Origin of the sequence: Vibrio sp. L3-7 (assembly GCF_963898195.1) — a bacterium.
In the GTDB taxonomy this organism is placed as follows: Bacteria; Pseudomonadota; Gammaproteobacteria; order Enterobacterales; family Vibrionaceae; genus Vibrio; species Vibrio echinoideorum.
In genome coordinates this window covers 111,705-227,047 of record NZ_CAWQUW010000074.1, presented here as the reverse complement: position 1 = coordinate 227,047, position 115,343 = coordinate 111,705, and the positions used below count along the sequence as shown (strand labels likewise).

General features: G+C 44.7%; 98 protein-coding genes (2 of these 98 cut by a window edge). 44 read left to right on the top strand and 54 right to left on the bottom strand.

The genetic code is table 11. The annotated features are described in order from the left end of the window. The 7 genes from nusG to rpoC all read left to right on the top strand — a co-directional run. Positions 1–313: the 3' portion of a transcription termination/antitermination protein NusG gene (gene nusG / locus AACW75_RS26485; RefSeq protein WP_012605006.1), read on the top strand. The gene continues 236 nt to the left of window position 1, outside the view; 313 of the gene's 549 nt are visible here — the last part of the coding sequence; the start codon falls outside the window, past its left edge; it ends in the stop codon at positions 311–313. A 213-nt stretch (positions 314–526) separates the two neighbouring features. Further along, positions 527–955 carry a 50S ribosomal protein L11 gene (rplK, locus tag AACW75_RS26480; protein ID WP_010435555.1) on the top strand — a complete coding sequence of 143 codons (429 nt, stop codon included), beginning with the start codon at positions 527–529 and terminating at the stop codon, positions 953–955. A gap of 4 nt (positions 956–959) precedes the next feature. Next, a complete protein-coding gene (rplA, locus tag AACW75_RS26475) occupies positions 960–1,664 on the top strand; it encodes a 50S ribosomal protein L1 (protein ID WP_017073783.1) in 705 nt (234 codons plus the stop codon). 244 nt (positions 1,665–1,908) lie between these two features. Beyond that, on the top strand, positions 1,909–2,403 hold the full coding sequence (gene rplJ / locus AACW75_RS26470) for a 50S ribosomal protein L10 (protein WP_017073782.1): 495 nt from the start codon (positions 1,909–1,911) through the stop codon (positions 2,401–2,403). Between the two features lie 57 nt (positions 2,404–2,460). Next, positions 2,461–2,826 carry a 50S ribosomal protein L7/L12 gene (rplL, locus tag AACW75_RS26465; protein WP_004729770.1) on the top strand — a complete coding sequence of 122 codons (366 nt, stop codon included), beginning with the start codon at positions 2,461–2,463 and terminating at the stop codon, positions 2,824–2,826. A gap of 236 nt (positions 2,827–3,062) precedes the next feature. Then, on the top strand, positions 3,063–7,091 hold the full coding sequence (gene rpoB, locus AACW75_RS26460) for a DNA-directed RNA polymerase subunit beta (RefSeq protein ID WP_029224890.1): 4,029 nt from the start codon (positions 3,063–3,065) through the stop codon (positions 7,089–7,091). A 90-nt stretch (positions 7,092–7,181) separates the two neighbouring features. Continuing rightward, positions 7,182–11,384 carry a DNA-directed RNA polymerase subunit beta' gene (rpoC, locus tag AACW75_RS26455; protein ID WP_029224889.1) on the top strand — a complete coding sequence of 1,401 codons (4,203 nt, stop codon included), beginning with the start codon at positions 7,182–7,184 and terminating at the stop codon, positions 11,382–11,384. A gap of 331 nt (positions 11,385–11,715) precedes the next feature. Here rpoC and AACW75_RS26450 read toward each other — a convergent pair whose 3' ends face one another. Beyond that, entirely contained in the window at positions 11,716–12,213 is a 498-nt protein-coding gene (locus AACW75_RS26450; protein WP_017073780.1) for an Rsd/AlgQ family anti-sigma factor, read from the bottom strand. A 164-nt stretch (positions 12,214–12,377) separates the two neighbouring features. Between AACW75_RS26450 and nudC the strand changes: the two genes are divergently transcribed. Then, positions 12,378–13,187, top strand: a complete 810-nt coding sequence (gene nudC / locus AACW75_RS26445; RefSeq protein ID WP_145570047.1) for an NAD(+) diphosphatase — start codon at positions 12,378–12,380, stop codon at positions 13,185–13,187. Between the two features lie 311 nt (positions 13,188–13,498). Then, a complete protein-coding gene (gene hemE / locus AACW75_RS26440; RefSeq protein ID WP_145570046.1) occupies positions 13,499–14,566 on the top strand; it encodes a uroporphyrinogen decarboxylase in 1,068 nt (355 codons plus the stop codon). Between the two features lie 107 nt (positions 14,567–14,673). Here hemE and AACW75_RS26435 read toward each other — a convergent pair whose 3' ends face one another. Together AACW75_RS26435 and AACW75_RS26430 are read right to left on the bottom strand one after the other, a co-directional pair. Further along, positions 14,674–15,267 (bottom strand): uracil-DNA glycosylase family protein, encoded by a 594-nt coding sequence (locus AACW75_RS26435; protein WP_135457672.1) that lies wholly within the window; start codon positions 15,265–15,267, stop codon positions 14,674–14,676. Beyond that, positions 15,267–16,193, bottom strand: coding sequence for a D-2-hydroxyacid dehydrogenase (locus AACW75_RS26430; protein ID WP_135457673.1), 927 nt, complete (start codon positions 16,191–16,193; stop codon positions 15,267–15,269). The genes AACW75_RS26435 and AACW75_RS26430 overlap by 1 nt, the downstream gene beginning before the upstream one ends. Before the next feature lie 71 nt (positions 16,194–16,264). Here AACW75_RS26430 and AACW75_RS26425 point away from each other — a divergent pair, with 71 nt between their 5' ends. Next, positions 16,265–16,852, top strand: a complete 588-nt coding sequence (locus tag AACW75_RS26425; RefSeq protein ID WP_029224888.1) for a YjaG family protein — start codon at positions 16,265–16,267, stop codon at positions 16,850–16,852. 146 nt (positions 16,853–16,998) lie between these two features. Here the strand turns inward: AACW75_RS26425 and AACW75_RS26420 are convergent, their stop codons facing one another. Then, positions 16,999–18,147 carry a CNNM domain-containing protein gene (locus AACW75_RS26420; RefSeq protein WP_017073775.1) on the bottom strand — a complete coding sequence of 383 codons (1,149 nt, stop codon included), beginning with the start codon at positions 18,145–18,147 and terminating at the stop codon, positions 16,999–17,001. Between the two features lie 270 nt (positions 18,148–18,417). On the opposite strand from AACW75_RS26420, the gene hupA reads away from it, so the two are divergent. Both hupA and AACW75_RS26410 read left to right on the top strand, forming a co-directional pair. Beyond that, positions 18,418–18,690 carry a nucleoid-associated protein HU-alpha gene (hupA, locus tag AACW75_RS26415; RefSeq protein ID WP_004729753.1) on the top strand — a complete coding sequence of 91 codons (273 nt, stop codon included), beginning with the start codon at positions 18,418–18,420 and terminating at the stop codon, positions 18,688–18,690. Between the two features lie 46 nt (positions 18,691–18,736). Then, positions 18,737–19,435 (top strand): DUF1481 domain-containing protein, encoded by a 699-nt coding sequence (locus AACW75_RS26410; RefSeq protein ID WP_145570045.1) that lies wholly within the window; start codon positions 18,737–18,739, stop codon positions 19,433–19,435. 166 nt (positions 19,436–19,601) lie between these two features. Here AACW75_RS26410 and purD read toward each other — a convergent pair whose 3' ends face one another. Next, positions 19,602–20,891: a phosphoribosylamine--glycine ligase gene (gene purD, locus AACW75_RS26405; protein ID WP_145570044.1), complete on the bottom strand. Its 1,290-nt coding sequence runs from the start codon at positions 20,889–20,891 to the stop codon at positions 19,602–19,604. 85 nt (positions 20,892–20,976) lie between these two features. Further along, on the bottom strand, positions 20,977–22,569 hold the full coding sequence (gene purH / locus AACW75_RS26400) for a bifunctional phosphoribosylaminoimidazolecarboxamide formyltransferase/IMP cyclohydrolase (RefSeq protein WP_145570043.1): 1,593 nt from the start codon (positions 22,567–22,569) through the stop codon (positions 20,977–20,979). 325 nt (positions 22,570–22,894) lie between these two features. Here purH and zntR point away from each other — a divergent pair, with 325 nt between their 5' ends. Beyond that, complete coding sequence (zntR, locus tag AACW75_RS26395; RefSeq protein ID WP_029224887.1) at positions 22,895–23,335, top strand: Zn(2+)-responsive transcriptional regulator; 441 nt, start codon at positions 22,895–22,897, stop codon at positions 23,333–23,335. 90 nt (positions 23,336–23,425) lie between these two features. On the opposite strand, the gene fis is transcribed toward zntR, so the two are convergent. The 9 genes from fis to AACW75_RS26350 all read right to left on the bottom strand — a co-directional run bounded on the left by fis (position 23,426) and on the right by AACW75_RS26350 (position 33,233). Then, positions 23,426–23,722 carry a DNA-binding transcriptional regulator Fis gene (gene fis / locus AACW75_RS26390; protein WP_004729744.1) on the bottom strand — a complete coding sequence of 99 codons (297 nt, stop codon included), beginning with the start codon at positions 23,720–23,722 and terminating at the stop codon, positions 23,426–23,428. A gap of 23 nt (positions 23,723–23,745) precedes the next feature. Beyond that, positions 23,746–24,714: a tRNA dihydrouridine synthase DusB gene (dusB, locus tag AACW75_RS26385; protein ID WP_032497690.1), complete on the bottom strand. Its 969-nt coding sequence runs from the start codon at positions 24,712–24,714 to the stop codon at positions 23,746–23,748. A gap of 139 nt (positions 24,715–24,853) precedes the next feature. Continuing rightward, on the bottom strand, positions 24,854–25,741 hold the full coding sequence (prmA, locus tag AACW75_RS26380; RefSeq protein ID WP_017073769.1) for a 50S ribosomal protein L11 methyltransferase: 888 nt from the start codon (positions 25,739–25,741) through the stop codon (positions 24,854–24,856). 188 nt (positions 25,742–25,929) lie between these two features. Further along, the gene (accC, locus tag AACW75_RS26375) at positions 25,930–27,273 is read right to left on the bottom strand and encodes an acetyl-CoA carboxylase biotin carboxylase subunit (RefSeq protein WP_017073768.1); all 1,344 of its coding nucleotides are present in this window, start codon (positions 27,271–27,273) and stop codon (positions 25,930–25,932) included. Positions 27,274–27,288: 15 nt separating this feature from the next. Beyond that, positions 27,289–27,741 carry an acetyl-CoA carboxylase biotin carboxyl carrier protein gene (accB, locus tag AACW75_RS26370; RefSeq protein WP_017073767.1) on the bottom strand — a complete coding sequence of 151 codons (453 nt, stop codon included), beginning with the start codon at positions 27,739–27,741 and terminating at the stop codon, positions 27,289–27,291. A 74-nt stretch (positions 27,742–27,815) separates the two neighbouring features. Continuing rightward, the gene (aroQ, locus tag AACW75_RS26365; protein ID WP_145570042.1) at positions 27,816–28,265 is read right to left on the bottom strand and encodes a type II 3-dehydroquinate dehydratase; all 450 of its coding nucleotides are present in this window, start codon (positions 28,263–28,265) and stop codon (positions 27,816–27,818) included. A gap of 323 nt (positions 28,266–28,588) precedes the next feature. Continuing rightward, positions 28,589–30,538 (bottom strand): acetate--CoA ligase, encoded by a 1,950-nt coding sequence (gene acs / locus AACW75_RS26360; protein ID WP_102551337.1) that lies wholly within the window; start codon positions 30,536–30,538, stop codon positions 28,589–28,591. Positions 30,539–30,756: 218 nt separating this feature from the next. Then, on the bottom strand, positions 30,757–31,389 hold the full coding sequence (locus AACW75_RS26355) for a 3'-5' exonuclease (RefSeq protein ID WP_065682705.1): 633 nt from the start codon (positions 31,387–31,389) through the stop codon (positions 30,757–30,759). Positions 31,390–31,400: 11 nt separating this feature from the next. Next, positions 31,401–33,233 (bottom strand): DUF294 nucleotidyltransferase-like domain-containing protein, encoded by a 1,833-nt coding sequence (locus tag AACW75_RS26350; protein WP_145570041.1) that lies wholly within the window; start codon positions 33,231–33,233, stop codon positions 31,401–31,403. A gap of 230 nt (positions 33,234–33,463) precedes the next feature. Here AACW75_RS26350 and AACW75_RS26345 point away from each other — a divergent pair, with 230 nt between their 5' ends. Then, positions 33,464–34,654 (top strand): 3-phenylpropionate MFS transporter, encoded by a 1,191-nt coding sequence (locus AACW75_RS26345; RefSeq protein WP_102447473.1) that lies wholly within the window; start codon positions 33,464–33,466, stop codon positions 34,652–34,654. Between the two features lie 111 nt (positions 34,655–34,765). Further along, positions 34,766–38,197: a hybrid sensor histidine kinase/response regulator gene (locus AACW75_RS26340; RefSeq protein ID WP_102447479.1), complete on the top strand. Its 3,432-nt coding sequence runs from the start codon at positions 34,766–34,768 to the stop codon at positions 38,195–38,197. Between the two features lie 119 nt (positions 38,198–38,316). Here the strand turns inward: AACW75_RS26340 and AACW75_RS26335 are convergent, their stop codons facing one another. The 4 genes from AACW75_RS26335 to AACW75_RS26320 all read right to left on the bottom strand — a co-directional run bounded on the left by AACW75_RS26335 (position 38,317) and on the right by AACW75_RS26320 (position 42,302). Then, complete coding sequence (locus AACW75_RS26335) at positions 38,317–39,702, bottom strand: class II fumarate hydratase (protein WP_145570040.1); 1,386 nt, start codon at positions 39,700–39,702, stop codon at positions 38,317–38,319. Between the two features lie 12 nt (positions 39,703–39,714). Beyond that, positions 39,715–40,101 carry a hypothetical protein gene (locus AACW75_RS26330; protein ID WP_145570039.1) on the bottom strand — a complete coding sequence of 129 codons (387 nt, stop codon included), beginning with the start codon at positions 40,099–40,101 and terminating at the stop codon, positions 39,715–39,717. 220 nt (positions 40,102–40,321) lie between these two features. Next, positions 40,322–42,025 carry a sodium:solute symporter family protein gene (locus tag AACW75_RS26325; protein ID WP_017073758.1) on the bottom strand — a complete coding sequence of 568 codons (1,704 nt, stop codon included), beginning with the start codon at positions 42,023–42,025 and terminating at the stop codon, positions 40,322–40,324. A gap of 10 nt (positions 42,026–42,035) precedes the next feature. After that, positions 42,036–42,302, bottom strand: a complete 267-nt coding sequence (locus AACW75_RS26320; RefSeq protein WP_009844701.1) for a DUF4212 domain-containing protein — start codon at positions 42,300–42,302, stop codon at positions 42,036–42,038. 434 nt (positions 42,303–42,736) lie between these two features. Here AACW75_RS26320 and AACW75_RS26315 point away from each other — a divergent pair, with 434 nt between their 5' ends. Beyond that, entirely contained in the window at positions 42,737–44,488 is a 1,752-nt protein-coding gene (locus AACW75_RS26315; RefSeq protein WP_145570038.1) for a potassium/proton antiporter, read from the top strand. On the opposite strand, the gene AACW75_RS26310 is transcribed toward AACW75_RS26315, so the two are convergent. The 11 genes from AACW75_RS26310 to aspA form a co-directional block, all read right to left on the bottom strand. Continuing rightward, the gene (locus tag AACW75_RS26310) at positions 44,485–45,114 is read right to left on the bottom strand and encodes a response regulator transcription factor (protein WP_145570037.1); all 630 of its coding nucleotides are present in this window, start codon (positions 45,112–45,114) and stop codon (positions 44,485–44,487) included. The genes AACW75_RS26315 and AACW75_RS26310 overlap by 4 nt on opposite strands. A gap of 252 nt (positions 45,115–45,366) precedes the next feature. After that, positions 45,367–47,250 carry a protein-disulfide reductase DsbD gene (locus AACW75_RS26305; protein ID WP_145570036.1) on the bottom strand — a complete coding sequence of 628 codons (1,884 nt, stop codon included), beginning with the start codon at positions 47,248–47,250 and terminating at the stop codon, positions 45,367–45,369. A gap of 174 nt (positions 47,251–47,424) precedes the next feature. Then, positions 47,425–47,913, bottom strand: coding sequence for an arginine repressor (locus AACW75_RS26300; RefSeq protein WP_029224885.1), 489 nt, complete (start codon positions 47,911–47,913; stop codon positions 47,425–47,427). A 327-nt stretch (positions 47,914–48,240) separates the two neighbouring features. Then, on the bottom strand, positions 48,241–48,705 hold the full coding sequence (gene pyrI / locus AACW75_RS26295) for an aspartate carbamoyltransferase regulatory subunit (protein ID WP_017073752.1): 465 nt from the start codon (positions 48,703–48,705) through the stop codon (positions 48,241–48,243). Between the two features lie 15 nt (positions 48,706–48,720). Next, positions 48,721–49,650 (bottom strand): aspartate carbamoyltransferase, encoded by a 930-nt coding sequence (gene pyrB / locus AACW75_RS26290; RefSeq protein ID WP_017073751.1) that lies wholly within the window; start codon positions 49,648–49,650, stop codon positions 48,721–48,723. A gap of 480 nt (positions 49,651–50,130) precedes the next feature. Further along, positions 50,131–51,141 carry an ornithine carbamoyltransferase gene (locus AACW75_RS26285; protein WP_145570035.1) on the bottom strand — a complete coding sequence of 337 codons (1,011 nt, stop codon included), beginning with the start codon at positions 51,139–51,141 and terminating at the stop codon, positions 50,131–50,133. 211 nt (positions 51,142–51,352) lie between these two features. Beyond that, positions 51,353–52,264, bottom strand: coding sequence for a carbamate kinase (gene arcC / locus AACW75_RS26280; protein ID WP_145570034.1), 912 nt, complete (start codon positions 52,262–52,264; stop codon positions 51,353–51,355). A 73-nt stretch (positions 52,265–52,337) separates the two neighbouring features. Continuing rightward, positions 52,338–53,561, bottom strand: a complete 1,224-nt coding sequence (gene arcA, locus AACW75_RS26275) for an arginine deiminase (RefSeq protein ID WP_017073748.1) — start codon at positions 53,559–53,561, stop codon at positions 52,338–52,340. Between the two features lie 863 nt (positions 53,562–54,424). Further along, positions 54,425–55,873, bottom strand: coding sequence for a YfcC family protein (locus AACW75_RS26270; RefSeq protein ID WP_017073747.1), 1,449 nt, complete (start codon positions 55,871–55,873; stop codon positions 54,425–54,427). A 546-nt stretch (positions 55,874–56,419) separates the two neighbouring features. Beyond that, on the bottom strand, positions 56,420–57,727 hold the full coding sequence (locus AACW75_RS26265) for an anaerobic C4-dicarboxylate transporter (protein WP_004729714.1): 1,308 nt from the start codon (positions 57,725–57,727) through the stop codon (positions 56,420–56,422). 181 nt (positions 57,728–57,908) lie between these two features. Continuing rightward, the gene (gene aspA / locus AACW75_RS26260) at positions 57,909–59,360 is read right to left on the bottom strand and encodes an aspartate ammonia-lyase (RefSeq protein WP_017073746.1); all 1,452 of its coding nucleotides are present in this window, start codon (positions 59,358–59,360) and stop codon (positions 57,909–57,911) included. Between the two features lie 284 nt (positions 59,361–59,644). On the opposite strand from aspA, the gene AACW75_RS26255 reads away from it, so the two are divergent. Continuing rightward, complete coding sequence (locus AACW75_RS26255) at positions 59,645–60,184, top strand: FxsA family protein (RefSeq protein ID WP_135457692.1); 540 nt, start codon at positions 59,645–59,647, stop codon at positions 60,182–60,184. A gap of 173 nt (positions 60,185–60,357) precedes the next feature. Here AACW75_RS26255 and AACW75_RS26250 read toward each other — a convergent pair whose 3' ends face one another. From AACW75_RS26250 to AACW75_RS26235, 4 genes are all read right to left on the bottom strand, one after another. Further along, a complete protein-coding gene (locus AACW75_RS26250; protein ID WP_135457694.1) occupies positions 60,358–60,837 on the bottom strand; it encodes a tRNA (cytidine(34)-2'-O)-methyltransferase in 480 nt (159 codons plus the stop codon). Between the two features lie 113 nt (positions 60,838–60,950). Beyond that, on the bottom strand, positions 60,951–61,568 hold the full coding sequence (locus AACW75_RS26245; RefSeq protein WP_145570032.1) for a superoxide dismutase: 618 nt from the start codon (positions 61,566–61,568) through the stop codon (positions 60,951–60,953). Positions 61,569–61,644: 76 nt separating this feature from the next. Continuing rightward, complete coding sequence (cpxA, locus tag AACW75_RS26240; RefSeq protein WP_145565541.1) at positions 61,645–63,027, bottom strand: envelope stress sensor histidine kinase CpxA; 1,383 nt, start codon at positions 63,025–63,027, stop codon at positions 61,645–61,647. Then, on the bottom strand, positions 63,027–63,716 hold the full coding sequence (locus tag AACW75_RS26235) for a response regulator (RefSeq protein WP_017073742.1): 690 nt from the start codon (positions 63,714–63,716) through the stop codon (positions 63,027–63,029). The genes cpxA and AACW75_RS26235 overlap by 1 nt, the downstream gene beginning before the upstream one ends. 180 nt (positions 63,717–63,896) lie before the next feature. Between AACW75_RS26235 and AACW75_RS26230 the strand changes: the two genes are divergently transcribed. The 3 genes from AACW75_RS26230 (at position 63,897) to pfkA (ending at position 66,755) form a co-directional block, all read left to right on the top strand. Continuing rightward, on the top strand, positions 63,897–64,406 hold the full coding sequence (locus AACW75_RS26230; protein WP_017073741.1) for a CpxP family protein: 510 nt from the start codon (positions 63,897–63,899) through the stop codon (positions 64,404–64,406). Between the two features lie 163 nt (positions 64,407–64,569). Continuing rightward, a complete protein-coding gene (gene fieF, locus AACW75_RS26225) occupies positions 64,570–65,478 on the top strand; it encodes a CDF family cation-efflux transporter FieF (RefSeq protein ID WP_145570030.1) in 909 nt (302 codons plus the stop codon). A gap of 314 nt (positions 65,479–65,792) precedes the next feature. Then, the gene (gene pfkA, locus AACW75_RS26220; RefSeq protein ID WP_029224884.1) at positions 65,793–66,755 is read left to right on the top strand and encodes a 6-phosphofructokinase; all 963 of its coding nucleotides are present in this window, start codon (positions 65,793–65,795) and stop codon (positions 66,753–66,755) included. 170 nt (positions 66,756–66,925) lie between these two features. On the opposite strand, the gene tpiA is transcribed toward pfkA, so the two are convergent. After that, the gene (tpiA, locus tag AACW75_RS26215) at positions 66,926–67,696 is read right to left on the bottom strand and encodes a triose-phosphate isomerase (protein WP_004729704.1); all 771 of its coding nucleotides are present in this window, start codon (positions 67,694–67,696) and stop codon (positions 66,926–66,928) included. Between the two features lie 249 nt (positions 67,697–67,945). On the opposite strand from tpiA, the gene AACW75_RS26210 reads away from it, so the two are divergent. Both AACW75_RS26210 and AACW75_RS26205 read left to right on the top strand, forming a co-directional pair. Beyond that, complete coding sequence (locus AACW75_RS26210) at positions 67,946–68,293, top strand: 5-carboxymethyl-2-hydroxymuconate Delta-isomerase (RefSeq protein WP_004729703.1); 348 nt, start codon at positions 67,946–67,948, stop codon at positions 68,291–68,293. Positions 68,294–68,377: 84 nt separating this feature from the next. Continuing rightward, positions 68,378–68,800 carry a DUF805 domain-containing protein gene (locus tag AACW75_RS26205; RefSeq protein ID WP_017073738.1) on the top strand — a complete coding sequence of 141 codons (423 nt, stop codon included), beginning with the start codon at positions 68,378–68,380 and terminating at the stop codon, positions 68,798–68,800. 101 nt (positions 68,801–68,901) lie between these two features. On the opposite strand, the gene AACW75_RS26200 is transcribed toward AACW75_RS26205, so the two are convergent. The 3 genes from AACW75_RS26200 to glpX all read right to left on the bottom strand — a co-directional run bounded on the left by AACW75_RS26200 (position 68,902) and on the right by glpX (position 71,211). Further along, positions 68,902–69,249 carry a DUF3135 domain-containing protein gene (locus AACW75_RS26200; RefSeq protein WP_017073737.1) on the bottom strand — a complete coding sequence of 116 codons (348 nt, stop codon included), beginning with the start codon at positions 69,247–69,249 and terminating at the stop codon, positions 68,902–68,904. 166 nt (positions 69,250–69,415) lie between these two features. Then, positions 69,416–70,042, bottom strand: coding sequence for a helix-turn-helix transcriptional regulator (locus AACW75_RS26195; protein ID WP_135457702.1), 627 nt, complete (start codon positions 70,040–70,042; stop codon positions 69,416–69,418). A gap of 161 nt (positions 70,043–70,203) precedes the next feature. Next, entirely contained in the window at positions 70,204–71,211 is a 1,008-nt protein-coding gene (glpX, locus tag AACW75_RS26190; protein WP_145570028.1) for a class II fructose-bisphosphatase, read from the bottom strand. Between the two features lie 324 nt (positions 71,212–71,535). Here glpX and zapB point away from each other — a divergent pair, with 324 nt between their 5' ends. Then, a complete protein-coding gene (gene zapB, locus AACW75_RS26185) occupies positions 71,536–71,778 on the top strand; it encodes a cell division protein ZapB (RefSeq protein WP_017073734.1) in 243 nt (80 codons plus the stop codon). 109 nt (positions 71,779–71,887) lie between these two features. Here zapB and rraA read toward each other — a convergent pair whose 3' ends face one another. The 7 genes from rraA to priA form a co-directional block, all read right to left on the bottom strand. Beyond that, on the bottom strand, positions 71,888–72,406 hold the full coding sequence (gene rraA / locus AACW75_RS26180) for a ribonuclease E activity regulator RraA (RefSeq protein WP_017073733.1): 519 nt from the start codon (positions 72,404–72,406) through the stop codon (positions 71,888–71,890). Positions 72,407–72,479: 73 nt separating this feature from the next. After that, positions 72,480–73,397: a 1,4-dihydroxy-2-naphthoate polyprenyltransferase gene (locus tag AACW75_RS26175; protein ID WP_017073732.1), complete on the bottom strand. Its 918-nt coding sequence runs from the start codon at positions 73,395–73,397 to the stop codon at positions 72,480–72,482. Positions 73,398–73,552: 155 nt separating this feature from the next. Then, positions 73,553–74,893 carry an HslU--HslV peptidase ATPase subunit gene (gene hslU / locus AACW75_RS26170; protein ID WP_017073731.1) on the bottom strand — a complete coding sequence of 447 codons (1,341 nt, stop codon included), beginning with the start codon at positions 74,891–74,893 and terminating at the stop codon, positions 73,553–73,555. Positions 74,894–74,949: 56 nt separating this feature from the next. After that, complete coding sequence (gene hslV / locus AACW75_RS26165) at positions 74,950–75,498, bottom strand: ATP-dependent protease subunit HslV (RefSeq protein ID WP_017073730.1); 549 nt, start codon at positions 75,496–75,498, stop codon at positions 74,950–74,952. A 232-nt stretch (positions 75,499–75,730) separates the two neighbouring features. Then, positions 75,731–76,264: an SPOR domain-containing protein gene (locus AACW75_RS26160; protein ID WP_029224883.1), complete on the bottom strand. Its 534-nt coding sequence runs from the start codon at positions 76,262–76,264 to the stop codon at positions 75,731–75,733. Positions 76,265–76,386: 122 nt separating this feature from the next. Beyond that, entirely contained in the window at positions 76,387–77,391 is a 1,005-nt protein-coding gene (gene cytR, locus AACW75_RS26155) for a DNA-binding transcriptional regulator CytR (protein WP_017073728.1), read from the bottom strand. Between the two features lie 240 nt (positions 77,392–77,631). Continuing rightward, positions 77,632–79,833, bottom strand: coding sequence for a primosomal protein N' (priA, locus tag AACW75_RS26150; protein WP_145570026.1), 2,202 nt, complete (start codon positions 79,831–79,833; stop codon positions 77,632–77,634). A gap of 331 nt (positions 79,834–80,164) precedes the next feature. On the opposite strand from priA, the gene rpmE reads away from it, so the two are divergent. Further along, positions 80,165–80,383, top strand: a complete 219-nt coding sequence (rpmE, locus tag AACW75_RS26145; RefSeq protein ID WP_017073726.1) for a 50S ribosomal protein L31 — start codon at positions 80,165–80,167, stop codon at positions 80,381–80,383. 331 nt (positions 80,384–80,714) lie between these two features. Then, a complete protein-coding gene (locus tag AACW75_RS26140; protein WP_145565537.1) occupies positions 80,715–82,004 on the top strand; it encodes a malic enzyme-like NAD(P)-binding protein in 1,290 nt (429 codons plus the stop codon). 208 nt (positions 82,005–82,212) lie between these two features. Here the strand turns inward: AACW75_RS26140 and metJ are convergent, their stop codons facing one another. Continuing rightward, positions 82,213–82,533 (bottom strand): met regulon transcriptional regulator MetJ, encoded by a 321-nt coding sequence (gene metJ, locus AACW75_RS26135; protein WP_010435330.1) that lies wholly within the window; start codon positions 82,531–82,533, stop codon positions 82,213–82,215. Between the two features lie 208 nt (positions 82,534–82,741). Here metJ and AACW75_RS26130 point away from each other — a divergent pair, with 208 nt between their 5' ends. The 3 genes from AACW75_RS26130 to metF all read left to right on the top strand — a co-directional run bounded on the left by AACW75_RS26130 (position 82,742) and on the right by metF (position 87,535). Further along, positions 82,742–83,926 (top strand): O-succinylhomoserine (thiol)-lyase, encoded by a 1,185-nt coding sequence (locus AACW75_RS26130; RefSeq protein ID WP_145570024.1) that lies wholly within the window; start codon positions 82,742–82,744, stop codon positions 83,924–83,926. Beyond that, positions 83,926–86,337: a bifunctional aspartate kinase/homoserine dehydrogenase II gene (locus AACW75_RS26125; protein WP_145570022.1), complete on the top strand. Its 2,412-nt coding sequence runs from the start codon at positions 83,926–83,928 to the stop codon at positions 86,335–86,337. Before AACW75_RS26130 ends, AACW75_RS26125 begins: the two co-directional genes overlap by 1 nt. Positions 86,338–86,635: 298 nt before the next feature. Further along, the gene (metF, locus tag AACW75_RS26120) at positions 86,636–87,535 is read left to right on the top strand and encodes a methylenetetrahydrofolate reductase (protein WP_029224881.1); all 900 of its coding nucleotides are present in this window, start codon (positions 86,636–86,638) and stop codon (positions 87,533–87,535) included. A gap of 147 nt (positions 87,536–87,682) precedes the next feature. Here the strand turns inward: metF and AACW75_RS26115 are convergent, their stop codons facing one another. From AACW75_RS26115 to argE, 3 genes are all read right to left on the bottom strand, one after another. After that, on the bottom strand, positions 87,683–88,222 hold the full coding sequence (locus AACW75_RS26115; RefSeq protein WP_017073721.1) for a PadR family transcriptional regulator: 540 nt from the start codon (positions 88,220–88,222) through the stop codon (positions 87,683–87,685). A gap of 374 nt (positions 88,223–88,596) precedes the next feature. Next, positions 88,597–91,233, bottom strand: a complete 2,637-nt coding sequence (ppc, locus tag AACW75_RS26110; protein WP_017073720.1) for a phosphoenolpyruvate carboxylase — start codon at positions 91,231–91,233, stop codon at positions 88,597–88,599. A 252-nt stretch (positions 91,234–91,485) separates the two neighbouring features. Next, on the bottom strand, positions 91,486–92,622 hold the full coding sequence (argE, locus tag AACW75_RS26105; protein WP_102553497.1) for an acetylornithine deacetylase: 1,137 nt from the start codon (positions 92,620–92,622) through the stop codon (positions 91,486–91,488). A 153-nt stretch (positions 92,623–92,775) separates the two neighbouring features. Here argE and argC point away from each other — a divergent pair, with 153 nt between their 5' ends. The 4 genes from argC to argH all read left to right on the top strand — a co-directional run bounded on the left by argC (position 92,776) and on the right by argH (position 98,130). Then, positions 92,776–93,780 carry an N-acetyl-gamma-glutamyl-phosphate reductase gene (argC, locus tag AACW75_RS26100; RefSeq protein ID WP_145570020.1) on the top strand — a complete coding sequence of 335 codons (1,005 nt, stop codon included), beginning with the start codon at positions 92,776–92,778 and terminating at the stop codon, positions 93,778–93,780. 12 nt (positions 93,781–93,792) lie between these two features. Further along, positions 93,793–94,581 (top strand): acetylglutamate kinase, encoded by a 789-nt coding sequence (gene argB / locus AACW75_RS26095; protein WP_145570018.1) that lies wholly within the window; start codon positions 93,793–93,795, stop codon positions 94,579–94,581. A gap of 114 nt (positions 94,582–94,695) precedes the next feature. Continuing rightward, entirely contained in the window at positions 94,696–95,907 is a 1,212-nt protein-coding gene (locus AACW75_RS26090; protein ID WP_029224880.1) for an argininosuccinate synthase, read from the top strand. A gap of 348 nt (positions 95,908–96,255) precedes the next feature. Beyond that, positions 96,256–98,130 (top strand): argininosuccinate lyase, encoded by a 1,875-nt coding sequence (argH, locus tag AACW75_RS26085; RefSeq protein ID WP_017073715.1) that lies wholly within the window; start codon positions 96,256–96,258, stop codon positions 98,128–98,130. Between the two features lie 275 nt (positions 98,131–98,405). Here argH and AACW75_RS26080 read toward each other — a convergent pair whose 3' ends face one another. Then, positions 98,406–98,654 (bottom strand): DUF3624 domain-containing protein, encoded by a 249-nt coding sequence (locus AACW75_RS26080; RefSeq protein ID WP_145570016.1) that lies wholly within the window; start codon positions 98,652–98,654, stop codon positions 98,406–98,408. Between the two features lie 87 nt (positions 98,655–98,741). Between AACW75_RS26080 and AACW75_RS26075 the strand changes: the two genes are divergently transcribed. Then, positions 98,742–99,089, top strand: coding sequence for a RidA family protein (locus AACW75_RS26075; protein WP_145570014.1), 348 nt, complete (start codon positions 98,742–98,744; stop codon positions 99,087–99,089). A 231-nt stretch (positions 99,090–99,320) separates the two neighbouring features. Here the strand turns inward: AACW75_RS26075 and AACW75_RS26070 are convergent, their stop codons facing one another. The 3 genes from AACW75_RS26070 to AACW75_RS26060 all read right to left on the bottom strand — a co-directional run bounded on the left by AACW75_RS26070 (position 99,321) and on the right by AACW75_RS26060 (position 102,072). Next, positions 99,321–100,787: a dihydrolipoyl dehydrogenase gene (locus tag AACW75_RS26070; RefSeq protein WP_145570012.1), complete on the bottom strand. Its 1,467-nt coding sequence runs from the start codon at positions 100,785–100,787 to the stop codon at positions 99,321–99,323. 332 nt (positions 100,788–101,119) lie between these two features. After that, positions 101,120–101,848 (bottom strand): glutathione peroxidase, encoded by a 729-nt coding sequence (locus AACW75_RS26065; protein WP_145570010.1) that lies wholly within the window; start codon positions 101,846–101,848, stop codon positions 101,120–101,122. A 44-nt stretch (positions 101,849–101,892) separates the two neighbouring features. Beyond that, a complete protein-coding gene (locus AACW75_RS26060) occupies positions 101,893–102,072 on the bottom strand; it encodes a hypothetical protein (RefSeq protein ID WP_017073711.1) in 180 nt (59 codons plus the stop codon). Here AACW75_RS26060 and oxyR point away from each other — a divergent pair. Beyond that, positions 102,071–102,964: a DNA-binding transcriptional regulator OxyR gene (oxyR, locus tag AACW75_RS26055; RefSeq protein ID WP_145570009.1), complete on the top strand. Its 894-nt coding sequence runs from the start codon at positions 102,071–102,073 to the stop codon at positions 102,962–102,964. The two genes, AACW75_RS26060 and oxyR, sit on opposite strands and share 2 nt — an antisense overlap. Positions 102,965–103,083: 119 nt before the next feature. Here the strand turns inward: oxyR and AACW75_RS26050 are convergent, their stop codons facing one another. Next, positions 103,084–105,642: a PBP1A family penicillin-binding protein gene (locus AACW75_RS26050; protein ID WP_186437180.1), complete on the bottom strand. Its 2,559-nt coding sequence runs from the start codon at positions 105,640–105,642 to the stop codon at positions 103,084–103,086. A 151-nt stretch (positions 105,643–105,793) separates the two neighbouring features. Between AACW75_RS26050 and pilM the strand changes: the two genes are divergently transcribed. The 10 genes from pilM to rpe form a co-directional block, all read left to right on the top strand. After that, positions 105,794–106,819, top strand: a complete 1,026-nt coding sequence (gene pilM / locus AACW75_RS26045; protein ID WP_029224878.1) for a type IV pilus assembly protein PilM — start codon at positions 105,794–105,796, stop codon at positions 106,817–106,819. Then, positions 106,803–107,417, top strand: a complete 615-nt coding sequence (locus AACW75_RS26040) for a PilN domain-containing protein (protein ID WP_029224877.1) — start codon at positions 106,803–106,805, stop codon at positions 107,415–107,417. The genes pilM and AACW75_RS26040 overlap by 17 nt, the downstream gene beginning before the upstream one ends. Continuing rightward, a complete protein-coding gene (locus AACW75_RS26035) occupies positions 107,410–108,039 on the top strand; it encodes a type IV pilus inner membrane component PilO (protein ID WP_145570007.1) in 630 nt (209 codons plus the stop codon). Before AACW75_RS26040 ends, AACW75_RS26035 begins: the two co-directional genes overlap by 8 nt. Next, complete coding sequence (locus tag AACW75_RS26030) at positions 108,026–108,544, top strand: pilus assembly protein PilP (protein WP_029224876.1); 519 nt, start codon at positions 108,026–108,028, stop codon at positions 108,542–108,544. Before AACW75_RS26035 ends, AACW75_RS26030 begins: the two co-directional genes overlap by 14 nt. Before the next feature lie 35 nt (positions 108,545–108,579). Then, on the top strand, positions 108,580–110,295 hold the full coding sequence (locus tag AACW75_RS26025; protein WP_145570005.1) for a type IV pilus secretin PilQ: 1,716 nt from the start codon (positions 108,580–108,582) through the stop codon (positions 110,293–110,295). A gap of 176 nt (positions 110,296–110,471) precedes the next feature. Beyond that, a complete protein-coding gene (gene aroK / locus AACW75_RS26020; protein ID WP_017073703.1) occupies positions 110,472–110,990 on the top strand; it encodes a shikimate kinase AroK in 519 nt (172 codons plus the stop codon). A 24-nt stretch (positions 110,991–111,014) separates the two neighbouring features. Beyond that, positions 111,015–112,103 (top strand): 3-dehydroquinate synthase, encoded by a 1,089-nt coding sequence (gene aroB, locus AACW75_RS26015; RefSeq protein WP_145570003.1) that lies wholly within the window; start codon positions 111,015–111,017, stop codon positions 112,101–112,103. 79 nt (positions 112,104–112,182) lie between these two features. After that, positions 112,183–113,700 (top strand): SPOR domain-containing protein, encoded by a 1,518-nt coding sequence (locus AACW75_RS26010; RefSeq protein WP_237297586.1) that lies wholly within the window; start codon positions 112,183–112,185, stop codon positions 113,698–113,700. A 69-nt stretch (positions 113,701–113,769) separates the two neighbouring features. Further along, positions 113,770–114,618 carry a Dam family site-specific DNA-(adenine-N6)-methyltransferase gene (locus AACW75_RS26005; protein WP_017073700.1) on the top strand — a complete coding sequence of 283 codons (849 nt, stop codon included), beginning with the start codon at positions 113,770–113,772 and terminating at the stop codon, positions 114,616–114,618. 201 nt (positions 114,619–114,819) lie between these two features. After that, positions 114,820–115,343 carry the 5' portion of a ribulose-phosphate 3-epimerase gene (rpe, locus tag AACW75_RS26000; RefSeq protein WP_237297585.1) on the top strand. Its footprint extends 151 nt past the window's final position, so the window shows 524 of its 675 coding nt (coding positions 1–524); it begins with the start codon at positions 114,820–114,822; its stop codon lies off the right edge, out of view.

Genomic DNA, 115,343 nt, shown 5'->3' with positions numbered 1-115,343 from the left:
ATGGCACTTAGTACGCAGCATTCCTCGTGTTATGGGCTTCATTGGTGGTACCTCTGATCGTCCAGCACCAATCACTGATAAAGAAGCTGATGCTATCTTGAACCGTCTAGAGAAAGCGAGCGAGTCTCCACGTCCTAAGACAATGTTCGAAGCGGGTGAAGTGGTTCGTGTTAACGATGGTCCATTTGCTGACTTTAACGGTACTGTTGAAGAAGTGGATTACGAGAAGAGCCGTATTAAGGTATCTGTATCGATCTTTGGTCGTGCAACACCTGTTGAGCTTGAATTTGGTCAGGTTGAAAAACTGGACTAAGACTCGATTGATTTGAGTAAGCTGTTGATAACTATTTAACAAGCTGTTCAAAATAAAAGAGTATAAAAAATCACCTTTTTAGGGTTGTTAAAGGCGCGAATTATGATTATAATTTCGCGCCTTTTTACTTCCTATGAAGTGAAAAGAAATTAATGCAATTAAGGGGAGCTTGCCTCGTGGCTAGCGCATGTACCCAAATATTTAGGAAATATCATGGCTAAGAAAGTTGAAGCTTATATCAAACTGCAAGTTGCAGCTGGTATGGCAAACCCAAGTCCACCGGTTGGTCCTGCTCTAGGTCAACACGGCGTGAACATCATGGAATTCTGTAAAGCGTTCAACGCAAAAACAGAATCTGTTGAGAAAGGTCTACCTACTCCAGTTGTTATTACTGTATACAACGACCGTTCTTTCACGTTCGTAACTAAGACTCCACCTGCTGCTGTTCTTCTTAAGAAAGCTGCTGGCGTTAAGTCTGGTTCTGGTCGTCCAAACACTGAAAAAGTGGGCACAGTAACTGACGCTCAAGTACAGGAAATCGCAGAAACTAAAGCTGCTGATATGACTGGTGCTGACATCGAAGCAATGAAGCGTTCTATTGCTGGTACTGCTCGTTCAATGGGCCTAGTGGTAGAGGGATAAGATCATGGCAAAACTTACTAAGCGTATGCGCGTTATTCGCGACAAAGTTGAAGCAACTAAAGAATACGAAATCAACGAAGCTATTGCTCTTCTTAAAGAACTAGCAACTGCTAAATTCGTTGAGTCTGTTGATGTAGCTGTTAACCTAGGCATCGATGCTCGTAAATCTGACCAAAACGTACGTGGCGCAACTGTGCTACCTCACGGTACTGGCCGTGAAATCCGCGTTGCTGTGTTCACTCAAGGTGCAAACGCAGAAGCAGCTAAAGCAGCTGGCGCAGATATCGTTGGTATGGAAGATCTTGCTGAGCAAGTGAAAAAAGGCGTAATGGACTTTGACGTTGTTGTTGCTTCTCCAGATGCAATGCGCGTTGTTGGTCAACTAGGTACAATCCTAGGTCCACGCGGTCTAATGCCAAACCCTAAAGTTGGTACTGTAACTCCTAACGTTGCTGAAGCAGTTAAAAATGCTAAAGCTGGTCAGGTTCGTTACCGTAACGACAAGAACGGCATCATCCACACTACTATCGGTAAAGCATCTTTCGAAGCTAACCAGCTTCAAGAGAACCTAGAATCACTTCTAGTAGCTCTTAAGAAAGCTAAACCTTCTTCAGCGAAAGGTACTTTCCTGAAGAAAGTAAGCATCTCTACTACGATGGGTGCTGGTGTTGCTGTTGATCAAGCTAGTCTTGATACTCAAGCAAACTAATTTGCTTAGGCGCAGATTTAGTGTATACTTCTGCGCCTAATATTTGTGGTTGGGTGGTTTTTGAAGCAATTCATAATCGTCTATCCCAAGACCGTAGGCGCCGAACCTTTTTAAGGTAAAGCTTAATAAAACCTACGTAGGCGATGTTGTGGTTTGAAATGAATTTATTCATTTTTAAATAACGTCGTAAACGCTCAGTGTATTTTATATTGAGTGCTGTAATCACAACCAGAGGTTAATCCAAATGGCTTTAAATCTTCAAGACAAAAAAGCAATTGTTGCTGAAGTCAACGAAGCAGCCAGTGGTGCACTTTCTGCAGTTGTAGCTGACTCTCGTGGCGTTACTGTTGGCGCGATGACTTCTCTACGTAAACAAGCTCGCGAAGCGGGTGTTTACATGAGAGTTGTTCGTAACACACTAGCACGCCGTGCAGTAGAAGGTACTGAGTATGAGTGTCTACAAGACACATTTACTGGTCCTAGCCTACTTGCATTCTCTAATGAGCACCCTGGTGCTGCTGCGCGTCTTTTCAAAGACTTCGCTAAAGAGAACAAAACATTCGAGATCAAAGCTGCTGCATTTGAAGGCGTAGTTACTGATGCTGATGTACTAGCGACACTACCAACTTACGACGAAGCTATCGCACGCCTAATGATGTGCATGAAAGAAGCTTCTGCTGGCAAGCTGGTTCGTACTATCGCTGCTGTTCGCGACCAAAAAGAAGAAGCTGCGGCATAAGCCTTGCTTTTCACTGGTTGCTATTTAAACTTATTGTTGACTTAAAAGAGAATTGTTATGTCTATTACTAACGAGCAAATCCTAGACGCAGTTGCAGAAATGTCTGTAATGCAAGTTGTTGAGCTTATCGAAGCTATGGAAGAAAAATTCGGTGTTACTGCTGCTGCTGCAGTTGTAGCTGGTGGTGCTTCTGCTGAAGCTGCTGCTGAGCAAACTGAATTCGACGTTATCCTTACTGGCGCTGGCGCAAACAAAGTACAAGTTATCAAAGCTGTACGTGGCGCAACTGGCCTAGGTCTTAAAGAAGCTAAAGGTCTTGTAGACTCAGCTCCTGCAGCGCTTAAAGAAGGCGTTGACAAAGCTGAAGCTGAAGCTCTTAAAGCACAGCTAGAAGAAGTTGGCGCTTCTGTTGAAATCAAGTAATTATTACTTAATTTCCTAGCCGCAAGGCTAATGGCTGGTGGTTTATTAACCACCGGCCTTTTTGCGCTGTAGGGCTATGACGAATTTTCCCGCTGTTTAAATGTCATAGGCTGAGCAAAAAAAATAGTCATTTTTTCGAAATGATTGTTCACTACAGTAAACAGCTGTTTGTCACCGCCCCCTCTTAAGAGTGTTTTGGGTGGTTTGGGTCACTTATCAGCGAGCTGAGGAACCCCATGGTTTACTCTTATACCGAGAAAAAGCGCATCCGTAAGGATTTTGGTACTCGTCCACAAGTTTTGGACATTCCATACCTGTTATCGATCCAGCTAGATTCTTTCGATAAATTCATCGAACAGGATCCTGAAGGTCAATACGGTCTTGAAGCTGCTTTCCGTTCTGTATTTCCAATTCAGAGCTACAACGGCAATTCTGAGCTGCAATACGTTAGCTACCGTCTTGGTGAGCCAGTTTTTGACGTTAAAGAATGTCAAATCCGCGGTGTTACTTACTCAAAGCCACTACGCGTAAAACTACGTCTAGTTATCTTTGACCGAGATGCACCAGCAGGTACTGTAAAAGACATTAAAGAACAAGAAGTCTACATGGGCGAAATTCCGCTTATGACAGACAATGGTACTTTCGTAATTAATGGTACCGAGAGGGTTATCGTATCCCAGCTGCACCGAAGCCCAGGCGTGTTCTTCGACAGTGATAAGGGTAAGACTCACTCATCAGGTAAAGTTCTTTATAACGCACGTGTAATTCCTTACCGTGGCTCATGGTTAGACTTTGAGTTCGATCCTAAGGATAACTTATTCGTACGTATCGACCGTCGTCGTAAGCTACCAGCATCGATTATCCTTCGCGCACTTGGTAAATCGACAGAAGAGATCCTAGATCTGTTCTTCGACAAAGTGAACTTCGAAGTGAAAGACCAAACTCTACTTATGGAGTTGGTTCCTGATCGTCTACGTGGTGAAACTGCGTCATTCGACATCGAATCAAATGGTAAGACTTACGTTGAGACTGGTCGCCGTGTTACTGCTCGCCATATCCGTCAACTTGAAAAAGATGGCGTTGAGCTCATCGAAGTACCAGTAGAGTACATCGTTGAAAAGATTGCTGCGAAAGATTACATCAACGAAGCAACTGGCGAGATCATTGTTGGCGCAAACCAAGAGATCAGCCTAGAGGCACTTGCTAATTTATCTCAAGCAGGTCACAAGACTCTAGAAGTACTGTTCACGAATGACCTAGATCATGGTCCATTCATGTCAGACACTCTACGTGCAGATAGCACAGTAGATCGCATCTCTGCATTGGTAGAAATCTACCGTATGATGCGTCCTGGCGAGCCACCAACAAAAGAAGCTGCAGAATCATTGTTCGAAAGCCTATTCTTCTCTGAAGATCGTTACGACCTATCAACTGTAGGCCGTATGAAATTCAACAGCTCTATCGAGCGTGAAGAAGAAGAAGAGCGCGGTACTCTGGATGAATCAGACATCATTGAAGTGATGAAGAAACTGATTGGCATCCGTAACGGTAAAGGCGAAGTGGACGATATCGACCACCTTGGTAACCGTCGTATCCGTTCTGTAGGTGAAATGGCAGAAAACCAATTCCGTGTTGGTTTAGTTCGTGTAGAACGTGCCGTTAAAGAACGTCTAAGCCTTGGTGACCTTGATGCAATTATGCCTCAAGACCTAATCAACGCTAAGCCGATCTCTGCTGCAGTTAAAGAATTCTTTGGCTCTTCACAGCTTTCACAGTTTATGGACCAGAACAACCCATTGTCAGAAGTTACGCACAAGCGTCGTATTTCTGCTTTAGGTCCAGGCGGTCTAACTCGTGAACGCGCAGGCTTTGAAGTACGTGATGTTCACGTAACTCACTACGGTCGTCTATGTCCGATCGAAACGCCTGAAGGTCCAAACATCGGTCTGATTAACTCGCTATCTGCTTTTGCGCGTTGTAACGATTACGGTTTCCTAGAAACTCCGTACCGTCGCGTTGTAGATGGTGTAGTAACAGAAGAAGTTGATTACCTGTCTGCAATCCAGGAAGGTCAATTCGTTATCGCGCAGGCAAACACGGTTCTTACTGAAGAAGCGACGTTTGCTGATGAGCTAATCACTGCTCGTCAAAAAGGTGAATCTGGTCTTCACCCACGCGATCACGTTGACTACATGGACGTTGCGACAAACCAAGTAGTATCTATCGCTGCTTCGCTTATCCCGTTCCTAGAACACGATGATGCGAACCGTGCATTGATGGGTGCGAACATGCAACGTCAAGCGGTACCAACATTGAGAGCTGATAAGCCTCTAGTCGGTACTGGTATTGAACGTAACATCGCAGTTGACTCTGGTGTTACAGCGGTTGCTAAACGTGGTGGTCAAGTTCAGTCTGTTGACGCTTCTCGTATCGTAGTTAAGGTTAATGAAGATGAATTGGTACCTGGCGAAGCTGGTATCGATATCTACAACCTAACTAAGTACACGCGTTCGAACCAAAACACATGTATTAACCAACGTCCAACTGTACTTCCTGGTGAACCAGTTGCACGCGGCGATGTTCTTGCTGATGGTCCTTCAACTGACCTTGGTGAACTTGCTCTTGGCCAAAACATGCGTATCGCGTTCATGCCTTGGAATGGTTACAACTTCGAAGACTCGATCTTAGTATCTGAGCGCGTAGTTCAAGAAGACCGTTTCACGACAATCCACATCCAAGAACTGTCTTGTGTGGCTCGTGATACTAAGCTGGGCTCTGAAGAGATCACAGCTGATATTCCAAACGTAGGTGAGTCTGCTCTATCTAAACTAGATGAGTCAGGTATCGTTTACATTGGTGCTGAAGTTAAGGGTGGCGACATCCTAGTTGGTAAAGTAACCCCTAAAGGTGAAACTCAACTGACTCCTGAAGAAAAGCTACTACGTGCAATCTTCGGTGAAAAAGCATCTGATGTTAAAGATACGTCACTACGTGTACCAAACTCTGTTTCGGGTACTATCATCGATGTACAAGTCTTCACTCGCGATGGCGTAGAGAAAGACAAACGTGCACTTGAAATCGAACAGATGCAGCTTAAAGAAGCTAAGAAAGACCTAACTGAAGAGTTCCAAATTCTTGAGGGTGGCCTTCTTAACCGCGTTAGAGCTGTACTTCTGTCTGGTGGTTACTCTGAAGCTAAGCTTGATACTATCGGTCGTAAGCAATGGCTAGAGCAAGTTCTAGAAGACGATGCGCTACAAACACAGCTTGAGCAACTTGCTGAGCAGTGGGATGAGCTAAAAGCAGACTTCGATAAGAAGTTTGAAACTAAGCGTCGTAAAATCACTCAAGGTGATGATCTAGCGCCTGGCGTTCTTAAGATTGTTAAAGTTTACCTAGCGGTTAAACGTCGTATCCAGCCTGGTGATAAAATGGCCGGTCGTCATGGTAACAAAGGTGTAATCTCTAAGATTAACCCTGTTGAAGACATGCCATACGATGAGAAAGGTCAGCCTGTAGACATCGTACTTAACCCACTGGGTGTACCATCGCGTATGAACATTGGTCAGATCCTAGAAGTTCACCTAGGTTTGGCTGCGAAAGGTATCGGTGACAAGATCAACGAAATGCTTAAGGAACAACAAGAACTGCATAAGTTCCGTGAGTTCCTACAGAAAGTTTATGATCTTGGTGATACTCGTCAGAAAGTTGATATTGCTGAACTGTCTGATGATCAAGTTCGTACACTGATCAAGAACCTACGTGGCGGTCTACCGATTGCTACCCCTGTGTTCGACGGTGCTTCTGAGTCTTTAATCAAAGATCTATTAAAACTGGGTGATCTGCCAGAATCTGGTCAGCTTAAACTGTTTGATGGTCGTACTGGTGATTCGTTTGAGCGTCCTGTAACTGTTGGTTACATGTACATGCTGAAACTGAACCACTTGGTTGATGACAAGATGCATGCTCGTTCAACTGGTTCTTACAGCCTAGTAACTCAGCAACCACTTGGTGGTAAAGCTCAGTTCGGTGGTCAGCGTTTCGGTGAGATGGAAGTATGGGCACTAGAAGCATACGGTGCTGCATATACTCTACAAGAAATGCTAACAGTTAAGTCAGATGACGTTAACGGCCGTACTAAGATGTATAAGAACATCGTAGACGGTAACCATAGCATGGAACCTGGCATGCCAGAGTCGTTCAACGTACTGTTGAAAGAGATTCGCTCGCTAGGTATCAACATCGAGCTAGAAGACGAAGAGTAATCCTTCTTTTTTATAAAGAAGATTGGATTACTTGGTAAAGGGGGCTCACTTTAGTCGGTGAGCTCCTTTAACTCCTTACAGGAGCTGAATGTGAAAGACTTATTAAACTTTCTAAAAGCACAGCATAAGACCGAAGAATTTGATGCAATCAAAATCGGTCTCTCTTCACCAGACACGATCCGTTCGTGGTCTTTTGGTGAAGTTAAAAAGCCGGAAACAATTAACTATCGTACGTTCAAACCTGAACGTGATGGTCTGTTCTGTGCACGTATTTTTGGTCCAGTTAAAGACTACGAATGTCTTTGTGGCAAATACAAGCGCCTGAAGCACCGTGGTGTTATCTGTGAGAAGTGTGGCGTTGAAGTTACACAAACTAAAGTTCGTCGTGACCGTATGGGCCACATCGAGCTAGCTTCACCAGTTGCTCACATCTGGTTCCTTAAATCACTACCGTCTCGTATCGGTCTACTAATGGATATCCCTCTACGTGATATCGAACGTGTTCTTTACTTCGAAATGTACGTAGTAACTGAACCGGGTATGACTGATCTAGAAAAATCTCAGATGCTTACTGAAGAAGAGTATCTGGATCGCCTAGAAGAGTGGGGTGACGAATTCACTGCTAAGATGGGTGCTGAAGCGATCAAAGATCTGCTTTCAACAATGGACCTTCATCAAGAAGTGGAAGAAATGCGCGAAGAGTTGGAAACAACTAACTCTGAAACTAAGCGTAAGAAAGTTACTAAGCGTTTGAAGCTAGTTGAATCATTCATCTCATCAGGCAACAAGCCTGAATGGATGATCTTAACTGTACTTCCAGTGCTACCGCCAGATCTACGTCCTCTAGTACCTCTAGATGGCGGTCGTTTTGCGACTTCAGATCTGAACGACCTTTACCGTCGTGTGATTAACCGTAACAACCGTTTGAAGCGTCTTCTAGAGCTAGCGGCTCCAGACATCATCGTACGTAACGAAAAGCGTATGTTGCAAGAGTCTGTTGATGCCCTTCTAGATAACGGTCGTCGCGGTCGTGCAATCACGGGTTCTAACAAGCGTCCTCTGAAATCTCTTGCTGATATGATCAAGGGTAAACAAGGTCGTTTCCGTCAGAACCTTCTTGGTAAGCGTGTAGACTACTCTGGCCGTTCTGTAATCACAGTAGGTCCATACCTTCGTCTGCATCAGTGTGGTCTTCCTAAGAAGATGGCACTTGAGCTATTTAAACCATTCATCTACAGCAAGTTAGAGACTCGTGGCATGGCTACGACAATCAAAGCTGCTAAGAAAATGGTAGAGCGCGAAGAAGCGATCGTTTGGGATATCCTAGACGAAGTTATCCGCGAACACCCAGTACTGCTTAACCGTGCACCTACACTTCACCGTCTAGGTATCCAAGCGTTTGAACCAGTACTAATCGAAGGTAAAGCGATTCAGCTTCACCCATTAGTGTGTGCGGCATACAACGCCGATTTCGATGGTGACCAAATGGCTGTACACGTGCCTCTAACTTTAGAAGCACAGCTAGAAGCTCGTACCCTAATGATGTCGACGAATAACATTCTGTCGCCAGCATCAGGTGATCCGATCATCGTTCCTTCTCAGGATGTTGTATTGGGTCTTTACTACATGACACGTGACAAGATCAACGTGAAAGGTGAAGGTATGTACCTTGCTGGCCCTGAAGAGGCTGAAAAGGCATACCGTACTAAGACTGCTGAGCTACATGCTCGCGTTAAAGTACGTATCACTGAAACTGTAGTAGACGAAGACGGTAATAGCACAACGAATACTGGCTTAGTTGATACGACTGTTGGTCGTGCAATGCTATGGCAGATCGTTCCATCTGGCCTGCCGTACAGCATCGTTAACCAGAAGTTAGGTAAGAAGCAAATTTCTAACCTACTAAACGAGTGTTACCGTAAGCTTGGTCTTAAAGATACAGTAGTATTCGCTGACCAAATCATGTACGCAGGTTTTGCATACGCTGCACTTTCAGGTGTTTCTGTAGGTATCGACGATATGGTCGTACCTCAAGCGAAATACGATGAAATTGAATCTGCTGAAGAAGAAGTTCGTGAAATCCAAGAGCAATTCCAATCTGGTCTTGTTACTGCGGGTGAGCGTTACAACAAAGTTATCGATATCTGGGCATCTACGAATGACCGTGTTGCGAAAGCAATGATGGATAACCTATCTTCTGAAACAGTTATTAACCGTGACGGCGAAGAAGAACAGCAAGAATCGTTCAACAGCATCTACATGATGGCCGATTCAGGCGCACGTGGTTCTGCAGCTCAGATTCGTCAGCTAGCAGGTATGCGTGGTCTGATGGCGCGTCCAGATGGTTCTATCATCGAAACGCCGATCACAGCGAACTTTAAAGAAGGTCTAAACGTCCTTCAGTACTTTATCTCAACGCACGGTGCTCGTAAGGGTCTTGCGGATACAGCACTGAAAACAGCTAACTCGGGTTACCTAACTCGTCGTCTAGTAGACGTAGCACAAGACGTTGTAGTTCACGAACATGACTGTGGCACGCATGAAGGTATCGACATGATGCCTCATATCGAAGGTGGTGACGTTAAAGTTGCACTTTCTGAGCTTGCTCTTGGTCGTGTAGTTGCTGAAGATGTTCTTAAGCCTGGTACTGAAGATGTACTGATTCCACGTAATACTCTGATTGATGAGAAGTGGTGTCAAATCATGGAAGACAACTCTGTAGATAGCATGAAAGTGCGCTCAGTTGTTACCTGTGATGCAGACTTCGGTTGTTGTGCACAGTGTTACGGTCGTGACCTAGCACGTGGCCACCTGGTAAACCAAGGTGAAGCAGTTGGTGTTATCGCTGCACAATCTATCGGTGAACCTGGTACACAGCTAACGATGCGTACGTTCCACATCGGTGGTGCGGCATCTACTGCAGCAGCAGAGAACAGCATCCAAGCTAAGACAACTGGTACTGTGAAACTTCACAATGCTAAGTTCGTAATCAACAAAGACAAGAAACTGGTTATCACTTCTCGTGCATCTGAGATGACGATTATTGATGAATTCGGCCGTACTAAAGAGAAGCACAAACTTCCTTACGGTTCGATGCTAACCAAAGGCGACAACGCAGCAGTAACTGCTGGTGAAGTTGTAGCTAACTGGGAAGCGCATACCATGCCAATCATCACTGAAGTGGCAGGTCGTATCCAATTCGTAGATATGATCGATGGTATTACAGTTTCTCGTAACACTGACGATTTAACAGGTCTTTCTTCAAGTGAAGTAACAGACCCAGCAGCTCGCCCAGCAGCAGGTAAAGATATGCGTCCAGCTATCAAACTTGTTGATGAGCAAGGTAACGACGTAATGATCCCTGGTACTGATATGCCAGCTCACTACTTCCTACCTGGCAAAGCGATTGTAAACATCGAAGATGGCGCTGAAGTTGGCATTGGTGACACACTATCTCGTATCCCTCAAAAATCGAGCGGAAACAAAGATATCACCGGTGGTCTGCCTCGCGTAGCTGACCTATTCGAAGCTCGTAAGCCTAAAGAGCCTGCGATCCTTGCTGAGCACACAGGTACTGTGTCGTTTGGTAAAGAAACGAAAGGTAAGCGTCGTCTAGTAATCACTCGTGAAGGCGGTGACGCTTACGAAGAGATGATTCCTAAGCACCGTCAATTGAACGTGTTCGAAGGTGAGAAGATTGAACGTGGTGATGTAATCGCCGACGGTCCTGAAACTCCACACGATATCCTGCGTCTACGTGGTATCCACGCTGTGACTCAGTACATCGCGAACGAAGTTCAAGAAGTTTACCGCTTACAAGGCGTAAAGATTAACGATAAGCACATCGAGACTATCGTTCGTCAAATGCTACGTAAGTGTACAATCACTCATTCTGGTGACTCTCCGTTCCTACCTGGCGAACAAGTTGAGTACCACAATGTTAAGATTGCTAACCGTAAGCTAGAAGCTGAAGGTAAAGAACTAGTACGTTTCGAACGTGATCTACTAGGTATTACTAAAGCATCTCTTGCAACTGAGTCATTCATCTCAGCTGCATCGTTCCAAGAAACGACTCGCGTACTAACAGAAGCTGCGGTTTCTGGTAAGCGTGATGACCTTCGCGGTCTGAAAGAGAACGTAATTGTTGGTCGTCTGATCCCAGCTGGTACTGGTTTCGCATACCACCAAGAGCGCCAGAAGCAACGTGAAGAAGAGTTAGAAGGTCCTTCAGCTGAACAAGCTACTGACAATCTAGCAGCACTTCTAAATGCTGGCTTCTCTTCAGAAGAGTAAGCTCTACGAGTAGTCTCTAAGAGATAAGAAAAAAGGCACCTTCGGGTGCCTTTTTTGTTTCTGACGGATTAGTGCATTAGTGACGTATAGAGATGCAATTATTGCTTTTGGTCGGACTTGATCATGACGATCTTCTTGAGGATGATTTTATGGAGTCTTTGGGTCTTTAGAAGACTAGTTGGTAGAGTTTAAATTGACTTAGAAATGTCGGGTATTACCAAGCAATGAGTCGTAGTGGAGAGTTAATAGCCCATTACTGCAGTACAATTTAGGTAATCTATAGATAAAACAAAAAGCTTGCACAGAGGCAAGCTTAGAGATATTAAGCCAATTAAGCTCCTGGTGGAACTGCTAGGCTATCGGCAATTTGTTGTATCAGTTGATCTTCTACCTCAAACCTCGCCTCAATAATCTCACCAATCAGAGACAAATCACTATCAAAGCTTTCTAGTGCATCACTAGCTTCAATGGCGGCATACTTATCGGTAAAGTTGAGTAGTGGCTCAGTGGTGAGAACTATATGACCATAAGATTGGTTAATTTCGTCTGTTGCTTTGAAACCAGTAGAATGCCATTTGTCCATCACCATGTCATAGATTTTAAAATGACCTTCGGAGATATAGTCAACAAGATGTTGGCTGAATTTTTGGAGCGCTTCTGGAGAGGGAAGCTCAGTGATAGCGGGTGTTTTTGATGATGAAGGCTTTAGAGCGGCAAGCTTACAATACTCGACGATTAGAGACTGTCGAGTTTCTAGCCAATGATCGATGACCTCATTAGAGCCACCCCATTGTTCTTGTACTTGTTTGAATTTATTTAGCATGACCATGTCCTCATGATCTGATCACAACCTTGTGATCAAGTAATTGCCTAAGCAAGGTCCGTTTATTGGTATCTACTAAAAGTAATAGTTTGAATTATTCTCTGCTACAACTCTAGTATGAAATTAGATTGCCAGTAAAATGAACGAACTGCAAGCAATGAGGCATAGGGATGTTAAAAAAAAGTGATAACAAAATGACAGATCAAGCTTATTGGTGCGTTGTTTCAGGTAGTGATATTTGGGTGAATAATGATCAGATTCCTTATGGCTCTGCCGAGGAATTAGGTCTTAGTGTTGAACATGCGATCTGCATCGGTCAGCATCAAGGTCATACTGTGTATTGGCTCAACGACTGTGATGTTGAGAGTGAACTGACCATGGTAAATCTGAGAGAGTTACTTCATTGGCCTGAATCTGTTTTCCTTATTGCAAGCAAAGCAATCCAATATGGGCATATGACGCAAAGTATGCGGTTCTGTCCTCAATGTGGTGGGCGTAATCATCTTAATCACAATCAAGTTGCAATGCAGTGTGGAGACTGTCGAACTCTTCATTATCCTCGTATCTTCCCATGCATCATTGTCGCTGTACGAAACGACAACAAGATATTGTTAGCTCAGCACCCAAGACATAAAACAGGGATGTATACCGTGATAGCGGGCTTCTTAGAAGTCGGAGAAACCTTAGAGCAGTGTGTTGCTAGAGAAGTCAAAGAAGAAACGGGCGTTGATGTGGATAATATTCGTTACTTTGGCAGTCAGCCATGGGCTTTTCCATCCAGCATGATGATGGGTTTTCTCGCAGACTACGCTGGTGGTACGCTCAAACCGGATTACAGTGAACTGTCGGATGCTCAATGGTTTGATGTGACAAGGTTGCCTGATGTTGCCCCTGTGGGAACCATTGCGAGACAATTGATTGAACAAACAGTTAATGATGTGATGACGAAAGGTTTAGAGAATCAAGTTATTGAACATTAATCTGAGCATTAAATAGATCCCAATAGTATTTGGCCTATGGATGGTCAAAAGCTAAAAAAAACCCTCCACAAGTGGAGGGGGTAAGTAAGATGTCGTTATGAGATGCTGAGTAGTGACTACTCAGATGTTATAATTGTAATTTTCGCTAGCGAACAAATTTTTAACATGCTCCCGTAATTGGGTGCAAATTAAGCATTGATTTAAAAGTTAATAACTTGATCTAGGTTGCAAAGCACACAGCTTTTACCCCTAAATCAGTGTTAGAATACTCGCCATCAAAACTAGACAAGATTGAATTGGAATTTAACGGAATGACCGAATTAAAAAACGATCGCTATTTACGCGCACTTTTAAAACAGCCTGTTGATTACACACCGGTATGGATGATGCGCCAAGCTGGCCGATACCTTCCAGAGTACAAAGCAACGCGTGCAGAAGCAGGCGACTTCATGTCTTTGTGCAAAAACGCGGAGCTTGCATCTGAAGTAACACTTCAACCTTTGCGCCGTTTCCCGCTTGATGCGGCAATCTTGTTCTCTGACATCCTAACTATCCCTGATGCAATGGGCTTAGGCTTGTACTTTGAAACAGGTGAAGGTCCTAAGTTTGAACGTCCTATCACATGTAAAGCTGACGTAGAGAAGATTGGCCTACCTGATCCAGAAGGTGAGCTTCAATACGTAATGAATGCCGTTCGTCAGATCCGTAAAGACCTGAAAGGCGAAGTGCCATTGATTGGTTTCTCTGGTAGCCCTTGGACGCTGGCAACTTACATGGTTGAAGGCTGCAGTTCGAAGGCATTTACTAAGATCAAGAAGATGATGTATGCAGAGCCACAAACGCTGCACTTACTTCTAGATAAGCTTGCTGACACTGTTATTGAATACTTGAACGCGCAAATTAAAGCGGGTGCACAATCGGTAATGGTATTCGACACATGGGGTGGTGTACTTACTCCGCGTGACTACAACTTGTTCTCACTGCAGTACATGCACAAAATTGTAGATGGCCTAATCCGTGAAAACGAAGGTCGCCGTGTACCGGTTACTCTGTTCACTAAGAACGGTGGCATGTGGCTAGAATCTATCGCAGCAACTGGCTGTGATGCAGTTGGCCTAGACTGGACAATCAATATTGCTGATGCAAAAGCACGTATTGGCGATAAAGTGGCTCTACAGGGCAACATGGACCCATCAGTACTTTACGCACAGCCTGAGCGTATCCGTGAAGAAGTCGGTACTATCCTTGAAGGTTTTGGTGACGGCGGTACTGGCCACGTATTTAACCTTGGCCATGGTATTCACCTAGATGTGCCACCAGAGAATGCTGGTGTATTTGTGGACGCCGTTCACGACCTATCTAAGCCATATCATAAGTAATTAAGTATGTGTTTTTAGAAGAAGCGCTGTCGAGAAATCGGTAGCGCTTTTTTATTGCCTTCTGATCTGCATCTAAGATCTGCTTATTCTCGCTGGCGTGCAGCTAATTAGGTATTTGGATCATGGTAGGCCAAATGCTCAGAGATGTGTTTTCTGATATACGGAATGACATCATTCTCAAACCAAGGGTTCTTCTTAAGCCAGATGTTATTGCGTGGTGAAGGGTGGGGAAGTGGTAAAAATTCTGGAGCCCAAACCTGCCAGTTGCGTACTGTTTCAGTGAGCGTGCTGGTGGTTTTATTTGTTAGGTAATAGTTTTGTGCGTATTGGCCAATCAGTAGTGTCATTTGGATGTTGGGTAGCGATTGCAGCACTTTTTTATGCCAAAGCTCCGCACACTCTTTGCGTGGTGGGAGATCGCCACTCTTGCCCTTTCCTGGATAACAAAACCCCATAGGTACAATGGCAACCTTCTGTTCGTCATAAAAGGTATCTCTATCTATTCCCAACCAATCCCTTAATCGTTCACCACTGGCGTCGTTCCAAGGTATAGACGATTCATGAACCTTGATGCCCGGAGCTTGTCCTATGATCAATAAGCGGGCGTTTGAATGCGCTTGAATCACAGGATTAGCCCCATGTGAGAGGTGAGGCTCGCAGGCTCGGCATTGTCGTATTTCGGTGAGTAACGATGAGGACATCAGTAACCTTTGTCGAAGTCGATGGTGTGACTCAGTTTAAAGCCATCTCTCCACTGTTTGTAATTCTCAGCGAAGATCTCCACGACCTGTCTTGGCTCACTTAGAGCTGCAATGTGTGGGGTGATGGTTACTTGCGGTAACTTCCAAAACGGGTGTTCTTGCGTGAGGGGTTCGCATTCAAAGACATCCAAGAAAGCGTGTTCAACCCGTTTATTCTTAATCGCAAGCAATAACGCTTTATTGTCTACGCTTTCCCCGCGACCGACATTAAACAACAATACGTTAGAGCAGTAGCTTAAGGTGGTTTGATTCAGTAGTTGGTATGTCTCATCCGTTGATGGCAGTGTGTTCACCACAATATCCGCTTGTTTGAGGGCGGCTTCTAATTCATTAATGTGGAAAGTGTCTTTGAAGGTTTCTTGCTTTGATGGGATACCTGTCCGGTTGACCCCAATCGTATGGATACCAAACGCAGAAGCGGCTTTCGCCAAATGGCTGCCAATTGAACCTGTTCCCAAAATCACCATGGTTTTGTCGGTTAGGCTGGTATAAAGCTGTGGTTGCCAGTTTCGCTGTTGTTGTTGCTGGTGGTAATGAGTGAAATGTCTAAAGTGGCTGATTGTGTAACCCAATACGTATTCGGCAATGGCAGGGCCGAAGATGCCTTTGACGTTAGTCAACGTGTAGTCCTGACGTAAATTCGGTTGGGTTAATTTGTTGATCCCTGCATAGGTACTTTGCACCCAATCCAGATGCTTAAACTCATCAAGACGCTCTGCGATCAGCGGAGGAGAGGCCAAGACGATCTCCGCTAACTCGGGGTTTGAGGTGATTTCTAGGTCAGGTAAATCTCGGTTTACAATCAGTTGCGTGTAAGTATCGTCATGCTCGGTAAGAATATAGAGCTTATTCGTAAAATTGTTCATCGGCCTACCTTTTCCATCCTAGGTTTATCAAGTACACTTTCGCTGTCTTTTTCTGCAATTATTGAGTGACTATGCTTCAGAATCCACTGCAGGTTCGTCTAGAAAAGTTAGAACCTTGGCAACAAATTACCTTTATGGCGTGTCTATGTGAGCGTATGTACCCTAACTATGCCATGTTTTGTGAGAATACAGAATTTGCGGAAGCTCGAATCTATCGTGATGTGTTGGATAGCATTTGGGAAATCCTAACCGTTAAAACGGCAAAGGTGAATTTTGAGCGTCAACTTGAGAAAGTTGAAGAGCTATTCCCTAGTGGTGATGATTTTGATTTTTATGGTGTTTACCCAGCAATGGATGCATGCCAAGGTTTAGCTACACTTATTCATGGATTACTTGATCGTGAGCATATGCTTGAAGCTGTGATTAAAGTGAGTCAACAATCTGTGAAGACGGTTGCTGAGCTTGAGTTTGCTCAAGGCGCTGAAGAAGTAACGAACGAAAACCAGAAAGAAAACGAAGCCGTGTGTGAAGAGTGGGACGTTCAATGGGCGATCTTCCGACCACTACGTGAAACGGATGAGCGTGACCTAGAGCTGATCAAAGACCTACGTCACGAATTGCGTGAAGACCCAGTAAGTAACATTGGTGTCGCTTTATAATTGGTTTCTGTGCCATCGCTACATGCATCTACATAAAGTGATAGCATTATGCGTAGTCGCTACGCTCACGCTGTAGTGAACCAGTATTAAGAAAAACAAAGGCTCCCTAGGGAGCCTTTGTTTTATCTGGTGGTGTGAAGCCTGGATTAAGAATCTTTTTTCTCTTCTTTCAGTGTTTTGTCATCATTCTCTGATTTTGAGTCTGAAGCATCGTTGTCTGTTAGAGCTTCTTTTGGCTTGTCTTCTTCATCGCGGTTCTCGATAACGCCGTGTGTCTCTTTCCATGTTTCCCAGCGTTGGAATGCAAGTTCTTGCATGTCTGTGGTTTTGTCCGCTTCGTCGACAATCTCTTCACCAACCAAATGTTCGAAGATATCTTCTAGGGTAATGATGCCCTGAATCGTACCGTATTCATCAACTACCAAAGAGAGTTGAAGGCGATTTGCCATCATTTGATCAAATGCTTTTGCTAAGCCCATGTTGTTCAGTAATACGTGGATAGGGCGCATTACTTCACCCAGAGCTTTCTCGCCACAACCCGCTTGTTGTAATCTAAACAGCTCCAGACGGTGTACAAAACCAATGATGTTGTCAGTTTGCTCGCTGTAGACCAATGGACGAGAGAACGGTGTATCTTTGTGTTGTTCAAGGAACACATTGATGCTCATTTCTGCATCGACACGGAACACAACCGGACGCGGTGTCATGATTTGAGTCACTGGCACATCTTGAATGCCTAATAGGTTGCTCAAGATCTTTGATTCGCCTTCTGCGAACTCACCGCTTTCTTTTGCCAAGATAGCCATCGCCGATAGTTCATCACGCATTTTTGGTGCTTGGTGACCACGAGCAAGGCGCTTTGTGATCTGCTCTGAGAACCATACGAATGGTGTTAGGAAGAACACCATCCAGCGAAGCACTGTTGATGATGCTGGAGCAAGTTGACGCCAGTAGGTCGCTCCAATCGTTTTTGGAACAATTTCAGACAGAACCAAAATACCCAAAGTTAGTACGGCAGAGAATACACCTAACCATTGGCTACCAAAAACCACAGCCGCTTGTGCACCTGCTGTCGCCGCACCAATAGTATGTGCGATGGTGTTGAGCGTTAAAATTGACGCGAGCGGGCGGTCAATATCTGTTTTCAGTTTGTCTAAAGACGCGGCTGCAGGGTGCCCATTTTGTTTTAGTTGAGCAATGTAACTTGGACTGATACTCAAGAGTACAGCTTCCAAAACAGAACAAATGAAAGAAACTCCAATAGCAATGGAGACGTAAATAGTTAGCAGCAGCATGTTTGCCCTTAAATTAAATTGTACGCTTTGTCAGCGATTCAGCGTGGATTATAGAGAATAAGTAGTGGTTAGGTCATCATTAATTTCACACTCAACCCCTTTTAAACAAGGGCTTGCCATAGAAAATCAGTAACAAATTGTGAGTTGTTACTCATATTATGGCTAAAACTACGGCATTAGAGCTAAAGATCGACGACAAACCTTTGCCAGATGGGGCATTTATGTTTTAGAGTGAATTGAATTCAAAAATACAAAGAAGGGAAACCTAAAATGAACAAGACTCAATTAATCGACTTTATTGCTGAAAAAGCGGACCTTTCGAAAGCACAAGCTAAAGCGGCTCTAGAAGCAACTCTTGGCGGCGTGACTGATGCTCTTAAAGATGGCGATCAAGTTCAGCTAATTGGTTTTGGTACTTTTAAAGTAAACCACCGTGCAGCTCGCACTGGTCGTAACCCAAAAACTGGTGATGAGATCCAAATCGCTGCTGCAAATGTTCCAGCATTTGTTGCAGGTAAAGCGCTGAAAGATTCAGTGAAATAATCTAAACTGTACCGAGGTAGTCGTATTCCACCTCGGTACAGGTTTTATGAAAAAAACATTTCTTCTCGTTTCACTCTTATCTACATTTATTATTGGCTGTTCTTCAACAAGCCCTCGTACTAACCTAGAGCAATTTGAAACCTACACCGGCGGCCAAGTCATGGGCGACGCGACAAGTTTCTACTGGGTCACCAACAAGCTAACACAACCTCATACTTCTGCTGACTATGTCACCATGGGCGATTACGGCTGGTACAAAACTGACTATGTTTGGTCGGAAGATGTGCTTCGTGAATTTGTGCGTGAAGGTGAGTTACGCGATGATTCACTTGCGTTGGTTCCATATCGTGTACATGTGCGCTTTAATCAGTCTGGTGAGGCTGTGTATCAACAGTATCGTATTGGTAAAAAAGTATTACCGTTACAGTCGGTTCAGCTCGACAGATATAAACAGGAAGCGACATCCGTTCTCGATGTTACCGAGAAGCAAAATGATGAAGGGTTAGAGCTTTTGCAGGGCTATTGGAATGGCAAAACGTTTCAGACTTGTTCTGGTAAGCAGTTTGATGACTTTGAGTTCAACCAAACATTGCCTAATTTTGTGATTAACCGTTTATCGTCTGTAGAGAGCTATGGTGCTTTTGTCGGTAAAGCGTCTTTGAGAAAATTGTCGGTTGCTGAGTTTTTGATATTGGCAGATGAAAATCATGAGTGTGTATCAAGGCCCTCATTGTTGAAAGAATAGAGACCGCTTAAATAGTATCAGAGCATTTGGCCTACTGTAGGCTAAGTGCTTATTTGTCTGTACAGGTACGAATAAGCAATAAAAAGGCGCCTATCGAGGCGCCTTTTCTTTTTATTCAGTTGCGGTCATTCAGTTACTGCCATTCGAATTTAGCGAATGATACTGATTACTGCTCTTGCTCGCGCGCAATCGCACGGTAACCAATGTCATTGCGGTGGAACATACCGTTCCAGCTAACTTGCTTAGTTAGCGCGTAAGCGCGCTCCTGAGCTTCAGAAACCGTGTTACCAAGTGCTGTTGCACAAAGTACTCGGCCGCCATTAGTCACAACATCGCCAGCTTCGTTATTTGTAGTGCCTGCGTGGAAAACTTTTTGGCCTTCAACTTCGCTTGTTGGTAATGAAATTACATCACCTTTTGCGTAGTCAGCAGGGTAGCCGCCGGCTGCAAGAACAACACCGATAGAAGCTCGTGGATCCCACTTCGATTCCGCTTCGTCTAGTTTCTCGTCGATAGCCATTAGGCAAAGCTCAACAAGATCCGATTCCATACGCATCATAATAGGTTGCGTTTCTGGGTCGCCAAAGCGGCAGTTGTATTCGATAACCTTAGGCGTACCGTCTGCATCGATCATTAGGCCAGCATAAAGGAAACCTGTGTAAGGAGCGCCTTCCGCGTCCATGCCACGTACCGTTGGGTAGATAACTTCTTCAAGGATACGGTTATGGATTTCTGGAGTCACAACCGGCGCAGGAGAGTAAGCTCCCATGCCGCCCGTGTTAGGGCCTGTATCTTTGTCGCCAACACGTTTGTGATCTTGGCTGGTGGCCATAGGAAGTACGCTAGAACCATCAACCATCACGATGAAGCTTGCTTCTTCGCCTTCAAGGAATTCTTCGATAACCACTCGGCTGCCCGCTTCGCCGAATGCGTTGCCTGCTAGCATATCTTTGATTGCGTCTTCAGCTTCTTCAAGGGTCATCGCAACGATAACACCTTTACCAGCGGCAAGGCCGTCAGCTTTCACTACAATTGGAGCGCCTTGCTCACGAACGTAAGCGATAGCGGGTTCAATCTCAGTGAAGTTTGAGTAGTAACCTGTCGGGATATCATGACGAGCTAGGAAGTCTTTTGTGAATGCTTTAGAACCTTCAAGCTGTGCTGCGGCTTGAGTAGGACCAAAGATTGGCAAACCTACTTCGCAGAATGCATCAACCACACCAATAACTAACGGAGCTTCAGGGCCCACGATAGTCAGTTCAATTTTCTTCTCTTGAGCAAACGCGACTAAACCAGCGATGTCTTCAACGCCAATCTTTACGTTCTCAAGTTTAGGCTCTAGCGCAGTACCTGCGTTGCCTGGAGCAATGAATACTGTTTCAACATTTGGGTTTTGTGCTGCTTTCCAACCCAAAGCATGTTCTCTACCGCCAGCACCGATGATTAATACGTTCATGTTTCAATCCTTAAGTCTTTAATTCTTAAAAGCCCCTCAAAATTGAGAGGCTCGATAGCTACTAATTGTTTAGGTGAACTAAATATTAGTGGCGGAAGTGACGCATGCCCGTAAAGATCATCGCCATGCCGTGTTCGTCTGCTGCTGCGATAACTTCGTCATCACGCATAGAGCCACCCGGTTGGATAACGCACTTGATACCCGCTTCAGCTGCCGCGTCGATACCGTCACGGAATGGGAAGAATGCATCTGATGCCATTGCACATCCTTCAACAACCAAACCTTCGTCAGCAGCTTTGATGCCTGCGATTTTCGCAGAGTAAACGCGGCTCATTTGGCCAGCGCCGACACCAATCGTCATGTCGCCTTTCGAGTAAACGATAGCGTTAGATTTAACGTACTTCGCTACTTTCCAGCAGAATAACGCATCTTTCAGCTCTTCAGCGGTTGGTTGACGCTTAGAAACTACTTTCAGGTCGTCTTCTGACACCATGCCTTGGTCGCGATCTTGAACTAATAGGCCGCCGTTAACGCGTTTCACGTCAAAGCCAGTTGTCTTCGTTGTCCACTCGCCACACTCAAGTAGGCGAAGGTTTTTCTTAGTCGCTACGATTGCTACTGCTTCAGCAGAAACAGAAGGTGCAATGATAACTTCAACGAATTGACGCTCAGTGATAGCCGTTGCTGTTGCTGCGTCTAGTTCACGGTTGAATGCGATGATGCCGCCAAATGCAGACGTTGGGTCTGTTTTGAATGCGCGGTCGTAAGCTTCGAGGATGTCTTCACCTAGTGCAACACCACATGGGTTAGCGTGCTTAACAATTACACATGCTGGCTGATCGAACTCTTTCACACATTCAAGTGCTGCGTCAGTGTCAGCGATGTTGTTGTAAGAAAGGGCTTTGCCTTGAATTTGGCGAGCAGTAGAAACAGATGCTTCTTCAGGGTTCGCTTCAACGTAGAATGCCGCTGCTTGGTGGCTGTTCTCACCGTAGCGCATGTCTTGTTTCTTCTCGAACTGTTGGTTGAACGTGCGAGGGAATTTAGACTCTTCGTCACCTTCTTTGTTCTCGCCGTAGCTAGGAACCATAGTGCCGAAGTAGTTAGCGATCATGCCGTCGTAAGAAGCGGTGTGCTCGAATGCTGCGATAGCGAGGTCGAAGCGAGTCTCTAGAGTCAGAGATTTCTCGTTAGCGTCCATTTCAGTCACAACGCGCTCGTAGTCGTGTGCGTTTACAACGATCGCTACGTCTTTGTGGTTTTTCGCTGCAGAGCGAACCATTGTTGGACCGCCGATGTCGATGTTCTCAACGGCGTCAGCAAGGGTACAACCTTCTTTAGCAACGGTTTCTGCGAATGGGTATAGGTTTACAACAACCATATCGATAGGGTTGATACCGTGAGTTTTCATCACGTCATCATCTTGGCCACGACGGCCTAGAACACCACCATGAACTTTTGGGTGCAGAGTCTTAACACGGCCATCCATCATTTCTGGGAAACCAGTGTAATCAGATACTTCTGTAACAGAGATGCCTTTTTCAGCAAGCAGGCGAGCAGTGCCACCGGTAGATAAGATATCTACACCACGGTTAGCAAGAGCTTGTGCAAATTCAACGATACCAGTTTTGTCTGATACGCTGATTAGAGCGCGGCGAATTGGACGAGCGTTATTCATGCTTCCATCTTCCTCAAATTCATGGGGTTAAAATAAAGATATTTGCCAAAAAAGAACTTGTTTCTATCTTCTTAGCGTGGATTATCTAAGATACCAGTAAGAGATAAAATATTGGCCAGTTTTGGTAAAGACCTTTTGGGTCAGTCTTATGATTAAGCTATAAGATAACCAACTCCAAATTTGATGGCGCAGATTCTAACTAATTTATTACAAAAAAGCTCGCGCAATCGTTTGGCATCTCAAAATTAATTATGAAAAGTGCCATTTCAGCCTAAAAAGTAACGATAAGGTTAATTGTGGAATGGACGAAACAGTAGGAAAAAACATGTTTCAGATCGGTGAATTAGCGAAACGATGCGGTGTGACAGCCGATACCTTACGATTTTATGAGAAAAATAACCTGATCGCGCCAGCCAGTCGCAGTGAGTCGGGTTATCGCCTATATGATGAAAATAACCAGAAACAGGTGACGTTTATTCTCAAATCTAAAGAGTTAGGGCTGAGTTTGGATGAAATCAAAGAATTGCTCGAGATTCGCTTGGAAGCGACGCAACACAGTTGTGCGGAAGTGAAGTCGATTACGTCAGCAAAGTTAGAGATGATTGATGAGAAAATGTCTGAGTTAACCAAGATTCGCACGGCGCTTAAAAAGATTAATGATGCGTGCTGTGGTCACATAGACGACGATGCTAGCCATTGTTCGATTTTGGCGGCCTTAGACTCAGCAAATGTTGATAAAGGGCGCTGTGGCCGTACTGGAGAGTAATTAGCCACCTATCAAGAGCCTGCTGGTAAAAAAAAAGCCAAACTCAATAAATGAGCTTGGCTTTCAATTCAATAAATTACGAAAGAACGATTAGTTCATGCCGTATTTTTTAAGTTTCTTGCGAAGAGTACCGCGGTTAATACCCATCATGGTTGCTGCGCGAGTCTGGTTACCGCGAGTGTACTGCATGATAGTGTCTAGTAGTGGCTGTTCAACTTCAGCTAATACTAATTCGTATAACTCGCTGACTTCTTGACCGTTTAATTGAGCAAGGTAATTTTTCAATGATGCTTTAACTGAGTCACGTAGTGGCTTCTGCGTGATTTGGTCTTGTGATGTAACTGTAGTTACTGTCAATGCTTCTGAAGTCAGATTTTGTTCGAACATATTCGGTCTAGCTCTTCTCGTAATTATGGTGCAACGTTATCAAAAAAACCTTCTAGCGCCTCAAGCTGCAGATCACCTGCTTCGAATGCGTTGAAGGTACGGCGAAACTCACTCGCTTGTTCATGTTCTTTTAGATACCAACCCACATGCTTACGAGCAATTCGGGGGCCTAAAAACTCGCCATAAAATTCATGTAGAGCGTTCACATGGCCAAGCATGATGTCCTTTACTTCCGAAATCGGGAGCGGGTCCATCGTGGTGCCGTTTTCCAAATAGTGTAGGATTTCGTTAAAAATCCAAGGACGTCCTTGGGCAGGTCGACCTATCATCAAAGCATCAGCGCCGGTGTACTCCAGCACAAACTTAGCTTTTTCCGGACTATCGATATCACCGTTAGCGATAACCGGAATAGATACTGCTTGTTTCGCTGCTTTAATGTGTTTGTATTCTGCCTCACCTTTGTACATACAAGCGCGAGTTCTCCCGTGAAGGGCAAGTGCTTGTATGCCGCAGTCTTCGGCTATTTTAGCGATTTGGACACAGTTTCTGTTATCTGTATCCCAGCCTGTACGAGTCTTTAACGTTACTGGAACGTCGACAGCGTTTACTACGGCCTTCAAGATCTCTTCTATGAGTTCTGGATGCTGCAGTAGGGCAGAGCCCGCAAGCTTCTTATTCACTTTTTTTGCTGGACAACCCATATTGATATCGATGATTTGCGCACCGTTATTAACATTAAATTGAGCAGCTTCGGCCATAAGCTGTGGATCTGCACCAGCGATTTGTACTGAACGAATGCCCGATTCGCCTTCATGTACCATACGCTGCTGAGACTTCGACGTTTTCCAAACCTTAGGATTGGAGGACATCATTTCACTGACTGCCATCCCCGCACCATAGCGAAGACACAACTCACGGAATGGTCTATCCGTTACGCCAGCCATTGGAGCGACGATTAGATTGTTCTTAAGTTGATAATTTCCGATTTTCAAAACGTCATCACAGTTCTGTACCAGCAAGGGCGCGCATTTTACGCATTTTTTCGCTGCGTGAAAAGACTAATATTTGAGCATTTACAAATTGTTTTTGTAATTTGTATGAAATTCAATCAATTAGCACCCAAAGTCTTGTCTAGCCTTGCTTGCGACCTGAGATTCGACACCACTCTTGTTGTTCGATGATCGGATCGATGTGAAGCTCATCACGATAATAAGTCGCAACATCTTCCGCTTGTGTATCTAAAACACCCGACATCGCTAGCATGCCATTTGGCTTAATTAGGCCTTTGATGATGCTAGAAAGGTCTCGTAGTGGGCCTGCAAGAATATTGGCAACGACAACGTCAGCAAGCAAACCTTCAGGTTGATCTTGTGGTAAGAACACGTCCAGTTGGTCAGCAACGCCATTGCGTTGTGCGTTGTCTTTTGAAGCGAGTAAAGCTTGAGGATCAATGTCGATCCCGATAACTTTCTCAGCGCCAAGTTTGATTGCAGCGATCGCTAGGATGCCTGAACCACAACCGAAGTCGATCACGGTTTTGCCGGTAAGGTCTAAGCCTTCTAGCCACTCAAGACACAGTGCTGTAGTTGGGTGAGTACCCGTACCAAATGCAAGGCCTGGATCTAGCATGACGTTTACTGCGTCAGGTTCTGGGATATCACGCCAGCTTGGGCAGATCCAAAGACGCTCACCAAACTTCATTGGGTGGAAGTTGTCCATCCATTCACGTTCCCAATCTTTGTCTTCGATTTGCTCTACTTTATGAGCAAAGTCAGCAGGGAACATGTTGCTTGCTTTAATCTGTGCTAGGACGACACCAGTATCAGTCTCAGCGTCGTATAGCGCGAGAATGTCAGTATCACCCCAAAGGCGAGTTTCACCCGGCAGAGGCTCAAATACAGGGGTATCTTGTGCATCCAGGAAAGTTACGGAAAGAGCGCCAGTCTCTTCCATTAACATGTCGCCGATTTGTTCGGCATTTTCATTGGTCGCATTAAGCTTGATTTGAATCCAAGGCATGGCTGCATCTTCTATATGAGAAAAATTGGATGGCGAGTCTAGCAGAAAATATGAGCAAATTCACCAAAACACCACGGATTATAATAGGGATTATAGATTGATCTTTTCGGGTGCTTTAAAAACAAAAATGCCCACCGAAGTGAGCATTTTGAATGTTCTTAAAAGAACGAGGTACTGAAGGCTAGCTTCTATTGTAGACCGAGTTTCTTCTCAAGGTAGTGGATGTTTGCACCACCGTGTTGGAAGTTTTCGTCGTTCATAATAGCCAACTGAAGTTCAGTATTAACGTTAATACCTTCAACAATCATCTCACCCAATGCGTTCTTCATTCGAGCGATAGCGACATCACGGTTCTCACCGTAAGTGATCAGCTTACCAATCATTGAATCGTAGTGTGGTGGTACTGTGTAGCCAGTATAGATGTGAGATTCCCAACGAACACCCATGCCGCCTGGAGCGTGGAAGCGCGTGATCTTACCTGGAGATGGTAGGAAACGAACAGGATCTTCCGCGTTGATACGACATTCGATTGAGTGGCCACGCAGCTTAATATCATCCTGTGTGAATGATAGAGGTTGACCAGCAGCAATGCGAAGTTGCTCTTTTACTAGGTCGATACCCGTTACCATTTCAGTAATCGTGTGCTCTACCTGGATACGAGTGTTCATTTCGATGAAGTAGAACTCACCGTTCTCGTATAGGAATTCAAATGTACCTGCGCCGCGGTAACCAATCTCAAGACATGCACGAGTACAACGGTCACCGATGTACTTACGCATTTCTTCAGTGATACCTGGTGCTGGGGCTTCTTCCACAACTTTCTGGTGACGACGCTGCATAGAACAATCACGCTCACCTAGGTGGATAGCATTACCTTGGCCATCAGCCAGTACTTGTACTTCAATGTGACGTGGGTTTTCTAGGAACTTTTCCATGTAAACCACGTCGTTATTGAAACACGCTTTTGCTTCCGCACGAGTCATTGCGATAGCTTCTGTTAGTTCTTTTTCAGAACGAACAACACGCATACCACGACCGCCGCCGCCGCCAGATGCTTTGATGATAACTGGGAAACCAATGCGCTTAGCGTGCGCTTTGTTTTTTATTTCGTCATTATCAAGAGGACCGTCTGAACCTGGTACACAAGGTACGCCAGCTTTCTTCATTGACGTGATAGCTGACACTTTGTCACCCATCATGCGAATGGTTTCAGCTTTAGGGCCAACGAAGATAAAGCCACTGCGCTCTACCTGTTCTGCGAAGTCTGCATTTTCAGATAGGAAGCCATAGCCTGGGTGGATAGCCACTGCGCCTGTCACTTCAGCTGCACTGATGATACGAGGAATATTCAGGTAGCTATCGATACCGCGAGCTGGACCGATACAAATAGTTTCGTCTGCAAGAAGTACGTGTTTAAGGTCGCGGTCAGCGGTTGAGTGAACCGCTACCGTTTTAATACCAAGTTCTTTACATGCACGCAGAATACGCAGTGCAATTTCACCACGGTTCGCGATTACTAATTTATCTAACATAATGAGTGCTCTCTATTATTCGATAATTACTAGAGCTTGGTCGAATTCTACTGGTTGACCGTCTTCAAGTAGAATAGCGGTTACAACACCAGATTTATCAGCTTCGATTTGGTTCATCATTTTCATTGCTTCAACGATACATAGCGTTTCGCCAGCAGTTACAGATTGACCAACCTTAACGAATGGTTTTGCATCTGGGCTTGGAGCGCCGTAGAAAGTACCAACCATTGGAGAAAGAACTTGGTGACCAGCTGGAACCGCAGGAGCTGCTGCTTCTGCTGCTACAGGTGCCGCCGCAGGAGCAGGTGCTGCTACAGGAGCTGGTGCTGCTGCATATTGAATAGGCGCTGCAGATACAGGGCTGTTACGACTGATTCGTACTGACTCTTCACCTTCAGAGATTTCTAGCTCAGAAATGCCAGACTCTTCAACCAATTCGATTAGCTTTTTGATTTTGCGAATATCCATTGTTTCTTTCTCTTTATCTGTTAATTGAACTTACTCTATGACTGAGTAGGTTAGTAATAGTTCGTTGTTTATGTTTACTTTGAGTTGAGCTTGCTGAGCGCAGCTGTCAAAGCAAATTGATAACCTTGAGCACCTAAGCCACAAATCACACCTTCTGCTTTATCAGATAGGTAAGAGTGGTGACGGAATGGTTCACGTGCGTGAACATTCGATAGATGAACTTCAATAAATGGGATTGCAACACCAAGTAGTGCATCACGCAGTGCCACACTGGTATGTGTAAAGGCCGCTGGGTTGATAATAATGAAATCAACATTTGGATAAGCACTATGGATAGCTTCAATCAGCTCATACTCGCGATTTGACTGCAAGTGAGATAGCTCAACATCGTGTGCTTTCGCTTGCTCGGTCAAGGAGCTAATAATCTGGTCAAGTGTTTGAGAACCGTAGTGTGCGGGCTCTCTAAGGCCTAACAGGTTAAGGTTTGGGCCATTTAAAACTAGAATGCGAAACTTTGTAGACATCGTGGGGCTATCTTCCTTTATCGTGATTACGAACGTGAATGTTGCCATTTTATTGAAAATTTGGGGTTAATTTCCAGTGAGAAAAACCCAAAATTAAAAATTAGAACCAGATTATAGCTAATTCAGCGCAAATCGCAGCAATTTACTGGTCTAATCTCCTATTGAGACAGCATGGAGTTGTTACCAACTTAACAAAAAATCGCCGTAGCCTTAATTTTGTAGAGGATATTTGAGATCAAGATCAGCCATAAAAAAACCGCCACATAGGTGACGGTTTAGAAAGGGGCTGTTTTAAACAGTAATGAGTTAATGTAATAGGTTGCTTATGCCAGTTCTGCTTTCTCTGCAATAAGCTTATCTACTACACTTGGGTCTGCTAGTGTCGAAGTATCACCTAGGTTACCAGTATCGCCTGTGGCAATCTTACGCAGGATACGGCGCATAATTTTACCCGAACGCGTTTTCGGTAATGAATCTGTCCAGTGCAGTACATCTGGTGTTGCGATTGGGCCGATCTCTTTACGTACCCAGTCTTTCACTTCTTTATGAAGTTCTGCGGTTGGGAACTCGCCATCATTCAGTGTTATGTAAGCGTAAATTGCTTGGCCTTTAATATCATGAGGGATACCCACAATCGCTGCCTCTGCAATTTTATTGAATGCGACTAGAGCTGATTCAATCTCTGCGGTACCCATACGGTGACCAGATACGTTAAGCACGTCATCCACACGACCAGTAATCCAGTAATAACCGTCTTCATCACGACGAGCGCCATCACTGGTGAAGTACATCCCCTTAAACGTAGAGAAGTAAGTCTGTTCAAAACGGTCATGATCACCATGAACGGTGCGCATTTGGCCAGGCCAAGAATCAAGAATCACGAGGTTGCCGTCGGTTGCTCCCTCAATGATGTTGCCCATGTTATCAACAAGCGCTGGTTGCACACCGAAGAATGGACGAGTCGCTGAACCTGGTTTTAAGTCCGTTGCGCCTGGCAATGGTGCGATTAAGATACCGCCTGTTTCTGTTTGCCACCATGTATCAACAATCGGAGACTGCTCGTTACCAATGGTTTTGTAGTACCACTCCCAAGCTTCAGGGTTAATAGGTTCACCTACTGACCCCATGACTCTTAGACTGTCACGAGAAGTGCCTTCAACGGCTTCATTGCCTTTGGCCATTAATGCTCGAATCGCGGTTGGCGCTGTATAAAGAATATTTACTTGGTGCTTATCGACCACTTCGCTCATACGGCTTGTGTTCGGGTAATTAGGCACGCCTTCAAACAGAATGGTTTTTGCACCATTCGCAAGCGGCCCGTAAACAAGATAAGTATGTCCGGTTATCCAACCCACATCCGCTGTACACCAGAAAGTTTCACCTTCTTGGTAATCGAATACGTATTTGAAGGTCATTGCGGCATAAACCAGGTAGCCACCTGTCGTGTGCATTACACCTTTAGGCTTACCTGTGGAACCAGACGTATAAAGAATGAAGAGAGGATCTTCCGCATTCATCTCTTCTGGTGGGCAATCTGCCGATACATTTGCGATAGCATCATGCCACCACACATCACGGTGTTCGTGCCACGCCACATCGCCGCCAGTGCGTTTGAATACGAAAACCTTCTCGATGTTTTTTACTTCAGGGTTGGTGAGTGCTTCGTCGACATTTTTCTTCAGTGGAACCGCACGACCACCACGCACGCCTTCATCGGCAGTGATAACAACTTTAGAGTTGGAATCGATAATACGACCAGACAGTGCTTCTGGAGAGAAACCGCCAAATACCACAGTGTGGACAGCACCGATACGTGTACACGCCAGCATAGCCACTGCCGCTTCAGGAACCATTGGCATATATAAACAAACCACATCGCCTTTGCGTACGCCTTGCTCTTTTAGAGCATTTGAAAACAGGCACACATCTTTGTGCAGTTCATTAAAAGTTAGAGTTTTGTCATCAGCCGGATCATCGCCTTCCCAGATGATGGCGACTTCATCACCGCGCTCAGCAAGGTGACGGTCGATACAGTTAGCCGAAACATTAAGCGTGCCATCTTCAAACCAGCGGATATCGATGTGGCCAGGGTCAAAAGAGGTGTTCTTTACCTGTGTGAAAGGTTTAATCCAATCAACGATTTTTCCGTGTTCACCCCAAAAGCCTTCAGGGTCAGATACAGATTGTTGGTACATGGCTAGGTAAGTGTCATTATCCGCGTGCGTCGTTGATTTAATATTTTCTTTTACCGGATAAACGTGGGCTTCACTCATTGCATCTCTCCTTGTGCCTACATTCTTAATGAACTGGCAACTTCCTTTGTGTTCAGTTTCTAAGTCTATTACAGGACTGTCGTTGTGCTATCACTCTCGGCTAGGACGGCGATTTCCACAATTAGACTTTAGGATGAGACGCTGCTTTTCACTTAGAAAATAGCGAGTTAAGTTCATTTTTGCGATATTGCTCTCTATGCAGAGAGGTAATGGTTGAATTAAGAATAAGAAGAGTTGAAACGAGGTAAATCACCGTATTTAAGGCGAACAAAGATCAGGGCTGCGGAGATAGCATCTTGTAATGCATCATGTTTATTGACCGGGATAGGCAAATCCAGTTGGCGGCAGATGGCGTCCATACTGAGATCGAAGTAGGCATTGGGCAGCTGCCTTTCGAGTTTTTCTTGATAGAGCAGGCTCACTTCGACTAATCGGTTAGGCAATGGAAATCCGAGTTGTTTTAAACAGGCGCGATCGAGAATTTTTTTATCGTAGCGGATGTGATAGCCGACTAAAGGGCGATTACCGATGAAATCCAGCAGCTCAATTAGAGCTTGTTTCTCTTCTATGCCGTGCTTTAGATCTTGATGACGAATGCGATGGATTTTGATGGAATTGGAATCGAGTGACTGAGGTGCTCGTAGTCGAACTTCAAAAGGTTGGCTGGTAATGATTCGGTTACCGATGATCTTTGTCGCGGCAATAGTGACTAATTCCGCCTGATTAGGGTCGAGGCTGGTGGTTTCACAATCGAGCGATACATATTCATTATGGGTAGGCGCGGCAAAAAAAGGCTGATAGGGAGAGCCTTTAAGTTTGTGATGCCAGTAATAACGAACCAATCTATTCATCGTTCAGCCGCCTAGTCTCTTATCTGATAGTGGTAGCCTAGCCATTGCTTGAATTTCTTCACCACATGCAAGCTATGACGAAGCAGATCCCTGTCTGCTCGCTCCATCAACTTCACGTTAATTTTATTGCTGCTGTGTTGTTGGGATAACCGCTGAGATAAGCGCCACTTAAAGAATTGCTTGAGCGCTTCGTTAAGGTTATCGGCGGTACTTTGCTCCAATACATTCTTGCCGACTAGGTGCTCTATCCGCTCAAAGGTGTTGTTGACCGTGACACCATGCTCAAGGCTGAGTGCCCGAATGCCATGCACGATAGGGAAAATACCGCCTTGTTTGATATCGAGCCCTGACTTGGACTGTTTAACATTGCCAAACAGGGTGAGGGGAACGGAAAAGTTCAGGGCAGGGCGACAAAATTCGGTGAGTATTAACTCCTGTCCCAACATCAAATCACTTAGGTGTTGTTTTACTGGTTTTAATAACTCTCTGTTACCCGCAACAGCGTGTGCATCCGCCATGATGGCAATATCCATTACGGTGTCTGGCGTGGCTTTTTTTACCCAACGGGTGAGCGTTTGTTTCCACTCTTTTTCTGAATGTACCCATTTCGGGTTGTTGACCATCACATTGCCCGGGCACAGTGGATAGCCCAATTGCTGCAGTGTGTGGGTGAGATCGTTCATGGCACTTTGGCATTGATGCCACTCCAAGCCATCTTGAATTATTAGCGCGTTGTCTTGATCGGTTTTGAGAATTTGCTCTCCGCGGCCTTCAGAACCCAGAACGATTAAGCAACAGTGATTGTGCAGCGCAGGTGGAATGATGAGCTCAAAGGCTTTCTCAATGATCTGCTCGTTGACCGCAGAAATTAGCTCCATGATAAAGCGCGTACGAATCCCGTTACTGAGCAAGCTCTCGACCAGTTGACGCTGTTTGTTGGATGCCATTGCCAACTCTTCAACGCTGGTGGCTCGCGCAATACGTAAAGTGAGAACGTGTGAATGAGTGGAAAACGCACTGAGAATTTGAGTCATGTCCACCATACCAACCGCATTAAGACCATCACAAACCATCAGTCTTTTTACACGATTTCTGGTCATGGTAATCATGGCATTAAACAAAAAATCGCCTTGATTGACATGCATTACCGGAAAGGTCGCAATATCACCGACAGGGGTATCTAGTGGGAAATTATCCAGCATTACAGCATGTAATAAATTGGTCCGTGTGACGATTCCGTACGGTAAGGTACATGATGTTCCAAAAGCTTTTGGAACATCATGATCCAAATGAACCAAAGCTGAGTCTAAACCTTGTTCTTTAAGGGTTTGAGTGACTTGGTTAATGGGTTGATTCGGCTTTAGTATCAGTGGTGGGTGATAAATAGATTCATCCACTTTGGTCAAGATAAATTCGGCCAAGTTTTGTTGTTGCTGTGCTGCTTCAATCAATGCTTTTCGTGTCGATAAGTTACTATCAAAGTAAGCCGCGAATTGCCCGTTGGCGTGGTAAAGATTGAGAAAAACATCGGTTGGAAGTAGATAGCTTAAGGTATCTTCGAGTGCAATATATTGGTGTTTGGTATGAGCCTCGAATTGGCTGCGTACATCAAAAATATCGTCATTGGCATAGTGTGCGTAAATTTCACCATCACTACTTGCCCGCTCTTCTACGGCGCCTTTAATCAGAATATGCAGATGACGACTTGGTCGGTCAGCTTCCAATATCACCTCGAGCGCTCGGTAGTAAACCACATCCAATGAAGAGCGCAGGGTTAACTGTTCGGCATCGGACAAACTATCGAAGGGTGGGTGCTGCATATTAAATTTATCAGGCATAAGCATCGAAACAAGTGGGAGTCTTTACTCAGTCTGACAAATTACCAGAGAAGCTCCAGACGACTTTAGTCTAAATGCGAATGTGGTTCTTGGCTGAAGCATGATCTTGATTGAAGTGTGAAATGACGATTGGGTTCAATATGGGAATGTTATCTTAGTAATAATTCCCTTTTTCATCGTATGCGACCTAGGCATAATTGGCGCTTCCTTGTTCCACACATTTTTATAGGTCGCCTATGTTTAGTCCTTCCCCTTATGGCTGGATATCCCAGTATTTTCTTGGTTTCTTTTTTGCCTATGGCGTTTATCTGCCATTTTGGGCGCTGTGGTTTGAAGACCAAGGCGTTTCTGCAGGGGACATTGGCGTATTAATTGGTGTGGGTTTGGCTACGCGTTGTGTTGCCAACTTTGTGATAACACCGCGTATCCATAAAGTTGAGCATTTAATACCAGCATTGCGTTGCCTCAGTTTTGTCGCGCTATTATTTGTTGGTTTCCATTTCTTTACTGGTGGTAGCTTTTTATTGATGCTGCTAGCAACGGTAATGTTCAACCTCTGCTATGGACCGATTATTCCGCTTTCTGATGCAATGGCGAACCATTACAGCCGTCTCAAGATGCTCGATTACGGACGTACACGTTTGTGGGGTTCAGTTGCATTTATTGCAGGTTCAACGGTGGTTGGTTATCTGGTGGCTGAATTTGGCACGGATATGATTTTGTATACTGCGCTGGCAGGAGTTTTGGTTTCTCTGTTGTTCGCGATGAGAAACCCGAACGTAATGCCGGTGACAGAATCAGAGCAAGTTGCTGAAAGACCTAAACTTGGTCAACTATTACGTGAATCGTCGGTAGTGAAGTTTCTTGCATTGATGGCACTGCTTCAAGGAAGCCACGCCGCGTATTACAGCTTTAGTGCGATTTACTGGAAAGAGGCGGGGCACTCTGAGGCGATCATCGGTTATCTGTGGAGCTTGGCTGTGGTTGCTGAGGTGGCTGTATTTGCTCTGAGCAAGCGATTGTTTGCTGGATTATCATTGCGCACTCTGTTTGTGATAGCTGGTATCGGGGTAATGGCTCGTTGGGGTATCACAGCATCAACGATTGCGATTCCAGTATTGATAGTGGCTCAGTTGCTGCACGGTGTGACATTCGCAATGGCTCATATTGCTGCGATTCAATACATTCAATCTGAAGAGCAAAACAAGATGGTGGCGCTGCAAGCTCTTTATAATGCGATCCCTCTTGGTGCTTTTATCGCACTGATGACGACCTTGAGTGGTTGGGGGTATGAACTGTGGGGTGCGAATATTTTCTGGGGCATGGCTGCTATGGGCGGATTAGCCTTATTCATTAAACTGGATGAAAGAAGTTCAGTGGTTGAGGTTAATCAAACAGCCTCAGCTCAATCTGATGCTCAGAATTAAAGCCCAAAGCACAGAATTTGAGCGATGCGATTGAGTTAATGACGTATCCTTAGTTAAATGAAACCTCTCCCTTATGGAGAGGTTTTTTTATGGATGAAGAAAGGGTTTTCAATGCAAGGATGGGTAGTAGTTCCAGTCTCTTTAGCCTACTTGGGCGTGTTATTTCTGATCGCTTGGTATGGAGACAGGCAGGTTCGTTGGCTATCGCGTTGGCGCCCGTGGATTTATAGCCTTTCTATCGCGGTGTATTGTACCTCGTGGACCTTCTATGGCACGGTCGGGCAGGCCAGTAATAACCCTTGGTCCTTTTTACCCATTTATCTCGCGCCTATTTTGGTGTTTACGCTAGGGTGGCGGATCTTAGCTCGGCTGATCCTAATTGCGAAGCGTGAACATATCACTTCAATTGCTGACTTTATCGCGGCTCGTTACGGAAAATCACAAGGATTGGCGGTTGCCGTAACCATTATTGCCGTCGTCGGTATTCTTCCTTATATCGCACTACAACTTCGTGGTATTACCATGGGCTTGGATATTGTCGCCCCTAACCTCGCGGCTGATTTTGGTTATCAGGATTATCATGTTTCTTGGTTTGTTGTTGGTGCTTTAGCTATTTTTACGATGCTGTTTGGTACTCGACACATCGACAACACAGAACATCACCGTGGCATGATGATGGCAGTGGCATTTGAATCTATTGTTAAGCTCGTGGCATTTTTAATTGTCGGTTTGTTTATCATTTATCTGGCGATGAGTAGCGATAAAATTGACCTGCTTGATGTTGCAGCTTCCACCTATGAATCGCCCAATATTCCGACCTTAATCATCCATACCGTTTTAACCATGCTGGCTATTGTTTGTTTACCTCGTCAGTTCCATACCATGGTGGTTGAGAACGAACGCCCGCAAGATTTGCATACGGCACGTTGGTTATTCCCAGTTTACCTTATCTTGATGGGGCTGTTCGTTCTGCCTATTGCTTGGGCAGGTCAGGGGTTACTCACTAACATGCCTGCCGATACCTATGTCATCAGTGTGCCAATGGCCGAAGGGGCTAATCATATTGCCCTGCTCGCTTTTCTGGGTGGTACTTCCGCTGCCAGTGGCATGGTGATTGTGTCGACCATCGCATTAGCGATCATGGTATCGAACGATTTGGTGATGCCGTTACTGTTGCGTCGTATGCGTCTAACCCAAAGAACCCATAAGCATTTTTCTGGTTTGTTATTGGTGATTCGTCGCGGATTGATCCTCCTACTTTTACTCGGCGCTTGGGTGTTTTATCAGGCACTTGATACGATTCATTCCTTGTCGGCGATTGGCTTTCTTTCGTTTGCTGCCATCGCGCAGTTTGCACCGGCATTGCTTGGTGGCTTGTATTGGCGGCCAGGGAATCGAAAGGGGGTTTATGTAGGTTTATTGGTAGGTTCAGTTATTTGGCTTATTACCTTGATGAGCCAAACCAGCATGTTGGCAGGTGATAGCGAGAGCAACCTATTGTTGTGGATTATTACGCCGCCAGAATTACTAAGTAGCTGGGATATCAGTAGCTCAAACTGGGGCATCGTATTGAGTATTGTGCTCAACACCCTGTGTTATGTCGTGGTTTCGATGATGACAAGACCAAGCCTAAGTGAGCGCTTACAATCAGCGGCATTTGTTGGTACACCGTTACCTGAGAATGAAAATATAAGCCTCTATCAGAGCCGTGTAACAGTGGCTGAATTGGAGATGCTCGCGTCTCGTTTTGTTGGTCGAAAACGAGCAAAAAGTGCCTTACACAGTTATTGGCAACAACACGGTCAACCGCTGCTTCCTAATCAACAAGCGCCTGCAAGCCTGATTCGACATGCAGAACGCGTGCTTGCGGGTGTGTTTGGTGCCTCTTCTGCTAAGTTAGTACTCACTTCTGCGTTGCAAGGCAGAAACATGCAACTTGAAGAGGTTGCAACTATTGTTGATGAAGCCTCTGAGCTATATGATTTTAGTCGTGGCTTACTGCAAGGTGCAATCGAGCATATTGGCCAAGGTATTGCGGTGGTGGATAAACAGATGCGCTTGGTAGCGTGGAATCAGCGTTATTTAGAACTGTTTGAATTTCCGGCCGGGTTGATTCAAGTAGGCCGACCGATTGCTGACGTTATTCGTCATAATGCTGAACAAGGTTTGTGTGGTCCGGGTGACCCAGAAGATCACGTTCGACGTCGTGTTTATCACCTTGAACAAGGCACCCGACATACCTCTTCTCGTATTCGTCCTGATGGCCGAGTCATTGAAGTGCAAGGTAACCCGATGCCAAGTGGTGGCTTTGTGATGAGCTTTACCGACATCACGGTGTTCAGACAAGCAGAGCAAGCGCTAAAAGATGCCAATGAAAGCTTGGAATCGAGAGTGCATGAGCGAACTCAAGAGCTCGAGAAACTGAATCATCGCTTGGTAAAAGCAACTCAGATTTCGGATCAAGAATCACAATCCAAGAGTCGTTTTCTTGCTGCGGTTAGCCACGATTTAATGCAACCACTGAATGCTGCTCGCTTGTTTGCTTCTTCGCTCTCTGAGGTAGCAAAAGAACAAGAGGTGAAGCAGCTTTCATCCCATATCGAAAGTGCACTGGGTGCTGCTGAAGACTTGATTGGTGATTTATTAGATATCTCTCGATTGGAGTCGGGAAAATTAGAAACCAATGTTCATGCTATTGCCGTGCATGATGTTCTTATCCATTTGAATGCTGAATTTAGTGCTTTGGCGACACAACAAAAAATCCAGTTCAAGATGATCCCTTCATCTCTGTTTATTCACTCTGACCCTAAGTTATTAAGACGTGTTATTCAGAACTTTTTGACTAACGCCTTTCGTTATAACCCTGAAGGGAAAGTGGTGCTTGGAGCGAGGCGAGTTAACGGCCAGGTGCGAATCGATGTATGGGATAACGGAACCGGTATCGATGAAGATAAGCAGCAGGAAATCTTCGAAGAGTTTACCCGTGGTAGCCAAGTTCGTGCCGATCAAGGCTTGGGGTTAGGGCTCGCGATTTCTAAAGGCATCGCTCATGTCTTGGGTCACCAAATATCAATGCGATCATGGCCAGGGCAAGGCAGTGTTTTTTCCATCACGTTAGCGAGAGCCGAACAGGTTGCTCCGGTTGTGCAAGTTTCGACACCAATGGCGACCAGTGATATCGAACACTTGAAAATATTGTGTGTCGATAATGAACGAGAAATATTAGTCGGTATGGAAAACCTGATTGGTCGTTGGGGCTGTGAGGTTAAGACGGCTGTTGATTTGGTTGAAAGCTTAAAGTGTTTAGACGATGAATGGCATCCAGATGTGATTTTCTCTGATTATCGTTTAGATAATGGCAGAACTGGACTTGAAGTCTTACAGCAGTGCCGCCTACGTCTTGGTGATTCTTTTGAGGGCGTCATTATTAGTGCGGACAGAACTGATGACATGTTGGCAGCGATAAAGGCCAATAGCTTTAGCTTTATTGCTAAGCCCGTGAAACCGCTAAAATTAAGAGCGGTTCTAAATCGGGTGAGTTAGTTAAGAATAATCAGCTCGAATTCCTAATTAATGAACGGATGTAAAAAAGGCCTCGTATGAGGCCTTTTTGTTTCAGTAAGGATCGTTAGTTCTTATTTTCTTGCTAACTAACTAACTAACTAGCCTGCGATTCCACCCTGCGTCAGTGTGGTTGGATCAAGAAGCTTGCTGAGTTCTTCTCGGCTAAGGTCGGTTTCTCTTTCCGCAACATCAAGAATCGGTAAGCCTTCTTTGTAAGCCTTCTTGGCAATATCCGCCGCTTTGAGGTAACCAATTACAGGGTTTAGGGCTGTCACGAGAATTGGATTCTTTGACAGCGCCAAGTCGAGATTGTCTTGGCGTACCGTGAAGGTGGCAATCGCTTTGTCAGCTAATGCGACAGAGCTGTTTGCCAACAATTCAATACTTTCTAACGCGTTATGAGCAATCACCGGCAACATCACATTCAGTTGGAAGTTACCCGATTGTCCAGCCACCGTAATGGTGGTGTCATTGCCAATCACTTGTGCTGCCGCCATTGCAGCTGCCTCTGGAATCACAGGGTTTACTTTTCCGGGCATGATCGATGAACCTGGCTGTAGAGCCTGCAATTCAATTTCACCTAAGCCAGCCAGCGGTCCGGAGTTCATCCAACGAAGATCGTTTGAGATCTTCATGATCGCAACTGCTGCAGTTTTAAGCTGACCAGACAATGCAACGATCGCGTCTTGGCTGCTGAGGTTAAAAAAGAAGTTTTCACTCGAGGTAAAACTGATCTTTGTTGTTTGAGACAGGTTACTCGCAAATTTATCGGCAAAACGTGGGTCAGCATTTATCCCTGTACCGACTGCGGTTCCGCCTTGAGCTAAAGCCTTAATAGCTGGCAGGGTGTTCTCTATCGATTGCTTGGCGTGTTCAATTTGAAATTTCCAACCACCAAGTTCCTGTGCAAAGGTAATTGGCATTGCATCCATTAGGTGGGTACGACCGGTTTTTACTATTTCAGCAAGCTCTTGTTGCTTAACGGCAAGCGATTCAGAAAGGTGAGTTAATGCAGGTAACAGCTTATTTTCGACCATCAAAGCCACACTGACTTGAATTGCGGTTGGTACCACATCGTTACTACTTTGGCCCATGTTGACGTGATCATTAGGGTTCACGTCGCCTTGCAAGCTTCTTGAAGCTAATGTGGCAATCACTTCGTTGACGTTCATGTTAGAGCTGGTACCAGAACCCGTTTGGTAAACGTCAATAGGGAATTGCTCGAGGTGTTTACCCTCAATGATCTCTTGGCTGGCTTCGGCAATCGCGTTGGCAATATCACCTTCTAACAAGCCTAACTGAGCATTGGTATCGGCAGCGGCCTGCTTAATTAACGCCAGTGCTTGAATGAAATTGGTTGGCATCCTGTGGGAGCTAAACGCGAAGTTATCCGCGGCTCGCTGAGTTTGCGCTTGGTACAGCGCATCGGCAGGGACTTTAACTTCGCCCATGCTGTCTTTTTCAATTCGAAATTGTAGGGTCATGTTCTATCCTTGTTAGCCAAGTGGGGCTTGGACTTGTTGTAGTGTTTGGCTGAGATTCAAAAAACGCGCTTGGCCTTGAGGTTGCTGGCAGTAGTGGCGTTTCAGATAAAATAGTGGTGAGTGAATAGAGTCTAGGCAGATATGACGAAAGGCGAAACTGCGGTCAGGGGACTCGATAGCTTCAATTAAGTGGAAGAAAGTTTGGCGTAGGTACAGTTCACACAACAAGATATTTTCTTGGGCGGCGTGCTTTTCATAATAAGCTGAAAGCGTCAGTGCGCATTCGATATAGTCTCGAATTACCGTGGGTTCGTTGCCTTGAAGTTGCTCTGGTGAAGTAAAGCGATCCTGTGCCTTGTAAAACCTCGAATAGAGTACCTGTTGCTCTTTCATCATCATCTGCATCTCTTTATTGGATGTTAATGATAATTATTATCAAATGACATTTTAAAAACAACCCTTTCTTTTATCTTTTTATAAAATTAAAGGACAAAAGAAAAAGCCGATACATAAATAATGTATCGGCTTTCTGGAATCAGTACCTAATCCCTACAATGTAAGTACAGACTCATTTTATTTTCTAGCTGCTTCCTGTCTTAGTTATTAAGTAGTGAGCGGTTTAGTGGTCGTGAGCTTCACCAGCACCTTTAGGGTAACGGATAGACTCAACCATCTCTTGTACATCTTCTGGTACTTCAGCTGTCACTTTATTCACTGCAATTGATACGATGAAGTTTAGACACATACCTAGCGTACCAATGCCTTCTGGGCTGATACCAAACCACCAGTTTTCAGGTGTGCTTGCTGCTGGGTTAATGAACTTGAAGTAGATGATGTAGCTTGCTGTGAAGGCTATGCCTGACAACATACCTGCAATTGCGCCTTCCTTGTTCATCTTCTTGTAGAAGATACCTAGGATGATGGCAGGGAAGAAGGATGCTGCGGCTAGGCCGAAGGCAAACGCGACTACCTGTGCTACGAAACCTGGTGGATTAATACCTAAGTAACCCGCACCAACAATCGCGACCATGGCTGCCAAACGAGCGGCTAATAGCTCCTGCTTGTCGGTCATATTTGGTTTAAAGCCTTTCTTCAACAAGTCATGTGAAATCGACGTTGAGATGACCAATAGTAGACCTGCGGCTGTTGATAGTGCAGCGGCTAAGCCACCGGCAGCAAGTAGTGCGACAACCCAGTTTGGTAGTTTAGCTAGCTCTGGCGAAGCCAGTACGATGATGTCACGGTTAATCTTCATCTCGTTGCGTTCATCGCCCGAGTAGAACATTTTGCCATCGCCGTTCTTATCTTCCCAGCCTACTAGACCCGTGCTTTCCCAGTTTTTATACCAGCTTGGTGCGTCTGCTGCGGCGACACCTTGCATATCTGGGCCGTTAATTGTTTCGATCATGTTTACACGAGCGAATGCTGCAACGCCTGGTGCTGTTGTGTATAGCAATGAGATGAACAGTAGTGCCCAACCCGCTGAGATACGAGCATCACGTACTCTTGGTACTGTGAAGAAACGAATGATTACATGTGGAAGACCCGCAGTACCAACCATTAGAGCCGCACAGATGAAGAATACATCCACCATGCTCTTGTTACCTTCGGTATAGGCGGTAAATCCGAGTTCTTCAGTTAGGCCATCCAGTTTATCAAGTAAGTAAACATCGGTGCCGGATAGTGTTGAACCCATACCAACTTGTGGAAGCGGGTTACCTGTCATCATGATCGAAGTAAAGATTGCTGGAACAAGGAAGGCGAAAATGAGGACACAGAATTGAGCTACCTGCGTATAAGTGATGCCTTTCATGCCACCGAGTACTGCGTAGAAGAACACAATACCCATACCAATAACGATACCTAGGTTAATATCAACTTCTAGGAAACGAGAGAATACAACGCCCACACCACGCATCTGGCCTGCAACGTACGTAAACGATACGAAGATTGCACAGAATACCGCTACCATACGTGCTGTTTTCGAGTAGTAACGTTCACCGATGAAATCAGGAACTGTAAACTGACCGAACTTACGTAGGTAAGGTGCTAAACATAGTGCAAGTAGTACATAACCACCTGTCCAACCCATAAGGTAAACCGCACCGTCGTAACCAACGAATGAGATGATACCTGCCATTGAGATAAACGATGCTGCCGACATCCAGTCAGCGGCTGTTGCCATGCCATTTGCTACTGGGTGAACACCACCACCAGCTACGTAGAACTCACTGGTTGTTCCAGCGCGAGCCCAGATTGCGATGCCGATATATACTGCAAAAGTAATACCGACGAGAATAAACGTCCAAGTTTGAATATCCATGTTCTAGCCTCTAGTCTTCCTGTACGTTGTATTTTTTGTCCAGCTTATTCATGCGAACAACGTAAATAAATATCAACGCCACGAAGGTATAAATTGAACCTTGTTGAGCGAACCAAAAACCTAGCTTAAATCCGCCAAATTGAATGGTATTTAAAACATCTACAAATAAGATGCCAGCGCCATAAGACACTACAAACCACACTGCGAGTAGTGTGCCCATTATTCCCAAGTTTTCCTTCCAGTAGGCTTGAGCATGTTCTGTTGATTCGAACGCCATTGCCTTCTCCTTTATTCCGTTTTCGTAGAAACCGTTTTGTAAAATAGCGTGTTAACGTAATGTTACGATTTAGAATGTAGCAAGGATAAGTCAAGGGATCTGTGCAACTTTAGTCGGGATGGTATTAGCGCTAATGTACTGAAATATGGGATCTAGGAGGCATAACCATAGAAAAATGTGATGTTACAATGTTGTTAAATTAGCCGAAGGTCTAACAAAAAGGGATGAATTAGACTGCGAGTCATAAAATTTAACAACTAAATGACCGAGAAACGGTATTTAGCCCTGCTTATGACACGAAGCGAAACATAAGTTTGTTATAGTAACTACGGCACTTTCACCGACCGTGCCTTGCTAAACGGCAGAAGATCAACAAGCTAGTGGCAAAAGATCAACAGGCTTAAAGCTCGGATTTTATTCTTTGGGGGAACGAATTGGACGCAATAACCATTAACCACTTATTTTTGACTGGTGCTGTATTAATCGCCATCAGTGTGCTTTTCTCGCAAGTGTCCTCTCGATTGGGCGTTCCGATTCTTTTGATCTTTTTGTTCGTTGGTATGTTGGCGGGCGAAGATGGCCCTGGTGGCATTAATTTCGATGATTACTCATTGACCTACTTGGTGAGTAACCTTGCGCTTGCCGTGATTCTGTTGGATGGCGGTATGCGAACCAAGGTGGCGAGCTTCAAGGTTGCTTTCTGGCCTTCGCTCTCGCTGGCGACGATAGGTGTCGCATGTACCGCAACTCTAACGGGCTTAATGGCTGCTTGGCTGTTTGACCTATCACTGATGCAGGGCATTTTGGTTGGGGCGATTGTTGGTTCAACCGATGCGGCAGCGGTATTTTCTTTGCTGAAAGGGCAGAGCCTCAATGAACGTGTTGGTTCAACGCTAGAGATCGAATCCGGTACCAACGACCCTATGGCTGTCTTCCTGACCGTCACTTTAATCGCGCTGCTGGGCAACCCTGATGCTGAGATGGGAATTAATTTCCTACTGCAAAGCTTTGCTATGCAGTTTGGTATCGGCACGCTTGTCGGAATCGGTGGCGGTTGGGTTTTGTGGAGCTTAATCAATCGAGTGCAACTGGCTGATGGCCTTTACTCCATTCTGGTACTTAGCGGTGGCGTCGCTCTGTTTGCGTTCTCTAATATGCTGGGCGGTAGCGGCATCTTATCGATCTATCTAGTGGGTCTGTTCATTGGTAATCGCCCAACGCGCTCTCGACACTCTATTCTTAATGTCCTTGACGGTATGACGTGGTTAAGTCAAATCGTGATGTTCTTGGTGTTGGGTTTGTTGGTTACGCCATCGACGTTGATGGACATTGCGCTTCCTGCGTTAGCACTGGCCTTCGGTATGATTTTGTTTGCTCGCCCATTGTCTGTTTGGTTGGGTTTACTGCCGTTTAGAAGCTTTACCACCAAGGAACGCTGGTTTGTTTCTTGGGTGGGTTTGCGTGGCGCTGTGCCGATCATTTTGGCGGTTTTCCCGATGATGGCAGGCCTGCCTAATGCTCAGTTGTACTTCAATATAGCCTTCTTCGTGGTTATGGTTTCGCTGATTGTTCAGGGCGGCAGTTTAATGAAAGTCGCGAGACTGGCTAAAGTGACCTTACCACCAACGCCGACACCGATTTCTCGTACCGGCATTGAGATTTACCCTACCAGTGAGTGGGAGATGTTTGTCTATAAGTTGAAAGAGGAAAAGTGGTGTATTGGCGAACCGCTTAAGCGCTTGTCTATGCCAGAAGGGACGCGAATTACCGCACTATTTAGAAAAGATGCCTTGCTCCATCCATCGGGTAGTACCGTGTTAGAGGCGAACGATATTCTCTGTGTGCTTGGTCAAGATAAAGACCTAGACAGTTTAAGTGAGCTATTCAGTGAGGCACCTTTAGCCGAAGACGCCGCACGATTCTTTGGTGATTTCTTCCTTGATGTTGGGCTATCAATTTCTGCAGTCAGTGATTGTTATGGCATTGAATTGGGCTCGGAAGAAGAACGAGAAATGACGCTAAAACAATTGGTTGATCAAGAGCTTGGAGCGCATCCTGTATTAGGTGATAGCTTCGAATGGTATGACATCAATTGGGTGGTGGCAGAGATAGATGATCATAAAGTCGTCAAGCTGGGTTTATGTTTACCCAAGACGACTTTAGAAGAGGATGTGAGTGAAGTTTAATTGTGGACTTCTTGTAGCAAGATAACCGCTTGAGTTCTGTTTTTCACATCCAGTTTACGGAAGATGGCCGTCATATGCGCTTTGATGGTCGCTTCCGAAACATTCAATTCATACGCAATTTGCTTGTTAAGTAGGCCGTCAGAAAGCATTCCCAAGACCTTATATTGCTGAGGCGTCAGTGAGGAAAGTTTTTCTGCAAGGTCGTTGCAGGCGGCTTTATTGGTGATCAGTCCTTCAGGAAAGAACGGGTCGCCATTCAGCACTTGATTGAGCGCGCTCACCAATTCACGCATATCACTCGATTTAGGAATAAAGCCAAAAGCACCATGACTTTTAACTTGGCTGACAACGCTAGCATCCTCGCTAGCTGATATAACCACAATCGGTAAATCTGGATATTCAGCGCGTAGCTGAATCAAGCCTGACATACCATTCGCGCCCGGCATTTTTAGGTCGAGAAGTAATAGATCGGGTTCGTCTTCTTTTTTCAGTAGGGTCAGTAAGGCATCGAGAGAATCGGCCTCAAGCAGATTCGCACCGCTGATCGCCATGTGTACTGACTGAAACAGGGCGTTACGAAAGAGAGGGTGGTCATCGGCAATGATGATGGTATAGGTCGAGTCCATGACGTTCATACTTTTAACAATTTAGTTAATATTTATTATCATCCTGATTGAGTATGTGGACAATATTTATGCATTAAAAGTCTGAACCATATCGACTTTTATTCCCAGAATAAGAAACCGTTGCTTTCAATAACACAAAAGCCGCGTAATCATCTCACTTAGGGAGAAGATTGCGCGGCTTTCAGATTTACTCTATATAACTGAATAGCTTAGAAACTGTCAGTTACTGTTGTCGCTACTGTTATAACAAGCTTATAGCTGGTGGTCTTGCATGTGTTTTAAGAATAAATCAGCTGGCATAAAACCGGTTACACGAGCATTTGGAACATGGTTGCCCTCACCGTCCCAGAACTCAATGGTAGGTAAACCTAACACTTGTAATTGTTTAAGCAGTTCAATGTCTTGAGGCATGTTCTTGGTTACGTCTGCTTGAAGAAGCACAAAATCTGAAAGTTTATTCTCGACATCGGCTTGATGGAAGGTGTACTTCTCGAACTCTTTACATGCCACACACCAATCTGCGTAGAAATCGAGCATCACAGGTTTCCCCAGTTTTCTTGCTTCGATCAGCTGTATCTCTAGCTCTTCAACGGTGTGGATGCGTGCAAATTGGATCGGTTGCTCAACCACGATTTTATTTTCTGCAAACCAGTAATTCAATGCAGGTTGTGCTGAGGCAAACAACCCAAGCATCGCGATGATGCCAACAGCGCTCTGTTTCCAGCCACCAAATGGTAAGGCATTCTTGCTGTGGTAAAGCCAGCCAAACGCAATGAAGCCCAATCCAGACCAAAGCACCGTTGCCCACAACTCAGGGATGATGCGTTCCAGCAGGAAGATAGGAGCAGCGAGCAAGATAAAGCCGAATACGATTTTCACTTTATCCATCCAGTTACCCGCTTTCGGTAGTAACTTATTACCGAATACTGCAACCAAAATTAACGGTATTCCCATTCCCATCGCAAGGGCGTATAAGGCAATCGCACCTGTAAACAAGTCACCACTTTGAGCGACATACAGTAGCGCGCCTGACAGCGGTGCTGTCGTACAAGGCGAGCATACTAAACCAGAGATAGCACCCATAGCGAACACACCTAAGGTATTGCCACCTTGTTGCTTGTTACTTTGGTTGTTGAGCCAGGTTTGGATACTGCTTGGTAGTTGCAGGTTATAAACACCGAACATAGACATGGCCAGAGCCACGAACAGAGCGCTCAGCGCAATTAGCACGTAAGGATGTTGCATGGCTGCTTGGAACTGCATACCCGCAGAGGCAACCACTAAACCCAATAAGGTGTAAGTTAACGCCATGCCTTGCACATAAATGAAAGACAGCATCAGCGCACGACCTTGGCTGAGCTTACCACCACCTAATACGATACCCGTTAGAATCGGATACATCGGCAGAACACACGGAGTAAAGGCTAAGCCAACACCGAGTGCTAAGAATAGTAATGGAGTCCACCAACTGTCACCAAGCTTATCGGCTAAGCCTGCTTCTTTTGAAACGGGAGCATTGGTTTGTTGAGTGGTATTGCTTGCTGTGTCAGTTGTAGGAGAAGAGGGTTGTACTGAATTGTCAGCTTGAACCGCGACGTCAGAAGAACCTTGCGAGGCACCGCTTTTTTGCACATCACCACTGTTTTGTACATCACTGCTTTTTATCTCCCCAGGAATCGTCGCAGTAAACGGTTCAATGTCGATTACTCGAGTTTCTGGTGGGTAGCAGAATCCAGCGTCAGCACACCCCTGATATTTCACGATCAGCTGTGAACCATTTTGATAGTTCTGTAGAGGAACTTGCACGAATAACGGCTGAGTATAAATACTCACCTCACCAAAAAATTCATCTTGGTGTGGTTGGCCATCTTCCATTTCAACATCACCGATAGCGAGATTTTGGCCAGTGAACGAGAGGCTATGTTGATAGAGGTAGTAGCCTTCTTTTACTTGCCAGTCGAGAAGAACTTTGCCGTCTTGCTGGTAGTAATTGAAAGGGAAAGCTTGGTCTACAGGAACAAAGCCATTGTTATTGGCTCCGAAGCTTGGCTCGGCGTTGTTGTTTCCAAAAGCCGCGAAGGTTGGCTGAGTGAATAAGGAAACACAAACAAAAAGTAATGTGGCAAGTCGTCGCATACTGTCAGTCATCAAAATGGAGTTAAAGGTATCTTAACTCAATCAGACCGTAATAGTTGGCTATTAGTTTCATCGACAAATAAATATCCCCTAAGGTGGGTGAGCCAATTTATTGAATAACAAACAGGTGGTGAGCTGCGCCACTGAAGTTATCAGCCCTTGTCGTTGAAACATTTAGGCAACGCCCAAGCGTGCTCTTACTACTTGTTCGCAAGCATCAATATTACTCGTGTCTTTTGGAATAATTAAAACCGTATCGTTACCACCAACGGTTCCGATAATTTCTGTATGTGGATCGATATCAACTAACCTTGCCACCAGTTGTGCGCAGCCTGGGTTTGTTTTTACGATGACCATTGCTTGGTTGTGAGTAATCAATTCGATTTGTGATGAGATTGACGCATCGACACGCACAGGTGCGCTTTCAACGGTTATACAGTAGACTTTTTTACCACAAGCATTCTGAATTTTTACGACGCCAAGCTGTGACAAAATGCGTGATACGGTCGATTGGCTAATACCTGTGTAGCCAATATCGACGAGTTTCTCTCGCAGTTGATTTTGGGTTGAGAAGCTCTGTTGTTGTAGTAAGCGTTTGCACGCTGCAGTCAGTGTTTTATCTTCAGCTGAATACAAGCAACCGTGCTCAGTAATTTCGTTCATGAACAACTCCTTAGAGTCAACGTGTGGGTATCGCTTGTCCATAGCGCCGAGCGCACTCCCAAAGCCGTAGAGTACGATTTTAAAACAGGGCTTACCGGTGAATCCCTAAGTCTAAGGGGAAGGTATGCGTGATGTATGATCTTCTATGCAGGCAGTCTACCACTAAAGGATAGTTATCTTTTTGAGGGGGATCACCAAATAAAACTCTAGTTAACTGCTTTTAATTTGGAGTTTTATTCTATTGTGAAATGGATATTTATTCCGGGTTTGGCATAAATATCCATTAAGGTTAATGTGCTTTTGAGTCCGTGATAATGGTGCTAAGGGTTAGCGAATTTCACTCATGATCTCGCGAGAGAATACTTTTTCACAATAGTGGCACTTGAGTTGTACTTTTTCGTGTTTTAGCTGCACTTTAAAGCTACTTTCAACCGGTTCGCCGTGCGAAATGCAGTTGCTATTTGGGCAAGCGAAGACACTATTGATTTTATCTGGTAACACGAGCGTTAGTTTGTTGACTACTTTGTACTCTTCAATCTGATTCACAGTCGCTTGCGGCGCATACAGAGCCAATTGGTTTCCTTGTTCCTTGGTCAGAAAGATGTTCTCAATCTTGATTAGGTCTTTATTGCCGAGCGCTGATGATGGCAGGTTTAACCCCATCGTGATGCGTTGCTCTGTTTTATGTAGCTTGAACAGTTTGAGAATTTTAATCCCAAGATGAGCAGGGATGTGGTCAATGACACTGCCGTTACGGATCGCTTCTACTTGTAGCTGAGTTTGTTTAACCATGACTGTATCTCCTGCTTATAAAGTGTCGTTTAGAACTAGGGCTAATAAAGCTTCACGTGCATACACACCGTTTTCGGCTTGTTCGAAGTAGTAAGCGTGTGGCGTTTTATCGACGTCAGTTGTGATTTCGTCGACGCGTGGCAGTGGGTGAAGTACCTTCATGTTTTGGCGAGCGTCTTTCAGCGTATCGGCCGTCAGAATGTAAGCCGATTTCATGTGCGCGTATTCAGATGCATCAAAGCGTTCTTTCTGTACGCGAGTCATGTAAAGAACATCCAGTTCAGGCACGACTTCTTCAATGCTGGTGTGTGTGCTGTATTGGATTCCCATCTCTTCCAATTCTTCACAGATATAATCTGGCATCTCTAAGACTTCTGGCGCGATAAAGAAAAAACGCACGTTATTGAATTTGGATAGCGCTTGCGTCAATGAGTGCACAGTGCGGCCATACTTTAGGTCGCCAACAAACGCCACATTGAGGTTGTCGAGCGTGCCTTGAGTTTCATAAATCGAGAACAGATCCAACAAGGTTTGAGTTGGATGTTGGTTTGCACCGTCGCCACCATTCACGACCGGAACACCGTTAGAAAATTCAGAGGCTAAACGTGCCGCGCCTTCTTGTGGGTGACGCATGACAAAGGCGTCGACGTAAGAAGAAATGACCTGCACTGAATCTGCAAGTGTTTCACCTTTCTTAGCCAGTGATGTGTTGCCGCCATTATCGAAGCCAATTACCGTGCCGCCAAGGCGTTGAACTGCGGTTTCAAATGAAAGGCGAGTTCGAGTTGAAGGCTCAAAGAAGCAACTCGCGACAACCTTGTTTTTCAGTAATTCCGGATTTGGCTCAGCCTTGAGCCTTGCTGCGGTATCGACGATAAGCTCCAGTTCATTACGAGTGAGCTCTGGAATAGAGATGATGTGCTTGTTAAATAACGAATGCGCCATAACGGGTCTTCCTTCTATGCATACAGTCAAATTGCAGACAAAAAAAAGCCCCCTAAAAATAGGAGGCTTCGAAACGATCAATAGAGCAAAATAAAAATGATACCAACGCCATTCTAAGGCGTATTGGTTGACAATCATGTGCGACAAAGTTGCGGTTCATTTTTTGCTCTTTTAAGACAAATTGCGGAGGATTATACTCAGATAAAAAGGCCATGCAATACTTTCTGTAAAGTATTCATTTTATGGATTTTTATGCGAAATAACGTCCGTTTTTAACTTCCATTTAAGCCTTTGTTGAAACTGAAAAACTTGTGTTTTTTTTGCGATAATCTCTTCAATCGAATGAAAAAAAATGCGAGCTTTATCCAAGGGCTAAATCCCAAGTACGCCACCCGCATTTCCCTGTTATTGCACTTAACTTATTAACGTCTTGCGAACAAGTGAGTGCTTAACTGCTTAACTGCTTAACTACTTAACTTATTAGCTGCCTAGTGTCGCGACCATTACTGCTTTGATGGTGTGCATGCGGTTTTCAGCTTCATCGAACACGATAGAGTATTCAGACTCAACCACTTCATCTGTCACTTCAACGCCGTCTTTTAGCTGAGGGTACTCAGCCGCAAGTTGTTTACCGATCGTGGTGTCTTCGCCGTGGAAAGCCGGTAGGCAGTGCATGAACTTCACATGTGGATTACCCGTTGCTTTGATCATTTCCATGTTGACTTGGTAAGGCATCATTAGGTTGATACGCTCAGCCCACGCTTCTTTTGCTTCGCCCATAGATACCCAAACGTCGGTGTATAGGAAGTCACAACCTTGTACGCCTTCTTGAACATCTTCAGTTAGCGTGATTTTGCCGCCCGTGTGCTCTGCAATTTCACGACACTCAGCCAATAGCTCTTCTTGTGGCCAGAATTGTTTTGGCGCAACAAGGCGAATGTCCATGCCCATTTTCGCAGCGCCAACCATCAGAGAGTTACCCATGTTGTTGCGAGCATCACCTAGGTAAGCAAAGCTGATTTCATGCAGTTGTTTACCACGGCCGTATTCCGTCATGGTTAGGAAATCAGCCAGGATTTGTGTTGGGTGGAATTCGTCAGTCAGACCATTCCATACCGGAACACCAGCGTAAGCGCCTAGTTCTTCAACGATCTCTTGACCGAAACCTCGGTATTCGATGCCATCGTACATACGGCCTAGCACGCGAGCCGTATCTTTCATTGATTCTTTGTGGCCGATTTGAGAGCCAGATGGGCCTAAGTAAGAAACTCGAGCACCTTGGTCGAATGCGGCAACTTCAAATGCACAGCGAGTACGAGTGGACGTTTTCTCAAAGATAAGCGCAATGTTTTTGCCAGTCAGTGTTGGCTGTTCGTAACCGTTGTACTTCGCTTTTTTTAGCTCCATAGAAAGATCTAACAAGTGTTGAATTTCGCGTGGAGTGAAATCTAGTAGTTTTAGGAAGTTACGATTGCGTAGGTTAAAAGCCATGATGTATTCCTTCTTAGATTTAGGCGCTTTCTTGTTACAGGGAAAGAAAATTCAAGAAAGCGCGATTCAATTTTTAGTTAAATTTGTTCGGTTCTGTTTGTTTCGTTTAATTCTGTTTTCGCAAGCTTTAAGAGCTCTCAAGGTTTAAGGTTCTTAAGCTTTAAGGTTCTCAAGCTTTAAGTATTTCAAGGTAATAAAGCTCGCTAATGCGTTAACCTTTAGTGATATTGGTGCCCGCTTGGCCTTGCAGTATTTGCAAGCCATCTTCGAGTGCGCCGATACCAACCACTTTGCCGCCTTGTTGAATGAATTCGCACGATGCTTCAATTTTTGGCCCCATTGAGCCTTCATCAAATTCAAACTTCGCCAATTCACCTGGTGTGGTACTGCGCAGTGCGTGTTGAGTTGGTTTGCCCCAATCAAGGTATACAGCGTCAGCGTCGGTCAAAATAAGCAGGGCATCCGCATCCAATTGTTTAGCTAAGAAAGCGGCCGACATGTCTTTATCGATAACAGCTTCAACACCAACTAATCTGCCATTATCTTTTTTCACTGGGATGCCACCGCCGCCAGTACAAATGACTAGGTGACCCGCATCGATAAGCTGTGTGATCGCTTCGTGCTCAACAATGCCTGTCGGTCTTGGGCTTGGTACTACACGACGGAAATGTTTGCCATCTGGTTTTACTATCCAGTGGTATTTTTCCGCCAATTCACGTGCTTCTGCTTCTTCGTAGATCGGGCCAATTGGCTTCGTTGGATCAGCAAATGCAGGGTCGTTCGGATCGACGGTCATTTGCGTTAGCATGCATGAGATGTTGCGGTCAGGCAGGTAGTTCTTAAACTCTTGCATCAACATGTAGCCGATCATGCCTTGAGTTTCACTGCCCAAAACATCTAGCGGGTATGGGTTTACTTTTTTGTATTCCAAACCTTGCAAGGCAAGTAAGCCAACTTGTGGGCCATTACCATGCACTAACACGACGTTGTACACTTTCGCGATTTCAGAGATGGTTTTAACCGCTGTTTCAATATTACGGCGTTGAACGTCGGCTTCTAACGGCTCACCGCGACGAAGTAGGGCGTTACCGCCGAGTGCAACAACAACAGTTTGCTTAGTCATAATTGTGTTCTCTCATTTTGGCCAAGTTGAGATTATTTAAGATTGTTCAACTTGGCCGTTTTCGTCTTAGTGATTAGATACCATCACGCTCAATTGGGCAGCTCATGCAGCGTGCGCCACCACGACCGCGGCCAAGTTCGTCTCCTGGAATCGGAAGAACCGTGATGCCTGCTTTGTCGTATTTTTCGTTGGTGTATGTGTTGCCTTCGTAGCCAATAACGACGCCTGGTTTAACTGTCAGTACGTTGTTCGCATCGTTCCACTGTTCACGTTCCGCATGGAAGTTGTCACCACCTGTGGTGATTAGGTTCAGCTTGTCTACGCCAAGTGCTTTTTCGATAGCGGTAACGAAGTAGCCTTCTTCTTTCACTTTTACAGCGCCAGATTCATCGCCAGTTAGGTTCCAACACTGCACATCTTTACTCACCACTTCAGGGTAAACAGAGAACGTATCTTCACGCATGTGAGTCATAACGGTGTCTAAGTGCATGCAAGAGCGGTGTTTTGGTAGCTGCATTGCGATAACTTGTTTCGCTTGGCCGTGTTTGAATAGGCTAGATGCTAAGTGCTCAACACCTTGTGCTGTTGTACGCTCAGACATGCCGATAAGCACCGCGCCACGACCGAGCACAAGAACGTCACCACCTTCAATTGTTGAGTTGTCGTAGTTGATTTTTTCTTCATCGCCGAAGTATTTAATGAAGTCTTGGCCTGCGAATGTTGGGTGCCAGCGGTAAATAGCGCGAACGTGGTTTGTTTCACGTTGACGAGCAGGTTTCGCCATTGGGTTGATGGATACACCGCCGTATACCCAGCAAGATGTGTCGCGAGTAAATAGGTGGTTTGGTAGAGGCTCGACAATGAAGTCGGTTGGTGCGTGCATGCCTTGCATCATTGAAGATGATTTCATTGGCATCTCAGCGTAAGACAGTCCGCCCGTTAGGATTTTTGCCAGCTCTAGGTTTGGTAAGTCGCCCAAGTAGCAGCGCACATCATTTGCGAATGTTTTACCCAAACGGTAATCAGATACTTGGCAGCTTAGTAGCCAATCTTTCGCTTCTGACACGGCTAGTGTGTCTGCTAGCAGGTCAGTAAGAAGAAGAACTTCAACACCTTGATCACGTAGCGTTTTAGTAAATGCGTCATGCTCTTTACCTGCACGCTCAACAGCCAGTACGTCATCAAATAACAAATCGTGACAGTTAGAGGGTGTTAGGTGAGTCAGTGCGCGTCTTGGGCGGTGAACTAGAACGCGGCGTAATTGACCTATTTCAGAACCAACATAGAACTTACTCATGATCGTCTCTCTCTTATATATTTGAATTACTTTTATCGCTAAGAGTAATTATTTATTTTCAGTTGAGAAGAATGAATTATTTATTCATATCTCTTGTCTGGAATTAATATTACGCCTGCTAGTCAGGTGTTCTTAGAGATCTATCACAAATTGTTTTTTATCCCTCAGCCCTTTAAATATAAGGGTTTTAACAAACTTTATGCATTTTTGGGCATGACAGGACGATTCTAAATAGTTAGCTGTTAGGGAACTTTATGCATGATTTTTAAACTAAACTTCCTAAAACCTAATTTGCGAGAGATTATATGCAGAATAGTTTTATTGATAGGAGTGTACTTAGCTTAGAAGTATGCATTGTTTTTATTTAGATATTTAATTTTGGATGTGAAATTAATTATTTATTAACAAAGTAAATGCGAATAAAGCTATTGTGATCACATTTTAAAATCGGCTGTTTAGGCGTTATTTTTGATGAAAAAGGGCATTAACTCCCGCCTGTTTATTAGACTGTGAATTTATTAAAATATAATTAACTCTAATAAGTGACTAACTATTTGTCTAAACATCATGGTGACCAATTGATGGCCATTTTATTCAATGTTTTTTTATAATTAAAAGGGTTTTCACTCTTTATCGTTAGTGCCTTTGGCTCATTTAATGTTTACTTTTGAGAAGAGAAGAGAAGAGAAGAGAAGAGAAGAGAAGAGAAGAGAAGAGAAGAGGCCGCGAATGTTACGTGTACAGCTTGAGAGGACGTTTTGATGACAGGGTGCTTACGTTGAAATCGATAGCGACAAAAAAGCCGCTAAGAAAGCGGCTTTGGACGAGAAGGTTTAAGTGAATCGTATATAGATAAAGTTTGTTTAGATCAGTGCACCAATACTTAGCGCAATAACGCAGAACACCATTAAGATACCGATCAATGGCATTACCCATTTAACCCAACGCACATAAGGGACACGAGCAATAGCCAAGCCACCCATTACAACTGCAGAGGTTGGAGTGATTAAATTAACCAAGCCTGAGGCTGATTGGTAAGCGGTAATAACAAGATCTCGACCTACGCCAGCAAAGTCAGCAAGTGGTGCCATGATTGGCATAGTGAGCACGGCTAAACCAGAGGTAGACGGCACTAAGAATGATAATAAAATCTCTAATAAGAACATCACGTTAATAAAGATAACCGAAGAAAGCCCGGTGACCATTTGTTCTGCTGAGAAAAGGATTGTATCCGTAATCATACCGCGGTCCATTACAACCACGATACCACGCGCAATACCAATGATTAGCGCAACGCCAAGTAGGTCACGGGCGCCATCAATGAAGCTAGTCGTAAACTCTTCCTCACTCATACGAGCCACAATACCGACAATGATTGTCGCGGCTAAGAACATAGCTGAGATCTCTGCCATCCACCAGCCAGCAACCGATACACCGTAAATCATCACAGCGAAAGAGCCACCGAAAATAGTGAGGATTAATTTACGCGTTGTGGTGAAATCAAGTTTTTCGTCGCTCGCGTTGCCAAGGAAATGCGCTTTGTTCTCTTCGTATTTGTCGAACACAATTGATTTTGATGGATCTGCTTGAACCATTCTTGCGTAACGCATGACGTATGCGACACAGATGATCCAACCAATGACGAGCATGGCAATACGCAACACGATACCGTCAGTAAATGGAATACCAGAGGCGTTGGCGGCGATAACTGTTGCGAATGGGTTAATGGTAGAACCTAGCACCCCAATCCCCGCGCCAAGCAATACGGTTGCAGCTGCAACAAGAGGGTCAAAGCGAGCAGCCATCATGACAGGTACTAGTAGCGTGTAGAATGGCAGTGATTCTTCCGCCATGCCGTAGACAGTACCGCCAGCGGCAAACAATGCCATCAATATCGGTATCATCAACTCTTCTCGCCCCTCTAACCGGGCGGTTACGCGTTCGATACCCGCGTCAATTGCGCCGGTTTTGGTCACTAAGCCTAAGAAGCCACCAATGATTAAGATGAACAGCGAAACATCGATTGCTGCTGCTTCGTAGCTATTGTGGTCGTAGAAGCCGTCAATAGGCGCTAGCAGTACGTCAATCACACCTTGAGGATTACCTTCTACCGCTTGATAGGTTCCGGTAACAGGTACTTCTCGGCCCAGTTCTTCATTCATCGCTCGGTCGTATTGGCCCGCTGGAACAATCCATGTAAGTAGGGCTACTAGCGCGATAAGAATGAATAAAATGGTGTAGGCAGAAGGGAACTTAAAATTGGCAAAGAAGCCACCTTTTTTGTTCTCGTTTGGTATAGTCTGAGTCGTCATGGCTATCTCCTTGCTTCTATCTTAAATAGAATTGATGTTAATCAGCGACTAATAATTTTTAGATTGTGAATACAATTAAAGTTATAAAAGGTTGATTTGATAAATTTATCGCCCCTATAAAACTCTCATCTTTAATTAAAAGTTTTCACCTTAAATTAAATCTGTTTGTTATTTATATTTACAAACTCGAATGGAATTTAATTTAGCTGCGGTTATTTTATTCTTTACTCAGTTATTTAAGTTTGGTGTTGTTCACAAAAATAGTGGACAGTGCGTAAGGGGAAAATTGGCATAAAAAAGGAAAGGTTTTTTGGTTAGTTAGCTTGGATTAATATTCGATGTGGGTTCGAGAATAAGGAGGGGAGGTCACGTTAATAGGCGTTCTATATTGCTAATGGGAATAGTCTGGGAATTTTATTCAAATTTTATTTTTGTCCGTTTTTATAACTTTCTAATGTTAATTTGATTAGTGTCAAAAAACACATTGCTCAGAATATAAAAAAGGAAGCCGAAGCTTCCTTTTAGGGGTTTAGTTATCAGCGAATGTTAGATAAACAGTCCGCCAAATGCGAAGCCGAGTGCTACCGCGGTACTGATTGTTGCCACACCTGGGATGAAGAATGGGTGGTTAAATACGTATTTACCAATACGAGTAGAGCCTGTGTCATCCATCTCAACCGCTGCCAGTAGCGTAGGGTAAGTTGGAAGAACGAACAGTGCGCTTACCGCTGCGAATGAAGCAACAGCCGTTAATGGTGCTACGCCAATTGCTAGTGCTGCAGGCATTAGTGCTACCGTTGTTGCGCCTTGAGAATAAAGCAGCATTGAAGCGAAGAATAATACTAGAGCTAGCATCCATGGGTAGTCAGCCAGTAAAGCGCCCGCTACGTCTTTGATTTCTGCTACGTGTGCATTTACAAACGTAGAACCTAACCAAGCCACACCAAGTACACACACACATGCTGTCATACCAGAGCGGAATGTTGGAGCCGAAGAAATCTTCGCGGCATCAATCTTAGTGAACATCACGATTGCCGCTGCTGCTGCCAGCATCACAGACATGATCGCTTCGTTACGGCCCAGTGCTGGGTTTTCAATTAGGCCAACAGAGCTAGAGATAGCGGCTGCGTAGCAAACAACAAAACCAATCGCCGCAAGGAAGATGTAAGTCGCTTTCTTCGCTGTTGGTAGAATTTCGCGTTTCTCTTCGGTTGCCAGCTTGATTAAACCTTTCTCTAGACGCTCTTGGTAAATTGGATCGTCTTTTAGTTCACTGCCCATGTAGTTCGCTACAACCGCACCAACCATACAAGCGATGAAGGTTGTTGGAATACAAACCATCAATAGCGTTAGGTAATCGACACCAAATGGTGCAAGCATCGCTGCGAAAGCCACAACGGCTGCCGAAATAGGCGAAGCTGTGATCGCAATTTGAGAGGCAACAACCGCAATAGAAAGAGGACGAGAAGGGCGAACACCTTGGCCTTTAGCCACTTCAGCAATCACTGGTAGTGTTGAGAAAGCGGTGTGACCTGTACCTGCCATTAATGTCATGACGAAGGTAACGATAGGTGCATAAAAGGTAATGCGCTCAGGGTGTTTACGTAAAAAGTTTTCCGCAATTTGTACCAACCAATCCATACCGCCAGCAACTTGCATTGCAGCAATCGCAGTGATTACCGACATGATGATCAAGATTACATCAACTGGGATAAAAGATTGGCTCGTTGGAACACCAAGAATAAGTGAAAGGGCAATCACGCCAGCGCCGCCGGCAAAGCCGATACCGATACCGCCAATTCTGGCCCCCAAAAAGATAAAGAGCAGGACGACAAATAGTTCTACTGCAATCATAAGTAACACCTCATTTTAGATTTTATTATGTGAACATTCGTCGATGGAATATTCACATAATAGTTCTATTGTTTAGATTCAATTGAGCAAAAAGGCAATTAACGGGAAATCCACAAATTAAGCATGGTTAACCGTATTGGAGCCTAAAAAAGGGCTCCGTTTGGAGCCCTGTTTGCTAGATTTACTCGTAGCGTTTTGCTTTATACTGAGGATGCATCAAATTTTCAACAGAGAAAATGTCATCAAGTTCTTCTTCGGTTAATAAACCGCGCTCTAGAACCACATCACGAACACTCTTACCAGTTTCTGCACAGATCTTACCTACAATGTCACCCTCGTGGTGGCCAATGTATGGGTTTAGGTAAGTAACGATACCGATAGAGTTGAATACGTGAGATTCACACACTTCTTTGTTTACCGTAATGCCGTCTACACACTTGTCGCGTAGGTTCACACATGCGTTTGTTAGAATGTCTAGAGACTCAAACATGCTTTGTGCAATAACGGGTTCCATTACGTTCAGTTGAAGTTGACCGCCTTCTGCAGCGAAAGAAACCGTGTTGTCGTTACCTAGAACTTTAAAGCAAACTTGGTTTACTACTTCAGGTACAACTGGGTTTACTTTAGCAGGCATGATTGAAGAACCCGCTTGCAGTTCAGGTAGGTTTAATTCATTGAAGCCAGTACGTGGACCTGAAGACAGTAGACGTAAATCGTTACAAATCTTAGACAGTTTAACGGCTAGACGTTTAAGTGCGCCGTGCGTCATTACGTATGCGCCACAGTCAGATGTTGCTTCGATCAAATCTTCAGCAGCAACACACTCTAGGCCAGTTACTTCTGCTAGGTGTTTAACCGCTAGACCTTGGTAACCCGGTGCTGCATTTAGACCCGTACCGATAGCTGTCGCGCCTAGGTTTACTTCAAGCAGTAGTTTTGAAGTGTATTCTAGGTTTTTGATTTCTTCATTGATGGTTACAGCCCAAGCGTGGAACTCTTGGCCAACTGTCATTGGAACTGCGTCTTGAAGTTGAGTACGACCCATTTTCAAGATTGTGTTGAATTCTTGGCTCTTAAGCTCGAATGCCCCTTTTAGGTACTCGATAGCATCAATCAGTTTGCGAACGCTGTTGTAAACAGAGATACGGAAGCCAGTTGGGTAAGCACAGTTTGTAGATTGGCTGCGGTTTACATGGTCATTTGGGTTGATGAACTCATATTGGCCTTTTTCTTTGCCCATCAGTTCAAGTGCAACGTTAGCAACCACTTCGTTCGCGTTCATGTTTACAGAAGTACCAGCGCCACCTTGGAAAACGTCCGATGGGAACTGATCCATACACTTGCCAGTGTCTAGAATTAGGTCACAAGCTTCAATGATGTATTTAGCCACTTCGCTTGGAATTACACCTAACTCTTTGTTTGCTAAAGCCGCTGCTTTTTTTGTCATCACCATACCGCGAACGAATTCAGGTACATCTGAGATCGTTACATTTGAGATATTGAAGTTTTCAATTGCGCGTAGAGTGTGGATGCCGTAGTAAGCATCAGCTGGAACATGACGTTGACCTAAAAGATCTTCTTCGAGACGAGTAGCTTGGGGAGCTTCAACTTGAGCTTCTGATTGAGTAGCCATAACAGGATCCTTAGAGAATTATTCTGATTATATAGTTAGTTATTAGCCTATTCTGTGTGCAAATACTCCGTTCGCTAGAATATTGGGCTGATAAATCCGTCCTGACTTATGTGGCACATGATACTGTACTTAGCGCATAAAAATATTAACTTGATCACCTTTTTCGTTTTTGTTGCGTCAATATTTAGTAAACTTATTCGGGGTCAATAAACACGCTTATTTACAGGATAAATTTGAGATTGGTAGGGCTTTCAGCGTAAACTGGATGTAACAAAGGAGGGCGTGTGTTTCCTATCTTATTATTACTATTTATCTTCGTACCGATCATTGAGATTGGCTTATTTATTCAAGTTGGTGGCTTCTTAGGATTGTGGCCAACTATTGCGTTGGTTTTGATTACCGCATTTGTTGGTGCATCGCTTGTTCGTAGCCAAGGTATTCAGACATTAATGTCTGTTCAAGGTCGATTACAACAAGGTGAAATGCCAGCTCAACAGATTATTGAAGGCGTGATGCTTGCAGTAGCCGGTGTATTGCTGCTAACTCCGGGCTTTATGACGGACGCTCTGGGTATGTTGGTATTGCTTCCAGCACCACGCGCCATCATCGCGAAAAAGATGATGGAGAAAATGGTGGTGACCAATATGTCTGGCGGCTTCCATGCGGGTGGACAAAGTGGTTTTGGCCAGAGTCCATTTGGACAAGACCCATTCAGTTCAGGTTCGTTTAAGCAAGATCCATCTGACCAATCAAAAGACGGCAACACCTTTGAGGGTGAGTTTGAGAAGAAAGACGACGATAATGATCGTAACCGCTTAAACTAATCCAGTTTCCCTCTTTATATAGAGGGAAGACAAAAACAAAAGGCTCTTACCTTTATCCTTCACATGAAAGCGATAATGGTAAGAGCCTTTGTTATTGCGTGTCGCCTGTTATTTACGATTGCTCGCAGGAGCCGGTAACAGGCCGTGTCAGCGGTTATTTACTGAGATTGGGATTACACCGCGCCTTCGAAACCCATTTGACGCCACGCTTCAAAAGCAATAATCGCGACCGCGTTTGATAGGTTCAAGCTACGCGCGTCTGGCATCATTGGAATACGAATGCGCTGCTCCATCGGCATACTTTCAATAAATTCAGCGGGTAGGCCGCGTGTCTCTGGGCCAAACATCAGTACATCACCGTGCTGGAATTTAGCATCAACGTGGTGGCCTGTGGTTTTGGTGGTGCAAGCAAAGATACGGTAGTCACCTTCACGTTCATTCTCTAAGTACTCAAGAAATGCTTCTAGATTCTTGTGGCGTTTTACTCGCGCTAGGTCGTGGTAGTCCAAACCGGCACGGCGCACTTTCTTCTCTTCAAAATCAAAACCAAGCGGCTCAATTAGGTGTAGGTTCGCACCGCAGTTAGCAGATAGGCGGATGATGTTACCCGTATTGGGTGCAATTTCTGGTTCGTATAGAGCGATATCAAACATGTTGGTTCACAAGAATAATCAAAGATAGCCAGAGTATACGGTGGCAAGCTGAGTGAGTACAGTTCACCACCTGTTGGCTATGCGAGTGATGCAAGTCAGATTCACTAAGATAGTTATACCTGTTTGGCTAGTACCTGAGCATAGTTTTCAGAGACAGCTTTCCAGTTCACAACATTCCACCATGCATTGATATAGTCAGGGCGGCGGTTTTGGTAGCTGATGTAGTAAGCGTGTTCCCAAACATCGAGTGCAAGAATGGGCTCGCCATTACTGGCAACGGTATCCATCCACGGATTATCTTGGTTTGATGTTGAGATGATTTTAAGTTTGCCGGCTTCTACGACTAACCAAGCAAAGCCTGAGCCAAAAGTATTGATTGCAGCTTGAGCAAACTGGTCTTGGAAAGTTTCGAAGTCTCCGAATGTACTATTGATCGCTTCACCTAGCTCGTCAGCTGGTTCACCACCACCATCTTGTGACATACAATTCCAATACAGAATATGGTTGTAGTAACCACCACCATTATTGCGAACGGCGGGACTGTGCTGAGAGATGTTAGCGAAAATTTCGGTGAGTGACTGGTGCTCAAGCTCGCTACCTGAGACCGCAGCAACAAACTTATCGTAATAGGTTCTATGGTGCTTGCTGTAATGCACTTCCATCGTTTTAGCATCAATGTAAGGTTCTAGGGCATCGTAAGCGTAGGGTAGATCCGGGAAAGTGTGTGACATGGTAAATCCTCCTTAATTCGAGGATTTACCATAATAATAATAACTCTCATTATCAACTGCGATCTTTGTAGGGGTATTACGCTGGTAAGATAGGAAGCGTGATTTCTAGTTGTAATCCACCTAGTTTGCTGCGACTTGCAGTGATAGTTCCGCTGTGTTGGCGAATCGCACTTTCAGTAATGGTTAGCCCCAATCCTGTTCCTCCTGAGTTTCGATCTCTCGCCGTTGAAACACGATAGAAAGGTCGGAAAATCGAATCCAATTCGTCATCAGGAACGCCTTCGCCGTTGTCATTCACGCAAATCGTCAGTTGGTCTTGTTGAACGCTAAATTCCACATCAACCTGATCTTTACCGTAGTAGATGGCATTGCGAGTGATATTGTCTAGCGCGCTCATTAACAGCTTTGGGTTGCCTGAAATAGAGCGATCTGGGATCTCTGAGAATTTCATCTGCTTACCCATTTGCTCTGCTTCAAACTCTGCATCTTTTAGGATCTCTTCCCATAAGCTCGATAAGGGTTGCACTTCACGAGTGATGTGACTGTCGACTTGCATGCGAGATAAAGTTAAAAGCTCACTGATCATCTGCTCTAGACGCTGTGCTTCGGTATCGATACGTTCAAGTTCTTGGCTATCGCCTTGCTTACGAATCGCAAGTGCATTCGCCATGCGTAATCGAGTGAGTGGAGAGCGCAATTCATGAGATATATCAGACAGTAAACGTTGTTGTCCCGAAATCATCTGATTTACCGCTTCGACCATCTGGTTAAAGCTCTCACCGGCTTGTCTGAATTCTGACGTGCCTTTTTCCAGTTGAGGATCAACCTCAAACTGACCTTTAGCAACGCGTTGCGCTGCAAGTTCCAGCCTTCGTGCTGGTTGGCTTAGTGCCCAAGCTAACCAAAGTAGCAGTGGGGTACTCGCCAGCATCACGGCAAGTAATAACTGTAACGGTTTATCAAACAGTCGTAGTAAAAATGGCGGTGGCTGATCCCATTTCACTCCGATATACATCATTAGGTCTTCACCTGCGAGTGCGACTGGTATTGGGCCTGCCACCATGTAATGCCCATACAGCTTTTGTTTTGGCACTTCAGGGTTATCAATCGTAGTCACGAAATTACGAATCGCTTTTACTTTGTAATCGGAATGCTTTTTAGTCGTTAACACCGAGCCTTCAAGATCGGTCAGGTACATGCGAGGACGCGTGTCTTTTCGGCTTCGTGTCGGGCCTTCCAGTTGGAAGACAATCTTGCCTAAGTTGTCTTCTTTGGCGAATCGCTTCTCTGTGCTCTTCGCAATACGTTCTAATTTCTTGAGGTGATCGACTGGTACATCGCGAGCAACTCGTGGATCTAAGTGTGGCAGTGATAGCACAGACAAAAGCACCAGTAACATGGTGAACCAAAAGATAGCAAAGATACGTCCATATAAGCTGGTGATTTTAGGTATACGCATTAATCCTCCTCTACTAATAAATAGCCACGACCTCGTAAGGTCTTGATTCGAGGTTTCCCGCCACTGCGTTCTGGAATTTTCTTACGTAGGTTTGAGATATGCATATCAATTGCGCGGTCAAACGCCGCCAACCGTTTACCCAACACATCTAGGCTTAATGCTTCTTTAGTGATTACCTGTCCCGGATTCTGGATTAAGTGGCTCAATAGAGCGAACTCTGTGGTGGTGAGGTCGAGTACTTGCCCATTACAGTAAGCTTCTTGTTTACCGGGAAAAATCTCTATGTCTTGGTATTGAATGGTGTCACTGGCGGTCTTTGGTGAAGTGTTGGTTTGTGTGCGACGCAAGATGGCACGAATACGAGCAAGTAACTCGCGGTCACTAAACGGTTTTGGTAAGTAATCATCCGCGCCAAGCTCAAGGCCGATAACACGGTCGATCTCTTCACCTTTTGCAGTCAGCATCAATACTGGCGTTTCCCAATTTTCTCTCAGTTTCTTTAGTGTTTCCATGCCATTAAGACGCGGCATCATTACATCTAATAGGATCAGGTCAATCTCATCATTAATGGCATCGAGCCCGGCATAGCCATCGTTGGCTTCGAAAACAGTAAAGCCCTCAAAGCTAAGAATGTCTTTAAGTAAGCTGGTTAATTCGGTGTCGTCATCAATAAGAAGAATGTTCGCCATTGGGAAGCCTTAATCGGTTATTTACACGTTAATAATACTGCTAATTATTTGTTCGCTTGCACTCTTTACGATTCTTTACGCTTTCTAAACGTCACTTTACGAGAGAAAGACTAATCTATATTCAAGCGCTGAGAAACAGACGCAACACATGACTTATTATACCGAATTGAGGCAACAATTATGAAAATGACTAAGAAACTTGTACTAGCAGCTGCAGCACTTCCATTAATGTTAGGTACAGCAAGCGCGTTCGCATATGGCGGCGGCGATAAAGGCGACCACAAAGGCATGCACGGTAAGTGTGGCGGCTTCGATAAAAAAGTGATGCGTCAACTAGACTTAACTGACGCTCAAAAAACAGAATTAAAAGAAATGCGCGAAGCGAATCGTGCAGAGATGAAAGCAAAACACTCAGGTAACAAAGCCGATAAAATGGCGCAAATGAAGGCGCATCATGAGAAAGTTCAAGATTTAGTACTAGCAGACAACTTTGATGAAGCGGCAGCTAACGACCTAGCAAGCCAAATGGTAGAGAAGCAAACTGAGCGTCGCGTAGCAATGATGAAAAAGCAGCATCAAATGATGAGCGTACTGACAGCAGAGCAAAAAACTCAGCTGAAAGAAATCCAACAAGAGCGCATGACTAAGTGTGCTGACAAAATGGAAAAGCACATGAACAAAGACAAATAGTCTTTAGTTTAATCTGGTGCTAAGCCACTAGAATGATGTGAAAAAGCGGCCGTGTGCCGCTTTTTTTGATCCCTTTAAATGAATGTTTTACATCATGGCTGTCATATTCAATTGATTGTTTGCAGGTTATACTTTGTCCTATCAGCCATTTTGTAGCCAATTTATGAAACAAGAATACGCACGTCTAGTTACGCTCGCCGCTTGGGCAGCCACAACCATCGCCACTATTTTATTGATCGTGAAGGTCGCAGCATGGTGGGTGACCGGTTCTGTGAGCCTATTGGCTTCAGTAGTGGATTCTCTGTTAGATATTGCGGCATCAGTCGTTAACCTTATCGTCGTTCGTTATTCTCTGCAGCCCGCCGATAAAGAACATACTTTTGGTCATGGTAAAGCGGAGTCATTGGCGGCATTGGCTCAGGCGATGTTCATTTCAGGCTCAGCCTGCTTCCTTATTCTCAATGGTATTGAGCGCTTCTTTAGGCCTCATGAACTGAACTCCCCAGAAATTGGTATCTACGTCAGCTTATTCGCGATGGTAATGACCTTCGGTTTGGTTCGATTCCAAAAACATGTTGTGAACAAAACCGGTAGCCAAGCGATTGCCGCTGATTCATTGCATTACCAGACGGATCTCTACATGAATGCAGCGATTATGCTGGCATTGGCGTTGAGCTGGTTTGGCATTGGACAAGCGGATTCGGTATTCGCAATTGGTATTGGTATCTATATTCTTTACAGCGCTTATCAAATGGCCAATGAAGCTATCCAATCATTGCTTGATAGAAAGCTATCGGACGAAGAGCTTAAACAGATTAAAGAGACGTCGTTGAGTATCGAAGGTGTGTTGGGTGTGCATCAATTACGAACTCGTCGCTCTGGACCAATTCGCTTCATTCAATTGCACTTAGAACTTGAAGATAATATCCCACTTATTGAAGCGCACCGCATTTCTGACGAAGTAGAAGACAAGCTTATCTCCGTTTTCCCTGATGCTGATGTATTAATTCATCAAGACCCGTATTCGGTGGTATTTGGCCCAGAAAAACAACAGAAATTTCATTCTTGGTAATGAGAGTGAAAGCCGCACGCAAATGGCAAGTGGCTAGCTTTTGGACTAGAGTGAGTAAAAATCACTAATTGTTTGGTGATACAAAAACCACCGTATAACAATTAATGTTGATTCTGATGTGAATCAACAAAATTATTGAGTAAAACTGTAATACTCTTACAGAAGTAGAAATGTTACATAAATTTAAGCGATTTAAGTGCTATTCCTATTGAGGAAATGTAACATAAAGCACAAATATAGATTTAAAATCTTGTTGATATACAATCAGCAAGCAAAAGAATTGAATAATAGATTCCCAAAAATCGAGGGTGAGCATGATTAAGAAAATCGGTGTTTTGACCAGTGGTGGTGACGCTCCGGGCATGAACGCAGCAGTTCGCGGCGTAGTTCGTACCGCGTTATCAGTTGGCATTGAAGTTTACGGCATTTACGATGGCTACCAAGGCCTTGTTGAAGACCGTATTGAAAAGCTTGACCGTTCAAGCGTCTCTGACGTCATCAACCGCGGCGGTACTTTTTTAGGTTCTGCACGTTTCCCTGAATTCAAAGATGTTAAAGTTCGCGAGAAAGGCATCGAGAACCTTAAGAAGCACGGTATCGAAGCACTTGTTGTTATCGGTGGCGACGGCTCTTACATGGGAGCTAAGAAACTGACAGAGATGGGCTACCCATGTATCGGTCTTCCAGGCACTATCGATAACGATATCGCAGGTACTGACTACACAATCGGTTACCTAACTGCGCTTAACACAGTTATTGATTCAATCGACCGTCTACGTGACACGTCTTCTTCTCACCAACGTATTTCTATTGTTGAAATCATGGGCCGTCACTGTGGTGACCTTACGCTTATGTCAGCAATCGCAGGCGGTTGTGAGTACATCATTACTCCTGAAACTGGTCTAGATAAAGAGCAGCTGATCAACAATATCCAAGATGGTATTGCGAAAGGTAAGAAGCACGCAATCATCGCTCTAACTGAGCTAATGATGGACGCGAACGAACTAGCGAAAGAGATCGAATCTTCAACTGGTCGTGAAACTCGCGCAACGGTTCTTGGTCACATCCAACGTGGTGGTCGTCCTACTGCATTTGACCGTGTACTGGCTTCTCGCATGGGTAACTACGCTGTTCACCTTCTTCAAGAAGGCCACGGTGGTCGTTGTGTTGGTATCGAGAAAGAAGCGCTTGTGCACCACGACATCATCGATTGTATCGAGAACATGCAGAACCCAGACCGTTCTGAGTTGTTCCGCGTTGCTGAAGAGTTATTCTAAGCCACACTTAGTGTTTGCTTAAAGAATTTAAAAACCGCTGATTTATCAGCGGTTTTTTTGTACCTGTCGGTTTAGCTTTGAAACTAAATTACAGTTAATAGAAAACAATAGGCAATAAAAAAGGCCAACCTAAGTTGACCTTTCATTCAATTTAAACGGTGACGTTTAAATTAAGCTTTTGCTTCAGCTGCTGCTTTAGCGATAGCTGCAAAGCTTTTCGCGTCAAGCGCTGCGCCGCCAACTAGAGCACCGTCGATGTCTGGTTGTGCGAAGTAAGCTGCTGCGTTTTCTGGTTTAACAGAACCGCCGTATTGGATAACAACTTTCTTAGCAACGTCTTCAGATTTTTCTGCGATGTGTGCACGGATTTGAGCGTGGATGCGTTGTGCATCTTCAGCTGTCGCTGCTTTACCAGTACCGATAGCCCAGATTGGTTCGTAAGCGATGATAGCGCCTTCAAGAGCTTCAACACCTTGAGTGTTGATAACTGCGTCAAGTTGACGTGCACATACTGCAACAGTTTCGCCTGCTTCGTTTTGTGCGTCAGATTCACCGATACAAAGAACTGGAGTTAAGCCGTTCTCTTTTAGGAATGCGAATTTCTTAGCAACGAATTCGTCAGACTCAGCGTGGTATTCACGACGCTCAGAGTGACCGATGATGATGTGAGATGCGCCGAACTCTTTAAGCATTGCTGGAGACATGTCGCCAGTGAATGCACCGCTGTTGTTTAGGTCAGAGTTTTGAGCACCTAGGATGATCGCGCTGCCCGCTTCAGTAAGCGTACGCTCAGCAAGATCAACGAAAAGTGCTGGTGGAGCAACTGCTACGTCTACGCCTGTAACGCCTTCAAGTTCAGCGTTAAGACCGTTTAGTAGATCAACAACCATTTCTTTGCTGCCGTTTAGTTTCCAGTTACCCATAACTACAGGATGACGCATAGGAATATCTCCAAAGTATTTAAATAAATCGAATGTAAAAAAGTAAACTTTATTACGAAATAATATAACAGATTAATATCAACAGATCATGACTGTGGTCATTACTTTCTTGGATCTTACTCAATGGTCAGAGTGGATTTTGAGCATATATCAGTGATCCGGCAGACAGAATAATAGCTAACTTCTCGGATTTTTCACCGTTAGTTGCTATTAAGGGACAAACGATTGCGTTAACAATAGGAAGTAATAATGCCGAATCTAGTTCTAGAGTACTCAAATTCAGTGGATGAGCGAGTGAATATCCAAGGTTTACTAGAAGATCTTCATCAAGTTACATTAAACTGTGGCTTGTTTGATGTTCCTTCTGTGAAGTCTCGTTCACTGCGTTGCCATAACTGGCTGGTCGGTGATGAAGAGGATAATGTGGATTTCGTTCATATTAGCTTTGAGTTACTTTCAGGACGGACGGAAGAGCAAAAAAGAGAATTGTCTCGTTTGTTAATGCAAACCTTACAAGAACAGGCAAGCCATATCCGTAGCCTAACGGTCAACATACGAGATATGGATAAAAGTTGCTTTCAGAAAGTGATTAACTAACTAACTAACTAACTAACTAAAAGTGATTAACTGGCCATTTGCTGCTAACTTTTTGGTAGCGTATTAATTTTTGAGTATTTTAAGATGTCGATGAAAGATTTACTGCTCTCTTTCAAAGGGAGAATTGGTCGTAAGACTTACTGGATTTGGAATATTTTCTACTATGTCGCGATTACTGGTTTTGCTTCCGGTATTTCGGTTCTGTTCCCTGCATACTCCTATATCCTGCTACCAATCTTCTTACTGCTGCTGGTTATCCCAGATCTTGCGGTCACCGCCAAGCGTTGGCATGACCGTAATAAGTCGAATTACTGGCTATTGTTGAATGTGCCACTGGTACTTGGACGTTTGGCTTCGCCAATGGTAGCAACGACCACAGAATCGGTATCGCCAATTCACATGGCAGCAACGGTTGCAGCATTAGTGTGTGGCTTATGGATTTTGATTGAATGTGGATTGCTCAAGGGTACAGAAGGCCGTAATGATTACGGTGAAGACCCAGTGTAAACATTGAATGATGAGTATATAAAGGGAGCATTGTGCTCCCTTTTTGTTTTTGGTCTCTAATATTTTGGCTACTGATGTTTGGACGACTGAGTAAAGCTTGTCTAGTACATTTTAGGTTCTGTATTTGGCCTAAAGGGCACCACATTTTCAGCCGTAGGTTCTTCAAAACTACAGCGGCCTTGAAGTGCATCTTGGAATTTGCAGACTTGGCAACGCAACTCTTGCATGAGTACGACATTCGCATGGTGTGGATTTTTACAACGGCTGACGACTAAATCGAGGTGGCTTTGCTGGGCTCGAAGCCGGTCTTGCATTTCCTCTGAGGCAGAACAAATCATTTGTTCACACATCTCGTGTTTGAATTGATCGAATGCTTTCGGATCGCGTTTCGCGAGTTGGACGAGTTCGTCAAACGGGGGCAGTTTTTGATCCGGCTGTGGATGAGCCATGATTCCTTCCTTAGCATTAAGCATGTTTCATATGCTTTAAGCTTAAGAAAGAAATCAGTACAAATTTTAATCAATTCGTATTTTCTCAATTTTGAGACAAGATCAATGGCTTGGTGTTAGGCTGCTGGTATTGGTATTGGTATTGGTATTGATATTGATACTGATATTACGATAAAAGCACTGGCGTTAAAGTATAAGTACAACGTCGCTCGCCAGCGATAATGTGCTCAGTACGACTTACATGACATTCATCTTTGAGTAACTCAGTAAATACATTGAGCTCAGATTGGCAGAGGCTCGGACAGCGAGTGGCTGCTTTACAGATAGGACAGTGGTTTTCGATCAAGATGTAGTTATCACCTTGTTCTTGAAGTTCAGCCATGTAGCCTTCTTCTTCGCGAAGTTGAGTGAGTTTTTCAAGCTTACTGATCAGATTATTACAGTCGGATAGAGCGGCTTGATATTGCTTAAGAGTGTGCTGTTCACGCTCAGCTGCAACTTTGGCTAAGCCTTCTTTGCCAAATAGGTTTTCGACAGCATCAATCACTTGAATGGTGAGTTCGCCGTGTCGATCTGAAAATTGGCTATGGCCTTGTTGAGTCAAAGACCAGTGGCGGGTAGGGCGTCCTACTTTTACTTTTACGTCATGAAACGCAAGAATACCGTTATCTTCCAAACTTTGTAGGTGCTGTCTTGCACCCATCGTCGTCATGCCAAATTCTTCTGACAATTGTTTCGCGGTTACCGCGCCTTGACGCTTAATGGTTTGTAAGATTTTGTCGCTTGTTTTCATACTATCCCTACCTCATGAACCTTACTATTATGGGGCAAGGTGTTTATAAAGCAAACCATTTACTATAACGACAGTCAATGATGTGATTGTCGAAGACCAATAAAACAAAAGGCTGATACTTGGTATCAGCCTTCGAATGTTCTATTTAACCTAGTTTAGGTCTACAGGATATGGCCTATTACTTCTGGGTCTTTACGCTCTAGGTAGTGGATAGACTTGATGCGGCGAATCGTACGGCAGCGACCACGGATAAGCAGAGTTTCTGTGGTTGCGATATTACCTGTACGAGTAATTCCCTCTAGCAAGTCACCTTTGGTGATACCTGTTGCTGAGAACACAACGTTATCGCTGCGAGCCATGTCTTCCATCTTCAGAACGATGCCTGCCGTTACGCCCATTTCAGCACAACGCTCTAGTTCAATTTCACCGTGTTTACGGTTTTCTTCTGTATCGCCTTTTACTTCATGACGAGGAAGAAGACGACCATGCATGTCACCGTCAAGCGCACGAATAACAGCAGCTGACACCACACCTTCAGGTGCGCCGCCGATGCAATACATTACGTCTACTTCGCTATCAGGCATACACGTTAGGATAGAAGCAGCTACATCACCGTCTGGCACTGCGAATACACGAATGCCCATTGCCTGCATATCGGCGATAACTTGATCGTGACGAGGCTTAGCAAGTGTCGTTACAACGAGAGTATCGAGTGTTTTACCCAATGCTTTGGCAATGTTTTCTAGGTTTTCGGTTAGTGGTAGGTTTAGGTCAATAGCGCCTTTAGCACTAGGGCCTACAACTAACTTTTCCATGTACATGTCAGGTGCTTTAAGGAAGCTGCCTTTTTCGCCTGCTGCAAGTACAGCCAATGCATTCGATTGGCCCATTGCTGTCATGCGCGTCCCTTCAATTGGGTCAACGGCGATATCGACAGCATCGCCGCCCACGCCTACGTTTTCGCCGATGTATAACATAGGTGCATCATCGATTTCACCTTCGCCAATAACAATCTCACCGCTAATTTCGGTTTTGTTCAGTAGGCTACGCATTACTTCTACAGCAGCGCCATCTGCAGCGTTTTTATCGCCACGGCCAAGCCACTTGTAACCAGCTAGTGCTGCACCTTCTGTGACACGAGAGAATGACATTGCTAAATCGCGTTTCATGCGGACTCCAAAATTTTCAAAGGGGGAATAGAAATTTCGCGGCGAATTTTACCATATCCCGAAGGAAACGTTTGCCTTTTTGTTTTTTAGGGATTGCTCTTGATCAATTTGCGGTGGAAAATAGGTAATATTCATCAAAATAATCAGTCTGTTGTTGTGTTGGGAATAGTTCACGTCAATATTCGGTAAAAAGCGCTGTTTTTTTCATCGAATGGCGCAAAATAACGAATATATTGAGTGTTTATCCTTGCTCTGCTGAGTAGAATGGGGAAATAAGTGGAGTGAACCTTCACCATCAAACGGATAACTTAAAGGTAGGCCAGAATGTCTTTTGAAGTACTAGAGCAGCTAGAAGCAAAAATTCAAACAGCAGTAGATACAATTGCACTTCTTCAAATGGAAGTGGAAGAGCTTAAAGAAGAGAAACAAGCACTAGCAACAGAAGCTGGTGAGCTTAAAGCAAGCCGTCACGAGCTAGAGCAAAAAACTCAGGAAATGCAGGAAGAGCATTCAGCATGGCAAGATCGCATCCGTAACCTTCTTGGTAAAATGGATGACGTAGAGTAATCGACTCTTCGGATTTAAAAAACGCCCGCTACTGAGTAGCGGGCGTTTTTGTTTGTATTTTTATACTTCGTGTTCTTATGCTTTGTTTTATTATTTAAAGCTGAGTGAATTACTCTACCTCTTCTTCTTCAACATCCAGATCGAGCTCTACATCGAGAGGCTCTGCCGAAAGAATAATGCCCGTGTTGTCTGCATAGAGGTAATCTTCCGGTAAGAAGGTTACGCTACCAAAGTTGACCGGAACGTCAACCTCGCCAATATTTTCTTGGCCAGCACCAACAGGAATAGAGGCCAAAGCCTGAATTCCTAGGTTCATGTCTTCAAGCTCATCGACTTCACGTACACAGCCGTAAACCACAATACCTTCCCACTCATTGTCTTCGGCAAGCAGGGCAATTTCAGCATCGATCAGCGCTTTGCGTAGTGAGCCGCCACCGTCGATTAACAACACTCGTCCTAGACCATCTTGCTCTAATACGGAGCGAATTAAAGCGTTGTCTTCAAAACACTTTAATGTCGTGATCTGTCCGGCGAAGGATGCTCGTCCACCGAAGTTGCTGAACATTGGCTCCACGACATCAACTTGATCCAAATATATGTCGCACAGTGCTGAAGTGTTGTATTCCATTTGCGTACCTTTTGAACAATGAGCTTAGTTTGAGTATATCGGTGCTTGATCCCTTTGCAATGATTAGTCTCAATTAACTCAATAGAGTTTGAGCTACGACAACCCCTGCAAACAATAGGTTAGTGACCAGTGAGCATTTAACAATAACAGGCATCATTGGCGCGATCTGTGCAGGTTTCTCTGTTTCCCAAACGGCCTTGCCATGCTTGTAGACAATAATAATACTGAGCAAAAACGGCAGGCTGATCCAGACCGGTTTCTCTTGAATGAGCAGGTATAGAGCGAAAGAGGCAAGGGCAAGGCCAAGCAGAGCAAAATGATAGTGCTTGGCTTTACGTTGGCCTAGGCGAACCGCCATGGTGCGCTTACCACATTCGCTGTCGTTTTCAATATCACGCATGTTGTTGATGTTGAGAACGGCAACCGCCATGAGTCCACAGCCTAGTGCTGGAAGGAATAAGCTTGGTTCAACATGGCCAGTGTGTAAAAAGTAAGTACCGGATACACCGAGTAGGCCAAAGAAGATAAATACCGACAAGTCACCAAGGCCAATATAACCATAAGGTTTGTTACCCACTGTGTATGCAATAGCCGCGACAATTGCTAATACGCCGAGTGCAATGAAAGATAGAATGCTTTCAATTGAGCTCAACGCATGGAAAATCAGAATCAGCCCAGCTAACACGGTAAATACGATGTTGAGGATGATCGCTTGCTTCATGGTTTTAGCCGTCACAACGCCAGACTGCATTGCGCGCGTTGGCCCTAGACGGTTTTCATTGTCTGTGCCTTTAACCGCATCGCCGTAGTCATTCGCTAGGTTCGACAAAATCTGTAATAGGGTGGCCGTTAAAAATGCCAATAGTGCTATCGATAGAGAAAACTGATCGCTGGCGAACGCTAAACTACTTCCTGTAAGAATAGAGACGAGTGCGAGAGGCAGAGTTTTCGGTCGTGCGGCATCAAGCCAAATCAGTAGAGATTGTTTCATCGTAGGTCTATTTCTTTGTAAGTCTTCGTTTCAAACTGTGATTTGAGTATACGCCCATTTTTCGGGTAATAAAAAGCCCACTCGAAAGTGGGCCTTGAATTCGCTTATTAGCTGCTATTTCTTTGAGATAGAGCAATAAGTTGGAGTTTCCTGTGCTACAGGATGAAGCGACTTAGGTCTTCGTCTTCTACGAGCTCGCCAAGCTTAGATATTACATAAGCTTCATCAATCACCAATTTGCTGCCTGCTCTGTCTGTTGCGTCGAATGAAATCTCATCCATTAGGCGCTCCATTACTGTGTGTAGACGACGCGCACCGATGTTCTCAGTGGTTTCGTTAACACGCCATGCAGCGTCAGCGATTTGGTTGATGCCATCTTCAGTGAACTCAATGTTCACATCTTCTGTTTTCATCAGGGCAATGTATTGCTCTGTTAGAGATGCTTTTGGCTCAGTTAGGATACGTTTAAAGTCATGTGCTGAAAGCGCTTCAAGTTCTACGCGGATAGGCAGACGACCTTGTAGTTCAGGGATTAAGTCTGATGGCCTAGCCACTTGGAATGCACCTGATGTGATAAACAAGATGTGATCAGTTTTTACCATACCGTGCTTAGTCGATACTGTGCTGCCTTCAATTAGAGGCAGTAAGTCACGTTGAACACCTTCACGAGATACATCTGGACCTGAACTGTCGCCACGCTTACAGATTTTGTCGATCTCATCGATGAATACAATGCCGTTGTTTTCAGCGTTGAAAATCGCGCTCTCTTTTAGCTCTTCTTGGTTCACAAGCTTCGAAGCTTCTTCTTCCGTCAGTGCTTTGAATGCGTCTTTGATTTTCATCTTGCGCTTTTTCTTGGTGTCGCCAGCTAGGTTTTGGAACATGCCTTGTAGCTGGTTGGTCATCTCTTCCATACCTGGAGGTGACATGATTTCAACGCCCATTTGCGGTGCTGCGACATCGATTTCGATTTCTTTGTCGTCTAGCTTACCTTCACGCAGTTTCTTACGGAAAATTTGGCGAGTATTTGAAGAGGTAGTCTCTTCAGTTGATTGCTCATTTTGACCCCAAGCATCACGTGCTGGCGGTAAAAGAGCATCAAGAATACGTTCTTCAGCTTGTTCTTCAGCGCGGTATTGTACTTTTTCCATCGCTTGTTGGTGTGTCATTTTGATCGCGACATCCGTAAGATCACGAATGATGGTCTCAACTTCTTTACCAACGTAGCCAACTTCGGTGAACTTAGTCGCTTCTACTTTAATGAACGGCGCATTAGCAAGCTTTGCTAAGCGGCGAGCAATTTCAGTTTTACCTACACCCGTTGGGCCGATCATTAGGATATTTTTTGGTGATACTTCAACACGCAAGCTTTCTTCAAGCTGCATACGGCGCCAACGGTTACGTAGTGCGATAGCAACTGAACGTTTTGCGTTGTCTTGGCCAATAATATGGCGATTCAGTTCGTGAACGATTTCGCGAGGAGTCATCTCAGACATGGTATTTCCTTAATTCTTTTATCACTGTTAGTAGCGTGCAATTGATCCGTTGAAGGTTACTCTGGTTTCGGTAATTCAACGGTGCTTTCTAGTTCTTCAACAGTGTGATGATGGTTGGTGAACACACAGATATCGCCAGCAATATTCAGCGACTTTTCTGCGATTTCACGAGCATCTAAATCTGTATTTTCTAATAGAGCCGTTGCAGCAGCTTGCGCAAAGTTACCGCCGGAGCCGATCGCAATTAGGTCATTTTCAGGCTGAACAACATCGCCATTACCTGTGATGATCAGTGAAGCTGTTTCATCCGCAACAGCAAGTAGAGCTTCTAATTTTCGTAGAGCGCGATCACTACGCCATTCCTTCGCAAGCTCAACGGCAGCTTTGGTTAGGTGGCCTTGGTGCATTTGCAGCTTGCTTTCAAATTTTTCGAATAGCGTGAAAGCATCAGCAGTACCACCAGCAAAACCGGCCAGTACTTTGTTGTTGTATAGGCGACGTACTTTACGGGCATTGCCCTTCATTACAGTATTGCCTAGAGATACTTGTCCATCACCCGCGATGACGACTTTATTATTACGACGTACAGATACTATGGTAGTCACGAGTAGGGCCTCTTAAATATTCTTATCTTTGGGTATAAAAGCTATATGAGGATGACACACGGATAATTCAAGGAACCGCGAGTGATGTCGCGCAACTAATGGGGGGAAGTTGTAAGTAATTTTGGCTAAAGGGGGAGGGGATAAAAGAAAACCTCCACAATGGGAGGCTTTCGATGTTTTACTTTTACTGGGATTGGAATTGCTATTGCAACTGTTATTCCAAGTACAGCGATTAGTCCGTGTCTTTCCAAATCGCGCAAGGCTCGATTTTGGCACGTTGCAGTTTATGGCGATCTCGCTCGGCATCGCGCTTCAGTTTGTATGGTCCAAGAACCACTCGATACCAGCTGCTGCCATCTTTCTTGCGGATTTCGCTTGAGATACCTTGGAAGGCAATATCTAACTTACGAGCTTCTGCTTGTGAAGATGTTTTGTAAGCACCACACTGCATAACGTAAGGGATCTTTGAGATCTGCTGCTCTTTCGCTTTAACTTCAATCTCGCGGCTTGGCAGCGTTTCAACGTAATCCCACTTCTCTTCAGGAGGTGGTGGAATTACTTTGGTTGGTTTTGGCTTAGGTTTACTAACCACTGGTGCCGGTGTTGGTGGCTCAGGGTCATTACTCAGCAAGTAAAGTCCGTAGCCAAACCCGCCGGCAAGCAGGATCGCCAAAAGACCACTGCGCCAAGGTTTACGGCGAGGGGCTTGTTTCTTAGTCGTTTTTTTTGTGCCACGACCGCGCTTTACATAATCTCTATTAGCCACAAGACAATTCAATAGTTGATGATTCTGCTCTCATGGTAATCCAGATTGAGTGAGGATAATAGTGCAGAAATGGAAGCGGCACATCAAAATGTGCCGCGGCTTGATATCGGTATTTTGTGCTATTAAATTCGTGGTGGTGCAGTACTGCCTCGAACCACCAATTTAGCTTCAAGCAGACGTGAACCCGCTTGAACATCGTTACCTTTAAGGAGATCAAGCATCATCAACATGGCTTGACGCCCAATCTCGTAACGAGGCTGAGAAATCGTCGTTAGCGGTGGATCGCAGTATTGAGCGAATTGGATGTCATCGAAGCCAACAATTGATAGGTCTTGAGGAACACGTAAGCCTAACTTCTTCGCTTCTTGAATTGCACCAATCGCCATCGCATCGTTATGACAGAAAATCGCGGTTGGTTGCTCTGGAAGTGCCAATAATTGACGAACCGCTTTCGCGCCAGCTTCAAAGGTAAAATCGCCCACTGTACTGTAAGCAGGGTTCATTGATACTCCAGCGCGGCGCAGGGCTTGTTGGTAACCTTGTTGACGGAACTTACACAGGGTTGCAGTCGCGGGGCCAGATATTTGAGCAATACGCTTATGACCTAATTGAGCTAGGTAGTTAACCGCCTCAAATGCAGAGGTTAGGTTATCGATGTGTACTGTGGGTAATTCAAGCTCAGGAGCAAATTCACAGGCCATAACCATTGGCGGTAAATTCTTTTGTTCAGGTTTGCTGACATCAAATGGATGATCAGTACCAAGCAGCAACATGCCATCAGCTTGTTTGGTGAAGACTAAGTTTACAAATGATGATTCACGTTTCTTTTGTTGACCACTGTCGCCAAGTAGAACGAGGTAATCATTTTCTACTGCGGCGTCTTCGATGCCACGAATGATCTCGGCGAAATAAGGGTCACAGATATCAGGAACGATAGTGATGATGGTTTTTGATTCGTTGCGACGTAAATTTCTAGCTAATGTATTGGGTGAGTATCCAGCTTCAAGTACTGCTGCTTCCACTCGTTTACGAGTAGAAACCGAGACTTTTTCAGGGTTCATCAATGCACGTGATACCGTTGCAGTTGAGACGCCTGCTAGCTGGGCAACATCCTTCATTGTCGCCATAAATTAAACCCTCTTTTAAGTTCCTTTGCTGCCTAAGTATCTAAGGCGTGAATAATTAATACAATCGGATAGATATTATGAAAGTGTTGCTAACACTTTTTTTATTGCAATATTTTATTCGTTTCATCCGTGTAAAGTTACGGCTAGATTAACAAAAATCACATGACTAGTGTGAGGTTGCTCACGAGAAATATGAAATAATTGTGAACAAACTTATCATTAGTTTTAACCCCGTAAGGTTTAGCTTAAATCTTGAGGCTCTATATCGAGCGACCAACGCACTTTTTTCGCGGCGGGTAACAGATTAATTGCTGGCTTCGCACTCATTAAGAGCTTCTGCATTAATGAACGAGTCTGTGTTTGTAATATCAGTTGCCAGCGAGATTTACCTGCACGTTTTGCGAGTGGGGCAGGCGTTGGACCTAGCACCATGCAATATTGGTCAAACAATGGATGTGATTCTAATGTATGACGAACTTGACGCAAAAATTTTTCAACCAAGCGCGTATCGTTGGCTTCCGCTCTGAACAACGTCATAAACGTATAAGGTGGCAACATCGTTTGTTTGCGTTCGGCCAGAGCTGTCTGAGCAAAGTGGTTATAGTCTTTGTGCAGTAGCGCTTGCAGCAATCCATGTTCTGGATGGTGAGTTTGTAAGATAACCTCACCTGGTTTACTGGCACGCCCTGCACGCCCTGCAACCTGAGTGAATAACTGCGCCAGTCTTTCAGAGGCACGAAAGTCGCTACTATATAAAGAGGCATCAACATCCAATAACGCCACAAGTGTCACGTCAGGAAAGTGGTGACCTTTCGCAAGCATCTGCGTACCAATAAGAATTTTAAATTCACCCTTACGAATCGATTCTAGGGCACTTTCTAAGCTACCTTTTCGGCGAGTACTGTCGCGGTCAATACGAATCGTTTTGTATTCTGGGAATAGCTGACCAAGCTGAGCTTCTAATTGTTCAGTGCCGACACCAACCGTTACTAAGTTGGATGAGCCACAGCCTTGGCAGTTATGCACAATATGTTGTTGAGATCCACAATGGTGGCAGCGCATCTCGTTACTGTATTGGTGATAGGTGTAGTAAGCGTCACAGCGTTTACATTCAGCCGTCCAACCACAATCGTGACACATCAATGCTGGGGAAAATCCACGGCGATTGAGAAACAACATTACCTGATTGCCTGCTTTGAGGTGTCTTTGCATTTCAGCAATCAAAGAGGCCGACAAACCGCTTTCTAGATATTCGCCCTTCACATCCAATACTTTATTGGTAGTTGGCAGTGCGACACCCGCACGAGAGGTGAGGGTAAGGTGACTATATTTACCTATCTGCGCGTTGTGTAGCGTTTCAAAAGCGGGAGTAGCAGATCCAAGGACGACGGGAATCTGAGCTTTATGAGCTCGCATGATCGCGACATCACGAGCGTGGTAACGCAGGCTATCTTGTTGTTTATATGAAGCGTCATGTTCTTCATCGACAATAATAATGCCCAAATCGGCAAAGGGTGTGAACAGCGCCGAGCGTGTACCGATGACAATACCTGCTATTTTATCGCGAGCCGATAACCAAGCGTTCAGTCGTTCGGAATCGTTTAAACCAGAATGGATGACCTCAATTGGCACATTGAAGCGTCGCTTAAAGCGATTAATCGTTTGAGGTGTTAAGCCTATTTCGGGCACTAAGACTAACGCTTGTTTACCTTGGTCGAGAATCGGCTTAATCATATTGAGGTAGACTTCGGTCTTACCTGAGCCGGTGACTCCTTCTAATAAAAAGCAGCTAAAATCGGTTTGGCTATTTACCGTCGCAATTGCGATAGCCTGCTCTTCATTGAGCTTTGGCTTATCTTGGTCGTTTTCGAGATCAACTGGCCATGGCTGGCGTTTCGGCTTTTTCTCTACCGATTCAATCCAACCTTTTTCTTCCAGCGTCTTGAGCACTGCGCTGCCTACTTCCTCGTCAATGAACTCTTGATGAGGAACAGGGCCGTGTTCAAGCATTTGCATGACTTTGGCTTGTTTGACTGCGCGACCAAAACCTTGCATGAGCTGATCCCTGCCTGATGTCGTCAGTCGCCATTCAACAAGCGTCGCGAAGTCAGCGGCTTTGCCTTTTCTCAAGGCGCTCGGTAGTGCGTTAGCAAGGGTTTCACCAAGAGGATACTGATAAAATTGGCTGCACCACATTAATAGTGAGTAGACCGATTCAGGCCAAACAGGCTGATTATCTAATAAGGCTTTAATGGGCTTGAGTTTGTCTAACTCGAATTCCGATTCGTTAACCAGAGCCGTGACGATGCCAGTTAAGGTTTGTCGTCCAAATGGCACAGAGACTCGACCACCAATAATTGGAAACAGGTGGTTGGGAATCTTGTAATCGAACTGCTTGTCTAGTGGAACAGGCAGTGCCACACGGGCAATCATTGGACGCATAAAGAGACGGCTTTATCTGAGTTGACGAGAGCGAACAGTCTAAAGGATAAGACAGTTAAATTCGAGGAGCAGTTTGGTTGAGTAGGCTTAGCGAGCTCGTGAAGGCGGTTAGCACGTTTAAATCCCAGCTGATAAAGTAAATAAAGACACTATTGGTGAAAAATGTATCAAATCAGTTGATCCTACCTCACAGATTCATTAATATACTGCGCCTTAAAGGTATGGCTTTATCTCTATTTAGTGATGCAGCGGTGTCTTTATTTATTTTTTTAACTACGTGTGGTGTGCGGCTTAGAATCGTATAGCGACACGGCCTACTTGAGGTTATCCCATGAAAACTGGTATCCACCCAGAATACAAAGCAGTTACTGCAACTTGTTCTTGCGGCAACACATTTGAGTTCAACTCAACGCTTGCAAAAGAATCTATTCACCTAGACGTATGTGACAAATGTCACCCATTCTACACTGGTAAGCAACGTATCGTAGATACGGGCGGCCGTGTTGATCGCTTCAACAAGCGTTTCGGTGCTCTTTCTAGCAAGAAGTAATTCTCGCTATTTAGACATAAAAAGGACACTTCGGTGTCCTTTTTTGTTGCCTGGCGTTTAAGGAAAAGATGAATATTATTCTGCTCTTAACCTTTTCCAACACTTTCTTACTGACTAAGCTTAATTCTCAACGTTCCTATCAAATCATATTGAATTGAAATCCGCTCGATAGTTCAACAAGCGACAGTAATTTCAACTGCTCACTGGTCTTATTAGTAGTGAAATCTCGTTTTTTAATGAGACAGAGGCTTTAACCACCTAGGAACTTTGAAGTACATCTATTAACATGAACAAGATCCCCCAAATAATAATATCCTAGGAACCTACACCTATGTCTGAAGACAGCCGCCAAGATCAATCCTCTCAAGAATTATCGCCTCAAGAACAATTCCGTCAGCAAGCTCTTGATTACCATGAGTTCCCAATTCCAGGCAAAATTGCCGTAGCACTGACGAAGCCTGCAAATTCTGCAGAAGACCTAGCACTTGCATACAGCCCTGGCGTGGCTGAGCCAGTTCGAGAGATCGCACAGAACGTAGAGAACGTTTACAAGTACACAGGTAAAGGCAACATGGTTGCTGTTATCTCTAATGGTACGGCGATTCTTGGCTTAGGTAACCTTGGCCCAATTGCTTCTAAACCTGTAATGGAAGGTAAAGCGCTACTGTTTAAGCGTTTTGCTGGTTTAGATTCTATCGATATTGAAGTAAAACACCGCACAATCGATGAGTTCGTTGATACGGTTGCGAATATCGCGGATACATTCGGCGGTATTAACCTAGAAGACATCAAGGCACCAGACTGTTTTGAGATTGAACGTCGCTTGATTGAGCGTTGTGATGTACCTGTATTCCACGATGACCAACACGGTACTGCGATTGTAACGGCAGCGGGTATGCTGAACGCAATTGAGCTTCAAGGTAAAAAACTTGAAGAGTGTAAGATCGTTTGTTTAGGTGCTGGCGCGGCAGCCGTTGCTTGTATGGAGCTGTTGATTAAGTGTGGCGCTCAGCGTGAGAAAATTTACATGCTGGACCGTAAAGGTGTGATTCATACTCGTCGTGAAGACTTGAATGAGTACAAAGCGCTGTTCGCAAACAATACGGATAAACGTACGCTTGAAGATGTTATCGAAGGTGCTGACCTTTTCTTGGGTGTATCTGGCCCTAACCTATTACCAGCTAAAGCACTAACGCTGATGGCTGATAAGCCGGTAGTGTTTGCATGTTCAAACCCAGATCCAGAGATCAAGCCTGAGCTTGCTCACGAAGTTCGTACCGACCTTATTATGGGTACAGGCCGCAGTGATTACCCTAACCAAGTAAACAACGTACTTTGTTTCCCATTCATTTTCCGTGGTGCACTCGATGTGCGTGCGAGCGAAATCAATGATGAGATGAAGTTGGCGGCGGTTAAAGCGATTCGTGAACTAGCGAAAGAAGAAGTTCCGGCTGAAGTACTCGCCGCTGCGGGTGAGACTGCACTGGAGTTTGGCAAAGGTTACATTATTCCTAAGCCTATGGACCCACGTCTGCTTCCTCGCGTAGCAAAAGCGGTAGCGGTAGCAGCCGTTGAATCTGGCGTAGCTCGTATTGAGATGCCTGCTAACTATATGGTTTAATAGCTCAATAGCTCAATAGCTTGTTATCGCTGTTGCTCTATTGAAGCAAAAAAGAATAATAAAAAACCGACTCACTAGGAGTCGGTTTTTTTATATCTATTACTCACCGCGCAATTACAGGCAGCTTCTACAGAAAGCTTAGCGAGTGACGCTAAAAATAGGGTTCAGCTATAGCGAATCAATATTGAAGGCAGTGACTGAGTTATTGTTATTCTTCGTCAAACGCTTCGAATTCGATACCCATTGCTGTCATCAGTTCTTTTACTTCTGCAGGGATATCATCTGGGCGATCTTTACGAAGGTCTTCATCCGTTGGCAGTGGTTGGCCTGTGTACGCATGTAGAAAGGCTTCGCACAGTAGCTCACTGTTTGTTGCATGGCGTAGGTTATTAATCTGGCGGCGAGTGCGCTCGTCAGTGAGAACCTTTAACACTTTTAGAGGGATAGAAACTGTAATTTTTTTTACCTGTTCGCTTTTCTTTCCATGCTCAGCATATGGGCTTATGTATTCACCATTCCAGTCGGCCATTGCGTACCTTCATCACTTTAGTTGTTAGAATAAATTAATAGTGGTGATTTTAGCGGGATTTACTGCCATAAGCAAAGACATATAGACGTCTAGAAGTGTTGACGTCTCACGTTTATGAAAGTAAAGTGAATAACATATATCTAACACAGCCGCAAAAACCCCACAAGCGGCTGTGATACCCAGACGCCAAACTTGTAAGGAAGCACCTATGAGCAGCCGGAAGCCAGCAACCATCGCCGTACGTACTGGCATCGAGTCAGACACTCAACATCATGCCGTAGTTCCACCTATTTATCTGTCGACTAACTACGGTTTTCCCGCTTTTGGTGAAGTACCAAAGTACGATTACACCCGTTCTGGTAATCCAAACCGTGGTTTATTAGAAACTGCGCTGTTTGAACTAGAATCTGGTAAAGGTGCAGTTGTCACTAACTGTGGTACGTCGGCGCTTAACTTATGGGTGTCTGCTTTCTTGGGTGGCGATGATCTTATTATCGCACCACACGATTGTTATGGTGGTACTTACCGTCTGTTTAACACGCGTTCGATCAAAGGCGACTTTAAGGTGCTGTTTGTTGATCAATCGGATCAAGTTGCGTTGGATGCGGCGATCGCACTTAAGCCAAAATTGATCTTATTAGAAACGCCATCGAATCCATTGGTTCGTGTTGTCGATATTGCAAAAACTTGCCGTAAAGCGAAAAAAGTCGGTGCATTGGTTGCTGTCGATAACACATTTTTGACGCCTGTATTCCAAAAGCCTTTAGAGCTAGGTGCCGATTTTGTTATCCATTCGACAACGAAATTCATTAACGGTCACTCAGATGTGATTGGTGGCGTAGTCGTTACTAAAACAGAAGAGCATGCTGAAGAGTTAGCTTGGTGGGGCAACTGCATTGGTGCGACTGGCACACCATTTGATAGCTACATGACGCTACGTGGTATTCGTACGCTTGGTGCTCGTATGCGTGTTCATGAAGAGAGTTCTCGTGAAATCCTAACTTCGCTACAACAACAAGATCTGGTTAGTACTATTTATCACCCAAGCTTACCTAATCATCCTGGTCATGATATCGCGAAGAAACAGCAGTCTGGCTTTGGCTCAATGTTGAGTTTTGAATTTGCGGGTTCATTCGACGCGCTTAAATATTTTGTTGGCGAGTTAGAGTTGTTCTCTTTGGCTGAATCTCTGGGTGGCGTTGAAAGCCTGATTTGTCACCCCGCGTCGATGACTCACCGTGCTATGGGTGAAGAAGCATTGGCAGAAGCTGGTATTTCTCAGCAACTATTGCGCCTCTCGGTTGGCCTTGAAGATGCCGAAGATCTGATTGACGATCTCAAACAAGCCTTTGAAAAAACACAACGCTTTATCGCTGAAGGGGAGGGTGAATAATGGCAACCTTTCGCCAGCTACATAAATTTGGTGGCAGCAGTTTAGCGAACCCTGAATGTTACCTACGAGTGGTGAACATTCTTAGAGAATATTCGTCAGCAACAGATTTGGTCGTGGTATCCGCTGCGGGTAAAACAACCAACCGCTTAATCGAGTTTGTTGAAGCACTCGATAAAGATGGCCGCATCGCACATGAGTGCCTGCAAACCCTTCGTCAGTTCCAACTTGAATTGATTGAAACGTTACTTGAAGGTGAATCTGCTGCGCAACTAACGGCAACCATTCAACAAGAATTTACCGCTTTAGGCGAGTTAACGGCTCCCTTGAGTGAAGCGCAAAAAGCGCAAGTGCTTGGTCATGGCGAAGTTTGGTCTTCACGCTTATTGGCGGCTTTGTTGTGCCAACATGATTTACAGGCTGTCGCTCAAGATGCTCGTGCTTTTTTACGTGCAGAAGTAGGCGCTCAACCAGAAGTCGACCGCGCACGTTCTTACTCTCTGATTAAAGAAGTTCTGGCTCAGCATACGCATTGCCGTGTGGTGATTACTGGTTTTATGGCCCAGAACTGCGAGGGCGAAACAGTGCTGCTCGGCCGCAACGGTTCGGATTACTCGGCAACTGTGATTGGTGCTCTAGCAGAAGTTGAGCGCGTAACGATTTGGAGTGATGTGGCTGGTGTATACAGCGCTGATCCTCGTTTGGTTTCAGATGCGTGTTTGTTACCTTTACTTCGCCTTGATGAAGCCAGTGAACTGGCTCGTCTAGCGGCTCCTGTGCTTCATAGCCGAACGCTACAGCCTGTGGCTCAAAGTGCTATGGACCTTAGCTTACGTTGCAGTTATCAGCCAGAGGCGGGCTCTACACAGATAGAGCGTGTATTGGCATCCGGCCGTGGTGCAAAAATCATTACCTCTTTAGATGAAGTTCTTATCGTGCAACTGACGTTTGGTCATGGACATGATTTCGACCGTCTAGAAAGCGAAGTGTTGGAAGGTCTTAAGCGTGCTCAACTAGAGCCGCTTGCTTATGAACTTGAACCAGATCAACACTGCCTGCGTCTTGCTTATACCGAGGAGATCGCTGGTGGTGCATTGGAATATCTACAAGACCATGCGATTGAAGCTGAAATCAAACTTAAAGAAGGTTTCTCTCTGATTGCTGCAGTGGGTGCGGGCGTGACCAAAAACCCGAACCATTGCTACGGCTTCTACCAGCAACTAAAGAGCTCACCGGTTGAGTTTATCTCAGAAGCGAACTCAGGCTTAAGCTTGGTAGCAGTGATTCGTAAGAGTGAAACCTCAAGCCTAGTGAAAGGCATTCATTCTCAATTGTTCCAAGCACAGAAACGCGTTGCGATTGCCTTATGTGGTAAGGGCAACATTGGTTCAAGTTGGTTAAGTCTGTTTGCTGAACAAAAGGCTGAGCTTGAAAAGCGCCGTGGAATGAACTTTGAATTGGTCGCAGTGGTTGATAGCCAGACCTATTGGTTCGACGATCAAGGTATTGATGCGACGTCTGTTGGTAAGCGTTTTGATGATGAAGCGATTGCTAATAATGGTAACGATTGGTTAGAGCGCTTAGGTTCGATTCAGGGTTACGATGAAGCGGTGGTTCTTGATGTTACTGCGAGCCCAGTGCTTGCAGCAAAATATCTGCAAATCGCACAACAAGGCATCCATTTGATCTCGGCGAACAAGGTTGCAGGCTCTGCATCAAGCGAGTACTACCATCAGGTGCAAGATGCTTTCGCTAAGATCAGCCGTCATTGGTTGTATAACGCGACCGTTGGTGCTGGCTTACCAATCAATCACACGGTGCGTGACTTACGTGAAAGCGGTGATGATATTATTGCACTGTCTGGTATTTTTTCGGGCACGCTGTCTTGGTTGTTCCAACAGTTTGATGGCAGGGTACCGTTCAGCGAGTTGGTTGATCTAGCTTGGCAGCAAGGCCTAACAGAACCGGATCCTCGTGCTGATCTCGATGGCTCAGACGTGATGCGTAAGCTGGTAATTCTGGCGCGTGAATCGGGTTTAGATATTGAACCTGAAAACGTAAAAGTAGAATCACTAGTACCGGAAGAGCTGAAAGGTTTATCGGTGGATGATTTCTTTGATAAGGCCTCTGTGCTGAGTGAAGAGTTGGCCGAGCGTTTGGAAAAAGCACATTCTCAGCAGAAGGTTCTACGTTACGTCGCGCGTCTAGAGAAGAATGGTAAGGCAACGGTAGGTGTTGAGGCATTATCGAAAGAGCATGCACTGGCGAACTTATTGCCTTGCGACAACATCTTTGCGATTGAGAGTAAATGGTATAAAGATAATCCATTAGTTATTCGAGGCCCTGGTGCTGGTCGTGAAGTGACGGCAGGCGCAATCCAATCTGACTTAAACAGAATGTCGAGCTTGTTTTAATACGCAAATCGGTTGGTTTAATACTCAGATCAATTAGTTTAATACGTAAATAGCATACTATTCACTAAGATAAATAAGGCTGAAAGCACGATGTGTTTTTCAGCCTTTTTTCTATCTTATTTTTGCTTTGCGGCTCATTTACTGACTTGAGTTTTACTCACGATCTACTTGAAAAAAATTCATAATCGATCTGTTGACATTAAATCGTATTCAATACATTCTGGAGACATATAGACGTCTAAACGTCGCTAAGGATTTGAGATTATTTAGTGGTTGCTTTTGCCACAGGGAGAGTAAGATGGGATACACACACGCAGGCCATATCGACGCTTTAAATCAGAATATTGCTGAGCTTTCTGACAACATTAATGTGTCATTTGAATTTTTTCCACCAAGCAGCGAAAAGATGGAAGAAACGCTGTGGAACTCAGTTCACCGTCTTAAGACACTTCAACCAAAATTTGTCTCGGTAACCTATGGTGCAAACTCCGGTGAGCGTGATCGTACCCACTCGATCATTAAAGAAATCAAAAACCAAACAGGCTTAGTTGCTGCGCCACATTTAACGTGTATTGACGCTAGTCGCGAAGAATTGATTCAAATTGCTGACGATTATTGGGCAAACGGTATTGAAAGTATTGTTGCGCTACGTGGTGATATTCCAGCAGGCGGTGGCGCTCCAGACATGTACGCATCTGACCTCGTAAAGCTGCTTAAATCACGCCACGACTTTGATATTTCAGTTGCAGCTTTCCCTGAGGTTCACCCTGAAGCAAAAAGCGCTCAGTCTGATCTTATTAACCTAAAGCGTAAAGTGGATGCCGGAGCTAACCGTGCAATCACACAGTTCTTTTTCGATGTTGAAAGCTACTTACGTTTTCGTGACCGTTGCGTTGCTGCTGGTATCGACGTTGAAATCGTACCAGGCATCTTGCCAGTCTCTAATTTTAAGCAAGCTTCTCGCTTTGCAGCAATGAACAACGTAAAAGTTCCAGGTTGGATGGCGAAGCAGTTTGAAGGTCTGGATGATGATCCAACGACTCGTCAATTGGTAGGTGCTAGTCAAGCGATTGATATGGTTCGTACGTTGAGTCGTGAAGGTGTGAAAGATTTTCATTTTTATACACTAAACCGTGCAGAAATGACTTACGCACTTTGCCATACGCTAGGCGTTCGCCCACAAGTCGCTGCGCTGTAGTTGATTTAGGCTCCCGAGCAAAAGCTATCGGCGATAAAATCTCAAATCTTACAGATACAAAAAAGGCTTGGACTCTAAGAGTTCAAGCCTTTTGCTTTTCTTCTAGCTTCTAGCTTCTAGCTTCTAGCTTCTAGCTTCTAGCTTCGCTTAAGCAAGAGCACCAAGCTCAAGCAGTACTTCTTCAGCCCATACAATCCATGCTTCACGGATCAGTAGGTTACGACGAAGCGTTAGACGCTCAAGGCGTGCTTGTTTGTCTAGTGTTGATGGCGTTGCGTAGTACGCTGCTTCAATTTCTTTGTAGTGAGAAACCAGTTTGCGAGACTCTTCTACTAGTTCAGCAAGTTGTACACGGTACGGGTCAGAGGCTTGAACAGCACAAGCCATTAGCTTAGCTGAGAACTCATCACGAACTGTCGGGTGTGCTGTCGGTTGTTCAAACCATGCGCCTAAAGCGCCACGACCAGCGTCAGTGATAGAGTAAACTTTACGATCCGGTTTGCCTTCTTGAGGTTCAAGCACGCAAGTTACCTGGTCGTTTTGAGCCATTTTATTTAGCTCGCGGTAAACTTGTTGATGGCTAGCTTTCCAGAAGTAACCAATGCTTGCTGAGAATTCTTTTGTGATATCGTAACCAGTAGCATCGCGTGTACTTAAAACGGTTAGAATTACGTGTGGTAATGACATGTCTGAAATCCAAATGGTAAACAGTAAACAAATACTTAAACATCAAGTGTGCTTCTTTTGGCACGTTATATTGGTTATGTTTAAGTAGCACCAACATCGTTGTTGGTTATGTCACCTTAATAAAGCCGTTTATCACCTAGGTCGACCAGTTTATTGGTCAAACTGCTGCAGATTATTTTTTTGGAGTGTTTCCGCAGCGGAGCAGTAGTATATCTAAATAATAAGCATAAAGTAGAATACATGGACAAAATAACCCGAAAAACTGACAAAAAACTCAATAGAGGTTATTTTGCAAAATAAAAAGGTCGCACATGGCGACCTTTTGTTCTTTTTTAAGATGTAAATGCTAACTAGATTATAGTAGGGTTTACTAATTAACCTGTATTTCGCATACCTGCTGCAATACCTGCAATCGTCACCATTAGCGCTTCTTCTAGCTCCGCTGGTGGTGTTTCACACTTCCGAGTACGGTAAAGCAGTTCAGCTTGAAGCATATTTAGTGGCTCAACGTAGATGTTACGTAAACGGATTGATTCAAGTCCCCACGGGTCGCTTTGCATCAAGTTTTCGTTGTTCTCGACATTCAGTACAGCTTTGATGTCTTTCTGCAGTTGATCACGCAGTAGCTCACCCAGTGGTAATAGCTCTTTATCAACCAGACGCTGGTCGTAATACTCGGCAATTTCCATGTTGCACTTCGAGTACACCATTTCTAACATACCAAGACGAGTCGAGAAGAATGGCCATTCACGACACATTTCTTCCAGTAGCGCTTGATGGCCTTGATCTACTGAATATTGAATCGCTTCGCCCGCGCCTAACCATGCAGGAAGAACTAAGCGGTTCTGACTCCAAGAGAAGATCCATGGAATAGCACGTAGGCTTTCTACACCACCGTTCGGGTTACGCTTTGCAGGACGAGAACCGAGTGGCAGCTTGCCGAGCTCTAGCTCCGGAGTTGCCTGACGGAAGTAAGGAACAAACTTTTCTTCGCCACGAACCACATTGCGGTAAGCCTCACAAGATACTTGAGACAACACTTCCATTAGGTCGCGCCATTCTTGTTTTGGCTCTGGTGGCGGAAGAAGATTCGCTTCTAGAATCGCACTTGCGTATAGGTTGAAGCTGTTTACTGCAACATCTGGCAAGCCAAGCTTAAAGCGGATCATTTCGCCTTGCTCAGTGACACGTAAGCCACCTTTCAAACTCTTTGGTGGCTGAGAAAGAAGGGCAGCATGCGCTGGAGCACCACCACGACCAACCGTACCACCACGACCGTGGAATAGGGTTAGTTCAATGCCTTCTTCATCACAAACCTTAACCAGCTTGTCCATCGCGTCATACTGCGCCCAACCTGCAGACATTACGCCGGCATCTTTCGCTGAGTCAGAATATCCGATCATCACCATTTGGTGGTTTTGGATAAAGCCACGGTACAAATCGATACTCATTAGCTGTTTCATTACGGCTTCTGAGTTGTTCAAGTCGTCCAACGTTTCGAACAATGGACATACGTCCATACGGTACGGGCAACCACATTCTTGTAGCAGTAAGTGAACAGCCAGCACATCCGATGCTGTACGAGCCATAGAGATTACGTAAGCACCAAAGGCTTCACGAGGTTGAGCAGCAACGACCTTACAGGTGTCTAAAACCTCTTTGACCTGTTCAGATGGTTCCCAATCGCGCGGTAACAGTGGGCGTTTTGAGCTTAATTCATTGGTTAAGAAAGCAATCTTGTCTTGCTCGCTCCACTGGTCGTAATCGCCAATGCCTAGGTAGCGAGTCAGTTCAGATAGGACATCTGAGTGACGTGTACTTTCTTGACGAACATCGAGACGAACCAAGTGCACACCAAATGCTTTCAGGCGGCGCAGGGTATCAAGCAGTGAACCGTCAGCAATTACGCCCATGCCGCACTCGTGCAGCGATTGGTAACAGGCGTAAAGTGGTGTCCAAAGTTGGTCGATGTTCTGTAGTGTTTCTTTCTTCGGTACTTCAGCGTCGTGCAGTTTTGCATCAAGCACTTCTAGCGTATTGTTCAGCAGAGTGCGTAGACTCTTAAGGATTGCACGGTAAGCTTCGTGCTCATCGCCAGCCAATTCACGAACGGCATCATTACACTTTGTCATCGACAGTTCGGTAATCAGCTCGTTCACGTCACCTAGGTACAGGTCAGCGGCTTTCCAGCGAGATAGGCGCAGTACTTCTTTGGTGATGGTGTGCGTTACGAATGGGTTACCATCGCGGTCACCGCCCATCCAAGATGAGAAGTGCACTGGGCGCGCATCGATTGGCAAGCCTTCACCAAGGTAATCTTTTAGTCGTCCATCCATATCACGTAGGAAATCAGGCACGGCTTCCCATAGAGAATTTTCTACAACCGCAAAGCCCCATTTCGCTTCATCAAGTGGTGTCGGGCGTTGCTGACGAATCACATCAGAGTGCCAACCTTGAGCGATAAGCTGCTCTAGGCGACGTTCTGTTTTCACACGTTCTTTGTGTGATAGGTCGCTTAATTCTAATTTTGACAAACACTCGTTGATCTTAACCAGCTTGTTGATCATGGTGCGACGAGTAATTTCTGTTGGGTGAGCGGTCAAAACGAGTTCAATGTTCAGATCGCGAACAGCTTGAGCTGCGTCTAGCTTGCTGATGTCGTTTTGATTTAATTTGGAAAATAGAGATTGCAGCACGTCTGGTTCACAAACATGCTCTTCACAGTGGCGAGAGATCGTGTGGTATTGCTCTGCCATGTTAGTGAGGTTGAGAAATTGGTTAAATGCACGAGCAACAGGAGTGAGTTGTTCGTTCGGCAGGTTTTTAATTTCTTCAACTAGGCTGTCACGGTCAGCTTTGTTGCCTGCGCGGGCGGATTTGGAAAGTTTACGGATAGTCTCCACTTTCTCTAAGATAACGTCACCATGTGCATCTTGGATTGTGTTACCTAGCAAGCGTCCCAGCATGCTTACGTTACTCTTGAGAGCGGCGTATTTCTCGTTCATTGTCATCCTGCCTCGTAAAAAAATTACATCCATTGTTCCTTGTTAAGTACACAATCTAGCGAAAAGTGCTGTATCTAGTCAAATAAAGCATTCTAAGTTTGCAATTATTAGGTTTAAAAATGCGGGAGAAGTAAATTTTTCAAAACTTAGGGAAAAAGTGAAATTTAATTACAAGATCAGGCTGTGTCAGCGATAACAGAATAAAAGCCACTTTTTAGGGTGGCTTTTATCGGAATATATCGAATGGGTAGCGAATAACTAGAAGCAATATTTACGGATGGATTTACTCAAAACATCAATCGTTGGGTCAATAAAATCGAAACTTAAGAACTCATCGGGTTGGTGAGCTTGGTCAATTGAGCCTGGACCTAACACTAAGGTCGGGCATAATTCTTGAAGGAAAGGAGCCTCAGTACAGTAGTTCACGGTCTGCGATTCAATCTCACATACCGCTTCCATGCCACCAATAAATGGATGGTCGTGCTGGCACTCATACCCCGGAATCGGTTCATGCAATGGCGTGATTTCAATTCGACCTGGCCATTTTGCTTCGACTTCCTTGAGAGCACCACGCAGCATGTTATCTAAACCGTCTAAGCTGATTCCTGGTAAAGGACGAACATCGTAGTGCAGCTCACAACAACCACAAATGCGGTTGGCACTGTCACCACCATGAATATGACCAAGGTTTAGCGTTGGACTTGGGATTGCGAATCCAGGGTGGTGGTATTCTTTAACCAACTTGTCACGCAGCTGCATTAAAGCAAATAGCACCTCATGCATGATTTCTATCGCATTCACACCTAATGCGGGATCAGAAGAGTGACCTGATTTACCCGTCACTCGCACGGCATTTGCCACATGGCCTTTATGACCACGAATCGGCACAAGGCTAGTTGGCTCACCAATAATGCAGTAGTCCGGTTTGAATGGGGCGTTTTCAGTGAAATGGCGAGCACCCAGCATGGTCGTTTCTTCATCACAAGTCGCCAGTACATAAAGTGGCTTGGCTTGTTTGTTCCAATCCATTTTCTTCGCTGCTTCATAAACGAAAGCAAAAAAGCCCTTCATATCGGCTGTGCCTAATCCGTAGAAGCGATTGTTGTGTTCAGTAAGTGCATGAGGATCGAAGTTCCAACGTCCTTCATCGAATGGCACGGTGTCGCTGTGTCCTGCGAGTAGCAAGCCACCTTCTCCTGAACCCATTTTTGCGACCATATTATGTTTGCCGGGTTCGACTTCCACGACCTCTACACTAAAGCCTAAGTCTTTAAACCATTGAGCCATTTTCTCGATGACTTTTTCGTTGCCATGATCCCAGCTTGGATCGGTAGAGCTAATAGAGTCGGTTGAAATTAGGCCCTTATAGACCTCAAGGAAACTCGGTAATTGCATAATATCTTCACTTCTACTATTGACAGGAAAACCATAAGTCGGTAAAACACATATTAAATCATATTTAATGCATAAGAAATCAAATAAAGCTAAAAATTAAGTATGAATAGTCAAATTTGAAATGTTACTTACCTCAGGAATGGATGTGTTGAGATGTTGAAAACCACGATCATTGGCGCAAGCGGCTACACAGGAGCAGAACTGGCTCTAATGATAAACAGACACCCTGAGCTCACGCTATCAGGTTTATATGTCTCAGCCAATAGTGTAGACGCGGGTAAACCTATCGCTGCACTGCACGGTAAGTTAGCTGGCCTGATTGATATGCCAGTGCAACCTTTAACAAATCCGGAAGAAGTGGCAAAGCAATCAGACGTGATTTTCTTAGCAACCGCGCATGAAGTAAGCCACGACCTAGCACCCATCTTTCTTGAGAATGATTGCCAAGTATTCGACCTATCGGGCGCGTTTAGAGTTAAAGGCGAAAACTTTTATCAAGAGTTCTACGGTTTTGAGCATCAACATGAACAGTGGCTCGATAAAGCAGCTTACGGCTTAGCTGAGTGGAACGAGCAAGAAATTAAAGAAGCTCAACTTGTCGCAGTAGCCGGTTGTTACCCAACAGCTTCTCAATTAGCGATTAAGCCTTTGGTTGAAGCAAAGCTACTTGATACAAACCAATGGCCGGTGATTAACGCAACCAGTGGTGTCACTGGAGCAGGTCGTAAGGCGAGCATGGTAAACAGCTTCTGTGAAGTGAGCTTACAAGCTTATGGGGTATTCAATCACCGTCATCAACCTGAAATGGCTGCACACTTAGGATGTGATGTGATTTTCACTCCGCATCTAGGGAATTTTAAGCGCGGCATTTTAGCGACCATCACCATGAAATTGGCTGACGGTGTGACAGAACAACAGATACAAGATTCCTTCGAGCAAGCTTATCAAGGTAAGCCCGCTGTGAGATTACTCGAAGAGACATTGCCAAGAATTCAAGATGTAGAACAGACACCTTTCTGCGATTTAGGCTGGAAGGTTCAAGGTCAACATATCATCGTTGTTTCAGCGATTGATAACTTATTAAAGGGTGCATCTAGCCAAGCGATGCAGTGTTTGAATTTACGTTATGGTTTTGCGCCATTAACTGCGTTAGTGTAAGGAAATCTAGATATGAGCCTTAATAATCAACCATTAATCATAAAGTTAGGTGGCGCTGCGCTATCTTGTGGTGAAACACTTAGCAAGTTATTTGGTGCTATCTCTGCTTACCAACAACAAGCACAGCGACCAATCGTGATCGTTCACGGTGGTGGTTACCTTGTTGATGATTTGATGAGTAAGCTAAACCTCGAAACGGTTAAGAAAGAAGGGCTACGTGTTACCCCTTACGATCAAATTCCTTTGATCGCAGGCGCGCTAGCGGGCACCGCGAATAAATTACTTCAAGGTCAGGCAATTAAAGACGGTATCAACGCCGTTGGTTTGAGCCTCGCCGACGGTGGTCTATGTAAAGTCAGCGAGCTGAACCCTGAATTGGGTGCAGTAGGTAAAGCTGAGCCGGGCGACTCAACCGTTCTGCAAGCCATCCTTGATGCTGGTGCATTGCCAATCATTAGTTCTATTGGTCTGACTGAGCAAGGACAACTGATGAACGTCAATGCAGACCAAGCGGCTGTGGCTGTGGCAGGTGCACTCGATGCTGAATTGGTACTACTTTCTGATGTGAGTGGTGTTTTGGATGGCAAAGGTCACCTCATTCCAAGCCTTAATCAACAACAAGCTGATGACCTTATTAAAGGTAAAGTCATTACTGACGGCATGATCGTTAAGGTCAAAGCCGCATTAGAAGCCGCTAACGACCTTGGACGACCAATCGAAGTCGCCACTTGGCGATACCCAGACAAACTGACACAACTTTTTTCAGGTAAAAGCATAGGAACACAGTTTTTACCTCAGTAGGCCTCACAACGAGTCACTACTTAAAGAATTTAGACAAATAAATTTAAATAATAACTATTAAAGTCATTTCCAACGCTGACCGCCATGTGCAGTATGGAAACTAGGAGAAAGAAAATGAGCAAAGTTAACGTAAAGAAAGTTGTAGTAGCCTACTCTGGCGGTCTAGACACATCAGTAATCATTCCATGGTTGAAAGAGAACTATGATTGTGAAGTTATCGCATTTGTTGCTGATGTAGGCCAAGGTGATGAAGAACTGATTGGTATCGAAGAAAAAGCGATCGCATCTGGTGCATCTGAGTGTTACATCGCTGACCTTAAAGAAGAGATGGTGGCAGATTACATCTACCCAACGCTCAAAACAGGTGCTTACTACGAAGGTAAATACTTGTTAGGTACTTCAATGGCTCGTCCAATCATTGCGAAAGCTCAGGTTGAAGTTGCCCGTAAAGTAGGTGCAGACGCGCTATGTCACGGCTGTACGGGTAAGGGTAATGACCAAGTTCGTTTTGAAGGTGCATTTGCTGCACTAGCACCAGACCTACACGTAATTGCACCTTGGCGTGAATGGGATCTAGTGAGCCGTGAAGAGTGTCTGGATTACCTAGCAGAGCGTAACATTCCTTGTACGGCTTCTCTTACTAAGATTTACTCGCGTGATGCAAACGCATGGCACATCTCTACCGAAGGTGGTGTTCTAGAAAATACATGGAACGCACCGGATGAAGATTGCTGGGCATGGACGGTAGATCCAGAACAAGCACCAAACGAATCTGAAACAGTGACGCTTAAAGTTGAAAAAGGTGAAGTGGTAGCGGTAGATGGCGAAACAATGACGCCATACAACGCACTGGTTTACCTAAACGAGAAGGGTGCGAAGCACGGTGTTGGTCGTATCGATATCGTAGAAAACCGTCTTGTTGGTATGAAGTCTCGTGGTTGTTACGAAACTCCAGGTGGCACAATCATGATGGAAGCACTACGTGCAGTAGAGCAACTGGTTCTTGATAAAGCGGCATTCGAATTCCGTGAAGAGCTAGGTGTTAAGGCTTCTCACCTTGTATACGATGGCCGTTGGTTCACTCCATTATGCAAATCAATTCTTGCCGCGACAGAAGAACTAGCACAAGACGTGAATGGCGAAGTGGTTATCAAACTTTACAAAGGCCATGCAACAGTGACTCAGAAACGTTCTGATAACAGCCTGTACTCTGAAGAGTTTGCAACCTTTGGTGAAGATGAAGTTTACGACCAAAGCCATGCTGAAGGCTTCATCCGTCTTTACTCGCTATCAAGCCGCATCCGTGCTTTGAATAGCCAAAAGTAATCCTAACAATGAGTTAGCGAGCTAGCTTTTAGCGCAAGGTTAAAGGCCAGTAAACCGACATTATTATGCAAAGCCCATTTACTACTAAACAGTGAATGGGCTTTTTGTTTTCTATTCGCTTAATAAATCAGCTTCAGCTTTTACCATTGAATGGCATATAATTCGCGCTCCACGCTGAAAATAATCAATGGAATGATCTTTTGGTGAATAAATATGTGAAAATAATGAATTAATACTTTATTTTCATTTTGAATTGCCGTAAGTTTAAACCATCAGAAAAATACTGAATCTTAATCAGAATTATCATTTGCAAAAAACAGTGAGCACTGTGCAATTAGGAGATACACAATGGCATTATGGGGCGGTAGATTTACCCAAGCAGCAGACACTCGGTTCAAAGATTTTAACGATTCTCTTCGTTTTGATTACCGATTGGCTGAGCAAGACATTGTTGGCTCTATTGCTTGGTCAAAAGCTCTACAGTCGGTCAATGTTCTAACAGAAGAAGAACAGCAAAGACTAGAGCTTGCACTGAATGAGCTAAAACTCGAAGTGATGGAAGACCCTGAACAGATCTTACGTTCTGATGCAGAAGATATTCACAGCTGGGTTGAGCAACAACTTATTGGCAAAGTCGGTGATTTGGGTAAAAAGCTTCACACTGGCCGTTCTCGTAATGACCAAGTAGCGACAGACCTTAAACTATGGTGTCGTCAACAAGGTAACCAATTACTGTTAGCGCTTGATCGCCTACAAAGCCAAATGGTGAACGTTGCTTCTCAGCATCAAGAAACCGTGCTTCCTGGCTACACTCACTTGCAACGTGCTCAGCCAGTAACTTTTGCTCACTGGTGCCTGGCTTACGTTGAAATGCTTGAGCGTGACTACTCTCGTTTGAATGATGCGATTAAGCGTCTAGATACATGTCCGCTGGGTTCTGGTGCCCTTGCCGGAACGGCTTACCCGATGGACCGTGAAGAGTTAGCTCACAACTTAGGTTTCCGTCGTGCAACACGTAACTCTCTAGATTCAGTCTCTGACCGTGATCATGTGATGGAGCTGATGTCGATTGCATCTATCTCTATGCTTCACCTTTCACGTCTTGCAGAAGATATGATTTTCTACAACTCGGGTGAATCGAATTTCATCGAGTTAGCGGATACTGTGACTTCAGGTTCATCCCTGATGCCACAAAAGAAAAACCCGGATGCGCTCGAACTTATCCGTGGCAAAACTGGCCGTGTATATGGTTCATTAGCGGCAATGATGATGACAGTAAAAGCTCTGCCTTTGGCGTACAACAAAGACATGCAAGAAGATAAAGAAGGTCTGTTCGACGCTTTAGATACTTGGAATGATTGTATGGAAATGGCGGCTCTTTGTTTTGACGGCATTAAAGTGAATGGCGAGCGTACACTTGAAGCGGCGAAGCAAGGTTATGCAAACTCAACCGAACTGGCTGATTACTTAGTTGCGAAAGGCATTCCTTTCCGTGAAGCTCACCACATTGTAGGTGTGACGGTAGTTGCGGCCATTGCTAAAGGCTGTGCACTAGAAGAATTGACCATCGCAGAGTTGAAAGAGTTCTCCGATGTGATCGAAGAAGATGTGTATAGCATCTTGACCATTGAATCGTGTCTTGAAAAACGTAGTGCGCTAGGTGGTGTGTCACCGCAGCAAGTCGCTTACGCGGTTGATCAAGCCGAGAAGCGTTTATCACAGCGTGATACTTCAATTGTTAAGGTTCGTCCTGCTCGTTTGACGGATATCGAAGCGTTAGAAGGCATGGTGGCCTACTGGGCTAACATGGGTGAAAACCTGCCTCGTTCTCGTAATGAACTGGTGCGTGATATTGGCTCGTTCGCGGTGGCTGAACATCATGGTGAAGTGACAGGCTGTGCATCACTCTATGTCTATGATTCTGGCTTAGCTGAAATTCGCTCCCTCGGCGTCGAAGCGGGTTGGCAAGGCCAAGGTCAAGGTACTGCGATTGTTCAGAATTTGGTTGATAAAGCACGACAAATGGCAATCAAGAAGGTGTTTGTACTGACTCGTACTCCTGAGTTCTTTATGAAGCATGACTTCTTGCCAACATCAAAGTCTTTGCTGCCAGAGAAGGTACTAAAAGATTGTGACCAGTGTCCTCGTCAACATGCATGTGATGAAGTGGCCTTGGAAGTGAACTTGGTAGAGCAGATTATCGCTAAGGTTAATGTTGCATAAATCATTGATTTTATAGCTCCTAAAAAAAAGATCAAAAATCTGATCTTTTTTGGGAACAAACTAAGAAAAGTCCGGTCTATTAAAGTACCACTGCTTTTTCTTAGAAATTTCTAAGAAAGCCCTAGAATCGATTGGTTCTGGGGCTTTTTTCTATCTGCTGTTTGGGAATTGGTTTGTAGGCTGTTTTTCAGGATGAATTCACTCACGGAGCCTTTAGATAGGATCGCACATTGTTTGCTGACACTGTCATTCCCATAAACGATTCCAATTTCAATCTAGTGTTTGTTATTTCGTAAAGGCAGCACGACAAATTTCATTATCCAATGCAGCGACAACAAACCACTGAATGCGCAAGCGGCCATCATCAAAGCGATAGAGTTTATGGCTTTCGGATCATCTTTGAAAAATATCCACCACGCTCCCCAACTGGCTATCGACAATAGCGTTAGTTGATTCATGCAGCGCTGGCAGCGACCGAGTTTGTTACGGATTTTTTCACTTTTATTGCAATGAATACATGTCATCTTGGGCTAGATTCGCGTTATGCTTGTTGCCCTGATAATAACACGTCACAAGATATTGGATCACGGTGACACAGAGAGAGAAAGTCGATGATTGAGCGCCAAGAAACCAAACAACGCATGAGCCGTATTGTTAAACATAACGGCACTATCTACCTATGTGGCCAAGTTTGTGCTGATGCAACAAAAGACATCACAGAACAAACACAGACCATGCTAGATAAAGTTGAAACTCTACTTGAGCAAGCAGGCAGTGACAAAGAGCACATGCTATCAGCAACGATTTACTTGAAAGACATGAAAGACTTCCAAGAAATGAATGAAGTATGGGATGCATGGGTTCCAGAAGGTCATGCCCCAGCTCGTGCATGTGTGACGGGTGATATGGCTCGCGAAGCGCTACTTGTTGAGATCTCTGTGATTGCTGCTGAGAAGTAATAGCTAAGTATTTAGCGACAGGTAATGGCTTCAAGAGATTCCAGATACTTCGTTCCTCAGTTCTGGAATGACGTAGAGGATTTCGGTCCTATAATATTTTGATAATTATCGTCACTCCCGGTAGCGACGAAGGAGCGTAATCGGGAATCTGTCGCTGCCAAAACAAAAAGGAAAGCCAATGGCTTTCCTTTTTAGTATCTAATCTATGCGTTCTGTATCAATCAGCAGAGATTAACAACCAGGGCCACAATCTAGACAGTGTTTCACCGTCTCCGGACCAAGGTGCAGTTTTGCATTGAGGTCACGTAGCGCTGTTCGAACACCTTCTTCAATCACTGGGTGGTAGAAAGGCATATCTAGCATTTCAGAAACCGTCATCTTATTCTGGTGTGCCCAAGCTAATAAGTGAGCTAAATGCTCTGCGTTTGGTCCCATCATTTCAGCTCCAAGGAAGCGGCCTGTACCTTGCTCGCCGTAAACGTGCAGAATACCTTTGTTACGCAGCATCACTCGTGAACGGCCTTGGCTTTCGAAAGACACTTCGCCTGTTGCAAAACAACCACATGTGCCTAGGCGTGTTGTGATCTCTTTATACGTTTCTCCAACCATCGCAATTTGCGGGTCTGAGAACACGGCTGAGATTTTTGAGCGGCGCAAGCCTGCTCGAATCTCAGGGAAGCGACCTGCGTTGTCACCCGCAATACGTGCTTGGTCTGCGGCTTCATGCAGTAGAGGCAGCTGGTTACTTGCATCACCTGCAATAAATACTGAAGGTAGCGACGTTTGTAGCGTGTAGTGATCGGCGATTGGCACACCACGTTCATCAAGTTCTAGAGAGGTGTTTTCTAGGCCAAGTTTATCGGTATTTGGACGACGACCCGTTGCTGCCAGCACATACTCAACGACGTTAGTTTCTAGCTCACCTTGCTTATTGATGAACTGGATTTCGACACGAGCTTCACCCGATTCAATGGTAATACGCTTCATGCTTTCGATTTTTACGTCAGCATCAAGATAGAACTCTTCATTGAAGGCTTTATCAGCATAAGCCATGATCTCTGGGTCTGTCACTGGGCCAACTTGACCACCTAAGCCGAATAGTTTTGTTTTCACACCTAAGCGGTGCAGTGACTGACCAAGCTCTAGGCCAATAACGCCAGGGCCGAATACTGCAACCGATTCTGGTAAATCATCCCAGCTGAACACGTCATCGTTAATGATCAGGCGGTCACCAAGTTCATTCCAAACTGCTGGATAAGCAGGGCGAGAACCTGTTGCGATAACAATGCGCTTAGCAGTCACTACTGTGTGGTCATCAATTTGTAGCGTGTTGTCATTTAAGAATTTAGCGTAGCCAGAGATTTTGTCTTGCTCTGGGATTTCATCAACACCTTCTAAAACAAAACCCACAAAACGGTCACGTTCAAACTTCACTCGGTCCATGACTTCACGGCCGTTAATCACGATATCACCTTGTGGGTGAACGCCAAAAGCCGGAGCTTTCTCGATGTGATGTACGCTTTCTGCCGCTGCAATAAGCAGTTTAGATGGCATACAACCAACACGAGCACAGGTTGTACCGTAAGGGCCGCCTTCAATCATCACAACACTGTCAGTGTGTGCTTTTGCAGCGCGGTAAGAACCTAGACCTGCTGTACCGCCCCCGATAACTGCTACATCTACATTGACTTGTTTCATAATAATTTTCTCGCAATGGCTAAATTTAGTTTGAACAAACCCCTCCAACTCTGGTGATTTGTTGAGAGTCAGGATAGCGGGTCAGTTTTGTGATTCTGTTTTATTAGGTTTAGTTGGTGATTCAGCTTTTGTTACTTACTGCTTCTTGTTACTAACTATAGGTTAGTTAAAAGTTGGCGAGTCAGAAGCTGTATCTTTTCCAAAGCTCATATAAGAGTGATTTGGAATAGCTAACCCACAAGAGGGTGGGTTAGCTGGTATTATTAAGCTATTTAATTACTTAGGTCATTTAATTGCTAAGCGTTTATTAGCGTTTATTAGCGACTAAGTGATTAACCTAGGAAAGCTTCTAGCTCTTCGCTGCCACCGATGTGTTTGCCACCGATGAATACTTGAGGAACTGTAGTGCGACCAGAGATTGCACGTAGGCTTACTGTTGTTGCGTCTTTACCCAGAACCACTTCTTCGTAGTTTAGACCTTTGTCGATTAGGTTCTGTTTCGCTTTCATACAGAAAGGACAGCCTGGCTTAGTGAATACTGTGATTGATTCTTGCTCTTTGTGCTCAGGAGCAAGGTAGTTAAGCATAGTATCTGCATCAGAAACCTTGAACGGGTCGCCTGGTACGTCTTCTTCGATGAACATTTTTTCTACTACGCCGTTTTTAACCAGCATGCTGTAGCGCCATGAACGTTTGCCAAAACCAATGTCATTTTTCTCAACTAACATACCCATACCGTCTGTGAAGTCGCCGTTGCCATCTGGGATGAATGTGATTTTTTCAGCTTCTTGGTCTGCTTTCCATGCGTTCATTACGAACGTGTCGTTTACAGAAACACAAAGGATGTCATCAACGCCGTTTTCTTTGAATACAGAGTGTAGCTCGTTGTAACGAGGTAGGTGGCTTGAAGAACATGTTGGTGTAAACGCACCTGGTAGGCTGAATACGATAACTGTCTTGTCTTTGAATAGCTCTTCCGTCGTTATGTTAACCCATGCATCACCTTGGCGAGTTGGGAATGTTACTTGAGGGATTGATTGACCTTCTTTAGATGCAAACATATTGATTTCCTTAAATAGTATTTTTAATTTTGTTCACTCAGAGCTTAACGTTTTTCTTTGCTCTGTTTCGTTTCGTTGAGCCCATTATTAGACAAATCCTTTGATAGCTCTAATCGTTTGATGTTATGGTTTTGATAGGTAAATTCTATCAAGAACATTTTTCTTTTAAATGTTTCTATTAAAACCCTTGTTCTTATTAAAACCTGAGGTAAGAGGCTGAGCATGAACATTCGTGACTTTGAATATTTGGTGGCGCTCGCAGAGCATAAGCACTTTAGAAAAGCGGCAGAGGCGTGCTTCGTCAGTCAACCTACTTTGAGTGGGCAGATACGTAAACTCGAAGATGAAATTGGTCTTCAGTTAACCGAGCGTAGTCCAAGGAAGGTGATCTTTACAGAATCTGGTTTACAACTTGTGGAACAGGCAAAACGCATTCTCAATGAAGTGAAGACCTTTAAAGATATGGCAAGCGGACACGGTGAAGCGATGACAGGGCCAATGCACATCGGTTTTATTCCGACTGTGGGGCCTTACATATTGCCGAAAATTATTCCTCATCTTAAAGAGTGTTTTCCCGATCTTGAACTCTACTTGCATGAAGCTCAGACGAATCAATTAGTGAGTCAGCTAGAAGATGGCAAGTTGGATTGCTTGGTATTGGCTGCTGTAGATGAAACGGCTTCTTTCAAAGAACTTGATGTTTATAATGAACCATTAAGTGTTGCGGTTCCGTGTGACCATGAATGGGCTGAGCAAGACAGTGTGGACATGTTGCAACTCAATGGAAGAACGGTACTGTCTTTAGGTGATGGCCACTGTTTACGAGACCAAGCCTTAGGCTTCTGTTTTGCTGCGGGAGCAAAAGACGATGAACGTTTTAAAGCGACCAGCTTAGAGACGCTGCGTAACATGGTAGCGGCAGGGGCGGGTATTACCTTGTTACCTCAGCTATCGGTTCCAAAGGAAAAGAAGAAAGATGGTGTGTGTTACGTACCGGCTGTTAATCCAACGCCTTCACGTCGCATTGTTGTCGCATACCGACCAGGCTCTCCATTGAAGGGACGATTTGAGCAACTGGCTGACACTATTCGCACGCAATTAGAGAAAGTGGTTTAGCTGTTTGTTTTAAAATAATAGATATCAAAGGTTCAAACAGTAGATACAAAAAAGGGTTGATATGAATTCATATCAACCCTTTTTAGTTGGTTCATCTTACTAGGTTCAACAAACCCTAGCTAGAACAGCTCTTCTACGGCTTCGCCTGATGACGTTGAGTAGATATCATCGTTGAAACGTTCAGTGATGTACTCGGTTGGCTCTGTGCCTTTTTCGAAGTACTCGAACATTGATGAGCTATCGAACTTGTTGGTCAGTAAGCCAGTTTCACGGTCGATACGAACTCGGACGATGTTTTCCGGAAGTTCTTTACGCTGCGCAGGTACATCTGCTAATGCAGTGCCCATGAAATCAACCCATGCAGGTTCTGCTGTTTTAGCGCCCGCTTCTGCACCTGTAATCTGGTTTTTACCAAGGTTCGAGTTTGTTTTGGTTCTACCTAGGTTGCGGTTGTGGTTATCAAAGCCAACCCACACCGTTGCAACCATGCCAGGGCCGTACCCGCTGTACCAAGTATCTTTCGAATCGTTGGTGGTACCTGTTTTGCCGCCAATGTCACGACGCTTCAACGGCTGTGCACGCCAACCTGTACCGTTCCAACCAGTGCCTGCGCTCCAGTCACCGCCGCCCCAGATGTTGCTGTACATCATTTCACGAACAAGGAATGCGTTCTGCTCAGAGATCACTTGAGGTGCGTACTGTATTTTCGCGTCGACATCTTGCTCTGCAAATTCATCGGCCATTGGATCTGTGGCAGCTTTCTGATCGCAATTGTCCTTACAAACCACTTTTGGTGTCGCTTCAAATTCAGTTTCACCAAATGGGGTTTCAATATGGCTGATGTAGAACGGTTCTACGTAGTAGCCGCCATTAGCGAATACCGAGTAACCTTGCGCTACTTTCATTGGTGTTAAGCTGCCAGCACCCAGCGCAATAGTTTCTGAGCGAGGCACTTCATCAATATCAAAACCAAAACGTGTTAGATAATTACGAGTGTCATCCAAACCCACTTCACGAAGCACACGCACAGCCATTACGTTTTTAGATTGAGCTAAGCCAATGCGTAAACGCGTAGGACCCACGTATGTCGGTGGTGAGTTCTTTGGTCGCCATGCCGTACCTTGGCTCTTATCCCATTGGTTGATAGGTGCATCGTTGATCAGTGATGCCAGAGTTAAGCCTTTATCAATGGCCGCTGAGTAGATAAATGGTTTGATGCCAGAACCGACTTGACGAACAGATTGCGTTGCACGGTTAAATTTGTTGTGAACAAAGTTAAAGCCACCGACCATCGACAATATCGCGCCGTTGTTCGGGTTCATTGCAACAAAAGCGGTGTTCGCATTGGGTACTTGGCTTAGTCGCCATACAACCGGTGTTTCAGTTTCCGTCGTTGCTTCTTCTGTTGGTTCTTCAGAGACTTCGTCACCTGTTATCGCTTCATGGCGAACCCAGATTTGCTCTCCAACCGCAACAATTTCTTTTGCTTGAGATGGGGCAGGGCCTTGACGATTATCCGTTAGGAACTTACGCGCCCAGTTCATGCCTTGCCATTCGATAGAGCCTTCACCTTGGTTTTTAACCCAGATTTGTGTGCTTTTCGAATCAACGGCCGTAACAACCGCTGGAACTAGGTCACCATAGGTTGGTTGAGACTTCAGATGCTTAACGATTTGTTCATGATCCCAAGCCGATTGCGCGGTTTGCCACAACACTTTTTCAGCACCGCGGTAACCGTGACGCTCATCGTAACCAAGTAGGTTTTTAATCGCGGCTTGGTTAGCTGCTTTTTGAAGTTTTGAATCAACAGTCGTGTAAACCTTCATACCTGACGTATAAGCGGCTTCACCGTAGCGTTCAACCATCCAAGCTCGTGCTACTTCAGCAACATAGGGTGCGCTCAGTTCAATCTCTGCACCGTGGTATTTCGATATCAAAGTCTCGCTACGAGCTTCATCGAACTCTGATTGAGTGATGTATTTCTCGTCTAACATACGACGTAATACCACGTTACGACGGTGAGTCGCGCGCTCAATCGAATAGATAGGGTTCATCGTGGATGGTGCTTTTGGCATACCCGCCAGTGTAGCAATTTCACTCAGGGTAAGCTCAGGGAGATCCTTACCGAAATAAACACGCGCTGCCGCGCCAAAACCGTACGAGCGGTGACCAAGGAAGATCTTGTTTACATAAAGCTCCATGATCTCTTCTTTGCTAAGCAGTTGCTCGATATGGATCGCAATGAAGATCTCTTTGATCTTACGCATGATCTTTTTCTCATTAGATAAGAAGAAGTTACGCGCAAGTTGTTGAGTAATGGTACTCGCCCCTTGTTTGGCTGAACCCGACATCGCAACGACGAGCGCTGCACGGGTGATACCAATTGGATCAATACCTGGGTGTTCGTAGAAACGGCTATCTTCGGTGGCAATCAGGGCCTCAACTAAGTGGCGAGGGATCTCGTCATAAGTCACTGGGTTACGACGCTTCTCACCAAATTGAGAGATCAATTTACCGTCTTGACTGAAGACTTGCATTGGCGTTTGGAGTTTTACGTCACGCAGAGTAGCAACATCAGGCAGCTCGGGTTTTACGTAATAATAAAACCCAAAAATTGTACTGACTCCAAGAATCATGCAAATCAATGTAAATATGAATAATCGCTTTATGAACTTCACCGGATAATCCCTGATTAGTTAAGGCTGATAAGCAGCAAACCCTTGTACTCTAGGTTAAAAACTTAGCTTTCGTTTATTAACGCTTATTTAACTAATAATCACAACCCCTAGATAATCAACGAAATGCTTGGCACTTCAGGAGCTAGGTCACATGGGTTCATCATTAATTACAGGTATAGATATAAATCATCACAGCATCAAAGCTGTGGTCCTAAAACCCGTTGGGGAGTCGTATGCCCTAGTGGGATACAAAGAGCTGCCGATTTCGGACGACATTTTTACAGCTAACCATACTCTGGAGTATCAGAAAACTGTTAAGAAACTCAAAGAACTTAGGAAAGGGCTGCCTTTTGGAAGTCGCAACGTCTCTATTTCGGTACCGGAGAACACAGTGATCAGCAAAGTACTGCAAATAGAGAGTGATCTAGAAGACAGAGAAAAAGAGTTCTCGATCTATCAAACCTTTGCTCACCAATCTCCCTTTCCTATCGAGGAGCTGAGTTTAGATTTTGTAAAGCTGGAAGACAAACGATTTGGTAAAGGATCAACAAGCAGCTACCAAGTGTATGCGACTCGTAAAGAGGTGGTTGATAGCCGAGCCGATGCGTTAACGAAAGCAGGGTTTAAACCTATCTTGGTTGATACACAGGCACATGGCCTTCTCAATATTTGGCAACTGGCTTCGCGTTTGTATCCAGAAAAAAAGAATTGGTTGCTGGTGGATGTTGGCATCGACCAAACGTCGTTAGGGATTATCCCACAAGGTTCAGTACCTTTTTATAAAGACCTTGCCTTTGGTACCCAAGATCTTCGCGGTACGGATAAACCTAGTGATATCGAAGGTGGGTTCGTCACAGCCGAGGAGACGCACCGATTTATTGTCAATTTAATTGAAAAACTCAAGCGTCAGTTACAGCTCTATTCGTCGGTGAATACGCTTCAACCTATTGCAGGGATATGGTTGATGGGTGAGGGTGCAAGCACACCGATGCTCATTGATGAGCTAGAGCGACATTTTCAGTTGAGTTGTGAGTCATTGAATCCTTTGTCTTTGTTTGAAAATAAGGTTGCGAAGAAGCGTCGACTACCTATGGATTGGCAACATTTTGGTATTGCGGCGGGTATGGCAATGAGTGGGCTTAAATGGCAAGGAGAAAAGCATGTTGCATCAAATTAACCTGCTGCCTTGGCGTGACGAGATTCGAGGTCAGCATAAAAAGCGTTTTGTTCATTTGGTTATTCTCGGCACCATTATAGCGTTCTTGGGGCAATGGGCGGTGGGAAACTATTTTCATGGCCAACACGCCAAGCAGCAATCTCGCCTCAGTTACCTCGATAAGTACATCGCAGAGCTCGACCAGAAGATCCAATCATTAAAAGTGGCGGAACAAGAACACAAAGCCATTCTTACCAGACTCGATGTTGTGGAGTCATTACAACTCGGTCGCAATAAAACTACCGACTTTATGAACCTGATGCCTGAGTTGATTCCTGAGGGCGTGTATGTCGACAAGATCAAAATGAATGGTCAGGAAATCGAAATGTCGGGCATCAGTGACAGTACCGCTCGCCTCGCAACTATGTTGGATAACCTCGAACGTTCCGACTCTCTTAAAGGGGTCGAGATGCATTCTATCGTTCACAACCGTAAACGTTTCAATAAGGACTTCCAGACCTTCAAGGTCTCTTTTGTGTTTAGCCCTGTTTCTTTAGAAAATACAACCGCAGAAAGCGCAACCGCCAAGATAGAAAATAAGGGGGCGAATCATGGCTAGCTTTCAAAATCGGATTAGTTGGCAAAATAGGATGAGCTTGCGAGAGCTCGATGTTGATGAGATCACTGAATGGCCTTTGTTGCCTCAACTGCTAGTGATTATGGTGTTAATGGTGCTTATCCAAGGGGTAGGGACTTGGCTCTATATTCTGCCGTTGGACGATGAACTTCAACAGATGAAGCAACAAGAGCAGACGCTTAAAGCCACTTTGAGAATTAAAGCCAATAAGGTGGCGGCTTTGCCTAAGCTGCAGAGCCAACTAGATGAGTTGACCAGCCGCTACGACTACCTATTAGAGCAACTACCGGTTCAGAAAGAGCTAGCCAGCATGTTGGCCTCAGTGAATGAGCTTGGGTTGGATAATAAACTGACGTTTACGCGGATTGATTGGGGACAGAAGCAAAACAAGGCGTTCCTGTATTTATTGCCACTCAATATCGAACTGACTGGTGATTACCACGAGATTGGTGATTTCTCTGCGGCCATCGCTAAGCTCCCGCGCATTATTAGCTTTGATGATGTGAATTGGCAACGAGTCAGTCAAGAAAGTAGCACACTGCATTTTAGGGTTCGAGCTTATACCTACCAGTTCAAAGCGGAGGTCAATGATGAAACCCAGTAACGTGCTTTATTCCATATTGTTACTGCTTGTGTTGTCGGGCTGCAAAGCGAACGAGGATTCGTTAGATGACTTTGTTGTACACGTCGAAGCTAAGGCCAGGAAAGAGGTGGATCAGCTTGTCCCGGTCACTGAATTTTCAGCCGCTATTTATCAACGTCGAGCTTTTCGTCCTCCCTTTGAACTTCCTAAAGAAGCGATCGTGCAAAACCAACCTTTGGTTAAGAAAAACTGTTGGCAGCCTAGTGTTCGCTCTCGGAATGGCAAGTTAGAAAAGTACCCTCTGAGCAAGCTGCGTTTAAAAGGCGTAATGGGAAGTGGTTCAAATGTACTTGGATTAGTGCAAACGCCGAGAGGCAACGTTGTGAATGTAAAGAAAGGCCAATTCATCGGCTTAAATAACGGTCGGGTCACTAAAGTGACAAGCCAGTACGTTCTGATAAATGAAACTCTTCCAGATGGCTTAGGTTGTTGGCACAAACGCAACGTTAGGTTAGCTCTGAAGTAAACCAATGTCACATGATGTGGATATGAGATGTAACTATGATTAAAGGAATAAGTGGGATAGTGAACAAAGCGCTGCAAGGCATTGTGTTGTCTTTGATGTTGTTTTTTACGGTAACAATTTACGCCGAAACCTCCAACAAGTTGGAGAATATTGATTTCAGGGTAAATAAAGACAAAGACGCGATCATCATTATCGAATTGGCAACCACCACTGCGGTTGTCGATGTTCAGCGAGTGCAAGAAGGCTTAAGTATTGAGTTGATTAATACTCAGGTAGACGACGACAAACTGTATCTACTGGACGTCAGGGATTTTGCGACCTTAGTTGAGGGTATTGAAGTCTTTAGAGAATCGCCGAGCACTCGGCTGTTGGCAAACATCTCCAATGACTACCAATATGAGTACAACCTTAAAGGACGCTTTATTGAGGTTGTTGTGAGTCAGCCTAAGGTCGATAAAGCGGCGGTTGAGAAAAGCATCTTGGAAAAAGAAGGCAAGCTGATATCGATTAACTTCCAAGACATTCCTGTTCGTAATGTTCTTCAATTGATAGCCGATTACAATGATTTCAACTTAGTGGTGTCTGATTCAGTCGCAGGAAATTTAACTTTACGGTTAGATGGCGTCCCTTGGCAGCAAGTTCTCGACATTATCTTGCAAGTTAAAGGATTGGATAAACGCGTTGATGGTAACGTTATCTTAGTGGCACCAAAAGCTGAGCTCGATCTTCGCGAGCAACAAGCGTTAGAAAAATCTCGCTTAGAAGAGGAGTTGGGAGAGCTTAAGTCGGAAATTATCAAGATTAACTTTGCCAAAGCGACCGATATCGCAGACATGATTGGCGGTGATGGCTCGGTGAGTATGCTGTCTGATCGAGGTTCAATTACTATTGATGAGCGTACCAACTCGCTTTTGATTCGAGAGCTAGAAGAAAACATTACGGTGATACGAGGCATTATTGAATCCTTGGATATCCCGGTAAAACAAGTACAGATAGAGGCACGCATTGTGACGGTTACTGAGGGTAACCTTGATGAACTTGGGGTACGTTGGGGCGTTTCTTCAACAAATGGTAGCTTCACTGTTGGCGGTTCGATAGAAGGTAACCATTTATCTTCAATTACTCCTTATGATGACAATAGTGGAAACAGCGTGATTGATGACTTTCTAAATGTAAACTTGGGTGCGACATCTCCGAATGCTTCAAGCATTGCTTTTCAGGTTGCTAAGCTCGGTTCTGATACTTTGCTCGACCTTGAGTTATCAGCACTACAACAAGAGTCGAAAGCCGAAATTATTTCTAGCCCACGATTAATCACCACCAATAAAAAACCGGCTTATATTGAGCAAGGCACGGAAATTCCCTATTTAGAGTCCTCTTCTAGTGGTGCAACATCGGTCGCATTTAAGAAAGCGGTATTGAGTCTGAAGGTGACACCGCAGATCACGCCAGATAATCGCTTGGTGTTGGATTTGAGTGTGACTCAAGATAGACCTGGGCAAGTTGTGAAAACGGGAACGGGTGAGGCTGTGGCCATTGATACCCAAAGGATTGGCACGCAAGTGCTTGTTAATAATGGTGAAACTGTCGTGCTCGGTGGGATTTTTCAACACAGTGTCAGCAGCACGGTCGATAAAGTTCCTCTGTTGGGAGACTTGCCAGTTTTAGGCGCATTGTTCCGTCGCAGCTATGAAAATGTGGGCAAAAGTGAACTACTTATTTTTGTTACACCTAAAGTTGTGATTCAGTAATGAACAATTAGATTAAAAATAAAGTTGCATTAGTGGCACCTAACCTTGATAATTTCGGGTCTTATCACGAATTATCTGTGAGGAATCGGTGCCACGGGCCTTTTAATTTCAGTACTTGTACTGACCTACCTTGTGGCGATGTCATTGAATTAACGTTGTAAATTACTGCTAAAAACATGGCTGAGAAACGCAATATTTTTCTTGTTGGCCCAATGGGCGCCGGCAAAAGTACAATTGGTAGACACCTAGCTTCCCAACTTCATATGGAGTTTTTAGACTCTGACACTGTGATCGAAGAGCGCACTGGCGCAGACATCGCATGGGTTTTTGATGTTGAGGGCGAAGATGGTTTCCGTAAACGCGAAGAATCTGTAATCAACGATCTGACAGAAGAACAAGGTATTGTTCTTGCGACAGGTGGTGGTTCAGTGCTGAGCAAAGAAAACCGTAACCGTCTATCTGCACGAGGCATTGTTGTGTACCTAGAGACAACAATTGAAAAGCAACTTGCTCGCACTAACCGCGACAAGAAACGCCCTCTACTTCAAACAGACAACCCGCGTGACGTGCTAGAAGATCTAGCTGTATCCCGCAACACACTATACGAGGAAGTGTCGGACTACACAGTTCGTACTGACGACCAAAGTGCAAAAGTGGTAGCCAACCAGATCGTAAAAATGCTAGAAGAACGTTAAGTTCATTTTTCGGAGAGCAAACCCATGGAACGGATTACGGTCAATCTAGCTGAGCGTAGCTACCCAATCTCTATTGGCGCCGGGTTATTTGAAGACCCGGCGTACCTTTCTTTTTTATCAGGCAAACAGAAAGTTGTTGTTATCAGTAATGTGACAGTAGCGCCTCTTTATGCTGATAAAATTTTATCGCTATTGGATCAAGTAGGCTGTCAAACTTCTCTTTTAGAGTTGCCAGACGGTGAGCAATACAAAACCCTCGAAACGTTCAACTCAGTGATGAGCTACATGCTTGAAGGAAATTACAGCCGCGATGTGGTTGTGATTGCTTTAGGTGGTGGTGTTATCGGTGATTTGGTCGGTTTTGCTGCATCTTGTTATCAACGCGGTATTGATTTCATTCAAATCCCGACGACACTTCTTTCTCAAGTGGATTCCTCTGTAGGTGGTAAAACCGCAGTGAACCATCTTCTTGGTAAGAATATGATCGGCGCTTTTTACCAACCAAAATCTGTCATCATTGATATTCACTGTTTATCAACGCTTCCTGAGCGTGAGTTCGCAGCGGGTATTGCTGAGGTAATCAAATACGGCATCATTTACGATGAAGCCTTCTTTGATTGGTTGGAACTGAATCTAGAGAAACTTTATCAACTTGATGAAGAAGCACTGATTACCGCAATTGCTCGTTGTTGTGCAATTAAGGCAGAAGTGGTTGCTCTAGATGAAAAAGAGTCAGGAATCAGAGCGTTATTGAACCTAGGTCATACATTTGGTCATGCGATCGAAGCTGAACTAGGCTATGGTAATTGGCTACATGGTGAAGCTGTGTCTTCAGGAACTGTAATGGCAGCGAAAACCGCTCAATTACAGGGACTGATCTCTCAGCAGCAGCTTGAGCGAATTATTTCTATACTCAAGGATGCGAAACTGCCAGTTCATACGCCAGAAAGCATGTCTTTTGAAGACTTTATGAAGCACATGATGCGTGATAAAAAAGTGCTGTCTGGTCAATTACGCCTGGTATTGCCAACAAGTATTGGTACTGCTGAAGTGGTTGCTGATGTGCCTCAAGACATCATTAAACAAGCGATTGATTTCTGCCGTACTCTTTAAATTTGGTTGTGAGGTTGCCTAGCTAAACTCTAGGCAACTGAAGCGTTTTACTGATCGGTCTTATCAGTAGGGATCCCCAATGAGTTTGGCTCATGAATTAAGAGTATTAGAGTTAGAGTCTCAAGTTGAGCTGCTAGAACGCTTACAGCTTTTGACTAACTTTGGTTCAAACCTAGTGACGGTTGCGGGTAAAGCTGGTTCAGGCCGTTCTTGGTTAGCTCAGCGTTATCTTGAGGCGTGGTCGACAGAAAAAAATCAATGCTTACTGCTTTGTCACCCGAGCCAAGACGATCAACAACGTCGCGCGCTTATTCTTAGCCAAATTGTTTCTGACCCCCTATTTAATCAACATGATTCCTTATCAGATAGCCTAGCTAGGTTACTTGATGGAGAGGCGTGTAACGTGGTTATCGTTGTTGATGATGCCCACCGACTCTCCGAGCTATTGGTATCCGAATTATGGATGTTGGTACTGGAAGCTCAATCTAACCCCCAATGGACGATCAATATCGTTCTCTTTTCTGACACTGGCCACTTAGACACGCTATTAACACGTCTGAGTTATGGCCAACAACATAAGCCTATCGATCTAGAGATCGATAATCTTTCTCAGCCAGAGGCTGAACATTTCTTTGAATCTTTAGTGATTCGGTATGTTGATGATGAGTCTGAATCTCGCGTGCGACATGCGTATAAGAAAGCGCAACCTCTGCCCGGAGAGTTAATGGCTTTAGGAGAATTGAAAGTGGAAAAAAGGATTATTATTCGCTCAATTATTGGTTCACCAATCAACATTGCGATTGTGGTGGCCTTGTTGTTGGTTTTAATTGGTGGCGGTTATTGGTGGATGTTCAGTCAACCAACACCTGACGATAAAGTACAATCTCTTATCTCACCAATTGAACAAACTGCTATCCCTACTTTTGAAGTGAAGACTGGTAGCGAGCAAGTTGGTGCTGAAGGAACGGTTGATTCAGAAATAACAACTGACATGAGTTACCAAGGTGCTGACGATGATAGTTCGTCTCTACCGCCAGTTGTGGTTGAAGATACTGCCAGTGTTGGTGAGGTAGATAAAAACCAGCAGCGCGTGGTGATTACTTCTGATGTCGTTGATGCTTTGCTTGATGATAAGCCAGAGAGTGCCGATACCAGTGCGATTGATGCTGCCGTGGAAGAGAACACTGGATCTCCAGTTAATTCGCAATCTGATGCAACAGGAAATGAATCACAATCTTCAGTCGATCAAGATGCGGACCTGACACAATCAACGCCGCCGACTAAAAAAATCACCTTTTCATTTTCTCGCGAGGAGCTACAAGCTATCTCCCCACGCGCTTATACCTTACAGTTGAGTGCGATGACCGCATTAGAAGATGTTCAGTCTTTTATTGAAGAGTATGAAGTCGAAAACAAGGTTCGTATTTATCCAACACTACGAAATGATACCAAGTGGTTTATTATCACTTACCAAGATTACCCGACGATTCAAGTCGCGCGAGATGCGGTGAGTTCGCTACCAAAAGCCCTTCAAGAGTTGGAACCTTGGGCAAAATCGATGAATCAGGTACATCGAGAGATAGAACGTGCGAAATAACCCTGAGCTTAGCCTTAAAATATGTTACATTCCGCAGCCTTATTTTTGAGTTGATAGATAGAGCAGTAAATGAAAAAGCAGCGTGCCTTTCTAAAATGGGCTGGTGGTAAATATGGCCTAGTTGAAGACATCCAACGTCACCTGCCACCTGCTCGGAAATTGGTTGAACCGTTTGTCGGTGCAGGCTCAGTATTTCTAAATACTGATTTTGAACAATACCTGCTTGCGGATATCAATCCCGATCTTATCAACCTGTATAACCTGCTTAAAACTGATCCTGAAACCTACATATCTGAAGCGAAGCGTTGGTTCTGTCCCGAGAACAACCGTAAAGAAGTTTTTTTAGATGTTCGAGCTCAGTTCAATGCTACCGATAACATCATGTATCGCTCGCTTGCATTCTTGTATATGAATCGATTTGGCTTTAATGGTCTGTGTCGATACAACAAGAAAGGTGGTTTTAACGTTCCGTTTGGTTCTTATAAAAAGCCGTATTTCCCAGAAGCAGAGCTTGAATTTTTCTCAGAGAAATCGAAAAAAGCAACGTTCGTCTGTGAAGGGTATACTGAGACCTTTAGCCGCGCCCGTAAAGGGTGTGTCGTCTATTGTGACCCTCCTTATGCACCGTTGTCGAGCACCGCTAACTTTACCTCTTATGCCGGTAATGGCTTCAGCTTAGATGATCAAGCGGCCTTGGCTGATGTTGCAGAAAGAGCGGCGATGGAACGAGACATCCCCGTCTTGATTTCAAACCATGACACCACCTTAACGCGCCGTTTATACCATGGTGCGGAATTGAATGTGGTCAAGGTTAAGCGCACCATTAGCCGTAATGGCGCTGGGCGTAATAAAGTCGATGAGTTACTGGCACTTTTTCATAAAGAGAAAAACCAGCAACACGCTTCAGCAGAATTGTAGCGGTCAAAATAACCCTAAAACTCATTAAATTTGAGTGACCAAAGGGGACTTTCATAAACTAATCTTTCGAACTGCTAGGATCTGCTTAGGTGCTTAGGTAGAATTGCACACCAAATAGTCTTGGGATTGAGTCTTGTATTTGTGTATGAGTTCTCGCAAGGCGGTGATATTCGCAATTTACTCACTCTTAAGAGGTTTGGTATGAAAGATTTTCTAATTGCTCCATCGATTTTGTCTGCAGATTTTGCTCGTCTTGGTGAAGACGTAGAGAAAGTACTCGCAGCGGGTGCTGATGTTGTGCACTTCGATGTGATGGACAACCACTACGTACCGAACCTGACTTTTGGCGCACCTATCTGTAAAGCGCTGCGCGATTACGGTATTACAGCTCCTATCGATGTTCACCTAATGGTTAAGCCTGTGGATAGCATCGTTCCTGAGTTTGCTAAAGCCGGCGCATCAATGATTACCTTCCATGTTGAAGCATCTGAGCACGTTGATCGTACTCTACAGCTAATCAAAGAACACGGCTGTAAAGCGGGTGTCGTTCTAAACCCGGCAACACCGTTGTCTTGCCTTGATTACATCCTAGACAAAGTAGACATGATTCTACTGATGTCTGTGAACCCTGGCTTTGGCGGTCAATATTTCATTCCACACACGCTTGATAAGCTGCGTGCTGTTCGTAAGCTAATTGATGAATCAGGCCGCGATATCCGCCTTGA

Coding starts and splice junctions, on each gene's coding strand:
- rplK (WP_010435555.1), top strand. CDS start 527: ATGGCTAAGAAAGTTGAAGCTTATATCAAACTGCAAGTTGCAGCTGGT.
- rplA (WP_017073783.1), top strand. CDS start 960: ATGGCAAAACTTACTAAGCGTATGCGCGTTATTCGCGACAAAGTTGAA.
- rplJ (WP_017073782.1), top strand. CDS start 1,909: ATGGCTTTAAATCTTCAAGACAAAAAAGCAATTGTTGCTGAAGTCAAC.
- rplL (WP_004729770.1), top strand. CDS start 2,461: ATGTCTATTACTAACGAGCAAATCCTAGACGCAGTTGCAGAAATGTCT.
- rpoB (WP_029224890.1), top strand. CDS start 3,063: ATGGTTTACTCTTATACCGAGAAAAAGCGCATCCGTAAGGATTTTGGT.
- AACW75_RS26450 (WP_017073780.1), bottom strand. CDS start 12,213: ATGGTCATGCTAAATAAATTCAAACAAGTACAAGAACAATGGGGTGGC.
- nudC (WP_145570047.1), top strand. CDS start 12,378: ATGTTAAAAAAAAGTGATAACAAAATGACAGATCAAGCTTATTGGTGC.
- hemE (WP_145570046.1), top strand. CDS start 13,499: ATGACCGAATTAAAAAACGATCGCTATTTACGCGCACTTTTAAAACAG.
- AACW75_RS26435 (WP_135457672.1), bottom strand. CDS start 15,267: ATGTCCTCATCGTTACTCACCGAAATACGACAATGCCGAGCCTGCGAG.
- AACW75_RS26430 (WP_135457673.1), bottom strand. CDS start 16,193: ATGAACAATTTTACGAATAAGCTCTATATTCTTACCGAGCATGACGAT.
- AACW75_RS26425 (WP_029224888.1), top strand. CDS start 16,265: ATGCTTCAGAATCCACTGCAGGTTCGTCTAGAAAAGTTAGAACCTTGG.
- AACW75_RS26420 (WP_017073775.1), bottom strand. CDS start 18,147: ATGCTGCTGCTAACTATTTACGTCTCCATTGCTATTGGAGTTTCTTTC.
- hupA (WP_004729753.1), top strand. CDS start 18,418: ATGAACAAGACTCAATTAATCGACTTTATTGCTGAAAAAGCGGACCTT.
- AACW75_RS26410 (WP_145570045.1), top strand. CDS start 18,737: ATGAAAAAAACATTTCTTCTCGTTTCACTCTTATCTACATTTATTATT.
- purD (WP_145570044.1), bottom strand. CDS start 20,891: ATGAACGTATTAATCATCGGTGCTGGCGGTAGAGAACATGCTTTGGGT.
- purH (WP_145570043.1), bottom strand. CDS start 22,569: ATGAATAACGCTCGTCCAATTCGCCGCGCTCTAATCAGCGTATCAGAC.
- zntR (WP_029224887.1), top strand. CDS start 22,895: ATGTTTCAGATCGGTGAATTAGCGAAACGATGCGGTGTGACAGCCGAT.
- fis (WP_004729744.1), bottom strand. CDS start 23,722: ATGTTCGAACAAAATCTGACTTCAGAAGCATTGACAGTAACTACAGTT.
- prmA (WP_017073769.1), bottom strand. CDS start 25,741: ATGCCTTGGATTCAAATCAAGCTTAATGCGACCAATGAAAATGCCGAA.
- accC (WP_017073768.1), bottom strand. CDS start 27,273: ATGTTAGATAAATTAGTAATCGCGAACCGTGGTGAAATTGCACTGCGT.
- accB (WP_017073767.1), bottom strand. CDS start 27,741: ATGGATATTCGCAAAATCAAAAAGCTAATCGAATTGGTTGAAGAGTCT.
- aroQ (WP_145570042.1), bottom strand. CDS start 28,265: ATGTCTACAAAGTTTCGCATTCTAGTTTTAAATGGCCCAAACCTTAAC.
- acs (WP_102551337.1), bottom strand. CDS start 30,538: ATGAGTGAAGCCCACGTTTATCCGGTAAAAGAAAATATTAAATCAACG.
- AACW75_RS26355 (WP_065682705.1), bottom strand. CDS start 31,389: ATGAATAGATTGGTTCGTTATTACTGGCATCACAAACTTAAAGGCTCT.
- AACW75_RS26350 (WP_145570041.1), bottom strand. CDS start 33,233: ATGCTTATGCCTGATAAATTTAATATGCAGCACCCACCCTTCGATAGT.
- AACW75_RS26345 (WP_102447473.1), top strand. CDS start 33,464: ATGTTTAGTCCTTCCCCTTATGGCTGGATATCCCAGTATTTTCTTGGT.
- AACW75_RS26340 (WP_102447479.1), top strand. CDS start 34,766: ATGCAAGGATGGGTAGTAGTTCCAGTCTCTTTAGCCTACTTGGGCGTG.
- AACW75_RS26335 (WP_145570040.1), bottom strand. CDS start 39,702: ATGACCCTACAATTTCGAATTGAAAAAGACAGCATGGGCGAAGTTAAA.
- AACW75_RS26330 (WP_145570039.1), bottom strand. CDS start 40,101: ATGATGATGAAAGAGCAACAGGTACTCTATTCGAGGTTTTACAAGGCA.
- AACW75_RS26325 (WP_017073758.1), bottom strand. CDS start 42,025: ATGGATATTCAAACTTGGACGTTTATTCTCGTCGGTATTACTTTTGCA.
- AACW75_RS26320 (WP_009844701.1), bottom strand. CDS start 42,302: ATGGCGTTCGAATCAACAGAACATGCTCAAGCCTACTGGAAGGAAAAC.
- AACW75_RS26310 (WP_145570037.1), bottom strand. CDS start 45,114: ATGGACTCGACCTATACCATCATCATTGCCGATGACCACCCTCTCTTT.
- AACW75_RS26305 (WP_145570036.1), bottom strand. CDS start 47,250: ATGCGACGACTTGCCACATTACTTTTTGTTTGTGTTTCCTTATTCACT.
- AACW75_RS26300 (WP_029224885.1), bottom strand. CDS start 47,913: ATGAACGAAATTACTGAGCACGGTTGCTTGTATTCAGCTGAAGATAAA.
- pyrI (WP_017073752.1), bottom strand. CDS start 48,705: ATGGTTAAACAAACTCAGCTACAAGTAGAAGCGATCCGTAACGGCAGT.
- pyrB (WP_017073751.1), bottom strand. CDS start 49,650: ATGGCGCATTCGTTATTTAACAAGCACATCATCTCTATTCCAGAGCTC.
- AACW75_RS26285 (WP_145570035.1), bottom strand. CDS start 51,141: ATGGCTTTTAACCTACGCAATCGTAACTTCCTAAAACTACTAGATTTC.
- arcC (WP_145570034.1), bottom strand. CDS start 52,264: ATGACTAAGCAAACTGTTGTTGTTGCACTCGGCGGTAACGCCCTACTT.
- arcA (WP_017073748.1), bottom strand. CDS start 53,561: ATGAGTAAGTTCTATGTTGGTTCTGAAATAGGTCAATTACGCCGCGTT.
- AACW75_RS26270 (WP_017073747.1), bottom strand. CDS start 55,873: ATGACGACTCAGACTATACCAAACGAGAACAAAAAAGGTGGCTTCTTT.
- AACW75_RS26265 (WP_004729714.1), bottom strand. CDS start 57,727: ATGATTGCAGTAGAACTATTTGTCGTCCTGCTCTTTATCTTTTTGGGG.
- aspA (WP_017073746.1), bottom strand. CDS start 59,360: ATGGCTACTCAATCAGAAGCTCAAGTTGAAGCTCCCCAAGCTACTCGT.
- AACW75_RS26250 (WP_135457694.1), bottom strand. CDS start 60,837: ATGTTTGATATCGCTCTATACGAACCAGAAATTGCACCCAATACGGGT.
- AACW75_RS26245 (WP_145570032.1), bottom strand. CDS start 61,568: ATGTCACACACTTTCCCGGATCTACCCTACGCTTACGATGCCCTAGAA.
- cpxA (WP_145565541.1), bottom strand. CDS start 63,027: ATGCGTATACCTAAAATCACCAGCTTATATGGACGTATCTTTGCTATC.
- AACW75_RS26235 (WP_017073742.1), bottom strand. CDS start 63,716: ATGGCGAACATTCTTCTTATTGATGACGACACCGAATTAACCAGCTTA.
- AACW75_RS26230 (WP_017073741.1), top strand. CDS start 63,897: ATGAAAATGACTAAGAAACTTGTACTAGCAGCTGCAGCACTTCCATTA.
- fieF (WP_145570030.1), top strand. CDS start 64,570: ATGAAACAAGAATACGCACGTCTAGTTACGCTCGCCGCTTGGGCAGCC.
- pfkA (WP_029224884.1), top strand. CDS start 65,793: ATGATTAAGAAAATCGGTGTTTTGACCAGTGGTGGTGACGCTCCGGGC.
- tpiA (WP_004729704.1), bottom strand. CDS start 67,696: ATGCGTCATCCTGTAGTTATGGGTAACTGGAAACTAAACGGCAGCAAA.
- AACW75_RS26210 (WP_004729703.1), top strand. CDS start 67,946: ATGCCGAATCTAGTTCTAGAGTACTCAAATTCAGTGGATGAGCGAGTG.
- AACW75_RS26205 (WP_017073738.1), top strand. CDS start 68,378: ATGTCGATGAAAGATTTACTGCTCTCTTTCAAAGGGAGAATTGGTCGT.
- AACW75_RS26200 (WP_017073737.1), bottom strand. CDS start 69,249: ATGGCTCATCCACAGCCGGATCAAAAACTGCCCCCGTTTGACGAACTC.
- AACW75_RS26195 (WP_135457702.1), bottom strand. CDS start 70,042: ATGAAAACAAGCGACAAAATCTTACAAACCATTAAGCGTCAAGGCGCG.
- glpX (WP_145570028.1), bottom strand. CDS start 71,211: ATGAAACGCGATTTAGCAATGTCATTCTCTCGTGTCACAGAAGGTGCA.
- zapB (WP_017073734.1), top strand. CDS start 71,536: ATGTCTTTTGAAGTACTAGAGCAGCTAGAAGCAAAAATTCAAACAGCA.
- rraA (WP_017073733.1), bottom strand. CDS start 72,406: ATGGAATACAACACTTCAGCACTGTGCGACATATATTTGGATCAAGTT.
- AACW75_RS26175 (WP_017073732.1), bottom strand. CDS start 73,397: ATGAAACAATCTCTACTGATTTGGCTTGATGCCGCACGACCGAAAACT.
- hslU (WP_017073731.1), bottom strand. CDS start 74,893: ATGTCTGAGATGACTCCTCGCGAAATCGTTCACGAACTGAATCGCCAT.
- cytR (WP_017073728.1), bottom strand. CDS start 77,391: ATGGCGACAATGAAGGATGTTGCCCAGCTAGCAGGCGTCTCAACTGCA.
- priA (WP_145570026.1), bottom strand. CDS start 79,833: ATGCGTCCAATGATTGCCCGTGTGGCACTGCCTGTTCCACTAGACAAG.
- rpmE (WP_017073726.1), top strand. CDS start 80,165: ATGAAAACTGGTATCCACCCAGAATACAAAGCAGTTACTGCAACTTGT.
- AACW75_RS26140 (WP_145565537.1), top strand. CDS start 80,715: ATGTCTGAAGACAGCCGCCAAGATCAATCCTCTCAAGAATTATCGCCT.
- metJ (WP_010435330.1), bottom strand. CDS start 82,533: ATGGCCGACTGGAATGGTGAATACATAAGCCCATATGCTGAGCATGGA.
- AACW75_RS26130 (WP_145570024.1), top strand. CDS start 82,742: ATGAGCAGCCGGAAGCCAGCAACCATCGCCGTACGTACTGGCATCGAG.
- AACW75_RS26125 (WP_145570022.1), top strand. CDS start 83,926: ATGGCAACCTTTCGCCAGCTACATAAATTTGGTGGCAGCAGTTTAGCG.
- metF (WP_029224881.1), top strand. CDS start 86,636: ATGGGATACACACACGCAGGCCATATCGACGCTTTAAATCAGAATATT.
- AACW75_RS26115 (WP_017073721.1), bottom strand. CDS start 88,222: ATGTCATTACCACACGTAATTCTAACCGTTTTAAGTACACGCGATGCT.
- ppc (WP_017073720.1), bottom strand. CDS start 91,233: ATGACAATGAACGAGAAATACGCCGCTCTCAAGAGTAACGTAAGCATG.
- argE (WP_102553497.1), bottom strand. CDS start 92,622: ATGCAATTACCGAGTTTCCTTGAGGTCTATAAGGGCCTAATTTCAACC.
- argC (WP_145570020.1), top strand. CDS start 92,776: ATGTTGAAAACCACGATCATTGGCGCAAGCGGCTACACAGGAGCAGAA.
- argB (WP_145570018.1), top strand. CDS start 93,793: ATGAGCCTTAATAATCAACCATTAATCATAAAGTTAGGTGGCGCTGCG.
- AACW75_RS26090 (WP_029224880.1), top strand. CDS start 94,696: ATGAGCAAAGTTAACGTAAAGAAAGTTGTAGTAGCCTACTCTGGCGGT.
- argH (WP_017073715.1), top strand. CDS start 96,256: ATGGCATTATGGGGCGGTAGATTTACCCAAGCAGCAGACACTCGGTTC.
- AACW75_RS26080 (WP_145570016.1), bottom strand. CDS start 98,654: ATGACATGTATTCATTGCAATAAAAGTGAAAAAATCCGTAACAAACTC.
- AACW75_RS26075 (WP_145570014.1), top strand. CDS start 98,742: ATGATTGAGCGCCAAGAAACCAAACAACGCATGAGCCGTATTGTTAAA.
- AACW75_RS26070 (WP_145570012.1), bottom strand. CDS start 100,787: ATGAAACAAGTCAATGTAGATGTAGCAGTTATCGGGGGCGGTACAGCA.
- AACW75_RS26065 (WP_145570010.1), bottom strand. CDS start 101,848: ATGTTTGCATCTAAAGAAGGTCAATCAATCCCTCAAGTAACATTCCCA.
- oxyR (WP_145570009.1), top strand. CDS start 102,071: ATGAACATTCGTGACTTTGAATATTTGGTGGCGCTCGCAGAGCATAAG.
- AACW75_RS26060 (WP_017073711.1), bottom strand. CDS start 102,072: ATGCTCAGCCTCTTACCTCAGGTTTTAATAAGAACAAGGGTTTTAATA.
- pilM (WP_029224878.1), top strand. CDS start 105,794: ATGGGTTCATCATTAATTACAGGTATAGATATAAATCATCACAGCATC.
- AACW75_RS26040 (WP_029224877.1), top strand. CDS start 106,803: ATGTTGCATCAAATTAACCTGCTGCCTTGGCGTGACGAGATTCGAGGT.
- AACW75_RS26035 (WP_145570007.1), top strand. CDS start 107,410: ATGGCTAGCTTTCAAAATCGGATTAGTTGGCAAAATAGGATGAGCTTG.
- AACW75_RS26030 (WP_029224876.1), top strand. CDS start 108,026: ATGAAACCCAGTAACGTGCTTTATTCCATATTGTTACTGCTTGTGTTG.
- AACW75_RS26025 (WP_145570005.1), top strand. CDS start 108,580: ATGATTAAAGGAATAAGTGGGATAGTGAACAAAGCGCTGCAAGGCATT.
- aroK (WP_017073703.1), top strand. CDS start 110,472: ATGGCTGAGAAACGCAATATTTTTCTTGTTGGCCCAATGGGCGCCGGC.
- aroB (WP_145570003.1), top strand. CDS start 111,015: ATGGAACGGATTACGGTCAATCTAGCTGAGCGTAGCTACCCAATCTCT.
- AACW75_RS26010 (WP_237297586.1), top strand. CDS start 112,183: ATGAGTTTGGCTCATGAATTAAGAGTATTAGAGTTAGAGTCTCAAGTT.
- AACW75_RS26005 (WP_017073700.1), top strand. CDS start 113,770: ATGAAAAAGCAGCGTGCCTTTCTAAAATGGGCTGGTGGTAAATATGGC.